Annotated in this window: 87 protein-coding genes and 1 pseudogene (2 of these 88 only partly in view); 29 read left to right on the top strand and 59 right to left on the bottom strand. The window is 45.9% G+C overall.

The window, feature by feature from the left end; all coding sequences use genetic code 11:
* The 4 genes from OX890_RS12205 to OX890_RS12190 all read right to left on the bottom strand — a co-directional run.
* Positions 1 to 588, bottom strand: partial view of a helix-turn-helix transcriptional regulator gene (locus tag OX890_RS12205; protein ID WP_268649289.1) — the 5' portion only. 381 nt of this gene lie to the left of the window's left edge; only the first 588 of its 969 coding nucleotides appear in the window; its start codon is at positions 586 to 588; its stop codon lies beyond the left edge, outside the window.
* A 552-nt stretch (positions 589 to 1140) separates the two neighbouring features.
* Positions 1141 to 2220 carry an AraC family transcriptional regulator gene (locus tag OX890_RS12200; protein ID WP_268649288.1) on the bottom strand — a complete coding sequence of 360 codons (1080 nt, stop codon included), beginning with the start codon at positions 2218 to 2220 and terminating at the stop codon, positions 1141 to 1143.
* Entirely contained in the window at positions 2221 to 3171 is a 951-nt protein-coding gene (locus OX890_RS12195) for a GGDEF domain-containing protein (protein WP_268649287.1), read from the bottom strand.
* Between the two features lie 459 nt (positions 3172 to 3630).
* Positions 3631 to 3765: a hypothetical protein gene (locus tag OX890_RS12190; RefSeq protein ID WP_268649286.1), complete on the bottom strand. Its 135-nt coding sequence runs from the start codon at positions 3763 to 3765 to the stop codon at positions 3631 to 3633.
* 31 nt (positions 3766 to 3796) lie between these two features.
* On the opposite strand from OX890_RS12190, the gene OX890_RS12185 reads away from it, so the two are divergent.
* Positions 3797 to 6550 carry a TonB-dependent receptor gene (locus OX890_RS12185; protein ID WP_268649285.1) on the top strand — a complete coding sequence of 918 codons (2754 nt, stop codon included), beginning with the start codon at positions 3797 to 3799 and terminating at the stop codon, positions 6548 to 6550.
* Between the two features lie 153 nt (positions 6551 to 6703).
* A complete protein-coding gene (locus OX890_RS12180) occupies positions 6704 to 8809 on the top strand; it encodes a phytase (RefSeq protein WP_268649284.1) in 2106 nt (701 codons plus the stop codon).
* 290 nt (positions 8810 to 9099) lie between these two features.
* Here OX890_RS12180 and OX890_RS12175 read toward each other — a convergent pair whose 3' ends face one another.
* Complete coding sequence (locus tag OX890_RS12175; protein WP_268649283.1) at positions 9100 to 9684, bottom strand: VF530 family DNA-binding protein; 585 nt, start codon at positions 9682 to 9684, stop codon at positions 9100 to 9102.
* 810 nt (positions 9685 to 10494) lie between these two features.
* On the opposite strand from OX890_RS12175, the gene OX890_RS12170 reads away from it, so the two are divergent.
* A complete protein-coding gene (locus tag OX890_RS12170) occupies positions 10495 to 12105 on the top strand; it encodes an ABC-F family ATPase (RefSeq protein ID WP_006081677.1) in 1611 nt (536 codons plus the stop codon).
* A 118-nt stretch (positions 12106 to 12223) separates the two neighbouring features.
* On the opposite strand, the gene OX890_RS12165 is transcribed toward OX890_RS12170, so the two are convergent.
* The 3 genes from OX890_RS12165 to OX890_RS12155 all read right to left on the bottom strand — a co-directional run bounded on the left by OX890_RS12165 (position 12224) and on the right by OX890_RS12155 (position 14919).
* Positions 12224 to 13120, bottom strand: a complete 897-nt coding sequence (locus tag OX890_RS12165; protein WP_011846814.1) for a nuclease-related domain-containing protein — start codon at positions 13118 to 13120, stop codon at positions 12224 to 12226.
* A gap of 67 nt (positions 13121 to 13187) precedes the next feature.
* Positions 13188 to 14249 (bottom strand): HNH endonuclease, encoded by a 1062-nt coding sequence (locus OX890_RS12160; protein ID WP_268649282.1) that lies wholly within the window; start codon positions 14247 to 14249, stop codon positions 13188 to 13190.
* Positions 14239 to 14919, bottom strand: coding sequence for a class I SAM-dependent methyltransferase (locus tag OX890_RS12155; protein WP_268649281.1), 681 nt, complete (start codon positions 14917 to 14919; stop codon positions 14239 to 14241). The genes OX890_RS12160 and OX890_RS12155 overlap by 11 nt, the downstream gene beginning before the upstream one ends.
* Before the next feature lie 381 nt (positions 14920 to 15300).
* Between OX890_RS12155 and OX890_RS12150 the strand changes: the two genes are divergently transcribed.
* A complete protein-coding gene (locus tag OX890_RS12150) occupies positions 15301 to 16941 on the top strand; it encodes a diguanylate cyclase (RefSeq protein ID WP_259541146.1) in 1641 nt (546 codons plus the stop codon).
* A 101-nt stretch (positions 16942 to 17042) separates the two neighbouring features.
* On the opposite strand, the gene OX890_RS12145 is transcribed toward OX890_RS12150, so the two are convergent.
* From OX890_RS12145 to OX890_RS12100, 10 genes are read right to left on the bottom strand one after another with little or no spacing between them, the layout of a single operon-like run.
* Positions 17043 to 18092: a protein-glutamate methylesterase/protein-glutamine glutaminase gene (locus tag OX890_RS12145; RefSeq protein ID WP_259211889.1), complete on the bottom strand. Its 1050-nt coding sequence runs from the start codon at positions 18090 to 18092 to the stop codon at positions 17043 to 17045.
* A gap of 3 nt (positions 18093 to 18095) precedes the next feature.
* Complete coding sequence (gene cheD / locus OX890_RS12140) at positions 18096 to 18716, bottom strand: chemoreceptor glutamine deamidase CheD (protein ID WP_006081683.1); 621 nt, start codon at positions 18714 to 18716, stop codon at positions 18096 to 18098.
* Positions 18703 to 19548: a CheR family methyltransferase gene (locus tag OX890_RS12135; RefSeq protein ID WP_259561469.1), complete on the bottom strand. Its 846-nt coding sequence runs from the start codon at positions 19546 to 19548 to the stop codon at positions 18703 to 18705. The genes cheD and OX890_RS12135 overlap by 14 nt, the downstream gene beginning before the upstream one ends.
* Positions 19549 to 21543, bottom strand: a complete 1995-nt coding sequence (locus OX890_RS12130; RefSeq protein ID WP_259561470.1) for a methyl-accepting chemotaxis protein — start codon at positions 21541 to 21543, stop codon at positions 19549 to 19551. It abuts the gene before it with no gap.
* 5 nt (positions 21544 to 21548) lie between these two features.
* Positions 21549 to 22061, bottom strand: coding sequence for a chemotaxis protein CheW (locus OX890_RS12125; RefSeq protein ID WP_006086733.1), 513 nt, complete (start codon positions 22059 to 22061; stop codon positions 21549 to 21551).
* A 10-nt stretch (positions 22062 to 22071) separates the two neighbouring features.
* A complete protein-coding gene (locus tag OX890_RS12120; protein WP_268649280.1) occupies positions 22072 to 24258 on the bottom strand; it encodes a chemotaxis protein CheA in 2187 nt (728 codons plus the stop codon).
* A gap of 17 nt (positions 24259 to 24275) precedes the next feature.
* On the bottom strand, positions 24276 to 24641 hold the full coding sequence (locus tag OX890_RS12115; protein WP_006086735.1) for a response regulator: 366 nt from the start codon (positions 24639 to 24641) through the stop codon (positions 24276 to 24278).
* A 3-nt stretch (positions 24642 to 24644) separates the two neighbouring features.
* On the bottom strand, positions 24645 to 26378 hold the full coding sequence (locus OX890_RS12110; protein ID WP_268649279.1) for a SpoIIE family protein phosphatase: 1734 nt from the start codon (positions 26376 to 26378) through the stop codon (positions 24645 to 24647).
* An 8-nt stretch (positions 26379 to 26386) separates the two neighbouring features.
* Positions 26387 to 26671 (bottom strand): STAS domain-containing protein, encoded by a 285-nt coding sequence (locus OX890_RS12105; protein ID WP_006086737.1) that lies wholly within the window; start codon positions 26669 to 26671, stop codon positions 26387 to 26389.
* 14 nt (positions 26672 to 26685) lie between these two features.
* On the bottom strand, positions 26686 to 27828 hold the full coding sequence (locus OX890_RS12100; RefSeq protein ID WP_268649278.1) for a methyl-accepting chemotaxis protein: 1143 nt from the start codon (positions 27826 to 27828) through the stop codon (positions 26686 to 26688).
* A gap of 277 nt (positions 27829 to 28105) precedes the next feature.
* Here OX890_RS12100 and OX890_RS12095 point away from each other — a divergent pair, with 277 nt between their 5' ends.
* Positions 28106 to 30811 (top strand): acetate--CoA ligase family protein, encoded by a 2706-nt coding sequence (locus OX890_RS12095; RefSeq protein WP_087486481.1) that lies wholly within the window; start codon positions 28106 to 28108, stop codon positions 30809 to 30811.
* 260 nt (positions 30812 to 31071) lie between these two features.
* On the opposite strand, the gene OX890_RS12090 is transcribed toward OX890_RS12095, so the two are convergent.
* The 5 genes from OX890_RS12090 to OX890_RS12070 form a co-directional block, all read right to left on the bottom strand.
* Positions 31072 to 32100 (bottom strand): GGDEF domain-containing protein, encoded by a 1029-nt coding sequence (locus tag OX890_RS12090; RefSeq protein WP_259528897.1) that lies wholly within the window; start codon positions 32098 to 32100, stop codon positions 31072 to 31074.
* 289 nt (positions 32101 to 32389) lie between these two features.
* Positions 32390 to 34015, bottom strand: coding sequence for a phosphoethanolamine transferase (locus OX890_RS12085; RefSeq protein WP_268649276.1), 1626 nt, complete (start codon positions 34013 to 34015; stop codon positions 32390 to 32392).
* A gap of 268 nt (positions 34016 to 34283) precedes the next feature.
* Positions 34284 to 36377 (bottom strand): prolyl oligopeptidase family serine peptidase, encoded by a 2094-nt coding sequence (locus tag OX890_RS12080; RefSeq protein ID WP_107947597.1) that lies wholly within the window; start codon positions 36375 to 36377, stop codon positions 34284 to 34286.
* 211 nt (positions 36378 to 36588) lie between these two features.
* Positions 36589 to 37095, bottom strand: a complete 507-nt coding sequence (locus OX890_RS12075; RefSeq protein ID WP_011846796.1) for a MarR family winged helix-turn-helix transcriptional regulator — start codon at positions 37093 to 37095, stop codon at positions 36589 to 36591.
* On the bottom strand, positions 37095 to 38396 hold the full coding sequence (locus OX890_RS12070; RefSeq protein ID WP_268649275.1) for a cation diffusion facilitator family transporter: 1302 nt from the start codon (positions 38394 to 38396) through the stop codon (positions 37095 to 37097). The genes OX890_RS12075 and OX890_RS12070 overlap by 1 nt, the downstream gene beginning before the upstream one ends.
* 455 nt (positions 38397 to 38851) lie before the next feature.
* Here OX890_RS12070 and eco point away from each other — a divergent pair, with 455 nt between their 5' ends.
* A complete protein-coding gene (gene eco / locus OX890_RS12065) occupies positions 38852 to 39403 on the top strand; it encodes a serine protease inhibitor ecotin (RefSeq protein WP_259541132.1) in 552 nt (183 codons plus the stop codon).
* 87 nt (positions 39404 to 39490) lie between these two features.
* Here eco and OX890_RS12060 read toward each other — a convergent pair whose 3' ends face one another.
* From OX890_RS12060 to OX890_RS12045, 4 genes are all read right to left on the bottom strand, one after another.
* Positions 39491 to 39766 carry a hypothetical protein gene (locus tag OX890_RS12060; protein WP_006081699.1) on the bottom strand — a complete coding sequence of 92 codons (276 nt, stop codon included), beginning with the start codon at positions 39764 to 39766 and terminating at the stop codon, positions 39491 to 39493.
* Positions 39759 to 41747 carry a RecQ family ATP-dependent DNA helicase gene (locus OX890_RS12055; protein WP_268649273.1) on the bottom strand — a complete coding sequence of 663 codons (1989 nt, stop codon included), beginning with the start codon at positions 41745 to 41747 and terminating at the stop codon, positions 39759 to 39761. The genes OX890_RS12060 and OX890_RS12055 overlap by 8 nt, the downstream gene beginning before the upstream one ends.
* 336 nt (positions 41748 to 42083) lie before the next feature.
* On the bottom strand, positions 42084 to 42422 hold the full coding sequence (locus OX890_RS12050; protein ID WP_006081701.1) for a hypothetical protein: 339 nt from the start codon (positions 42420 to 42422) through the stop codon (positions 42084 to 42086).
* A 208-nt stretch (positions 42423 to 42630) separates the two neighbouring features.
* A complete protein-coding gene (locus OX890_RS12045; RefSeq protein ID WP_268649272.1) occupies positions 42631 to 43170 on the bottom strand; it encodes a hypothetical protein in 540 nt (179 codons plus the stop codon).
* A gap of 591 nt (positions 43171 to 43761) precedes the next feature.
* Between OX890_RS12045 and OX890_RS12040 the strand changes: the two genes are divergently transcribed.
* A complete protein-coding gene (locus OX890_RS12040) occupies positions 43762 to 44877 on the top strand; it encodes a tyrosine-type recombinase/integrase (RefSeq protein WP_268649271.1) in 1116 nt (371 codons plus the stop codon).
* Between the two features lie 394 nt (positions 44878 to 45271).
* The gene (locus OX890_RS12035; protein WP_268649270.1) at positions 45272 to 47329 is read left to right on the top strand and encodes a PhoX family protein; all 2058 of its coding nucleotides are present in this window, start codon (positions 45272 to 45274) and stop codon (positions 47327 to 47329) included.
* A gap of 163 nt (positions 47330 to 47492) precedes the next feature.
* Here OX890_RS12035 and OX890_RS12030 read toward each other — a convergent pair whose 3' ends face one another.
* Positions 47493 to 48257, bottom strand: coding sequence for a tRNA-uridine aminocarboxypropyltransferase (locus tag OX890_RS12030; protein ID WP_006086750.1), 765 nt, complete (start codon positions 48255 to 48257; stop codon positions 47493 to 47495).
* A 398-nt stretch (positions 48258 to 48655) separates the two neighbouring features.
* On the opposite strand from OX890_RS12030, the gene ampC reads away from it, so the two are divergent.
* Positions 48656 to 49840, top strand: coding sequence for a class C beta-lactamase (gene ampC / locus OX890_RS12025; RefSeq protein ID WP_268649269.1), 1185 nt, complete (start codon positions 48656 to 48658; stop codon positions 49838 to 49840).
* Between the two features lie 409 nt (positions 49841 to 50249).
* Complete coding sequence (gene emrD, locus OX890_RS12020; protein WP_268649268.1) at positions 50250 to 51482, top strand: multidrug efflux MFS transporter EmrD; 1233 nt, start codon at positions 50250 to 50252, stop codon at positions 51480 to 51482.
* Positions 51483 to 51679: 197 nt separating this feature from the next.
* Here emrD and pssA read toward each other — a convergent pair whose 3' ends face one another.
* Positions 51680 to 52993, bottom strand: a complete 1314-nt coding sequence (gene pssA, locus OX890_RS12015; RefSeq protein WP_011846782.1) for a CDP-diacylglycerol--serine O-phosphatidyltransferase — start codon at positions 52991 to 52993, stop codon at positions 51680 to 51682.
* Positions 52994 to 53004: 11 nt separating this feature from the next.
* Positions 53005 to 53337: a DUF1904 domain-containing protein gene (locus OX890_RS12010; RefSeq protein ID WP_006081709.1), complete on the bottom strand. Its 333-nt coding sequence runs from the start codon at positions 53335 to 53337 to the stop codon at positions 53005 to 53007.
* 475 nt (positions 53338 to 53812) lie between these two features.
* Here OX890_RS12010 and OX890_RS12005 point away from each other — a divergent pair, with 475 nt between their 5' ends.
* Complete coding sequence (locus OX890_RS12005; protein WP_006081710.1) at positions 53813 to 53989, top strand: hypothetical protein; 177 nt, start codon at positions 53813 to 53815, stop codon at positions 53987 to 53989.
* Between the two features lie 67 nt (positions 53990 to 54056).
* Positions 54057 to 55565 (top strand): D-alanyl-D-alanine carboxypeptidase/D-alanyl-D-alanine endopeptidase, encoded by a 1509-nt coding sequence (dacB, locus tag OX890_RS12000; protein ID WP_126491880.1) that lies wholly within the window; start codon positions 54057 to 54059, stop codon positions 55563 to 55565.
* Positions 55566 to 55672: 107 nt separating this feature from the next.
* Here dacB and OX890_RS11995 read toward each other — a convergent pair whose 3' ends face one another.
* From OX890_RS11995 to aroA, 10 genes and pseudogenes are all read right to left on the bottom strand, one after another.
* Positions 55673 to 57430: an acyl-CoA dehydrogenase family protein gene (locus OX890_RS11995; RefSeq protein WP_268649267.1), complete on the bottom strand. Its 1758-nt coding sequence runs from the start codon at positions 57428 to 57430 to the stop codon at positions 55673 to 55675.
* A gap of 221 nt (positions 57431 to 57651) precedes the next feature.
* A complete protein-coding gene (locus tag OX890_RS11990; RefSeq protein WP_268649266.1) occupies positions 57652 to 58194 on the bottom strand; it encodes a DUF2058 domain-containing protein in 543 nt (180 codons plus the stop codon).
* A 70-nt stretch (positions 58195 to 58264) separates the two neighbouring features.
* Entirely contained in the window at positions 58265 to 59086 is an 822-nt protein-coding gene (locus tag OX890_RS11985; protein ID WP_268649265.1) for an SDR family oxidoreductase, read from the bottom strand.
* A 175-nt stretch (positions 59087 to 59261) separates the two neighbouring features.
* Positions 59262 to 59957, bottom strand: a complete 696-nt coding sequence (gene pyrF / locus OX890_RS11980) for an orotidine-5'-phosphate decarboxylase (RefSeq protein WP_268650610.1) — start codon at positions 59955 to 59957, stop codon at positions 59262 to 59264.
* A gap of 42 nt (positions 59958 to 59999) precedes the next feature.
* Positions 60000 to 61160, bottom strand: coding sequence for a lipopolysaccharide assembly protein LapB (gene lapB, locus OX890_RS11975; RefSeq protein WP_259529292.1), 1161 nt, complete (start codon positions 61158 to 61160; stop codon positions 60000 to 60002).
* 1 nt (position 61161) lies between these two features.
* Positions 61162 to 61437, bottom strand: coding sequence for a LapA family protein (locus OX890_RS11970; RefSeq protein ID WP_006081717.1), 276 nt, complete (start codon positions 61435 to 61437; stop codon positions 61162 to 61164).
* A gap of 122 nt (positions 61438 to 61559) precedes the next feature.
* Complete coding sequence (gene ihfB / locus OX890_RS11965; RefSeq protein ID WP_006081718.1) at positions 61560 to 61847, bottom strand: integration host factor subunit beta; 288 nt, start codon at positions 61845 to 61847, stop codon at positions 61560 to 61562.
* A gap of 73 nt (positions 61848 to 61920) precedes the next feature.
* Positions 61921 to 63591: pseudogene (gene rpsA, locus OX890_RS11960) on the bottom strand (30S ribosomal protein S1); the annotation flags it as partial.
* A 99-nt stretch (positions 63592 to 63690) separates the two neighbouring features.
* Complete coding sequence (gene cmk / locus OX890_RS11955) at positions 63691 to 64383, bottom strand: (d)CMP kinase (protein WP_006081720.1); 693 nt, start codon at positions 64381 to 64383, stop codon at positions 63691 to 63693.
* A gap of 186 nt (positions 64384 to 64569) precedes the next feature.
* Positions 64570 to 65850, bottom strand: coding sequence for a 3-phosphoshikimate 1-carboxyvinyltransferase (aroA, locus tag OX890_RS11950; protein WP_259561485.1), 1281 nt, complete (start codon positions 65848 to 65850; stop codon positions 64570 to 64572).
* A gap of 435 nt (positions 65851 to 66285) precedes the next feature.
* Between aroA and OX890_RS11945 the strand changes: the two genes are divergently transcribed.
* The 3 genes from OX890_RS11945 (at position 66286) to OX890_RS11935 (ending at position 70281) form a co-directional block, all read left to right on the top strand.
* Positions 66286 to 67476, top strand: a complete 1191-nt coding sequence (locus OX890_RS11945) for an amino acid aminotransferase (RefSeq protein ID WP_268649264.1) — start codon at positions 66286 to 66288, stop codon at positions 67474 to 67476.
* Positions 67477 to 67850: 374 nt separating this feature from the next.
* The gene (locus tag OX890_RS11940) at positions 67851 to 69413 is read left to right on the top strand and encodes a YjjI family glycine radical enzyme (RefSeq protein ID WP_268649263.1); all 1563 of its coding nucleotides are present in this window, start codon (positions 67851 to 67853) and stop codon (positions 69411 to 69413) included.
* A complete protein-coding gene (locus OX890_RS11935) occupies positions 69385 to 70281 on the top strand; it encodes a YjjW family glycine radical enzyme activase (RefSeq protein ID WP_268649262.1) in 897 nt (298 codons plus the stop codon). Before OX890_RS11940 ends, OX890_RS11935 begins: the two co-directional genes overlap by 29 nt.
* Here the strand turns inward: OX890_RS11935 and OX890_RS11930 are convergent.
* The 3 genes from OX890_RS11930 to gyrA all read right to left on the bottom strand — a co-directional run bounded on the left by OX890_RS11930 (position 70278) and on the right by gyrA (position 75539).
* Positions 70278 to 71198, bottom strand: coding sequence for a LysR family transcriptional regulator (locus OX890_RS11930; RefSeq protein WP_268649261.1), 921 nt, complete (start codon positions 71196 to 71198; stop codon positions 70278 to 70280). The genes OX890_RS11935 and OX890_RS11930 overlap by 4 nt on opposite strands.
* 362 nt (positions 71199 to 71560) lie before the next feature.
* On the bottom strand, positions 71561 to 72652 hold the full coding sequence (gene serC, locus OX890_RS11925; RefSeq protein ID WP_006086766.1) for a 3-phosphoserine/phosphohydroxythreonine transaminase: 1092 nt from the start codon (positions 72650 to 72652) through the stop codon (positions 71561 to 71563).
* A gap of 136 nt (positions 72653 to 72788) precedes the next feature.
* The gene (gene gyrA / locus OX890_RS11920; RefSeq protein WP_006086767.1) at positions 72789 to 75539 is read right to left on the bottom strand and encodes a DNA gyrase subunit A; all 2751 of its coding nucleotides are present in this window, start codon (positions 75537 to 75539) and stop codon (positions 72789 to 72791) included.
* Positions 75540 to 75924: 385 nt separating this feature from the next.
* On the opposite strand from gyrA, the gene ubiG reads away from it, so the two are divergent.
* The 5 genes from ubiG to yfaE all read left to right on the top strand — a co-directional run bounded on the left by ubiG (position 75925) and on the right by yfaE (position 81797).
* On the top strand, positions 75925 to 76635 hold the full coding sequence (gene ubiG / locus OX890_RS11915) for a bifunctional 2-polyprenyl-6-hydroxyphenol methylase/3-demethylubiquinol 3-O-methyltransferase UbiG (protein WP_006086768.1): 711 nt from the start codon (positions 75925 to 75927) through the stop codon (positions 76633 to 76635).
* 1 nt (position 76636) lies between these two features.
* Positions 76637 to 77308 (top strand): HAD family hydrolase, encoded by a 672-nt coding sequence (locus tag OX890_RS11910; RefSeq protein ID WP_268649260.1) that lies wholly within the window; start codon positions 76637 to 76639, stop codon positions 77306 to 77308.
* A gap of 526 nt (positions 77309 to 77834) precedes the next feature.
* Entirely contained in the window at positions 77835 to 80123 is a 2289-nt protein-coding gene (nrdA, locus tag OX890_RS11905; RefSeq protein ID WP_006081730.1) for a class 1a ribonucleoside-diphosphate reductase subunit alpha, read from the top strand.
* Between the two features lie 83 nt (positions 80124 to 80206).
* Positions 80207 to 81337, top strand: a complete 1131-nt coding sequence (gene nrdB / locus OX890_RS11900) for a class Ia ribonucleoside-diphosphate reductase subunit beta (protein WP_006081731.1) — start codon at positions 80207 to 80209, stop codon at positions 81335 to 81337.
* A 37-nt stretch (positions 81338 to 81374) separates the two neighbouring features.
* Positions 81375 to 81797 (top strand): class I ribonucleotide reductase maintenance protein YfaE, encoded by a 423-nt coding sequence (gene yfaE / locus OX890_RS11895; RefSeq protein WP_268649259.1) that lies wholly within the window; start codon positions 81375 to 81377, stop codon positions 81795 to 81797.
* Positions 81798 to 82105: 308 nt separating this feature from the next.
* Here yfaE and OX890_RS11890 read toward each other — a convergent pair whose 3' ends face one another.
* The gene (locus OX890_RS11890; RefSeq protein WP_071939460.1) at positions 82106 to 84124 is read right to left on the bottom strand and encodes an NADPH-dependent 2,4-dienoyl-CoA reductase; all 2019 of its coding nucleotides are present in this window, start codon (positions 84122 to 84124) and stop codon (positions 82106 to 82108) included.
* 165 nt (positions 84125 to 84289) lie between these two features.
* On the opposite strand from OX890_RS11890, the gene sppA reads away from it, so the two are divergent.
* Both sppA and ansA read left to right on the top strand, forming a co-directional pair.
* Complete coding sequence (sppA, locus tag OX890_RS11885) at positions 84290 to 86137, top strand: signal peptide peptidase SppA (RefSeq protein ID WP_268649258.1); 1848 nt, start codon at positions 84290 to 84292, stop codon at positions 86135 to 86137.
* Between the two features lie 137 nt (positions 86138 to 86274).
* Positions 86275 to 87288 (top strand): asparaginase, encoded by a 1014-nt coding sequence (gene ansA / locus OX890_RS11880; protein WP_006086774.1) that lies wholly within the window; start codon positions 86275 to 86277, stop codon positions 87286 to 87288.
* A 263-nt stretch (positions 87289 to 87551) separates the two neighbouring features.
* On the opposite strand, the gene OX890_RS11875 is transcribed toward ansA, so the two are convergent.
* From OX890_RS11875 to OX890_RS11825, 11 genes are all read right to left on the bottom strand, one after another.
* Entirely contained in the window at positions 87552 to 87833 is a 282-nt protein-coding gene (locus tag OX890_RS11875) for a YeaC family protein (RefSeq protein WP_006081736.1), read from the bottom strand.
* Positions 87830 to 88147 (bottom strand): hypothetical protein, encoded by a 318-nt coding sequence (locus OX890_RS11870; protein WP_006081737.1) that lies wholly within the window; start codon positions 88145 to 88147, stop codon positions 87830 to 87832. The genes OX890_RS11875 and OX890_RS11870 overlap by 4 nt, the downstream gene beginning before the upstream one ends.
* A gap of 12 nt (positions 88148 to 88159) precedes the next feature.
* Positions 88160 to 89287: a M14 family metallopeptidase gene (locus OX890_RS11865; RefSeq protein WP_268649257.1), complete on the bottom strand. Its 1128-nt coding sequence runs from the start codon at positions 89285 to 89287 to the stop codon at positions 88160 to 88162.
* Between the two features lie 225 nt (positions 89288 to 89512).
* Entirely contained in the window at positions 89513 to 90193 is a 681-nt protein-coding gene (locus tag OX890_RS11860) for a response regulator transcription factor (protein ID WP_012587583.1), read from the bottom strand.
* 261 nt (positions 90194 to 90454) lie between these two features.
* Positions 90455 to 93058, bottom strand: coding sequence for a TonB-dependent receptor plug domain-containing protein (locus tag OX890_RS11855; RefSeq protein WP_126491863.1), 2604 nt, complete (start codon positions 93056 to 93058; stop codon positions 90455 to 90457).
* A 1006-nt stretch (positions 93059 to 94064) separates the two neighbouring features.
* Complete coding sequence (gene ruvB, locus OX890_RS11850; protein ID WP_268649256.1) at positions 94065 to 95069, bottom strand: Holliday junction branch migration DNA helicase RuvB; 1005 nt, start codon at positions 95067 to 95069, stop codon at positions 94065 to 94067.
* Between the two features lie 47 nt (positions 95070 to 95116).
* Entirely contained in the window at positions 95117 to 95734 is a 618-nt protein-coding gene (gene ruvA / locus OX890_RS11845; protein ID WP_006081742.1) for a Holliday junction branch migration protein RuvA, read from the bottom strand.
* Positions 95731 to 96252 (bottom strand): crossover junction endodeoxyribonuclease RuvC, encoded by a 522-nt coding sequence (ruvC, locus tag OX890_RS11840; protein WP_006081743.1) that lies wholly within the window; start codon positions 96250 to 96252, stop codon positions 95731 to 95733. Before ruvC ends, ruvA begins: the two co-directional genes overlap by 4 nt.
* A gap of 120 nt (positions 96253 to 96372) precedes the next feature.
* Positions 96373 to 97119, bottom strand: a complete 747-nt coding sequence (locus OX890_RS11835; RefSeq protein ID WP_268649255.1) for a YebC/PmpR family DNA-binding transcriptional regulator — start codon at positions 97117 to 97119, stop codon at positions 96373 to 96375.
* A gap of 307 nt (positions 97120 to 97426) precedes the next feature.
* Positions 97427 to 99205: an aspartate--tRNA ligase gene (aspS, locus tag OX890_RS11830; protein ID WP_220590327.1), complete on the bottom strand. Its 1779-nt coding sequence runs from the start codon at positions 99203 to 99205 to the stop codon at positions 97427 to 97429.
* Positions 99206 to 99389: 184 nt separating this feature from the next.
* Positions 99390 to 102200, bottom strand: coding sequence for a transporter substrate-binding domain-containing protein (locus tag OX890_RS11825; RefSeq protein WP_268649254.1), 2811 nt, complete (start codon positions 102198 to 102200; stop codon positions 99390 to 99392).
* Positions 102201 to 102350: 150 nt separating this feature from the next.
* Between OX890_RS11825 and cmoA the strand changes: the two genes are divergently transcribed.
* The 7 genes from cmoA (at position 102351) to OX890_RS11790 (ending at position 110592) form a co-directional block, all read left to right on the top strand.
* Complete coding sequence (gene cmoA, locus OX890_RS11820; RefSeq protein WP_259571668.1) at positions 102351 to 103082, top strand: carboxy-S-adenosyl-L-methionine synthase CmoA; 732 nt, start codon at positions 102351 to 102353, stop codon at positions 103080 to 103082.
* The gene (gene cmoB / locus OX890_RS11815) at positions 103079 to 104074 is read left to right on the top strand and encodes a tRNA 5-methoxyuridine(34)/uridine 5-oxyacetic acid(34) synthase CmoB (RefSeq protein ID WP_006086784.1); all 996 of its coding nucleotides are present in this window, start codon (positions 103079 to 103081) and stop codon (positions 104072 to 104074) included. The genes cmoA and cmoB overlap by 4 nt, the downstream gene beginning before the upstream one ends.
* A 34-nt stretch (positions 104075 to 104108) precedes the next feature.
* Positions 104109 to 104852, top strand: coding sequence for an ATP-dependent zinc protease family protein (locus tag OX890_RS11810; protein ID WP_268649253.1), 744 nt, complete (start codon positions 104109 to 104111; stop codon positions 104850 to 104852).
* Positions 104853 to 105190: 338 nt separating this feature from the next.
* The gene (locus OX890_RS11805; protein WP_268649252.1) at positions 105191 to 106696 is read left to right on the top strand and encodes an inactive transglutaminase family protein; all 1506 of its coding nucleotides are present in this window, start codon (positions 105191 to 105193) and stop codon (positions 106694 to 106696) included.
* Between the two features lie 2 nt (positions 106697 to 106698).
* Positions 106699 to 107643: an alpha-L-glutamate ligase-like protein gene (locus OX890_RS11800; protein WP_268649251.1), complete on the top strand. Its 945-nt coding sequence runs from the start codon at positions 106699 to 106701 to the stop codon at positions 107641 to 107643.
* Positions 107618 to 109480: a M3 family metallopeptidase gene (locus tag OX890_RS11795; protein ID WP_268649250.1), complete on the top strand. Its 1863-nt coding sequence runs from the start codon at positions 107618 to 107620 to the stop codon at positions 109478 to 109480. Before OX890_RS11800 ends, OX890_RS11795 begins: the two co-directional genes overlap by 26 nt.
* A gap of 203 nt (positions 109481 to 109683) precedes the next feature.
* Entirely contained in the window at positions 109684 to 110592 is a 909-nt protein-coding gene (locus OX890_RS11790; RefSeq protein WP_268649249.1) for a LysR family transcriptional regulator, read from the top strand.
* Positions 110593 to 110772: 180 nt separating this feature from the next.
* On the opposite strand, the gene OX890_RS11785 is transcribed toward OX890_RS11790, so the two are convergent.
* The 4 genes from OX890_RS11785 to OX890_RS11770 form a co-directional block, all read right to left on the bottom strand.
* Entirely contained in the window at positions 110773 to 113217 is a 2445-nt protein-coding gene (locus OX890_RS11785; protein ID WP_268649248.1) for a putative metalloprotease CJM1_0395 family protein, read from the bottom strand.
* A 5-nt stretch (positions 113218 to 113222) separates the two neighbouring features.
* Positions 113223 to 113486: a hypothetical protein gene (locus OX890_RS11780; protein ID WP_011846746.1), complete on the bottom strand. Its 264-nt coding sequence runs from the start codon at positions 113484 to 113486 to the stop codon at positions 113223 to 113225.
* 102 nt (positions 113487 to 113588) lie between these two features.
* Positions 113589 to 114704 (bottom strand): 2-iminoacetate synthase ThiH, encoded by a 1116-nt coding sequence (gene thiH, locus OX890_RS11775; RefSeq protein WP_107404592.1) that lies wholly within the window; start codon positions 114702 to 114704, stop codon positions 113589 to 113591.
* A protein-coding gene (locus OX890_RS11770; RefSeq protein ID WP_106650602.1) for a thiazole synthase crosses the window boundary here: on the bottom strand, positions 114701 to 115343 show its 3' portion. The gene runs 122 nt beyond the window's last position; only the last 643 of its 765 coding nucleotides appear in the window; its start codon lies off the right edge, out of view; the stop codon is at positions 114701 to 114703. Before OX890_RS11770 ends, thiH begins: the two co-directional genes overlap by 4 nt.

Below are 115343 nucleotides of genomic sequence, written 5' to 3'. Positions count from 1 at the left end.
GTCCACCTCATCATTCATAAATTCGAGGGCAATTTTGCCCTGAGTGCGACAAAACAGACTATGTCCGACTATCTGATCGCCCGAGCTAAACGCAACAACTAATGACAGACCATGGAAAAACGGTTGAGATAAGTTACGGCTCACAAAGGATAAACGCGGATTACTTTCATAAATCAAACTGAGTTGCAGTAACGCCATGAAGTTATGATGGTGGCTCTCGATAAATTCGACACGATAAGGCGTATTGCGGTAGTACGGATGGTCACTGCGTTCTATGTTGGACTCAAAAAGGTTAATCAGGGCTAAGCCTTCGTTGATAAACTTTTTATCCTCCCGATAAATATCAAAGAGTTCAGAGCCAAATATTTCAACAATTTCAGACTGTTTAGCAAGGGATGGGATGTTAACCCCTCGCTCCCAACGGCTAATCGTGATGGAATCTAAGGTATCGAACAGACAGCTTTTTTGCCTGAGCAAACCACATAAATCTTCTTGGGAAAGGTTATTCTCTGTGCGGGTGTGTTTTAAGAAATTGGAGAATGTCTGTGCACTTGTTTTGTTTTGATAGGAGATAGGTGTACAAATCATATCGCGTTCCATCTGTATTTTTTACTTTATCTAGCAGCTCCATATATGTCGTATGGTCGATGTCATCTATTGGCTCTGGATGTCTATATGTATAAGTAATCCAAATGCGCTTAAGTCCCTCGATGAAATAAAGTCCAGTGATATTTTCGTCACTCACCACTTAGTTGCTCCATTTCAGCTTAATGTTCACCACGTTTTTACAATAGGAAAGTGAGTATAAATGGCATTGTTTATCTGAGACCATGGCACAGTCAAAATAGCGACAATAAAAAAGTGTCTAGTCATTCATCCGGTAAAATCATTACCATAATCACTCGCCACTCACTCAGCGGAATCACAGTTCAGCCAGCATAACGCTTATGAGCCTTGCGCAATAACCATTAATGGTAAAATTGATTGGTTATGCGTTAAGTATTCAATTATGAACATATAATGCCGACAAATTTCTCACCTAACTTCACTTTTAAGGCATAAAAATTCACGCTTTGAATAAATAAAAACAAAAAATACGCTTGAAAATACAGGCAGGACATCTTGTTACTCGCTTATGACTTAAGCCAGCCAGCTGCGAAAATAGGTGGGTAATTGGCCCGTCCAGCGTTTAAAAGAACGCCTGAAATTACTGGCGTCGCTGAAGGACAGTGAATTGGCAATACTGTGGGCGTCCTGCGAAGGTGTTGCCAAAAAATACAGCGCTTTGATTAGACGGGTTTCATCGGCGAGTTGGCCAAAGCTTAAATCCATTTCAGCCAAGCGGCGCTTTAAGGTCGCTGGGCTCATCGATAGTTTTTCTGCCATATCTGGCAAACTTAAGTTATCCCGCATCAGCGACAAACGAATACCCGCCGCCAACCCGAGCCTATATTCACTGGCAAACAGTGCATAGCGTGGCGATTGAAAGTGACCTTGGCGCTGAATGACAGAATGAAAAGTAGAATGAGTCACAACGTGAGGTGCGGGTTGTGATTCAAAGCTGCTGACGATCTGCTGTGCATATAACAGAGGCTGCTGCATATAGGCTTTTGTCATCGAGACTCGGCACAGCGGCGCATCGAAACTGATATTGGTACCGAAGTACTTATAATATTGGGCGACATTCTGTGGCGTCTCGAAGGGGAAGCTCATGCTGCCACGCCAACTCTGCCCCATCAATTGCTTACAACTGGTGACCAATGACGACAGGCTTAACTCAATAAAAAATTGGGTATGCCGCTGCGTACCTAAATCAAGACTCAGTAAAAAATGCCACTCTTTATCGCCCTGCCAACGCCAACACTGTAACCAAGGTTGAGTGAGCCAATGATATTTATACCAAAATAGCCCAAGTTCATTGAGATCCCGCGCGCAAAACATCCCCGCGGTTAACGGGCCGCTTTGGGATGGCAACCATAATTGCCCGAGTAAAAAACTTAAGTCGCCACTTGGCCATAGTGATAGGCCATTATCCACCAGCCTGAGTAATTGCTTCGGGCTAATGACATGGCCAGGTTTTCGGATGTCAGCATTAAAAATCCCCGTACCGCGCAGCAATTTGTCGCAATTCAGTCCCCTTTGCTTAAATAAGCCGACAAGGCTCGCCACCAGCAGTTGGCTGTCGATACACTTATCTTGCCAAGTGGCCAGGGCTTTCATTTATCGCGGCTCATTAAAGGCGTTGATTGTCGATGTTTGCGGGTTTGATGGCTGACGATTTAACTTTTGCTGTGACATTTTTTCATTGAGCGATTTGAGTAGTACTTGCGTTTCGTCCTTTAGCGGTCGTTTTGCCTGTTCACTGCTCAGTTTACCCACAACCGCTTTAGGAGATGGCAGCGTCCACACCACTGAAACCTCGCAACCAAGCACAGTAACCCCATGTTGCAGCTGTTCTGCCATGGTACTCACCAAAGGCGCGATTGCACCTTTGAGCAAAATGATAAAGCGATCTCCGGCGTAACGACAGACCAAATCTTGGCTTCTTAGCTGGGTACTCAGCCACTGGGCAACATCGGATAACAGCCTATCGCCCTCTTCAGCACCCTGAAGTTGGTTATATTGATGAAAATAATCGATATCAAGCATGATAAGACCAAAGGGTTGCTGCTGCGCTAGTTGCTTCACTAAATGGTATTCAAAGGCTTTCGCATCGTTCAATAAGGTTAAGCCATCGGTTAGATGATGCTGGCGATAAAATTGCTCGCGGGTTTGTAACTGGCGATTTACTACGGTTTGCTCGTCGCGCCACAACCAAAGCCCGCAGGTTAAGATGAGTAGACCAATCGGGGTCGGCATTTTTTCAAACCAGTTATACACGGGCAGCGTTTTAACGATAAAAACTTCATCGAGTAAATCTAAATAACACCCTAAACAATAACTCGCCAGACCGACCACCAGTAAGTTGGTTACGCGCCCCGATGGGCGAGCCGAGACAATCACCATCAACCAGCACATGCTCAGCACGAACAATGCGCCCTCGGTGGCAATATCGAGCCAATCGACTTGAGGAATGGCTTTCGCAGGCGTGTTCTGCCACAGCAATAGCGGCACGATAAAGATGATCAACAGACTCAAGCCATACACACCGGCCAGTCGTAGCGATTTCACGGGATAATGCAAGGTTTCACCTTTTAATTTTGTTGTGCAAAACGGAGTGGGAATTCACCCTATAGGCACCGCAAGCTAACCCAGTTTTATGACAAAAAGGTGACGTACGGTTTAGCGTGATTGAGGCAAATTAGCTCAGCCACTTTGGGATTTTATGGCTATTTGTAGGACATAAAGATGGCAATACTTGCTCACCTTTGCCTAGTTCCCCTCTATAAATATCCACAACCAATTGTTTTAAAATACTTTTAAATCCATAGAGCCTCATTTTAATACACAAGCCCTTCTCCTGTGTTCTTGCTGCTAAGCCACTGTGATAAGCGTCTTTTTAGCTCACGCCCTCGCAAAAAGTGGCCGTTAATCGGCGTTTGAGGGCAAGTTTGCCCCGTTAAAAAAATCCCGTCACAAATCTGACATTAACCTCCCCTAACGTTGCCGCTATTGAATGATCCAAACGAGTTAAACCGAAAGCTTTAAATCCGTGGTGCCATATCGCAACTCATGTTGCAACGGCCGCGAAGCAATCACCATGTAACGAGCGTCGGTAACTGCCATCTGTAACTGGGCGTCACGAATGGGCATCACAGATAACACTCGAGTACCAACAAACTAATAGGAACTTAATATGCAATTTAGCACGCCGTTATCGGCTATCACCCTTGCCATTGTGGCCGCCGGATTCAGCGCTAATGTCCTCGCCGTGGGCAAACTCGAAGGTCAGGTTCGTGACAAAAATAGCCAGCAACCCTTAGCTGGCGCGAGTGTCACTATCAAAGAGCTTAATCTGAGCCAACAGGCTGGCCGTGATGGTCGCTACTTCTTTGTCGGCATTAATGACGGCGATTACACTCTGGTCGTCAATTACCTCGGCGCTATGCCGATGGAGCACAAGGTTCAGATTGCCGATAAGCAAACGACCCCGCTGGATGTCAGCCTAAGCAGCAAGGATGTTGAGCACATTATGGTGGTCGGCCAGCAAGGCGCCTTGAGCAAATCCATGAACCGTCAACGCGGTGCGGATAACGTGCTCAATGTGGTGAGCGCGGATGTACTGGGTAATTTCCCCGACAGTAACATCAGCGAATCACTGCAACGAGTACCTGGGCTTTCTATTGAACGCGACCAAGGCGAAGGCCGTTTTGTGCGGGTGCGCGGAATGGCGCCGGATTATAACTCTGTGTCGATGAACGGCACCCGTCTGCCATCCCCTGAAAGTGATCGCCGCGCCGTGGCGCTCGACGTTGTACCATCGGATTTATTGCAATCGGTTGAAGTCAGCAAGACCCTAACCCCAGATATGGATGCCGATGCGTTGGGCGGCGCGATTGAAGTCAAAAGCCTATCAGCGTTCGATCGAGAAGATACTTACGTTAACCTGAGCGCGGAAGCCAGCCAAGATTCTCTGACCGACAATACTAATCCCAAACTTGCCGCCAGCTACAGCGATGTCATTGGCGAAAAGTTAGGTATCGCCATAGGGGCTAGTTGGTATAACCGCGACTTTGGCTCGGATAACGTCGAAACTGGCGGCAACTGGGATTTCACCGATGACACAGGTTACGGCAAAGCAGCGCTTGAGTCTGTCGATCAACGTGACTATGAAATCAATCGTGAGCGTTTAGGCATAGGCGTGAACTTTGATTATCGCCCGAGCGATGATACAGATTTATACCTGCGCACGCTTTACAGTGAGTTTGACGACACCGAAACCCGCAATAGCGCCAAGACTAAGTGGAAATCGCCGCTGCAAGCGGGCGAGCTGAGCCAAGGCAAAACGACTCGTTCACTGAAGTCCCGTACCGAAAACCAAAACATCACCTCCTATGTCCTTGGCGGTGAAACTCGCTTTGAGCGCTGGACCCTCGATTATCAAGCAAGTCACAGTACGGCTCGCGCCGACAAACCACGGGATATTGCTGGCGCGGATTTTGTCGCCAAAATCGATGACACCGGTTTTAGCGACAGTCAGCAGCCGCAGATCATAGCGCCCGAAAGCTATTATCAAACCGACAATTTTGAGCTGGACGAAATCGAGTTAGCCGAGTCGAAAGCCAAAGACACCATTAACAGCGCCCAATTTGACCTCAGCCGCCAACTGAGTCTGGGTGACTATCCTGCCGAAGTGAAAACGGGGGTAAAACTCAGCCGCCGCGATAAAACCAATCGTGAAGAAGTGTGGATTTACAGTGACTTTGCCGACCAAGGCATTAGCGATGATGCCCTGTTACTGAGCCAATACTCAGGTAATGAAGTGGATTACAGTCTCGGTCGCTTTGGCACGGGTATTAACGCTTCACCCGTGTGGGATTTAGTGGACAGCTTAGATGCCAACAGTAACCGAGATGAAATCGAATCGACCATCAACGACTTTGATATTACTGAAGATGTTAACGCCGCATATCTTATGGGTCACCTAGATATCGGTAAACTGCGGATACTCACAGGGCTAAGGTTCGAGCAAAACAAATGGGACTCCCAAGGCCACGGTTTTGATGGTGTCAGCGGCGAGTTTATCGATATTAATAACACCAGCGATGAAGACCACTGGCTGCCCGGCTTGCATCTCACCTACCGTTATTCTGACAATACCGTGCTGCGCGGCGCGTGGACCAACACTTTAGTGCGTCCGACGTTTGGTCAATTAGCGCCAGGTTATTTGCGCGAAGAAGATGACGGCGATATCGATTTAACTTTCGGTAATCCCCATCTTAAGTCGCTCGAATCTATGAATGTCGATCTGAGCCTCGAGCACTACTTTGGCAATATTGGGCTCGTGTCGGCGGGATTGTTCTACAAAGACATTGATAACTTTATCTATAAGGCAGACTTAGCCGGACGGGGCGATTATGTCGATGCCCATAGCGCAGTGACTTACATTAATGGCGACAGTGCCCACATTTCTGGGATTGAGCTCAGTTATGTGCAGGAATTTTACTTTCTGCCTGAGCCCTTTAACGGACTCGTGCTCAATTCTAACCTAACCTACACAGATTCCGCCGCCAGCATCAGTTGGTTGGATGACGGCGCAGAGCACAGCCGTGATATTCCGATGCCAAGTCAGTCGGATATCACCGCGAACCTGTCATTAGGTTATGAGAACACTTACGCCAGCGTGTGGTTATCGGCCGCCTATAAATCGGAATACTTGCAAGAAGTGTCTGAAATCGATGACTCGCGTCTCGATCTCTATGAAGACAGCCACTTGCAATGGGATTTTGTGGCAAAGGCGCATATTACCACCAGCCTGACCTTGTATTTCAAAGGCGTGAATCTCACCGATGAGCCCTATTACAGCTACGCCGGTAACAGTGCCTATAACGCCCAGTACGAAGCCTATGGCCGCACTTTCCAATTAGGCGTGCAATACACTAACTATTAACACGCTCATCGGCACTTAGGTTATTAACAAGCTTGAGAGTAGACTTTTTTGGCTAAAAATGGGCTGAGAAATGTACTGCGAAGTTTGCTAAGAAGTGTCGATGATAAATTTAATACAAAGTTTAAATAAAACAGAATACTAGCGAATAACATTATGAACAAAACTCTACTATCATCCGCCGTATTGCTCGGCCTTATCGCCAGTCATACGCCCTTGACTGCCATGGCAAACACCATCAGCGTCGCTGTTCAAACCATAGCGGGCCATAAGGGCAGCCAAGCACAGCCACTCATCTTTAATCAGGACAAACAACGCGATAACACTCTGTCTCACTGGCTTTTTGCCAGCGAACAGCAAGGGCTGATGTTACAAACCATCTCGATGACACAAACGCAGCTAGGCATGCAAACGACCGCACAAGCGCCCTTGCCTACTGCGCGTTTACTGGTGCAAGGTGACTTTGAATTACTCGCCTTTAGCGATCCCTATGCATTAACGCTCGATCGCAAAGCCGACCGCGTGCGACCTATTATGCTGAAAGAAATCAATGGCAAACCGACGACCAACATCTTGCCCTTGCTGCCCATGGGTCATTTCGAGATCAATTGGATCTGTATTCAGCCCCGCACTCAGGATGGCAATGTCTACGCGTGGTTTGGCGGTGAAAGTGGTAAGAGCGAGCAGTGGCTATTGGGTAATGCCGCGCATTTCTCACCTAAGCTAATGCGCAGCCAATCGATTCCGGTTAATAGCACGGATTGCGCTATCGACGGCGACACGCTTTATGTCAGTGAGCCCGAAGCCGGTGTATGGCAGTTTGATGCCAGCCCGTTTGCCGATACTAGCGCTAAGCTCATCGTCCCCGCGCTCGATAATCACATCACCGGCTTAAACCATCTGAACGGTCAATTGCTGCTCAGTGATAAAAGCGGCCAGGTGATGGACGGCAAAGGCACTCAAATACTGAGTTTTAGCGCGCCATCGACAAAAACCAACGATAAAAACGAGGTAAAAGCGATAACCAAGGCGCAGCGCTTAAGCCTTGCTGTAAACGCGAACACATCAGCCCAAGCAAAAACTGCGACGTTTGCTATCTATGATGATAAAAACGACCGCTATCTTTTTGCTGAGCAAACCTTGTCACCAGCTTTACCACAAGCATTGACACAAGTGTCACCCCAAAAGTTACTCGCCACATCGTTGCCGAGCGCAAACACAGCCGCCGATGCACAAGCGTGGCCAACAACAATTGCGGAAAATATTGTAGAAATCCCCGCTTGGGTTGAGAGCGCACCATCCGATAGACCGGGCGATACCATGGACGATCCCGCCATTTGGGTACATCCCACTGAACCCGAAAAAAGCCTTGTGCTTGGCACCAACAAACGTTGGGGGTTATTGAGTTTTAATATGCGTGGCGAGCAAGTTCAAGCCCTGCCATCAGGCAGGATCAATAACGTCGATTTGCGCCAACAGGTACAACTGGGCGGAAAAATGCGCGATATCGCGGTCGCAACCCAGCGTGAACACGACAGTCTCGCATTTTATGAAATCGATGCCACAGGCAAGATCACTGAATACCCTAATCAGGCGACCAACATGACGGATATTTACGGCATGTGTCTGTATCAAGATGAACAAACCTTATACGTGTTCGCTAATGAAAAGTCCGGCCGCATCGCCCAATATAGTGTCGACTGGCAGCAAAATGGCCCCAGTATCACACTAGTGCGAGATATTCATACCCCAAGCCAAGTTGAAGGCTGTGTGGTCGATGAAGCGCAACATGCGCTGTTTATCGGTGAAGAAGACAAAGGCATTTGGCGCTTTGATGCCAAACCGAACGCCAGCACTGAGGGCAAACTGATCATCAAAGCCGGGGGAGATTTAGTCGCCGATGTGGAAGGAATTTCACTCTACCAAGGTGCGAACATTCACGGTAAAAAACAAGATTTGCTGGTGGTCTCCAGTCAAGGCAATAACAGTTATCTGCTTTATCAAGCAAGCGCGCCTTACGCACAGGTGGGACGTTTCCGTATTGGCGTGAACTTGAACGGGATGGAAAACGGCCGCGAAACCAGCATCGACGGCAGCGCCGAAACCGATGGGCTAGCCGTCACGCATTTGCCCGTTGGTAGTGGAGTTTGGCAACAGGGAATGCTGGTGGTACAGGACGGTCACAACCACTTACCCGATGCCAACCAAGCGTTTAAATGGTTACCTTGGAGCAGCATAGCCAAACAACTCGACATGCAATAGGGCCAATTTGCTGCTTGAAATGCCACTGCGAATAATGCGTTATGCAAGTAGCTATTTGCACTTAGCGGAACGCGAACGAAAATTGAAGGGGGTAACTATTTATGCAGGGAATATGCAAATTCAAAATAATAACCCCCGATAATTTGCTAACCAGCATTCAATAAATTGAATTATTAATCAAAAAAAAGAGGTTAGCCGAGAACTACGGCTACCCTCTTTCGTTTTCACCCGCCTAAATCGTCTATCACACAGTTAAAACAATAACTTCATTCAGGGCGACTAACATCGAATTAACTGCGCTTAGTGCCCCACGGATCGTTATCATCCGTCGATGGGCCTGGTCCTGAACGCTCTGTCATTTTTGAATCGTTTCTTGAATCGTTTCTGGGTTCGCTTCGGCGCTGGGAGCTGCTATTCGATGAACCATAGCCTGAACCGGTTCCACGTCCACCCACAGGTTTTTTGCCTGCGCTTTTACCTGAGCCATATCCAGAGTTTGGACGGCGGTTGCCGGCTTCGTACTCGGCGCTGGCTTTGGACTGCATTTCAGCGATAGAGGCTAATGTCAGTTCCATCGGTTTACGCGGCGCGATACCTGAGGCAAAACCTCGTTCACGTGGCTTAAGATCAAACTGCTCACCGACGGCTTTAGGCATACGCTTAAATCGGTACAGGTAGAAGTTTTCCACTTTCTCCCGCGCCCACTCAGTCTTTTTGAGGAAAATGACACTGGCCTCAATCGTCGGGTTAGTGTTAAAGCAGCCTAGCTTTAATGCCGCGAATAAAATTTTCCAACCGTAAAAATCGACTAACTCAGTGATCATTGTCTCGAGTTTGAGGCCGTGTAATGGGTTGTTTTGTTGCTCTTGTATCATGGGAATTCCAAATTCAGCCCAATTGGCTGATTTTACTGTATTAGTTTACGGTATTGAGTTATCAAATTAGTTACTGAATTCGCGACTAAACGGGCTATGACAGCAATAACATTAGTTAATTAAGCCATTAAATCACTTAAGCAACTTAAGCCATCTAAGCGAATGATGGCACTCGCTCAGCTATTCGTTAAGTGACGGCACTAGCATGCAGCGTTATATGCTTGAATCGTTAATCTTATAGACCCAAAACTTGCATATAGAGCTGTTAACTATTTAGCCGCAAAATCTGCTTTTTCAGCAAAACTGCGGGAATAATAACGGTAAATAAGCTAAACGCCTCCTTTTATTTGCTCTGGCGGGGTTTGGCATCGGCTTTAGTGCGGGGAATACGCCGCAACTCAAGTCGCCATGAAGGCTTGAATCTACCATCGGCACCTATCATTAATAGAGAGCACTACATACTTAATAGATGTCACTTCATAGATAGGCATTTTATATAGAGACTTCATAGGTAGACGCTTAGATAAGAGATACTTAACAGACCTTCACTCAGTAGCAAGCTCAGACCTGTGCCAATTTTTGCCGATAAACCGCTAATGCCTTCGCTCATCCTCAAAATAAACGCAACTGAAACGGCTCGATTTATAGCTGCGCATCACATACTTGCTCGCATCTTTAGCCCTTAGTCTGTATACTCCGCGACCTTATTATCCCAACTTTAATGTTTTGGCTTAGAGTGGATGAAGCGCATGTTTCATTTTGAGGCTTGTTTGTCACAATCCCCGTTAGCAAATACCTAGGAAAGCTCCTTTGATCTCTACCGCGAACATCACGATGCAGTTTGGCCCTGAGCCATTGTTTGAAAACATTTCAGCGAAATTTGGCAATGGTCACCGCTATGGTTTGATCGGCGCGAATGGCTGTGGCAAATCGACCTTTATGAAGATCCTCAGCGGAGCTTTAGCGCCAACCTCTGGCAATGTGTCCATCACGCCCGGCTTAAAAGTCGGTACCCTAAGCCAAGATCAGTTCGCGTTTGAACAATACAGTGTGATCGATGCGGTGATCATGGGGGATGTTGCCCTGTGGAAAGTCAAACAGGAACGCGATGCAATTTACGCTAATCCGAATATGACTGAAGAAGATGGCATGCGCGTTGGCGATCTTGAAAGTGAATTTGCCGAAATGGATGGCTACAGCGCCGAAAGCCGCGCCGGTGAAATCCTGCTCGAAGCGGGTATTGAAGAATCTTTCCATTACGGCTTAATGCAACAAGTGGCACCGGGCTGGAAACTGCGAGTCCTGTTGGCACAAGCGCTATTTGCCAACCCAGATATTCTGCTGCTCGACGAACCAACCAACAACTTGGACATCCATACCATTAGCTGGTTAGAAGCCGAGTTGAACAAACGTAAATGCACCATGATCATTATTTCCCATGATAGGCATTTCTTGAATGCCGTCTGTACCCACATGGCCGATATCGATTACGGCGAACTGCGCATTTACCCAGGTAACTACGAATACTTCCTCGCCCAATCCTCTTTGATCCGCGAGCAATTATTGTCGGGCAACGCCAAGAAAAGTGCTGAAATCGAAGAACTGCAAGACTTCGTCAACCGCTTTGGTGCCAACGCTTCTAAAGCGAAACAAGCCAGCTCACGCGCTAAGAAGATGGATAAGATCAAACTCGATGATGTGAAATCATCTAGCCGTATCCACCCTTCTATTCGTTTCGATGCTGGCAAGAAAATGCATCGCCAAGCGCTGATCCTCGAAGATCTCGCCCACGGGTTTGATGGCGAACAGTTATTCCAAGGCGGCGACTTGATCCTCGAAGCCGGTGCAAAATTAGCGATTATCGGCGAGAACGGCGTGGGTAAAACCACCTTCCTACGCTGCTTAGTCAATGACTTAGAGCATAATAAAGGCGTGATCAAGTGGTCAGAAAACGCATCAATCGGCTACTGCCCGCAAGACAGCAGTGACGAATTTGATAATGACTACACGCTGATGGATTGGATGTCACAGTGGCGCCAACCCAAGCATAACGATCTGATGGTACGCGCCATGTTAGGCCGTCTGCTGTTCACCGAAGACGATGCTAACAAAAAAGCCCGAAATTGCTCAGGCGGAGAGAAAAACCGCTTGTTATTCGGCAAGTTAATGATGCAAGACATCAACGTGCTGATCATGGACGAACCGACTAACCACATGGACATGGAAGCCATCGAAGCGTTAAACAATGCGTTGAAAGATTTTGAAGGCACCTTGATATTTGTCAGTCATGACCGTGAGTTTGTATCGTCACTCGCTACACGTATCATTGATATTAAAGATAAAAAAATAATTAACTTCCAAGGTACCTTCGATGAGTACCTTTCAAGCCAAGCTGAAATGGAAGCGAGAAAAAGCGCATAGTATTATTCGGCTAACTTACGCCGATTAACCCAGCGTTATCGTATTAAAGAGTCGTCATTGGTTATCCTGTGACGACTTTTTTATTGGGCTAAATAATGATTTAAAAATCTGAAGAGAGTTATGGCTTGCCCTGCAAACAACGTTGCATAATTTGATAAGCAATCGCATTCACTTGCTCTTGAGTGAATATAGCGGCATTCATCTTAGGAAGTGTAATCGCGACTTGCTTATGATTAATGATAGGAAACGGTGGTTTAGTTTGTGACTTCACCATCCACCCGGGAAATACGAGTACAGGCATTACCGGAATAGATTGGCCTACAGCCTTTGTGAGCCATTCACTCACCCACTTAGCTTGACGTTGAGCTTGTTCAATCGGTGCCGTTTCTGTCCAAGATGGAAACACCAATTTCCCATCACGGTAAAACAACTCATGTGCCTTATGTTGCCCACCATTTGACTCATTCTTCTTATCACTGTACCACTTATGCCGCCCCTTAGTTTCAATGGCAAACACACCATTAATCCCCACGACTAAGTGATCAATGTTAAAACCATCGGCTTGAATATCATGGAAAACTTGATAACCCAATCCCTGCAAACGCATTAGTTCGGCTGCGGTAGCTAATTCGGCCGTATGCCCCAAACGTAACTTAGTCAATCGAGTCATACTGCGATAGGTTTTGACCACAAAATAAATTGGGCCGAGTACAATGAATCCAATAAATGCCAAAGGAAATGTACCTTTGTCGAGGTATCCCCTTAATCCTTCAAATGCAAACGGAATGGTGACAACGATGACCGACATGAGCATTGCGCTCAAAATATCAAATTGCAGCTCTTGGATCTGTTTTTGAATGCCAAAACCAGGCAATCTGTTCAACTTTTCCCTATCAATAGGCAGCTTTACCGTTCTGTCTCTATGTCGTATAACAAAAAACATAGGGACTAAAATCGCTCCCATACCCAACAAAATCAGTGAAACTGAAAAAATCCCTTTTAGTAACTCTGTCATACCTTTCCTTTAAAAATTAGATAATTAAGATTCTGAGGCTGAATAAACGCTACTTACTACTTTGTTTCTAAATTGCTGTACTCGATAAGTCATTATCTATCGCGTTAAAAGGCACTAAGGTTTTTTTATCGAGCCAGAGTGGAGAGCGATTTTGCCCTGCAAGCTGATAGGCCCAAGTGGTGATGGCTTCGGAACGATCACTTTCACAGACGAAATATCGGCTGAGTTCAGAATGTAACGCTTGGCCATGCTGGATAATGTTTTGCTCATACCAGTTATCTTTGTGACGCTGTGCGGCAAGATGATCGCGTTTATTGTTATTGCAACTGCTATGAGCGAGGACAAAATTATGCCCTAAATCATTAGGATATCGTGCCCAAGGAATAAAGTGATCCACTTCGCCAGTTTCTTTTAATGGCTTATGGCAATAAAAGCATTGGCCCTTTTGGATATCAAGCAGCACAGGTCTAGCGTGAGTGATCGTCTGTCGGTCACTGCCAAATAGAAACTCGCTTAAATTGCCTTTATTGCCAATAACGACCTGATTTGCGGGAAACTCGGCGACTTTCTGCACCCATTGTGTGCGAGCTAATGACACCACTAAATCATGAAATCGCCTGAAGCAGAATGCGACACCCGGATTCAACTCGATATAATTTTTAGTTTTATCATGGGGATAAAGAAAACAATCTGCGTTTCGGGACAAAATTTGTAAGCGCCATAACGGGCCCTCTTTAACGGTGCCGCGCGTTTTACTCAATAGAGCAGGATAACTAAGATGCGCTTTTAACTGGGATAAACTGTTAACGCCTTGATTGCGTAGCTCAATCAAGCTATTGATTAAGGCTGATTGCTTTCCATTATTTTGGAGTAGAACAAAATGCGCATTAACAGCACCAAACGGTAAAGAGTGTTGCCAATAGAGTTCAATAAACTTTTCAACCAGTTCATCAATACTGATCGCGGTTTTCTGTTCAGGATCGGCATTGAGTATTAATGGCCGTTCGATGCAAACATCTGCGATCGCATGCAGTAAGGCAAATTTATATGTTGCAACGAAATCCCCTTCAACCAACAGACGTTGTAAATAGCTAATAAATTCAACTTGTTTTCTCGCATCAATCAGCATGATGACGACCCTGAATAATAACGCTTGCTTCAGGTGCATTTACGTTTGGCATCAGTTTGGATGTAAAAACTAGCGTCTGCCAATGCACTTGTGTGCGACCGAGTTTGTCAGTCTCATCTTGGCTCGAATCTTTGAGTGCTAGCTGGCAATCTGCAGCCAGTGCGAGCAATTCATCTGCACTGACAGGGTGCATAACGCGGGCATCGGGGCTTGGACCATGGCGCAAACTGATGACTAAAAGTCCCGTTGAATTGAGTAAACCTGAGAGTGTTGCTAGTGCTAGTGGGCGCTCAAATGGAGATAAATGCATCCACACAGCGCTGAGTAAAATCAGATCGAACTGTTGTGCTAGGCCAACTACTTTTTGTAGCTGAGGTAAACCATCCTCAATCCAACGAACGGGTAGATCCCGCGTTAACACCTGCCCCATTTTCGCTAAAGCAATAGCAGGTTCGATTGCAAAAATTTGCGTCTCTTTGCTCTGTGCCTTTTTGGCTAAATAATGCACATCCCGCCCTGAGCCTGCTCCCACATCCAGTATCGATAGTTTGTCTCTCGCGAGGATCGGCAAAAGATGACGTAACCAACTTGAATGCACTTCTTCAAAGGTTTTAGACAAATACTGCGCCGAGAGTGTTACGGCATGGCCATTATAAAACGCTATGCTCACTGACAAAGATCCTTTTGCAACAAGTGATTGTTTTTAATGACGCTAACTTATCACAATCACTTTTGATACAAAATGCACATCATCATTATCCTGCTGTTTTGCATAAAATATTTTGCGTTTTGCTGTTTTATATCACAACCCGAGTATTAGCGATTGAAAAAGGAAGTCTATTTAGGCGGGTAGCATCTGTGCATTTCCCCGTCGTTTTTTTCGCAGTGGTTTACACTCTATTAGTCTGTGTGAAAATACGTGCAATTGGTTGAATCTGTTACATCCTTCTGTTGAAAACAGTGTCAATTTCAGTATAAACGGGTTTTATCGTCCCGAGGTAGCGACCACACGGAAAACCTAGGGCTCAATCATTTAGGATATCTATTGCCTATGAGTTTTGAAGATTCGTTAGAGCAACTTAAACGACAGTTTTTACATGCACTGCCGGATAAAAAGAAACAAATCATTACCCTGTGGATTTCATTGCGTAAGAATTGGAATGCACACATGTTGTCGGCTGTGTATCGTGAGGTGCATAACTTAAAAGGATCGAGCGAGACCTTTGGGTTGTCGGATACCAAACACATAGTCGATAAACTCGAGTTGCAGCTTAAAGGGTTGCTCAATGCGCCAGCTCCCGAACTTCCTACTATCAAAGGCTTAGATACCCTCTTCCACCAGTTGTTGCAAAACAATATGCGCGGTCAACCGTCGCCGCCTGTGGTGGAGGCGCAAATGCAGCAAAGTCCCTATAAACCGGCTAAGGCGCGGCATGATCACCATATTGCCATCATAGAAGACGATGGTAATGTCGGCGCAATGATCACAAAGCAACTGCGAGAGTTCGGTTTTAGTGTGCAGCATTTTTTGAATTTCACGAGCTTTCTGGTGGTGCAAAATGAAACGCCCTTCGATCTTATTCTATTGGATTTAATTCTCCCCGATTGGACTGAAGAGGCCTTGTTCGAAGCCGCCACTGAGTTTGAAAAGAACAATACCCGAGTGTTTGTTTTATCCTCGCGCGGGGATTTTGACATGCGGTTGCTGGCCATTCGTGCCAACGTTAGCGAATATTTTGTCAAACCTGCGGAAACCACTTTATTGGTGCGCAAAATCCATCAATCTCTCAAGATGTCAGAGAAACAGCCTTTGAAGGTATTACTGGTGGATGACCAACAATCTATGGTGGATTATTTTTCAAGCCTGTTACGCAGTCACGGTTTAATGGTGAAAGGCTTGTCGAGTGCCGAGCAAGTGTTACCCGCCCTTGAACAGTTTGAACCCGATCTGTTTATCTTCGATTTATACATGCCTGAGGTGAACGGGCTTGAGCTGGCAAAGATGATACGCCAACTGGATAAATACACCTCTAGCCCAATTCTCGTGTTGAGCTCTGACGATACCATGCAGAATAAAGTCAGCATCATACAAGCAGGATCGGATGACTTAATTTCGAAGCAAACCGCGCCGAGCTTATTTGTCGCGCAGGTGATATCCCGCGCTCAACGTGGCCATGATATTCGCAGTTCGGCAAGCCGCGACAGCTTAACGGGATTGTTAAACCATACCCAGATTCTGGTTGCCGCAAGGCGCTGCTATAATGTGGCAAGGCGAATTAACTCTCAGGTTTGTATCGCCATGTTCGATTTAGACCACTTCAAAAAAGTGAACGACACCTATGGCCATGCCGGCGGTGACAAGGTGTTGCTAGCCTTTGCCCATCTATTACAACAATCCTTACGGCAAACTGACTTTACCGGTCGCTACGGCGGCGAGGAATTTATGTTAGTGCTGCCAGATATGCAGAAACCACTGGCGATCGCTAAGTTAAATGCGATCCGCGAGAGCTTTAGCCATATTGTCTTTGTCGAAGATGGCGTCGAGTTTAAGGTGACGCTCAGCGGCGGTTTAGTGTTCTCGGACGAATGTGAGGAGTTTCAAGATTGTCTGTTACTGGCGGATAAGCACTTATACGAGGCTAAACGTTTAGGCCGAAATCAATTAGTGTTTTCACCAAGTGAGCAGGATTGAACGCCATTCACTCATCCTGCGCATGGGTCTGGCCGTAATGTCTTATGGTTTGGCTCACCACCATATTGATGATTACTTTTTAAGCACGTTAAAAGCAGCAATCACAGTGAGCTTAAATGGTTGATAAGCTTGCTCGGCATCTGCGACAACTCCACCACATAATCCACCGCGCGGCACTTTATCGCTTCCCTTGGCATACCAAATACCACACAACTTTGTTCATCTTGGGCAAAGGTGGTGACGCCTTTTTGATGCAGCGCCACCATACCTTCGGCGCCATCTTTGCCCATGCCGGTTAATATCATCGCGCTGATATTAGGCGCGGCACATTGGGCCAAGGCATTAAACATAACATCGACCGACGGCCTGTGGCCGCTGACCTTTTCATCTTGGGTTAGTTTTACTTTGAAACTGCCACCCACTTTAATGATCTCAAGGTGATGATCGCCAGGGGCAACATAGGCATAACTGGGTAAGAGTCGCTCACCGTGCTCCGCTTCTTTAACAGTGATCCGCGACAGTCGATTTAAGCGTTCGGCAAAAGTGCGGGTAAAACCCGCTGGCATGTGTTGGGTGATCACTATCGGTGGCATAGCCGCAGGTAAATGCTGTAATACATACAAAATGGCTTCAGTGCCGCCTGTAGAGGCGCCTATCGCAACTAGATGTTGTGTCAGGGTTGCATTGGCCAATACCGGCCGCTTACTCGACACTGGGCGTGTTGGCTCAACAAATTTTTGCGGTTTGATGATTTTGGCTTTCGCGGCGGATTTGATCTTATCTAAAATCAAATCCTGATAATCATGGATACCTTGGGGCGAGTCTAATTTCGGTTTAGGGATAAAATCTACCGCGCCTAAGGCTAAGGCGTTAAAGGTCGCATCCGCGCCCTGCTCGGTTAACGAAGAAATCATCACTACCGCTGTGGGTCTGGCTTTCATCAAGCGGTCCAGAAAGGTTAAGCCATCTACTTTGGGCATTTCGATATCTAAGGTAATCACATCGGGGCGAAATTGATTCACCAGATCCTTGGCCTCAAAGGCATCGGCAGCTTGCCCAACCAGAGACAACTCAGGATCAGCCTCAATCATTTTACCGAGCAAGCTGCGCATCAGCGCGGAATCATCAACAACTAGCACTTTGATCGTCATAACTTAATCACCAAATAGTTCAACGTCGCCGCCCGTGGGGAGATTACGAACCCGTAAGCGGTACTCGCTTTCTCGGTCAAGAATCGTGCTGTTATGCATGGTTTTAATTTTGCGAACTTTCACTTTGCCCGTATGGGGGAAAAAATACACTTTGCGCGGATACACATCGAGTAAATCGGCGGCCATTATGGGGATGTTTTCCAGATTGAGGTATTCAATCACAAACTCGGCATTACGCTCGCCAATATTGTGCACGGTAAAGCCACGTAACATATTGCCGCCCCCGAACACCTTAGCTTCGAGTGAATTGCGCTGCGCGCCAAGCTTGAGCAAGTCGTTGATTAATAACTCCATTGCATATACGCCGTAACGGGCTGAGTCAGCGAGTACCCCAGTGCAATTGCTGTTATCGCTTGGCAATAAAAAGTGATTCATCCCGCCAATTTTGAGCTTAGGATCATACAAGCACACGGACACGCAGGAGCCAAGCACAGTCACTATCATGGTGTCTTCACGGGTGGCAAAATACTCGCCGGGTAATATCTTTACCGCATCGCAACCAAAATGATGGTCATGATAGCGATTCGGCTCTGTAATGGCATATTCGATATTAGGTTTTAGCACTCATGAGCCCCTTCACTGGCCGATAGGTTGTTTGGCCAACGGCAGTGATAATTTGCGGGAACATGTTAAAATTTTCCGAATGTCCCGCTATATAAAGCCCATCCTCGCTGAGGGAGTTCATCATGTGTTTTAAAATGACTTCCTGCGTTTCTTTATCGAAATAAATCATTACATTACGGCAAAAAATCACATCGATCGGCGTTTTTAACGTCCAAAAAGAATCGAGTAAATTAATGCGGGTGAACTTGAGCATTTGTTTTAATTCGGGCACCACGCGCACATTGCCCAACTGTGAACCGCGTCCGCGGTGAAAAAAACGTTTCTTGCGGATATCGCTGACAGTATCAATCCGGTCTAAGGGATAAATACCCATTTCAGCCTTTTTTAGTACACCGCTGTCGATATCGGAGGCAATGATCTCGATAGGCGTTTTAAAACTATTAAAATGCTCAGCGACAGCAATGGCGATCGAGTATGGTTCTTCCCCTGTGCTACTGGCCGCACACCAGATCCTGCGGGTATCTGGATTATCGATTAAATATTGCTTTAACACCTCAAAGTGATGCGGTTCCCTGAAAAAAGCCGTTTGATTGGTGGTTAACGCATTAATAAATTCTTGGTGTTCGTTTTCATGGCTTAACAGATACTCAAAATAAGCCGAGAATCCGGCTAATTTCAATGTCCTGATCCGCCGCACTAAACGGCTATACACCATAGCATCCTTGCTATCGGCGAGTTTGATCCCTGCTAAGCGGTACAGCGTCGTCCGCGCAGTATTAAAGTGCACCGAGGTATAGGCAAACTCTCGCTCCAATGGTTTGTTTTCGCTCAATTAAAATTCTTCCCATTCATCTTGATCTTGCTTCATGGGCTTCATCGCATTGGTTTTAGGTTTCTCTGTCACCCTTGATTTTGCCATAGGTTGAAGCTGCTTCATGGGTTTCATCGCCTTAGCTTTGGGCGCCGCTAATCTCGCGTTGCTCTGCCTTGGGGCTTCATCCTCATCGTCTACACGAAAACTTGCAACACTGTCTGAGAGTTGCTGTGCTTGGGATTGCATGCTTTCAGCGGCGGCGGCCGCTTCTTCAACCAATGCCGCATTTTGCTGTGTCATTTCATCCATTTGCACTACAGCTTTGCTGATTTCATCAATACCGATTGCCTGCTCATTAGACGCTGAGGCGATTTCCGCCATGATGTCGTTCACCCGTTTAATGGCGATGACGATTTCCTTCATGGTATCGCCGGACTTACCGACAAGGCTGTTGCCACTCTCGATTTTAGACACGGAATCCGAGATCAATGCCTTGATATCTTTAGCGGCATTGGCCGAGCGTTGGGCTAAGCTGCGCACTTCTGATGCGACTACAGCAAAGCCACGGCCTTGCTCACCCGCCCGCGCAGCTTCAACAGCGGCATTAAGCGCTAAGATGTTGGTTTGGAATGCAATACCATCGATAACACCAATAATGTCGGCAATCTTACGCGCCGATTCATTAATCGATGCCATGGTCTGTACGACTTGCTGGATAAGCTCACCACCGTCCACTGCCACTTCCGAAGCTTTAGATGCTAAGGCATTGGCTTGGCTGGCGTTATCCGCATTGAGTTTCACTGTACCTGTGAGTTCCTCCATGCTGGCGGAAGTTTCTTCTAGGCTCGAAGCTTGCTCTTCGGTGCGGCTGGATAAATCGGCGTTGCCTTGGGCAATTTCTGCTGAGGCGGTATTAATGGTATCCGCCGCTCGCTGAATATCTTGGATCATAAAAGATAGCTTTTCAGCGGTTTGATTTGAGTAGTTTTTCAAATCATTAAACGTGCCTTCATAGTCGTTATAAATGCGGGTGGTGAGATCGCCATCCGCCAGCGCCATCAGTACGCGCGCCACATCTTGCAGTCCACGGTCTGAGGTTTCAATTAACGAATTTAAGTTGTTCGCCAGCATCAGGAAGAAACCTTGCTTGCCTTCGGTGTCCGCCCTTTGGGAGAAATCACCCGCTGCTGCTGCGGTCACAATGCGGGAAATCTCTTGCTCGGTTTGCACTTCAATGGTGCGGTCGAGCCATTCAACCACTGTCCCTAAGCGCTCGCCTTCTTTTGACACTATGGGGCTGGCGGTTAAACGGAAATGGCAGCTGGCCACCTTAATCAGCGATTCATATTTGCGGTCTAATTTATCGAGTAAACTCGCTTGGTGGGCAGGATTGCGATGGAAGATATCCATCGAGCTGCCGAGGATTTTATCCACGGAAAAATGCGGTAAAGCCTGCCTAATTTCATGCTCAGACTGACGTAACATGGCTTCGACCGAGCGATTCATATAAATGATGGTACGGTTAGCATCAGCGATCATGACGTTGGTACTGGTATTGTTGAGCGCTTCCATAATGCGCTGGGTTGCGCGCTCGGCTTCAATACTTTCGGTGCGGTCTATCCACTCGACACCTGTGCCTAAGTGTTTATTTTCAGAGGTGATAATCGGCGTCAGAATCAACCTAAAGGTACGCTTGCCAATGGTGATTTGTGCAGTATGGGACTGAGTTAAACGCTCTAAAAGATTGCGTTGATGCGCTGGATTTTTATGGAAAATATCGATATTACTGCCGATCAGTTTTGCGACCGAGAATTGGGGTAACTCTTTACGAATATCGTCCTCGGCCTCTTGCAGCAAGCGGACGACGGCTTTATTCGCATAGATGATATTGCGCTGACTGTCAGCAATCATGAAGCTATTGCCACTATTATCGAGTAGCTGAAAATAGCGCTGACGCTCTTCATCCCTTTGTTCACGCGCTTCATCATTGCCAAAAAAATTGAAGATACTCATTATTGTTACTCCTGATCAGTCAGACTATTTGCATCAATTAGACCCAGCTCATCACTGCTGATCAGAGCCTGAATATTTACTAAAATGATCATCTTATCCTCGACTGTGGCTAAGCCTTTGAGATAGCGACTATCGAACGCCACACCAAATTCTGGTGCGGGTAAGATCTCCTCCGCTGATAGCTTAATCACATCGGATACGGCATCGACCACTATGCCGACAATGCGCTCGAACACGTTGAGCATAATGACGATAGTGAACTCGTTATAAGTGACTGCTCCAACAGCAAATTTCATCCGTAAATCCACTATGGGCACTATGTCACCGCGTAGATTAATCACGCCTTTTATAAAGCTGGGGGCGTTGGCAATTTTGGTGACTGACTCATAACCGCGAATTTCTTTCACAGACATAATATCGAGGGCATAGTGCTCTTCGCCCAGCATAAAACTCAAAAACTCCACCTCATCATGGGAGTTGTATTCCACTTTGGCAGTCATAGTTGATCGACTCTCCATGGCTATTTCCTTAATTTTTTATGTGCAGAGCGAGCGATTCGACATCGAGGATCAAAGCTACGCTGCCATCGCCCATGATGGTGGCGCCGGAAACTCCGGGGATCCTGCGATAATGTTTTTCAAGACTCTTGATCACGACTTGCTGCTGGCCAACTAAGGCATCAACGCACAGGCCAAAGCGCTTGTGGTTGCTTTCGAGCAATACCACTATGCCCTCTTCAGTGCTCTTAGCATTGGGCTCAATTTCCATCAGCTGATAAAGGTTTAGCAGGGGTAAGTATTCTTCACGTACTTTTAAAAGTCTTTCTTTGGCTAGAAATTTGAGTTGTTCAGTTTGCGGCTGAATAGATTCAATGATGTGCACTAAAGGCAAAATGTAGATCTGATTTCCCACAGAAACCGTCATACCATCGACAATCGCCAGCGTAAGTGGCAATTGGATTTCAAAGGTTGAACCTTGACCCTCAGTCGACTCAATATCAATGCGTCCGCCTAAGGCTTCAATATTACGGCGCACCACATCCATACCGACACCGCGGCCAGACACATCTGTGACTTCCAGCGCGGTTGAAAATCCTGCGGCAAAAATCAATTGCCAAATTTGCTTGTCGCTAATGTTATCAGCCACTTGCAAACCATTTTCCCGCGCCTTTTGAATAATGCGCTCACGGTTTAAACCTGCGCCGTTATCGTGTACAGCGATAACAATATTGCCACCCCTTTGGCTGGCTTTTAGGGACAATACGCCCACTTCGGATTTACCCGCTGCGAGTCGTTTCTCAGGTTTTTCGATGCCGTGATCTAAGCTATTGCGCACTAAATGGGTCAGTGGATCGACAAGCTTTTCAATCATGCCCTTATCAATTTCTGTGTTGCCACCTTCAATCACGAGATTGACGTTTTTACCCAGTTGCTCAGAAAGATCCCTCACCAAACGATTGAAACGGTTAAACACAAAAGATACCGGCAGCATACGCACCGACATCACAGCTTCTTGCATCTCACGGGTATTTCGTTCCAATTCAGTAAGTGCAGTCTTAAGGCGTTCGCCTAAATCGCCCGTCATTTCATTGCCAATAAGCGTTAGCATGGACTGAGTGATCACCAGCTCGCCCGCTAGATTGACCAGAGTATCTATTTTAGAAGTTTCGACCCTTAAAGTAGCATCCTGGGCCGACGCGGCAGGTTTCTTAGTCGCAGCTTTCACCTCTTGAGGCGTATTTTGGGGAATAGCGGATGAACTGAATGCCGTATTTGGACTTGTTGCATTTGAAGAAGGTGCTGCAGGCGAGCTAGGGTTTACAGAAACACTCGCGGGAACACTTACAGCAGGCGACACTTTGGCGTCAGTAACGCTCTCTTTTTCTTTAAATATGCGGTGTTTTGCTTGGCTGCTATCTGCGTTGACTTCAGCTTGATTGGCAACTGTGGTGGGTTTAACTACCTTAGGCGCTACTGGCTTTGAGCTCAGTAACTCGATTTCATTGGCGAAGGATTCCGGCGTTAATGCCTCAAAAAAGCCAAAGCCTAATTCATCATCGGATGTGAAATCAATGGGCTCTGCCGCTTTCTCAGTATTGCTTACATCATTTATGACACTTTGTGCGCTGATTTCTTCGGCTTGATAAGCCTCTTCAAAAAAGCCAAAGTCTTCACCTTCAATAGCAATATCGCGAGCCATTTCATCTTCAAAGAATCCAAAACCCTGATCTTCCACCTTCTCCACTGACTCGGCTTGGATAATGGGAAAAATCGGAGCATTAGCAGCATCAGTGCCATTGCGTACTGCAACCGATGAGCTAAAAGACTCGCCATTTAACGCTGCGACCAGCTGACTTTTACTGTACTCCACCTCCTGCCAATCAATCTGTTCTTCTTCGCGGTACAGGCTCAATATATGAGATAGCGTATCAACGGTACTCAGCAGTAAATCGATAATCGATGAGGTGAGTTGGAAGTTGCCCTTACGGGTTTTATCTAGCAGGTTTTCCATCACATGGGTGACACTGGTCAGTGCGGTAAAACCAAAAATACCGCTGCCACCTTTAATCGAGTGGGCGGCACGGAAAATAGTGTTCAGTTCTTCAGGATCGGGAGAAGCAAGGTCCAATGCCAATAGCAATTGTTCCATATTTTCAAGATGTTCATGACTTTCTTCAAAAAAGACCTGATGGAACTCGGCCATATTGATGGACATAGTGCACCCCGTTGCAGTTAACCCAGCACTTTTGCCGTAATAGCCAACAGCTTTTGAGGATCAAAGGGTTTTACCATCCATCCCGTCGCACCTGCCGCTTTTCCTTGCGCCTTCATGTCATCGCCCGCTTCGGTCGTAAGCATAATGATCGGAGTTCGCATAAATGCCGACATAGCACGTAAGGATTTAATTAAGGTCAGCCCATCCATTCGCGGCATATTCTGATCAGTCAGAATAAAATCAAATTTCTGCCCGTTACAGATATCGAGGGCTTCTCGACCATCTTTGGCCAGCACCACTTGATAGTTAGCCGATTTAAGGGTCGCTTCGACCATTTGTCGAATCGCAGCGGAATCATCAACAATTAATATTTTTTTACTCATGCGCTATTCCATTATGACTTTAGTTATATTCCCTGGGGATACTAATTCGTAGGTCTTAGATAATGTTTTCACCAGTGAGAGACCGCGACCAGACAACTGAGGAATGTCAGCAATGAGGTTTTTATTACCCGCAAAACCTTTTCCACTGTCGCTCACACTAATATGTAACTCGTTTTTCGACGAGCGCCAGATAATGCTCACTTTCACCCAATCGTTTGATGTAAGTCTGTCAGCAAAACTGTCCCTAATACTATGGTACAGTTCGAAGCCTTCTGGATCGTTTTTTAGCCGTGAATCTAATTTTAGTACACCATGGTCAATGGCGTTGCTAAATAACTCTGCGACGACAGTAAAAACCCGTTGGCAGAAATGAGTGGCAAAGCCAAATATGCTTAAAAATTGATTTAATGAGCTTAAATAGTCAGCGCTGAGTAACATAGGTCCGGCGATGCTGACATCCCAACAAAACTCACCGTCCATAATAGATTGCACTCGGCTGACTTCTCGACTTTGATGCCAACGGCTTAGTTTCTCGAAATCTAAAGTGCAAATCGTAATATCATCTGCAATATTTTCAGCAGAGCAGTACTCATGCATATTTTCATTCAAATAATGGGTAAGACCACCGGATAAATTAATAAACAACGCTTTTAATTTATCAATACCAAATGGGCGTTCTTCATGGGTATATTGCTCAATTAAACCGTCACTAAAAAGACAGGCATGGCCATTAATCGGTAAATCAACGGTAAAAATATCAGCAATAAAAGTATGTGGCGGCAATATACCCAGTGCCATATTGGTCGATTTAAATTGTTCTATCGCTTTATGGCTATCTGAACTTAAAATATGTCGTTCTTCAATATCAGTATTCGGTAACTTGGCGTGTTCATCAGCCTGAATATACACAGGCGGCATACCGCCATTCCAAATGTGTAATTTATTGCGATTAAAATCGGCTTCCAAAATAATACAGGCTACGAATCTGTCTTCTGGATTCTCGCGATGAACCTTAGCATTCAGCTCGTAGATCAGCGTTATTAAAGAAAACCCCTTTGAAACCATGGCTCTAAATGTGCTCGCGACGCGCATAATCGGCATGGCTGCACTCAGGCCATGACCCGTTGAATCGGCGAGAATTAAGAAGAAATTGCCATTAGGTGCCATGCCATTAAGGATAATATCACCACTAAAATTGGCACTTGCTTGGCAGTAGGTCTGCACAAAATCAAAATCAGTATTATCAATATTAACTAAGTGCTCAAACAAATGCCGGGCCATGTGTTCTTCTCTGGCCTTCTCATAAAGCATTTTTTCGAGTTCAATTCTTTGTTGTTCGACTTTATGTTGTAGTTGCACACGGCTAAGTAAGCATTCAACTTTATACCAAAATATTTCAACGTTGATCGGTTTAACGACAAAATCTAATACCCCCATACTAAAACACGCTAACACGTTTTGGCTTTCTTTAGTCTCACTCATCACAATAACAGGCGTTTCTTGTTTTTCCTCGTTCAACTTATTCAGTAACGCTAGTGCAGTGCCATCTTTGAGCCAGTAGTTAATCAGGATTAAATCAACCGTATTTTGCGTTATTTCAAAAAATACCTCCTCGAGATCATTACAAACAATCACGTTGTAACCTTTACTATGAATAAAATCACTGATCCTCTGACTCGCAATAGCATCATCATCGACAACTAATATAAAATGTTCAGGCTGAGTAAGTGATACCATAACGAGTGTTACTCTATGATGTATATTTTCTGCATATTGGCGATATCTAGGATTTCATTCGCCTGTCCATGTGCCCCTTTGACAGATGTTGAAATATGTAATTCCTGCGCCTTTCGATGCAGCAGTACCATCATGCCTAAAGCAGAACTGTCCAAATAAAGCACTCGGCTAAAATCTAAAATAATATGATTAACCTCTGGGAGGGTTAACATCTCTTGATAATCACTGGTAAATTTCTTGTGGTAATAAAAGTCAAAGCGCTCTGGCAATGAAATAACTTTAATATTTGACATTATGCTATCCCTAATTAAAAGAGTTCAATTTCACCACAGGTTATTTGATCCCTCGATACGGGATTATGCGTCTCCTGGCGTCGGCGACTCATTTGTGTCGTGATGCCATCACCTTGTATGCCAAATTCCTGTTGCGACATGTTGGTGATGTGATTGAGCGATTCTTTTAAGTGATGTAGGGATTGATTGGTGTAAATCAGGCTTTGGGAGGTGATATCACTGAACTGCAAGCCACGGATCGTATCTGAGATAGCTTGTTCGAGTTCATGTGCCGATGAATCTATGCGTGCAATCACTTGAGAATCCTTCTCTGCTTTGACGATAATCTGCCTTAGTGCAGTATCAATATCCTTTTTTGCATCAATAATATAGGTCATATCTTGTGCGGCAACTTTACTCACGTGTACGGTTAATTGCTCAATCTGAACTTGAATCGATTTAAGCTGCTTTTGAATACCTTCACTAAAACCAGCACTGCGGGTAGATAAAGCCCGCACCTCATCGGCAACCACTGCAAATCCCCTGCCCGCATCACCCGCCCGCGCCGCTTCAATGGCCGCATTTAAGGCGAGTAAATTGGTCTGGGAAGAAATCTGGTCTATATCCTGTAAGGCTTTCATTGCTTGGGGCATAGATTCATAGATGAGATTTACTTTTTCCAACAACTCCATAGTAGATGCCGACATTTCAATGGTGGATTGGATAAAGCGCTCTAAGGTCAGAGAGGTATTATTGGCGAATTGCTTCATTTGGTCTGAATGGAATAGATCTGCATCATCAGTGCTTTGGACAAGCGCTGAAATGAAGCCTGTTTGCTCCGTCATTAATCGCCCTAAGCCATCGAACGACTCGCCCAACAAATTGACCGCATCGCCCTGCACCGCAAGTACGCTGTCAATGTTAGATTCACAACTATTGAGTGTGGTGATCGTTTCTTGATACAGACTGATGTGGGCTTGCCAGTCGGTGGCAAGTTGGGTGTCTGAGGACTTATCATCATGCAGTTGGACTGATTGCATTTGCTGGTGCTGATAAAATTGCCAAAGCAACATAATCAACACGGATATAATCGGCCCGATAGCCAATAAAGTGATTAAACCCAGTAAATATCCAACGCCTGCCGCAAGTAACGCAACGACCCCATCCTTGTATGTCATATGAATTTCACAATAATTGTACAGTGATTAAAAAGTAGTTTGGTACTAAGCAATTTTCAAACATGAAAGTGAAATTTTTCACATTGTTACGTGTCGCAATGCGGAAAATGCAGTTATCACAGGATAAATCCACAGAATTGGGCTCAGATTCTCAGTAAATGGCTGTAAATTCATGATTTGCTAATAAACTTACCTTAATCGAACCCGAAACTTAAACTGGGCAGTACTCATACCCTAGGTTACACTGGAAACGTCATTGATTGGGATGGAATCGCTTATGAGTCAACGTACATTACACTCCTTATTTAAACCGACTTCCGTAGCCATTATCGGCGCTTCGAATACCGAAAAGCGTGCGGGTAATGTGCTGATGAAAAACCTGCTCTCCAGTGGTTTTTCGGGTCCTATCATGCCGGTCACCCCTAAATATCGGGCTGTGATGGGCGTGCTCGCCTATCCCAATATTGAAGCGTTACCCATCAAACCCGATTTAGCCGTCATCTGTACCCGCGCTTGCCGTGTACCCGCCATCGTTGAAACCCTGGCGCAATTTGGCTGTAAAGTGGCGATAATTATGGCGTCGGGCATGGCGCAGGAATTTAACGAGGATGGCGTGAGTCTGCTCGACCTGACCATGCAAAATGCCAAGCGTTATGGGATGCGTATTCTGGGGCCAAATAGCTTAGGTATGTTGCTGCCGCCATTAGGATTAAACGCCAGTTTAGCCCATGCCAGCGCCCTACCGGGTAAAATTGCCTTCGTGTCTCAATCGGCCGCCATTTGTACAACGGTACTCGATTGGGCTAATAACAAAGGTATTGGCTTTTCGTCCTTTATCTCTCTGGGCGATGCCACCGATATTAACTTTGACGAATTGCTCGATTACCTTGGTCGCGACAGTCGCACCAGTGCCATCATGCTTTATATCGATTCTGTGAATGAGAAACGCCATTTTCTCTCCGCTGCCCGAGCCGCCTCACGCAATAAACCGATTTTGGTGATTAAATCTGGCCGCAGCGCCGAAGGGGCCCGCGCCGCAAAATTACATACGGGCGGCGTTGGCGGTAACGATGCCGTGTATGAAGCGGCATTTCGCCGTGCGGGTATGCTGCGGGTTAACGACTTAATTGAACTTTTTGCCGCGGTTGAAAGCCTTGCGCATTCCAATCCGCTGCAAGGTGAACGCTTAGGGATTATCAGTAATGGTGGTGGCCCCGCGGTGTTAGCTGTGGATGAACTCATTATGCGCGGCGGTAAATTGGCTGAATTGTCAGATGACACCATAGCGAAATTAGAGGCCGTGTTGCCTAATACTTGGTCAAGGCAAAATCCCATCGATATCATTGGTGATGCGAACGCGTCACGATATGCTAAAGCCTTGACTATCTTGATGGATTCCAATGAGCTGGATGCCATTTTGGTATTACACTCACCTTCGGCGCTCGGTGAAAGCGTTGAAATCGCCGATGCCTTGATTAGCGTGATCCACGCGCATCCGAAAAAGAATCGCCTTAATATTTTGACCAACTGGAGCGGAGAAGACTCTGCCTATCAGGCGCGAAAACGCTTCACTAAAGGCGGCATATCCACCTATCGTACGCCCGAAGGCGCCGTGGGTGCTTTTATGCACATGGTTGAATACCGCCGCAACCAAAAACTGCTGCAAGAAGTACCGCAATCGATCCCCGACAATATTCCTACCGATAGCCACACGGCGCGCACATTACTGCAAGCAGCTCAAGCGAAAGGTAAATCTGTACTCGAAACCCACGAGGCAAGTCCTATTTTGCGTGCCTATGGGCTTAACACGATAGACACTTGGTTTGTGAAAGATGCCGATGAAGCGGTCGCCATCGCTAATGAAGCGGGCTATCCCTTAGCGTTAAAAGTGCAGTCTCCGAATATCTTGCATAAGTCCGATGTGCACGGAGTGATGCTCAATCTAACCTCGGCCGAAGATATCCGCCACGCCGCGAGTGCCATTACTCAAAGGGTGCATCAAGCCAATCCAGAAGCCATTATCGAAGGCATGATAGTGCAAAAGATGGCGTTGACCGCTGGCGCACAGGAAATCCGTGTTGCCGTGATAAGCGATCCCGTCTTTGGTCCGGCAATTTGTCTTGGTGAAGGCGGTTCTGAATGGGATCCGACTAATGACGCCGCCGTTGCCCTGCCGCCACTGAATATGGCACTGGCGCGTTACATGGTGATCCAAGCGTTAAAGACCCATAAGTTGAAGGACAGGCATTTACCGCTCGGTTTAGACATGAATGCCCTGTGCGTGATGCTAACGCAAATATCCCACATCATTATCGATTGCCCCGAAATCGCTTCGTTGGATTTAAACCCAGTATTAGCCGCGGGTGAAAACATCACTCTGCTCGATGTGAATATCCGTTTGCACGATGCCAATGCCGACAGTTCATCGCGCATGGCCATCATGCCGTATCCGAAGGAATTAGAAGAAGTTGCCGAGCTCAAAAATGGCCTAAAGGTGATGCTAAGACCGATTCTGCCCGAAGATGAGCCCAAGCATCTGGCCTTCGATAATTCGTTATCCGATGAAGACAGATACAAACGCTATTTTGGGGTGCGCTCGAAAATGACCCATGAGGAAATGGCGGTATTGACCCAAATCGATTACGCCCGTGAGATGGCTTTTATCGCCACCGCCAAAGGCCCAGATGGGGATGACATCACTTTAGGTGCGGTGCGTGCGTCCATCGACCCCGACAATACTGAGGCCGAGTTTGCCATGGCAGTGCGCGGCGATCATCAAGGAATAGGTTTAGGTAAGTTGTTGCTCGAAAAACTGATTAAGTATTATCAAGCTAACGATACGCCTGTGCTCACCGGCTTTACCATGTTCGAGAATCGCAATATGGCCAGCCTTGCCAAGAGTCTCGGTTTTAAGGTGAGCTTCGACATGGAGGAGCATTTGATCAAAATGCATATGGATTTAAAACCGCCCAGTGATAAATAGCGGCTATCCAAACTGACAAAAACGCCGCAATGATTTGCGGCGTTTTTTTATCAAATCTGCTGAAATCTATAGTACAACTACATAGTTCAATTTTTATGTAACTTAGTCTTATCGATTAATCACTTCAAATGTCAGGATGCTTGAGAAGAGTATGGGTAATGAGCCAAGGCCGTGAACCGCTGGCTGAATAAACTCAGTAAAATCAACAGGTTAATTGTAACTGAACCAGCAAAAACTCAATCACGATTCAACCTATCTGATTAACCTCTCACGCAGTTACGGCCTTCAGCCTTCGCTTGATACAGCGCTTTGTCGGCGCGACTGAATAGGGTTTCTGCATCGTCGCCTTGCTGTAATGAAGCGAGACCAATCGAAACAGTAATTGCGCCAAGGGAAAGCTTTTTGTCTTTCCCTATGGTTAAGCGGCGCTCAGAAATACGTTCCCGTAAATTTTCAGCCACTTGTAATGCATCGTGAAAATGAGTGTTCGGTAACACCACCACAAATTCTTCGCCGCCATAGCGCGCCACAAAGTCATCCCCTCGCACACATTGTTTTAAGGCTAATGCGACATAGGCCAACACTTTATCGCCGGTTAAATGGCCATAGGTATCATTAAAAGCTTTAAAATTATCGATATCGATCAGCAAAAGACTGCAACGGGTTTGGTGATCTTGGGAGAGGTAGATTTGATCTTGAATACTTAACTCATAGGCACGGCGATTGTGCAGCGAGGTTAATTGGTCAGTCATCGCTGCCAGGCTCAGGTTTTCCATTTCCGATTTAAGATTTTGCACTTCTTGGCCCATGGTGCACAGGCTTTGCTCCATCTCACGGTTGTTGATGAGTAGCATCTGCATTTCATCGACTACACCGTCAACCAGCTCGTTTAAGGTATTAATGTCGGGATTCGTCTGTAGGCGTAAACCAAACTCGGCTAATGAACCTGAAAACGCCGCGGTGCCTTGACTCAACTGGCTGATTTTACTTAACAAACTATTGATCAGGATTTGCGTTTCAATCTGCACATTTTCAATCACTTCGGGTGACTGTTCTTGAATAAAGTTCTTATACAGGCTGGTGTTGACCTCCTTGGTAAAAGAGACCGAATTTGCCAGAAAGCCATCAATCGCACGGTTTAAATCGAGATTTGTCCCTGCAAAATATTCATACCAAACAGTGTAGTTTTCAGGTGTAACGGGGATATCGAGGGCAGACATTTGCGGTACGGCCAAACGCAAAATTTGCGCGGCAGAATCAAGCTCTTTATTTTCTGCAGTAGAAGACATAAATCGCGAACCATAGACTTGTTATGTTTTTGTATGCATTAAGTTAACTCAAGTGCTTCGATTTGGATATGGGAGAAATCAATTATTATGATAGGCGACAAAATAAAAGAGGATGCCACCATCCTCTTTTAAGTTAGAACTTGAATTGACGACACCAAACTAACGAGGTATCACTCAATAACTTGTGGTCAGTCGATCAGACTTAGTCATAAGATTACATTGAGTCACAAGATAGCATTGAGTCGCACGATAATGCTCGCGACTCAATATTGATGAGTTAATGGGTTGATTAACCTCGGCAACTGGCAAAGATATCTAACTTAGGCTGATATACCTCGGTCTTGACATTCATTAGGCCTAAAAGACTGTCGAATAAATTGTCATGGGAGAAACCGCCCTTCGCCGCGTGCTCAGCTAAACAGGCCATGTCTAATTGGTTATCTTTACTGAAGTCCTCAGATACCCAAGCAAGCATAGGAATACTCGTCTGTTCAATTGGCGCAATGCTGTAAGGTGCGCCATGTAAATACATGCCCTTCTCACCTAAAGACTCGCCGTGGTCGCTCAAATACAACATGGCGGGATCAAATTTATCTTGCTGATTTTGTAACTTTTTCACTACTTCGCTGATGATGTAGTCAGTATACAAAATGGTGTTGTCGTAGGTGTTCATCAGCTCATCTGGGCTACAGTTTTGGATATCGCTGCGCTGACAATCCGGTGTAAACTTACGGTGCTCCGGTGGATAACGTAAGAAATACGTCGGTCCATGGCTACCAATCACATGCAACACAATCACAGTATCTTTGCGTTCTGCAGTGGCCAAGGTTTCATCTAATTTGTTGAGTAACACTTGGTCGAAACAATATTGGCCAGTACACAACTCAGGATCGCTGTTCAAATCAATCGAAATGTTTTCAACTTGATCGCACACCCCTTTACAGCCAGAGTCGTTATCAAACCATTGCACTTTAATCCCGCCATGGTTCAACACATCTACCGCAGTATCTTGGGCATAGGCACGGCGAGAATCGTAATCTTCCCGTCCCATGCGCGAGAACATGCAAGGAAGAGAAACAGCCGTTGCCGTGCCACATGAACTGGTATCTTTAAAGACAATTAAGCCTTGATCTTGGGTATGGGCGTTGGTTGGCTTGTCGTAACCATAATACTGATAACTCATCGAACGCGCGGTTTCACCTACCACAAGCACTAATAAGTTAGGTTTACCATTAGGGTTGGCACTGACATTTTTAGCATCGAGACCCAGTGGCTGATATTCAATCGGCGTTTGTAAGTAGTGCACATTAATGTACTTAGACGCAGCGCCAATAAAATACGTCGGCACGATATAACGTTTTAGCTCGTCGTTGTTACGGCCAAAGGCGGCGTAATCTTGGAAATAAAAGAAAGCAATAATGCCGAGTCCCGCCAACATCGCCAGCATAAACAGCACTTTATGTAGTAACTCTTTGAAAAAAGGCTGGTACTGAATATCGGCCTTATAGATAAGGTACGCAGGTAAAATCCCTGTCAGTAACATATTCATTATCGAAGCAAAATTCACATACATCAGCGCTTCAGCATGATTGGTTTGAAAGGTGTTTTCTATCATGCCGTAATCAAACACGACATTGTATTGATAGGCGGCGAAGAACACACTCGATGACAACAAGGTAAGTATGATGAAAAACGGCTTAACGAGGTACTTCACCGTAAATAAGGAAAAAACAAAACTGAGGGCAAAGGCTAAAAACAACGGCATAGTGGCGATGAAAATAGGATCGACATCCGGTTGTTTTTCGATGCCTTTTTTAATGATGCCGAATAGTGGGATATTGAAAATACAAACGTAAAATAACGCTGTGATAAAAGTGAATCGATTCACCGATAGAGTCTTAAATCTTGCTAGCACTGATAGCTCTCACTCAAATTAGTTGTTTGTCGAGACTAACTTAATTTTCTTAAGGTAATCTTAGGCTGTAACAGTCAAATTTTTTGCCATAGTAGCAAGCTCTTGGTAATGGCTCAAATTATCTGTGGTTAATGCTCACATTTTAAAAACAAACTTAAAAAAACGGCCGAACCTCAATGAGTTCGACCGTTTTTTGCTCCCCAACCTATTAGGGCCTTGCTCGGTGTTATCACCAACGAGTTAACAATTCATGTTACCCCTGCGGTGATTATCGTAACTGCTGTAATAAGTAGGCAAACGCCATTGAATTAAGTTCCGCAGCTTGATTATTATCTGCAGCGCCGGCGTGGCCACCTTCGATATTTTCGTAGTACAACACATCAATCCCCATGTCTTTCATCTTAGCGACCATCTTACGGGCGTGACCAGGGTGAACCCTGTCGTCACGGGTAGAAGTGGTGAAAAAGACCTTTGGATAATGCACGTCTTTATGCAGGTTATGATAAGGCGAGTAGGTTTTAATGTACGCCCATTCTTCTGGAATATCAGGGTTACCGTATTCACCCATCCAGCTGGCACCCGCTAGCAACTTATTGAATCTAAACATATCAAGTAAAGGTACTTGGCACACGACTGCATTATAAAGATCTGGTCTGCGGGTAAATGCCGCGCCCATTAATAGGCCGCCATTACTGCCACCTTGGATGCCTAAATGTTTGCTTGAGGTGATTTTACGGGCAATCAAATCTTCAGCGATTGCCTCAAAATCCTCATAGGCTTTATGTCGATTTTGCTTTAACGCCGCTTGATGCCAAGCAGGGCCGTATTCACCACCGCCACGAATGTTGGATAACACATAGACGCCGCCCTGCTCTAACCAATTCTTACCAATGGTGGCCGAATAAGAAGGACGCAACGACACTTCAAACCCGCCGTAACCGTAAAGTAGCGTGGGATTAGTGCCATCTAACTTAAGATCCTTCGCCATCACCACAAAGTACGGTACTTTAGTGCCATCTTTAGACGTCGCAAAATATTGCTCAGTTTTAAACTTGTCCGCAGCAAACTGTTGCGGCATACCTTTAATTTTCTTTGGATTTAAGGTTTTGGCATTCACAGTGTAGAGACTTGAAGGCTCAAGAAAACTAGTGTAATTCACGAAGAAATCATCACTGTCTTGCTCAACGTCCATTACAGTCAAGGCGCCATTAGCTTCAAACGGTACGTGAGTGCTCTGCCAAGCGCCCTTTTCGTCTTGCTCATAACGCACTAATTTGCTTTTCACGTTATCGAGCCAATTAACGAAAATTGCACTCTTGCTAAAACTGAGCTGCGCAATCGATGCGGTTTGAGTCGGGCTCACAAATAAACTGAACTTGGCTTTTTGGGCGATGAGATCCGCCACATCGGCATACACGACCGCGCCTTGCTTAAAGTTACCGTCTTGATTGGTTAAATCACTCTTTAACTCAATGAATAACTTACCTTTGAAATAACCTTTAATCTCAGCATCTTGCGGTAAAGGCAATCCAATGAGTTTACCGTCTTGGTACACATATTGGCTGGCGGTATAAAAGGTATGCGCCTCTGTCACTAAACTCAGTGGGGTTTTATCATCGAATAACACCCAGCCAGAGACTGCAACTGAAGCCTTGTCGCCGGTGAAAACAGGCTTAGCTTGGTCAAGTGGCGTGCCGCGTTGCCACAGTTTAACGCCCCGGGGATAACCCGAGTCCGTCATGCTTTGACCATCACCAAAATCAGTACCGACAAAGGCGTGATCTTTATCTATCCAGCTCAGGCTCGATTTGGCTTCTTTTAAAAAGAATGGCTTATCTTTGGCAGCAACAAAGGATTTAGTGTTGAGATTAAATTCACGCACTTCCACCGCATCGGCACCGCCGCGAGACAATGAGACAAAACAGCGCTCATTTTCAGGATATTGACAGCTAATATCCTTAAATACCCAATTGACGGCTTCGGCTTTACCTAAGGCATCGATATCGAGCACGGTTTCCCATTTAGGATCGGCCTTGGCATATTCTTCCATTGTGGTGCGACGGTAAATGCCGCGCACATGGGTGTCATCCTTCCAAAAGTTATATAACTTGTCGCCAATATGGGTGGCGTAGGGAATGCGTTCTTTATCGTTCAGGATGGCGAGGCTGTTAGCCACTAAGGTATCAAAACCTTTGAACGCTTTAATTTCGGCGGCCGATGCGGCATTTTGGGTTTTCACCCATTCCATAGGCTTAGCGCCTTCAACATCTTCCAACCAAATATATTTATCTTCTTCTGCGTGAAGTTGACCGCTCATTCCGAGCACTCCTGCAATGCACCAAGGCAGTAATTTATTATTCATTCTATTCCTTTTATACAAAGTCCATCTTGAGATCTGCCCTTACATTACCTTAATTAATATCCAGTTCAACTATTAATCCAACAAGAATGTAACAAAAGGTAAGGTACTGTAATAGCAGATGATTAATCTAGAATGAATCGCGTTTTTAAAGATGTCGTGCTATAAAAAAGCGTCCACGAGGGACGCTTTTTAATCGATGATATTGGGTAAATTAAAACTCGTTATTCATGCGTGACAGCAAATTAAGCAGCACGATTCGTTCCTCACTGCTCATTTTTGCGGTGAGATCTGTGGTGAGTTGTAGATGCAAAGCATCATGTTCAAGGAACAAGGCTTGGCCCTTCTCAGTTAACTCCACCAGAATCGAACGGCGATCGGTTTCATGGGGGCGTCGCACGACCCACTGTGCCTCCACCATTTTATCGATTTGAACCGTTAATGTGCCAGTTGTGACACCAATCTTGTCCGCCAATTCCTTCATCCGCATAGCGCCATGCACGCCAAGTAACTCAATCGTGTGCACCTGCGACAGACTAAAACCTTTGTCACGTACAATGGCGTGCTCCCAAGACGACAGCTTTTCGTAAAATTCAATAATCACATGATTTAATGCATGATCTGTTGAATGCGCGGCCGTTGAATGTCCAGCTGTTGAGTGAGCAGTCGAATGTGGCTCACTTGAATGCAAGTTTGATGAATGATGATGTTCAACAGTCATTAGGCTTCCTTAGCCATACACTCGCGCTGACGGCAAGTATGGAGTTCAATGGTGATATGGGCCAATTCAGGAAATTGTGACAGTAACTGATTAAAATAACTGACATCTTTCGGTGAATGGGACACGATGGACACCATAATAGCATGGTGATCGGCGCTCACTCGCCAAAGATGTAAATCGGCCACTTGATGATCTGTTACAGCTTCAATGGTTTGCGTGACTTTACGTTGTAATGATGCTTTAACGCCGCCGTCCAGCAAAATAGGGCTCGTTTGCTGAATGAGTCCCCAAGACCAACGGCTGATAATCACAGCGCCGACAATCCCCATAATCGGGTCTAGCCAAGTTAGTCCCATGTATTTACCAAACAACAAGGCAGCGATGGCGAGCACTGACGTTAATGCATCGGCTAGTACGTGAAAATAGGCCGCACGTAGGTTGTGATCATGGCCACCGTGGGCCTTCTGGCTCTTGTGCTCATGCTCATGCTCATGCTCATGCTCATGCTCATGCTCATGCTCATGCTCAGCAGCATGTTGGTGATCCTGTTCATGTTGGCAATGGCTATGATCATGATGACTTTCATCGTGTGCATGTGAGTCATGGTGCGGGTGCGGATCCGCATCATGTGAATGCGCTGTATGGGCATGATCGTCATGGGTGTGTGCTTGGCTGTTATGATGCACATGAGCATGTTCGTCTTCATGATCATGTTCATGGTCGTGACTATGATCATGTCCATGCCCGTGACTATGATCATGTCCATGACCGTGGTGATGCCCGTGATCGTGGGTATGATGATCTTTAAGTAAAAACACACTCAGTATATTGACGCTTAAACCAATAACGGCCACAAAAATAGCTTCGTTGAAATGAATTTGCTCAGGACTAATCAGCCGCATTCCCGATTCAATCAACATCACCAATGCCACTAAACCTAAGGCTATTGCACTAGTGTAACCGCCAAGCACACTCACCTTACCTGTACCAAAGGCGAAGGCGGGATCGTTAGCGTGTTTACGGGCATAGGAATAGGCAAATAATGTGATCATAAAGGCCGCGGCATGGGTGCCCATGTGCCAACCGTCGGCGAGCAATGCCATAGAACCGTAAATGGTTCCGGCAGCAATTTCTGCCACCATAGTGATCACAGTTAAATACAGTACATAGCGTGTGTTTTTTTCGCCATCGCGGTTCTGATTCGAAAACTCATGTGAGTGTTGCCATTGGGTGAGTGAGTGCCCTTGGCGGTGGGCAGAAGCTTGATGCCCTGTCGCTTGCTCGGCTGTAGTTGATTTCATTGTGTAATTCCTACTCCATGTCCATCGCTATCAATGATAAAAAACGTGTTGCCTGAATTATAGTTTGAAAATCAAAATACATGAAGATCAAATTAACTATTTATCAAGATATACCGTTTTCAAACTTTTAAACATGCCTGTGGATCCCCATAATGCACCTGTACTCCTGTCACGAGTCGAGACGCTGATATGTGAATTAAGATAGGCAGCTAGACTAGGCAAAGGATATCAGGCAAGGTTTAATGGATTAGCATTTAATTTATGTGTGAAAACATCTGAGTCAGCAGAGTAAGATTGGCTTTATTGCAGCCTTATTATTCAGATGGATAAAAATCATTTGAGTAAACATCGATTTTTATTGAATAATTTAACCCTTTTTTATCTCTGCCGCGTTTATAGGGACAGAACAACGACAAACTTGTCGACATCCATTCAGTTCGATTAGGAGAAACAAGATGAAATTGAAGACCTTATTTAGCGTTAGCACTGTTCCCCTTGCATTTGCATTATTGTCATTCAATGCTGCGGCAGTTAGCCCGCCACACCCAACAGGATTAGATGCGCCTATGATCAGCATTCAACGTTTTGACCCAAAAGATTACAGCGCACAGGAAGCGACTAAGATGTTCCCTGCTCCGGCGGCCGGTATGGTGCAGCACATCCTGAGTTTGCCTAAGTTAGAAAACGAAGATGACTACATGATCGAAATCCAAATTGGCCAGACTCAAATGGTCGATTGCAATAAGCATGGATTAAACGGGGAATTGAAGGAACTGACAGTACAAGGTTGGGGTTATAGCTACTATCAAGTGGATGAAATCGCTGAAGGGCCGAGCACTATGATGGCCTGTTTCGAATTGGCGAAGAAAGAGGCTTTTGTACGTATTCCAGGTGAACTAAAAATGCGCTACGACAGTCGTTTACCTAAGGTATTTTATCTACCAGAAGGCGCTGAACTGCGTTTCAGAACGTGGAAAGTGGATTCAACCTATCAATATTCCAAGTAAGTAGCACGATTTTAACGCTCGAGTCATCAATCGAATGCGCTTCGAGTCTTTGCTGATTGATAAAAGCAAAGACTCGAAGAACATTAACTAGAATCGTTTAATTCTAACGACTTGCATGATTTCTATCTCAAACCCCGCCACAGTTTCTGTCTCTGGGTAATAGATGACATTGATCTTTTGCCCTTGCAGATTACGATATTTTTTCACCCGTCTGAATTTAAACGGTACATCACAATCTTCAATCATAACAGTATGTTGTACCCACTCTGCCTTTTCCCTTTGCATATGGGAAACCACAGTCACACCTTCAGAGTGAACTAAATGTTCATGGGTGGCTAACATCTTTTTTACGGCCTTATTCATGTTCAACTCTTTTATCATCTAGTTGCGACAACAGTGACTCAACTTTCTGTTTAATTTCAGCATATCTCAATTTTTCACAGCGGCCGAAGCCACTTAACTTACGCACTTGAAAACGACTCACCAAAGGCACCGACATGCCTGCGAGGCAACGACAATAGGTATCGAGTGACAAAGTCTCAATCCCTTTAGCCGTTAAATGATGTTTCAACTCACGTAAATCAGCCAATATCTGCTGATCTGTCGGCCAAGTCGGTTCAGTCGAATAGCGCAACTTAGCAATATTGCCGCGGCAAACACTGCAATGACCGCAGACCGCTGGCGTCTCATTATCATCAAAATAACGGGATAAATTGTGGCTTAAGCACGTCTCAAGTTCAAAAAAGCGGACTAACTGCGCGATTCGCGCAATTTCTTTCTGCTCTTTATCGATAAAATAATGGTACAGCTCATCGATGAGTTCGGGACGCGCTAATGCGGCAACATCCACCCGATACACATCGGTAATTCGTTTAGTTTCTAATTCAATCAACTGATGTTCAGCTAAATATTCCAGCGCGGCTAACACGCGGCTGCGCTCATGACCCGTTGCACTGTACAAGGCATCAAAATCTAACGCGCCCCATATTTTCTTCATCTGCGTATGATTAAAAATCTGCGTCAAAAACGCCTGCCGCTCGGGATTAAATCGGCTCAGAATGGCGTGTTTGTCGACCAAAAACTTGTAATTAACATCGGCGTAGTAAGCAAATAACGGCTTAACCACACCTAAAATTTCTAGCTGCACAAGTAACGTTTTTAACGGTAACTGGCGAATATTACTCGCCGTCGACACGCCATTGAGCTGACATTCCCACTGACCGGAATCTTGTTCAAGTCGAATAGCCTCAATGACTTGTGCTATACCTTCTCGCTCCGGCGTATCGCCATATACAAAATTCTCAACGGTATTGAGCCCGTCAAGATTGGCCAAAGTGACACAATGGGATAACGCACCATCACGCCCTGCTCTGCCGATTTCTTGGCTGTAGTTTTCAATGGATTTAGGCAAATCGTAGTGGATCACAAAACGAATATTGCTCTTATCGATTCCCATGCCAAAAGCGATGGTTGCCACTACCACTTGCAGCTTATCCTGCATAAAATCATTTTGAATTTGTTGACGTTTTTCATCTTCAAATCCAGCATGATAGGCACTGGCGACGATACCTTGTTGGCTCAAGAGTCGTGCGACCGTTTCGGCGGTTTGCTGCAAAGTTACATACACAATGCCGGCACCTGAGAATGAAGCTATCTGCTGAACCAGTAAGGCATTCTTCTCTTGCGTTGATACAGGCAGAACAGTCAAATCTAAATTGGGTCGATAAAATCCCGTTTGCACTATGTGTTCAGGCGCAATATCAAAGCGCTTAGCCATATCCAGTTTCACTTTACGTGTTGCTGTGGCCGTCAATAACAGTACCAATGGGATCTCAAGCTCACGCCGATAGTCGGGCAATTTAAGATAATCGGGCCGAAAATTATGGCCCCACTCTGAAATACAATGCGCCTCATCGACGACCAGCATGGACAGCGGAACCGATTGAATAAATTGCCGAAAACGTTCATTTTTGAAACGCTCCACCGACACCATCAAGATTTTCAGCTTGCCAGAGCGCGCATCTGCCATCACTTGCTGACTCTGCTCGGCGCTTAAGGTTGAATCTATGCTGGCCGCATGAATTCCCTTAGATTGTAAAAACTCCAGCTGATCTTTCATCAAGGCGAGTAAAGGCGAAATCACTAAACTCAAATGGGGTAACTGCAATGCTGTAAATTGATAACAAAGGGATTTACCAGAACCCGTCGGAAAAATCGCTAAACTCGACTTCCCCGCCAACAGTTGTGTTATCGTTTGCGCTTGGCCAGGGCGAAATTCAGAAAACCCGAAATCCTGCTGCAACAAACTAATGTATGGATTGGTTTCTGGAATGGGATTGAACATCAACCGTCCTTTACACTCATCCTTACCACCCAAAAAATTCGGGTATACCGCAAGAAAAAGATTCAGCATTAAGTGAGTCGACTAGTCTAGCAAATTTTGAGGTACTTTACGGAGTTAATTACCGACAACTGAGTTTTGGAGCTGAATTTATCGGTTGAAAACCATGATGCCGCAGATAAACTGTGACAGTTAATCTATTGATTTTATAAGAAGTAATTGGCTGTTTTTATAAAAACTTGAATGCGAAAATAAAAACGACTTTAAAAAATGAGCGATGGATAATATAAGCGCCGAGGCTAGAGCTTAGGTTAATCTCGGCAACATGCAGTCTCCAGTTTAAGGTTTTCTCGCAAGGTATAAATTAATCAGCGAGGTGAGTTTATCCTGAAATCTTTCTTCAAAACTATCAATATCACGTCCGATAGAGACAAGATATTTAGTCGCTTGTTCGCGGGAAAGTAATTTATTGGCAACACTGTATTGCATCTCTTCCAAGGTTTTATCGTATCTTGGGATCAGCAACCAAGTGCCAACATCGACGTCGAAATGTTGCATCGCTTTCTGGGCCAAAGCACAAAAAGCCTCAATATGATCCACACCATCTGGTCCGAGACAGCCAGGCTCAATTCGGCACAGGACAGCAATTTTCCTATCATTTTCAATGCTTACACTCATTTCTGATGCCCCATGTTACCAAGTCTTAAACTTAAAAATCCCTTTAAACTTAACAGCAATTTTACGTGTCTGCACAGATAAGTCACGGCTTACTTGCTCATTTAAGCGATTATTAACAAATCCATTTTAGGCGATATTGCGACGTCATAATAAAGATCAACAGAACTTAACTCTGCCCATTTTATTTCAGGACGAGACAAGCCAGAGATTATTCATCAAGCATATCGTCGACACTCATATTGTCATCTAGGTCATCTGGATGCTGCAAATGGCTTTGTGAGATTTCGGCATCATGCTCTGACAATAAGTTATCAATTGCCTGATCAAAACTGTCTAACTTTTGTGTCTCCATATAACGCTTTAATCTCTGAATAATATCCCTGCTTACCTCTATATGGGATTTTTTCTGACGCTTTTTTATTTGAGATAGCTCTTTACGAACCATGCGCCAACCCAAATCAGTAAAATACTGATTGAGCATTTTGTTTACATTCTTAAGCTCGTTGTCGAGTCGCTGTGTCTTTTTACGTAATCGGACCAATTCATTTAACTGTGTCACCAACTCAGTATAGGAAACCGTTTGTAACTCAGCGTCACAAAACCAATCTGGCTTAGATGCCACAGCTTCAGGATTGATAAGGCGATAAATTAAGGGTAAGGCAAAAATTAATTCTGCTTCCTCAAGCAATAATAATTTTCTTCCTGCTGTCGGTTTGTCTTGTTGATATATCCAAGCTTGCGGTTCCATAAATACGTTTCTTTAGTTAAGTATGCGTTTAATGCGGATGAAATAAATGGGACCTCACATGCTAGTACAAATCGACAAGTATTAATATATGGTTCAACCATTTTATTGACTGGGAATCGATTCCTTATGCTTCATTTTGCCTTAGGCAGAAATAGCTCAACTCATAACAGGCTAAGAACCTGATAAGCGGTTGTCGTTATTAGCTTAAATTTCGCCCAACACACAAGTCTAGTTTAGGGCATACCATTCATGCAAACCAATAAAATGGTTAAACCATTCTTTAAAATTGTGCATCTGTGGCTAACCAAGCTAGAAACTATCGCATATAGGAAGTACGAATTTCATACTATTATTGCCTTTATTTTTACATCCGCTTAATTAATCACCATTGTCAGAATAGGTTTATCTTGGCTGTTTTTTAAACTAAACAATCCAACTAAATGTTATTTCATGCACCCTCCTCTAATAAAAGAGGATTATTTAAACAAATAAGCACTCTACCAGTGATAATGACGATTATCACTGGTAGATATAGCTATGATTTGCGTATAATTACGCCTTCTTAATTCGATATCAGGTGACTTCTACGGCATGTCTAAAATGATCCGGACAAATAGTAATGCTCAAAATAACGCCAATATATCGAATGAAAGAGCGACTGGCTCAGATCATCACCATAATAACCGTGCTGAACAGCCACGTTTTTTTGAAGAGACTTTCCTACCACAATCTGTTCGCAATGATTATTTAAGCGCCGCCGAAGAAACTGAATACGAAATTTCAGTTAACACTCGCCGTGTTTATAATACGAGCTTCAGTGTATTTAGCCGTTATTGTGCCGAGCACCAACTTCAGGCCCTGCCCGCAGATCCACGAAGCGTCATTTCATTTATTGGTCATCAAAAAGAATTGTTCCAAGAAAGCACTGGCGTTCAACTTTCAAAGCAAACATTAACCACAAGGTTGGCAGCAATTCGCTACCATCATATTCAAGCGGGATTTCACTCGCCAACCGAACATCCTCTGGTGATCAGAGTAATGCGCGGTTTGAGCAGAAATCAATCTCGCCATGTAAGTGACTATGATCAGCAACCCATTATGTATGATGAAGTGGAAATGTTGATCCAAGCTATCGATGAGCAAGTGCAGCCATTAACCCGAGCGCGAGACAAAGCGATTATTCAATTAGGATTACAAGGTGGGTTTCGTCGTTCTGAACTGGCAGATATAAAAGTTCAGTATGTCAGTTTTCTGCGTAACAAATTAAAAGTGCGCCTGCCCTATTCGAAGAGTAATCAGCAAGGCCAACGGGAATGGAAAGACCTGCCAGACCATGAACCCTTTGCAGCACTCGACGCCGTGAAAAATTGGTTATCGTTAGCCAATATTGAAGACGGACATTTATTTAGATCGCTTTCCCGTGATGGAAAAAATTTACGTCCGTATCAAATGAAAGACCGACATTCCGGATCTAGTTCATTACTGAATAAAAATAGTGGTTTCCTTACCGGCGATGATATTTATCGCATCATTAAAAAATATTGTACTAAAGCAGGACTGCCCGCCAAATTTTATGGTGCCCACAGTTTGCGCAGTGGCTGCGTAACACAACTGCATGAAAATAATAAAGATCACTTGTACATCATGGCCAGAACCGGACATACCGATCCGCGCTCACTTCGTCATTATTTAAAACCAAAAGACTGAAACTTGACGATCACAGGTTAAGCATTAACTCCTTCGTTTTAACCTGAGAAATAGACTTCACTTTATTATTCTAAGCAGGAAAAGGATTTCATTAAAAGGACATTAATGTACAGAACTAATAAGTATTAATGGAAACACATTAGATAATTATATAAATTAACAATTTAAGTTATATTAAAAACATAAAATTAGAGCAATAAATCTAATTAATGTTATTTTAAGATTGATATATTTCTAACCTAAAATACTTATCACATCCAATTTAACATTCTTAAAACATATAAGCTTGGTTAGTATGTAAATTATTCCTGTAATATAAAATCAGCTTTATTGTCATATTGGTACTTTAGCCTTAGGCACGAAATTTAATTCATCGTACTAGCCGGAGTAAAATATGAGTAAGGCCACCTTTGATCCTACACTTTATAATAAAAGTAATAATGAACCCTTTAATCAAGTGTTGGATAAGCATTTATCTCGCCGTAATTTCGTAAAAAGTGGCTTAGGCCTCAGCGCTATGACTGCTTTTGCCAGTGTTGGCTTAACCGCTTGTGGTTCAGACAATGAAACTGTTCCTAAACCTGTCGATCCAGTCACGCCAGTGCCACCGACTAAAAGTAGCGCTAAGCTTAACTTTACATCGGTTGCGGGTTCTCGCTTAGATGCGGTTGTCGTGCCAGAAGGTTACACAGCGCAGGTGTTAGCACCTTGGGGCACGCCATTAAACGCAAAAGCGGCGCCATGGAAAAACGATGGTAGTAACACGGCCGATGACCAAGCCAACTCAGTGGGCATGCACCACGATGGCATGCATTTCTTCCCATTAAATGATGCGGGTGATGACGGTCTACTCTGCATTAACCACGAATACATTGACGAAGATGCCTTGCATCCTACGGGCCAGACATTTGACCCCACTTCTGGTCTTCGCACTGTTATCGATGAAGTGCGCAAAGAAATTAACGCCCATGGCGTGTCGGTTGTACGTATAAAACTGATGAATAATCAATGGGAAGTTGTCAGTAATGATGGTCATAACCGTCGATTTACTGGCGCGACTGTGATGGATATCAGCGGTCCTCTGGCCTACTCTTCGCTACTCGAAACCCGCTATTCTCCCGATGGCAGCCAAGCACGCGGCACCTTAAATAACTGTGGTAATGGCTACACGCCTTGGGGCACTTACCTGACCTGTGAAGAAAATTGGCCAGGCTATTTTGCCAATCGTGGCAGCTTAACCGCCGATCAGAGTCGCATCGGGATCAGTAAAACCAGTACACGTTATGGCTGGGACGATCTTGCGGGTCATGATGAAGAACGTCTCGATGAATTTGCCCGTTTCGATGTCACGCCATCGGGCGCAAGTGCTCAGGATGACTACCGTAACGAAGCAAACAGCCACGGTTATATTGTGGAAATCGACCCGTACAACGCCACCTCTCGCGCGGTAAAACGTACAGCACTTGGTCGTTTCCGCCATGAAGGTTGTACCTTTGGTAAATTGACCGAAGGCAAGCCCGTGGTGTTCTATTCTGGCCACGATTCTCAATTCGAATACCTCTATAAATTTGTCTCAGCTGCGGCCTGGGATGCAAAGGATGCTGACAGCAGCAACCGCCTGCAAACAGGCGATAAGTACATGAATGAAGGCACTTTATATGCGGCTAGATTCAATGAAAATGGTGGCGGTATTTGGTTGCCTTTAACGTTAGATAGCCAAACCACAGACGGCAAAACCTTAAGCGATAACTTCGCAACCTTGGCCGACATTATTTTAAACACAGCGGGCGCAGCGGACCTAGTCGGCGCGACACCTATGGACCGACCTGAATGGTGCGCGGTCGATCCGTTCACAGGTTCTGCTTATTTGACCCTGACCAACAACTCAAAACGTACCGAAGTGAATCCTGCCAACCCAAGATTGAAAAACTACTTCGGCCATATTATTCGTTGGGATGAAGGCGACAAAGCGACTGAATTTACATGGGATATTTTTGTTTTTGGATCACCCAGCGATGGTAATGCTGAGACCAACTTGTCAGGCTTAACCGATCTCAATCAATTCGCCAGCCCTGATGGGTTAGCCTTTGATAAACGCGGTATCTTGTGGGTTCAAACCGACAATGGCGCAAAGGAAGTTGCCGAAGAAACCAACGATCAAATGCTCGCGATAGTGCCTTCAACACTGGTGGATGGCCAAGAGAAACAAGTAGGCGTAACGGCCGATAATCAAATGGAGTTAAAGCGTTTCTTCGTCGGTCCCAACGACTGTGAAGTGACAGGTTTTGCCATTAGCCCAGATTACACTTCGGTATTTGCTAACATTCAGCACCCAGGTAACTGGCCTTATTCGTCTAATGCCGCTGAACAAACACCAGCCGGAATCACATTACGGCCTCGCGCCGCCACTGTGGTTATTCGAAAATCAGATGGTAAAGAAATTGCAGTTTAAGACGTTATTTAAGGAATATATTTGCTTTAGTTAAAGCGCAAATAAAGCTTTCTTGCCAGAGCAAACTTTAGCCTATATAAAACTCCCCTCAAGTGAAGGGAGTTTTTATTTAAGATAGTCACTAACTTAAATTTTTATATTACACATTCATTTCGAAGATTAATTAACGCTTGCCGCTATTGGCTTGTTCGAAGGCAAGTTCAAAGGCATTGGTAAAGTCTGTGATTGGCAGAAGATCTTCACGGCAACGTCGATTACGGCCCAGTAATGATGATTCAACAAATAAATCAAACCACGTACTTAAGGCTTTGCCATTAGCCGCTTCGCCTATCGCCCCTAATGCTAAGGATGCCACCTCGGCGGTGCCAAGTTGAAAGTCATGGCTGCCTTTACGTAATGCATAGGTTGCCAGCGTGTCGGGATCGAAGGAAAGCAGTGGCAAGGAATGCAAGTAAGGACTCTTGCGGAACATTTTAATCGCTTCACGCCAACTGCCATCGAGCATGATCAGCAGCGGCCGTTTACCTTCGGCTAACGTCGACATCGGCACTTGGTTCAGTATTGTTTGTCCTTGCTCCGCATATTGGGCTGGAAACACTAAATAAGGTTGATATTGCGGCGAATCGAGCAAAGCAAGCAATGCCGCTTCAGGTTCTGTGCGTGACCAAATATAGGCGTGCGTATCTGGGATAAGATCCGCAATCAAGCGCCCGCTGTTAGTTGGTTTTAACACTTCATCGTTGTACATGATCAGCAGGAAACTGGCTTGAGTTTGTAACTGACGGCGCAGCGCACAGGTACAGAACTGCTCACCTAATAGGCATAATGGACAGCGGATCAGTTTTTTACCACGGGCACCAAAGGGTTTAGTCGAAATAGACTTACGGTACTGATATAAATGGTGCACTGCATGTGGGGCTAAAGCCATAAAAAACAATTCTCTTTCAAACTTATTAGGGGTTGCGGCTAAGTTATTCAGCACTTTCCTCTCGCGGTGGCGCAGTTTATCCCTTGGCCGTAAATGGCGCAATCTGCGCAATGCATTATCGGGATAAAAGACATTAGCGTCGGTGCTTGAGGATATATGCTGCTGACTCAACTTTGCATTATGATTAAGGAAATCTCTTAGAATAGCGCAACAACTGCAATACTCAAGTCCATGTCACCACGCAGTATTTAACACTCGATTATCGAGGTTAACCTTTCAGTTACTTACAGAGTGAATATTGACGCTAAATATCAGTAAGGACTTAACTTAATGGGGAATTACCGTAATATCGTGTGCAATCTCTACTCTATAAATGCAATTTCGATAAAAGGTCAATTATGAAACGACATACCCTGCTCGCTACCATGCCGTTATTAAGCGGTGTGCTGCTCACTGCAACGCTTTTTTCTAATGTCACGACGGCCCAAACGCTTAATACCAAAGACATCCAGTCACTTGTTGATTCCGCAGTCAAACCACTGATGGCCGACTACGGTATTCCCGGTGCTGTGATTGGCATCACCATTGAGGGTAAACAGTATTTTTACCAATATGGGGTCAGTTCTAAAACCACAAAGCAAAGTGTGACAGAACATACCCTGTTCGAGATTGGCTCTATCAGTAAAACCTTTACCGCGACACTGGCGAACTATGCACAAATCGAAGGCAAGTTATCACTCACGGATATGACCAGTGATTATGTTCCTGCATTAAAAGGCAGCCATTTTGACAAGATTAGTCTCATCAATTTAGCGACTCACACAGCGGGAGATCTGCCGATGCAAGTGCCCGACAAGGTCACGAATAACGCAGAATTAATGGACTATCTTAAGCATTGGCAACCGTCATTTGCCCCAGGGACGCACAGGAATTACGCCAATCCAAGCATTGGGCTGCTCGGCATGATTGCCGCACAGAGTTTAGATCAAACGTTTCAACAAGCTCTTGAGCAAACGCTATTTCCACAATTGGGTATGGCTAGCAGCTACATTAACGTTCCGAGCAGTAAAATGGCCGATTATGCCCAAGGTTACGATAAGCAAGACATGCCAGTGCGGGTCAATCCCGGTGTATTAGCCGATGAAGCCTATGGCGTTAAAACCACAGCCACGGATCTGCTGCATTTTGTGGAGGCCAATATGCAAATGCACCCGCTAGCTAAGCCACTGCAAACGGCACTCGATGAGACCCACACGGGATACTTTGATGTGGGCATGATGACCCAAGATATGATTTGGGAGCATTACTCCTATCCTATTGATCTTGATAAAATACTTATGGGCCACACTCAGGAAGTGGTGTTTGGCAGTACGCCAGTAAAACCCATAGTGCCGCCCCTCGCGCCGCAGCAAAATGTGTGGATTAATAAAACCGGCTCAACCGGCGGTTTTGCCGCTTATGCAGCATTTATTCCCGCGCAAAAGCTTGGCATAGTATTGTTAAGCAATAAAAACTATCCCGTTCCGCCACGGGTGACTGTGGGGTATCAGATTTTAACGGGCATAGAAAAACTACAAAAATAGTATCTTTCTAGTCGCGACTATTAAAGGAGATATGCCGATTCGCTATCTCCTTTATTATTTGTTCCTTAACTATATTTTTAGCGTGACTTTTTTAGGGTGGCTTGTATTAGGCACCTTATCCACTTGTTTACCTCCAATCTCTTAATAGCCAATTTTTTTAAGCAAACTCCCATGTAATAAAATAGGCAGTGAAGGGTTAATCTGAGTATTAATTGATTTGCAAATATTCGACCTAGTTAACAGACGAATAACCCTACGTAAGTTTAGCTTTACAGCTAAAAATGAAGAGAAAAACTTATGCGTCGCATTAAAAATTATTTCATCAAATCAATATGATTGACACTTGAAGTTACGCTTTTAGGGAGTAAGATGCGCGCAAATACATTAAGTGACCTTTTTCGGAAATATCATGTCAGGCACGCCTCACTCTCCTATTCATCACGATATCGCTCCAACGGCGAGTCAGTCTAGTTTACTGTTAATGATTGTCTTTATGGTCGCCTGTGGCCAAATGGCGCAAACGATTTTTGTGCCTGCCCTTCCGCAAATTGCACTCGGGCTCCATGTGGACGCCAGTCAGCTACAAGCAGTGATGGCCTGTTACTTACTCTCCTATGGGATGTTTCAATTTGTGTATGGCCCAGTGTCAGATCGCGTTGGTCGTAAAATGCCACTCGTCGTGGGTATCGCAATTTTTATTATAGGTGCAGTGTTTGCGGCTCAGGCCACAAGCTTTAACCAACTGATTATGGCGAGCCTTATCCAAGGATTAGGCACAGCCAGCGCGGGCGCTTTATGCCGGAGCATTCCCCGCGATCATTACTTTGGCGACCGACTGGTTAAATTTAATAGTTATGTTTCTATGGCCGTAGTGTTTTTACCTTTACTGGCACCATTTATCGGTAGCGCCAGTGCGGCCTACTTCGGCTGGCAAGCCGTGTACTGGGTGTTAGCAGGATTCGGTGCCGTGGTCTGGCTGTTATTGATATTCGCCTTTAAAGAATCGTTACCTAAGGCGCAGCGGGAACATCAAGCCGTTATCGCATCCTATCGGCATGTCCTGCGCCATAGAGCATTTCGAGCTTACTTGTTTTCATTGATCGCAACCTTTGCGGGTATTGCGGCGTTTGAAGCCATTGCTGGCGTACTCTATGGCCAATATCTTGGACTGACGCCCTTCATGGTCAGTTGTTATTTTGTGGCGCCGATTCCAGGCTATTTATTGGGCGCGCTGATCGCAGGTCGACAAAATAAGCCGCAAAGAGTTATCTATCAAGGTGTTGCGCTGCTTGGCGCTGGCGCCTTATTCATGTTGATCCCGGGGCTTTTCAATTTAGTCGTCGGTTGGAGTTTACTGGTTGGATCGATTTTATTCTTCAGTGGTGCCGGCATGCTGTTCCCTACCCTGACCTCGGCGGCTTTAGAGCCATTTCCACGTCAAGCAGGAATTGCAGGGGCATTGCTGGGAGGATTACAAAATTTTGGTGCCGGACTTGCCGCATTGACTATGTCTTTAGTGCCTATGGGCGGCCAGTTGAGCATAGGTTTATTAAGCGCTGTCATGGTGGTGTTAGTGATTTTGTCTTTGTATTACGCCAGAGATCAAAATGACACTCACCACAATTTGATGCCACAGATTTAATGTCCTAGATTTAAAACCATAGATTTAAAACCATAGATTTAATGCCGAAAAATTGAAGCGATAACGTTCTTAGCTTAAGCAAAATCTATTGTCGCAATTTAACAAAAAAGCCCACATTGATGTGGGCTTTTTTAATCGGTAAAAAACTGTACTTAAACAGAAATATTGGCAAATACGTTGTGCTATAGAACCCAGCGTTACAGAATGCGGCGCAGTAAAAAATCGGCTTTAAGGCGACGAATTCGGGTCATGATCTTCTTCACAGGTGCAGGATAACTCTGCAAGGTATCCACTTGGCTGTAGTGATATAACCGCTGCGTATGCTCAAGAATATGCGTCTGCTCTGCTTCAAACTGGGCTTTCCAGCAGCCAATTTCATCTTGGATCAACAAACCATTCTCAAGATCCAGCGCCCAAGCTCTTGGATTCAGGTTAGAGCCTGTGATCAAATGCTTATTACCGTCGGCACTGATGCCCTTGAGGTGATAACTGTTGATGCCATGCTTCCACAGATGGATATTCAGCTGACCATTATCAATCGCCCACTGTTGGCGTTTAGCAAACTTACGCAATGATTGCTCATACATATAGGGCAATGCACCTATAGTGGAGAAGTCCTGCTCAGGCGGAATATAAAAATCGTTAGCCGTCTTGTCGCCCACAACGATGTCGATGCGTTTGCCATTGCGTAAATGCTTAGCTAAGGCGCGCACTAAAATATACGGTGGATTAAAATAGGGCGTGCAGATAAACAGCGAGTCTTTTGACTCTTCCACCAAGGCGACAACCACTTTATTGAGCAAGTTTTTCTTGCGGCCTAGCCCAAGTAACGGCGTGATGCGGTTGCCATCACGGGTTTCCTTAAACTGGTACTCAGCGTCAGACAATCTCAGCTTAAAGCTGCGCATGTCCGTCTTAGGCGGCAGTACTTCTTGTTCAGCGTCTTGGGTTAACGAACACACTGCAGGATCAGCAATGATATTTTTCTGGATCATTGCACGCATACTGCGGGCTAATTCGGCCGACTCAATCAAGTGATAACGGTCGAAACGATACTTATCATTTTGTTGTAAATAGATATTATTGAGACTGGCACCGCTATAGATCACCGCATCATCGATAATAAAGCCCTTAAGATGCAGTACGCCCATAAATTCACGGGACTTAACGGGGACACCTAAGATATCGATGGGATGTTCGGCTTCAGCCATCACTCTGCGGTACATCAAATAGTTACCGCTATCGCCTTTATGGCCAATCAAGCCGCGTCTTGCGCGGTGAAAGTCCACTAATACTTTGACATCAAGCGCTGGATTTGCCGCTTTGGCATCCATCAACGCTTGTAATACTTCACGGCCAGCTTCGTCATCTTCTAAATACAGCGCCGCAATATAAATACTGTGCTTGGCGCTCGCGATACGAGCGAGTAATTCTGCCTTGAAACGGCATGGCGTGAGCAACCACGTTAAAGCCTCGGGTTGAACGGCTATTCCACCAAGCTTATCTAGCAAGGCATCCTCCTTTAATCATGCTGACCACCCCGATAGGAAGCACTGGGGTTCAATGATAAAAACATCACAGCAATATGTGTTAACTCTGGATAGGCCTCTGTCACTGCCTGCCTGATCGTTTGTTCTACTTTAAGATGGATATCAGGGTCCTTAGGGAACCAGAGTAACTCAACTTGGACGAAGCGTTGATCAATTTTTCCATTTCGAAAACTGATGCTTGGGATCCAATCTAACGTGAAACTCTCTGCATTACCTTTACATATATCCGCCAATGACTGCAGTAATGTTTGGCTGAACGCTGCAACGACCGCTTGTGGTAAGCCGCGCATACTAATATGTGGCATGGTTTAGTTGTTACCTAAGAACCTAAAATCGTAAGGGGTAGAAATTACCGACTTCACCTCGTCTCGGCAAGACTTTTCTCCCAAAAGCCTCCTTAAACCTCGCGGTTTTGCTGGTAATTTGACCTCACTCGATGTAATCCTACCGTAGCGCCACTATTTAGCTAAAAATCACATCTTTTAGGCTAGGATTACAACCACATTTAAGGGCTGTTTTTTCGGCACACATATCATGTTAAGGGCAATGTAAAAGTGTGAATATTAACGGTTCGATATTAATCGGACAGTCCCTGGATTAAGTGATGTTTAACGTGACAAGCCCATACAAACCATCGCAGGTTTTACTGAAGATCAGCTAAAATGTCGGCCAAATCACAAAATAATCTTCAAACCTATTTCGTTTACCCCGAACCCAGTGATTTAGCGTAAACTAAAACGCCTATTTGCGATTAAACCAACACGATAAAAGACGAAGACCATGAACAAAAAAATTTTGCTGACGTTAGCGCTGACACTGCTGTTTGCTTGGGGTATTTTCCATTTTAAAACCCAGTTGGGATTACTGATCCTGCCACTGTTTATCGGACTGGTATTGTTTGTTACCCTACGTTTATATCGCTTGATGGAAAAGGATGACGGCAGCAGTGAGGATTAGCCCCACATTGCATCGAACTTAACCAGACGGCCCATGATGTTCTTAATAAAAATGGCCAATAGCTAACATGGAAAGGTTACTGAAAACCACTCTGTATGCCAGCCTACTTCTAGCGGCGAGCCACAATATCGCCCGCGCTGAGCAAATCGACGCAGGAGCGATAGAGACCCGAACCACTTCGCTTAGCCAAGCGGTCAGCAAAATCAGCCCTCGTCACTCGCAAATTGCACTGCTGGCAATGGACATGTCTAACAATCAAGTGATCTTTAGCCAACAGGCCGAGACGCTGTTTATTCCCGCCAGCACGCAAAAATTACTCACAGCTGTGAGTGCCATGACTCAGCTTGGGCCTGATTTTCGTTATGTCACTGAATTATGGACGGACGCACCAATACGCAAGGGCCATATCGCCGGCAGCGCTTATCTGCGTTTTAGTGGCGATCCGACGTTCACTCAAGCCGATCTCAAGGCCATTTTTGCCAGTCTCGTGAAACAAGGCATTAATCGCATTGATGGACATCTGTATTTGCTCGGCGATAAACAAGAGCAAATGCAGGCCCCTGGTTGGGTTTGGGATGACTTAGGCATTTGTTTTGCCGCGCCTGTGTCGAGTTACATTATCAATCAGAACTGCGTCTATGGTCAGTTCAACCCCAGCACGGCCAATAAGCCTTCACAGGTGAGCCTGCGCACGGGGAGTTATGGGGTAAAAGTCAGCAGCGATGCGGTATTTGATCCCAAGGCGAGTCGCGAATTTTGTCAGCTCGATTTGGTGCGACTAGGCCAAAACAACTATCATCTGCGTGGTTGTTATCCGGGCGGTGAAGCGATTGGACTGGCAATTGCGGTCAGCGATCCGTTCAAATTTGCCCAAGATAACCTCATCTCGCTGCTTAAAGGCGAGATGTCACTGGCGGGTAAAGTTAAGCTCGGCACTAGCTTGCCCAAAAAGGCGAAACTGATTGCCAGCCATAGCTCGGCGCCTCTGCCTGAATTGCTCGATACTATGCTGCTCAAGTCGGATAATTTGATTGCTGATAGCCTGTTTAAACAGCTTGGCAAAAGTTATTTCAATGCCCAAGGTAGCTTTACTAATGGCGCGGCAGCCATGCAGCGAATTTTAACAGAGTTAGGCGTCGATCTGAGTAACGCTAACATTGTCGATGGTTCAGGGCTGTCACGCTATAACTTGCTCAATGCCCAGCAGTTAGCGGCGGTATTGGCACTCATCCATAAGGACAGCCGCTTTAGCCCGTTAATGACCAGTCTGCCGCAAGCAGGAATAAGCGGTACCTTAAGGTATCGCATGGGTTACAACAAGCCGCCACTAAAACAGCAAATTTTTGCTAAAACAGGCTCGATGCAAGGCGTGTCTAACTTAGCGGGGTTTATCCGTTTGCCTGAGCACAGTGACACCCTGTTTGTGGTGCTTGAGAATGGCATGAGTCCCGAGCTTAAACATCAGCATAAACCATCGTTTAATGCCGAGTTTCTCAAGCAATTGATTTCAGTGCTGCAAGTGCCATCCCCCACCACAGCAGCGCTTAGTACCGCTGCTCACTCGGTCCAAGATTAAATACTGCCGAGTTGAAATAGCATGATATAAAACAAAAAAGCACTGAGTCATCAGTGCTTTTCTCGTTTTTATTTCGTTTCTATTTAAACGAATCTATCGAAGCATAATTAAAACAACTCTGCAGGCATAGCCATAGTGGTCGCATCACCGGATCTAACTTGAGCGATATGGTAATCCGCTTTAGGCAGTAACTTATCAAAATAGAACTTAGCTAAATAGGCTTTCTGCTCGGCGAACGCTTTATCTTCATGATCAGCGACTTTATCGACCATAGCCAACCAGTAGAAACCATAAAGGGTATAACCAAAGGCATCTAAAAAGTCGACCGCGCAAGCATTAATAAGCGCAGGCTGAGCGACTTTGTGCTCATTAATCGACTCAGCGACTATGACTAATGCATCTAAACGTGCGCATACTGCCGCTACTTTCACCACATCCACGTGAGTAAATGCGCGCATTTGTGCTTTCAAGTCAGCGACAAATTCATTTAATGCAGCAAGATTATCGCCCGTGACTTTACGGCCGAGGAAATCGATGGCTTGAATGCCATTGGTGCCTTCATAAATCTGTGCGATACGGGTATCACGAACTAATTGCTCAATACCCGTTTCACGAATATAACCATGTCCACCAAAGACTTGCTGCGCCATGATCGTCGCATCAAGACCGCGATCGGTTAAAAAGGCTTTAGCGACTGGCGTTAATAAACCCACATAACGCGCGGCTTTGGCTTTAACTTCATCTTGGGCATATTTGGCCAAATCTAGCTGTTGCCCAGTAAACACAGACAAAGCACGGCCTGCTTCTGTCATTGCTCGAATGGTCAACAACATACGGCGCACATCGCCGTGGACGATAATAGGATCAGATTCACTGCCCGTCGGCGAGCCGCCAGCGGCAACGCCTTGATTACGCTCTTTAGCATAATCGGCTGCCATCTGATACGCCGCCTGAGCACTGCCCAGACCTTGAATACCAATCGCTAAGCGCTCGTAGTTCATCATAGTGAACATGCACACGAGACCGCGATTGGGTTCACCAATCAAGAAACCTTGAGCATTATCAAAGTTCATCACACACGTTGCTGAACCTTTAAGGCCCATCTTGTGCTCGATAGAACCCACAGATACACCATTCGCATTAGCTAAGCTGCCATCGGTATTTACCGATATTTTAGGCACTAGGAAGAGTGAAATCCCTTTGCTATCCGGTAGCTTGGCAAGCACTAAGTGGATGACGTTTTGAGTTAAATCATGATCGCCACCCGTGATAAAAATCTTGCTGCCCGTGATGGCATAACTACCATCATCCTGCGGTAAAGCTCGAGTGCGAATATTACGCAGATCAGAACCCGCTTGCGGCTCTGTCATATCCATAGCACCCGCCCATTCGCCGGAATATAACTTAGGCAAATAAGCTTGTTTTAATTCTTCGCTGCCGTGGGCATTGATACATAAAGCCGCACCCGCAGTTAACGAGCCATAAAGCGTAAATGCATTACAAGCACTGTAAGCCATTTCGTCGACTAAGATCCCCAGCATCTTTGGCATGCCCATGCCACCAAATTCAGGATCGCCACACAAGCCAATCCAACCGCCCTGCGAATACTGTTCATAAACGGCTTTGTAGCCATCAGGAGTAATCACTTGATTATCTTGATGTAACACGCCCTGCTCATCGCCCGTCCGGTTCAGCGGATGGATCAACTGACTGCTGATCTTGGCTGCTTCTTCAAGAATGGCATTGGCCGTGTCAATATCGACCATTTCAGCAATCTCAGGCAATTGTGCCCAAGTGTTAGAGGCATCAAATACCTGTTCCAGTAGGAAACGCATATCCGTTAACGGGGCTTGATAAGGGTTCATTGGTAGACTCTTAAACGTAGGATTAAAACAGTTGTTTTAATTTATACCAGTTCACTGTAGAAAACAATCTCATTACAAATACAGCCGCGAATAATATGGAGGTACGTGAGCAAAGTATAAATTCAACCCATAAAAAAACCCTTAAGCTTGAACTTAAGGGTCTCTATTTTAGAAGCTTTACCACAGGATTGTCGCAGCGTTAGTTCACAAGCTTGTGCTTATTACCACATTAAATCATCTGGGATCGCATAATCAGCATAGGGATCATCTTCAACCACCACAGCTTTAGATTCATCCTGTTGCCACAGATAACCACACCACTGCGGCACCAGCAGTTTAACTCGCTCGGCTAACTTATGTGGTACTAAGTAACTCTTATCTTCGTAACGTACTATGCCTAACTGCCCTTTGAGCAATTCTGCCTGCAGTTTTTCATCTATGTATAAAGAATAGATTTTATTATCAAGAGTATAGTTAAACTTCAGTTCGGCATAAGTTGGGATCTTAATCGCAGACTTAGTGAACTCAGTGATTAAACCGCGCACCTGCCCACTCTCTGATGCCTCTGCAAAACGTTGCTCGTTCAGCGCTTTATCTTTTAGCGCCTGCAGACGTTTTTGCTCGGCCACTTCTTGCTTAAAAGCACTGGAGCCATCATCTATTCGTGATTTTTTGTCACGGCGTTTTTGGGTCTTAACGTCGCGAACCTTTTGTTTACTGGCAAGCCCTGCTTTGAGTAGCTGCTCTTGTAATGCATTAGCCATGGATCATTACCTACTTAATCTATATAAAATCAAAGTTCTCGATTTTGAATATCAAACATCTAAAACCAAACTACATTTTCGCGGCCAGTTCGCCAAGCTCTGTCATCGCAATACTGGCGCCGCCAAGTGACCAACCTCCATCAACCGGCAGCACAACTCCCGTAATATAGGACGCCAATTCAGAGCCTAAAAATAACGCAGCATTAGCAATATCCTGGCCTGCGCCGTTGCGTTTTAATGGAACGGATTGGGCAACCTTTTGCTGTAATGCGGCGCTGGGTGCAAGGCGATTAAAGCCTTCAGTGTTAGCTATAGGGCCTGGCATAATCGAATTAATTCTCAGCCCTTCACAGCCCCACTCTAACGCTAAGGTTCGCGTCAGCATATCCACGCCCGCTTTTGCCGCACACACATGAACTTGCATGGGCATAGCAATCGAAGCCTGCGGCGCCGAAATCTGGATAATATTGCCATGGGGGCGACGTAGCAAAGGATAAGCCTGCTTTAGCACTTGAAAACTGCCGAGCAAATCAATGTCCATCACCGACTTAAAACCATTGGCCGAAAGCTTTGCGGCGCTGGCAGGGAAATTACCCGCCGCGCCGCTAACTAGCACATCGATAAAACCAAACTCAGAAGCGACTTTATCAAAACCGACTTCAAGGGCGCTAAGATCGCGCACATCAAAACTCACACCTAAATGAATACCATCAGGATTGGCCTGTTGCAGCTGCAATACCGCGGCATCAACTTTATCTTGGCTGCGACTCGCGACTGCGACATTGGCGCCAGCCTGCGCGAACGCAATTGCAATGGCGAGATTTATCCCACTGGTGCCACCGACAACGACAACATTCTTACCTTGATAGTTAAACATCGTAGCATTAAACATGGGCGTTCTCCGTGAACTGTGAGATATGCACTCAGGGTGTGATTAATTATTTTATGTTGTCATTCAAGATACTATTTCAATTTTTATCCATCATATCAAGGTTACTAACGAGCGATTTCAAGCCTTTTTTATTCAAACGACGGTCAAACCGCGATTGAGACGGCTATTGAAACGTCTATGCCAATGATTGATGAATCGCTTGCAATGCCGCTAACGGATCGGCGGCTTTAGTGATTGGACGGCCTATCACTAGGTAATCTGAGCCCGCTGCTATCGCTTGAGGCGGCGTCATCACCCGGTGTTGATCGCCAGCATCACTCCCAACTGGGCGGATCCCCGGCGTAACGAGTTTGAAGTCCTTACCTAACAGTGATTTTAACGCTGTTGCTTCTTGGGCTGAACACACCACGCCGTCGAGTCCTGCTTGCTGCGTCAGCTTAGCTAATCGCTGAACATGTTCAAATGCAGGCACATTGATGCCGAGTAATTTAAGATCATCATCACTCATGGAGGTTAATACCGTCACAGCGATCAGCATAGGCGCTTTGTCGCCGTATGGCAGCAAGGCCTTTTTGGCCGCTTCCATCATGGCTAAACCACCGCTGGCATGCACGTTCGTCATCCATACACCCAGCTCTGCGGCAGCGGCCACAGCTTTGGCGACAGTATTGGGAATATCGTGAAATTTCAAATCGAGGAATAAATCAAAGCCACGATCATGGATATCTTTCACCAATTGCGGGCCAAACAGGGTAAACATTTCTTTGCCGACTTTAAGGCGGCACATGTTGGGATCGAGTTTTTCTATCAGTTGTAAAGCGTGTTTTTTGTTATCGTAATCAAGCGCTACGAGGATAGGTTTAGTCGTCATCATCTCTCCAACAGAGTTACACTAACATAGATATTATCTTATTTACTCGCCGTCTAAGCCTCTGATCCGCTTGATACTGCCCCAGTTTTTACAGGAAGGACAATGCCAGTAAAGGGCATGTGAAGGGAAACCACACTCTTTACAACGGTAGCTCGGACGGAATTTAATTTGTTGCTCAACGAGCTGCTCTAGCATAGTTAAACTTTGCTTGGCTTGCCCTTCCTCTGCTTGACGCAAATGCATTTGCATCAAGTGCTGAAAACCTTTCATGGTCGGATGCCGATATAGGGCATCGAGCACCATGGTCTCTGCCGCTTTAATCTCATCCAGACTTATCATGTGCTGCGCTAAGGCGACAACCACAGAAGCACCCGCGCCATCGGCCATGGCGCCCGCCAGTAACTCTTGGAAGCCTTCTTTGTCTTGTGTGTCGCGATAAACTTGTTTGGCCGTAGGGATTGCATCGGCAAAAAGCTCAATATCGGCTTTTTTCAGTTGCAGCAGCATTTGCTTGCACTGAGCATAATCTTGAATATCGAGGAATTTTTTCGCTAAGGTCAATAACGCACGACCGCATTGGGGATCTTGCTTTAGCGCCTGTTGCAGCAGTTTAATCTTCTGTGAATCGTCACTGGCTTCATCGGCTAACTGGCAATAGAAATGCGCCGTTAACGGCTTTAAGACTTGCTGACGTTTACGACTTAGACGCTTAGTGATATCAATGGCTTTTTGCCACTCTTTAATCACTTGATAGATAGCAATCAGTTGAGTTTCAGATTCTTCGCTGTGATCATCTTGGCTAACCAAGTTGATAAAGATTTCTTCGGCCCTGTCGTAAAAACCCGCGGCCAGATAATCTTTACCCAGCTCCATCATAGCGATGTCGCGTTGTTCATTGGCTAAGTTTGGACGGGCAATTAAATTCTGATGAATACGGATGGAGCGGTCGACCTCGCCTCGCTTACGAAACAGCGAACCGAGTGACAGATGAGTATCTATGGTTTCATCGTCAACATCTAGCATACTGATAAACAAATCAACGGCTTTATCCGATTCGTTCGACAGTAAGAAATTGAGGCCAGTAAAGTAGTCCCGGCTCAATTGTTTACGTTGATTGCTTTGATTCTGCCTTATGCTCCGTCGCCCCATATACCAACCGTAGGCGGCAGCAATGGGAAGCAACAGAAAGAGTATCTCAAGCATATTAGGCGTCTACATCCTGAGGGGCTTTAGCCATCACTTGGTTTAGTTTCTTTCTCGTTGTCGCTAAGCTCAATTTCAAGCGCACGATATAGTAGCTTGCAACTAACCAGCTCAAGATGAAACCAGCAAAAAAGACGATCGCTAGCACAACAGGTAAACGATATTCACCCTGTGCGACAAAATAGCTGATGGTCACCACTTGTTCGTTACGCGCGCCAAAGATCAACGCCAGAATAAATAACAGTGCCACAAGCACAGTTGCTACAAATGATTTCACGCTGCACTCCCTAAACGCGTTTCAATTTAATGATTATCCAAGAAATTCACTGAGCTGACCAGCATTGCCTTGCAATAGATACAAAAAAGCCTCCTAACGGAGGCTTTTTACTATGCGGTCAATCACACATTAACGGCGTCAACACGCTCGCGCAGTTCTTTGCCTGGCTTAAAGTGCGGGACGTATTTACCTTCCAAATCGACTGATGAACCAGTCTTTGGATTACGGCCAGTCCGCGGTGCACGATAGTGAAGCGAGAAACTACCAAAGCCACGGATCTCAATACGATCACCGCTTTCTAATGTTGTTGCCATTTGCTCCAACATTTCTTTGATTGCGCCTTCAACCTCTTTCGCCGACAGCTGCGACTGCCTGGTGGCGAGTTTTTCGATAAGTTCAGATTTCGTCATCCTAGCTATCCCCTATTATCAAGCCAAACACAGTCGCCTAATGGGGAGAGAAGTCTCCCCAAACAACAGGCGATTATTTACGAGCTGCTTTAAACGCTTCAGCCATTGCATTGCTAATAACAGCGTCATCTTGTTTGTTCAGAGTCGCCATTACTTCTTTCTCTTCAGCTTCGTCTTTCGCTTTGATTGACAGGCTGATAGAGCGGTTCTTACGGTCAACACCCATGAACTTAGCTTCGATTGCATCACCTACATTATAGACAGTAGATGCATCTTCGATACGCTCACGTGAAATGTCAGCTACACGGATGTAACCTTCAACAGTGTCAGCCAGTTCAACAGTCACACCTTTAGCATCAACAGCAGAAACAGTACCGTTTACGATAGTACCTTTCTTCTTGTCAGCCAAGTATGCGTTGAATGGATCATCTTCAGTTTGCTTAACACCTAAGCTGATGCGCTCACGCTCTGGATCTACAGACAGAACCACTGCATGGATTTCATCGCCTTTCTTGTATTCAGAAACTGCGTCTTCGCCAGTACCGTTCCAAGAAATGTCAGACAGGTGAACTAGACCATCGATACCGCCGTCAAGACCGATAAAGATACCGAAGTCAGTGATTGACTTGATCTTACCAGAAACCTTGTCGCCTTTGTTGTAACGAGTTGCGAAGTCATCCCATGGATTGGTCTTACATTGTTTCAGACCAAGAGAAATACGACGACGCTCTTCATCGATGTCCAGAACCAGAACTTCAACTTCATCACCTAAGTTAACAACTTTAGATGGGTGAATGTTCTTGTTAGTCCAATCCATTTCAGAAACGTGAACCAGACCTTCAACGCCTTCTTCGATTTCTACGAAGCAACCGTAGTCAGTTAGGTTAGTAACGCGACCAGTTAAACGTGTGTTTTCTGGGTAGCGTTTGCTGATTTCTAACCATGGATCTTCGCCAAGTTGTTTCAGACCTAGAGACACACGAGTGCGCTCACGATCGTACTTCAGTACTTTAACGTTGATTTCATCGCCAACATTGACGATTTCTGATGGATGTTTAACACGTTTCCACGCCATATCTGTGATATGTAGCAGACCGTCAACACCACCTAAATCTACGAATGCACCGTAGTCAGTCAGGTTCTTAACGATACCCTTAACTGCTTGACCTTCTTGCAGGTTTTCTAACAGTGCATCACGCTCAGCGCTGCTTTCTGATTCGATAACTGCACGACGAGAAACAACAACGTTGTTACGCTTCTGGTCTAGCTTGATAACTTTGAATTCTAATTCTTTGTACTCTAAGTGAGCGGTGTCGCGAACTGGGCGCACGTCAACTAGAGAACCTGGTAAGAAGGCACGGATACCGTTTAATTCAACAGTGAAACCGCCTTTAACTTTACCATTGATGATACCGATTACAGTTTCAGCATCTTCATAAGCTTTTTCCAGAACGATCCAAGCTTCATGACGTTTCGCTTTTTCGCGAGACAGTTGAGTCTCACCGAAGCCGTCTTCAACAGAGTCAAGAGCTACGTCAACTTCATCACCAACAGCGATTTCTAAAACACCTTGAGCGTTTTTGAATTGTTCAGCTGGGATTGGGCTTTCAGACTTCAGACCCGCGTCAACCAGTACCATACCGTTTTTGATTGATACAACAGTACCACGAACGATAGAACCTGGACGGAATTCCAGAGTTTGAAGGGATTGTTCAAATAGATCAGCAAAAGATTCAGTCATGTTTAGGTTACTTTCTTTATTAAACCACTGTCCGTCCTAGACGTGGAGTCAGTCAAATTATCCGTATCATCCTTAATACGAATACCTATCCGGTGGGCTAACTTAGTTAGTGTCGGATAATTTTTGGTTGATAAAATTAAGCGCAAGCGCTAACACTTCATCAATACCCTTTCCGCTTGTATCGATAATGAGCGCGTCCTCGGCGGGGACTAAAGGAGCCACCGGACGATTCATATCGCGGTCATCACGTTCGATAATTTCACTTAAAAGGCGCTCGATATTAACATCGAAGCCCTTGTCCTGCAACTGATTATAGCGTCTTTGGGCACGCTCTTCAGCTGAGGCGGTTAAATATAATTTTGCCGGCGCACTTGGGAAAACCACAGTTCCCATGTCGCGACCATCGGCAATTAATCCTGGCGCCGTTTTAAAGGCCCGTTGACGACGTAATAAGGCTTCTCTCACCCGTGGAAACGCGGCGACTTTTGAAGCGGCATTCGAGCACTCTTGAGTGCGAATGTCGGTGGTGACGTCTTCACCTTCCAATATCACTTGAACCGGATCGGTATCATTGCCTGTTAAAAACTTCACATCGAGGTGTGCCGCTAACAGCGTGATCGATTCTTCATTTTCCAGTTCAACGTTATGATGAATTGCAGCAAGCGCAAGAACTCGGTAAATAGCACCACTATCAAGTAGTTGCCAACCTAGATGCTGAGCCAATAATTGACTAATTGTACCTTTGCCAGCACCACTTGGGCCGTCGATTGTGACTACAGGAGCCCGTTCAGACATACATTCCTCCGCAAAAAATAACCATCATCCGTGAGTTCATCAAGTGAGCCCCCGAAAATGAGCGCGCAGCATTGTACAACAAAAGACAAACAAAATCCGTGGATTTTTTATGAAGATTAGCAGCCGCGCAAATACGGCTGACTATTCTTGACATCGCTTGTTATTACAATAACGAATCAAACGGACTTAGCCTTGCAGACTCGCAAACTGCTTAAAGTAGTCGGGGAATGTTTTAGAAGTGCAATCAGGATCATTGATAGTAATACCGCAATCGGCAAATGCCAGCATCGAAAAACACATGGCCATACGATGATCATTGTAGGTATCAATTTCTGCGGTGTTAATCACCGCAGGCGGGGTGATTTTAATGTAATCGTTGCCCTCTTCAACCTCGGCGCCTACTTTACGTAATTCCGTCGCCATGGCCGCTAAGCGGTCGGTCTCTTTAATGCGCCAGTTATAGATATTACGAATAACGGTCGTGCCTTTAGCAAATAACGCTGCGGTAGCAATGGTCATAGCCGCATCGGGAATGTGGTTCATGTCTAAATCAACGGCCGTTAACTGAGAGCCACGCGCAATAATATAGTCATCGCCCCACTCGATATCTGCGCCCATTTTTTCAAGCACATCGGCAAATTTCACATCGCCTTGAATACTTAAACGGCCCACGCCGGTGACTTTGACTTCACCGCCCTTAATCGCCCCTGCGGCGAGGAAATACGATGCCGATGACGCATCACCTTCGACCAGCACTTTACCCGGCGACACGTACTGCTGACCGGCAAGGATCTCAAAACGGGCATAGTCATGGTTGATGACTGTTACGCCAAATTGCGCCATCAGGGCCAGTGTAATATCAATATACGGCTTAGAAACTAACTCGCCCTTGACATGGATATTCACGCTGCCCTTTGCAAGCGGCGCCACCATCAATAGGGCGGTTAAAAATTGGCTTGACAAGTCACCCGCAATCTCAACATCGCCGCCATTAAGACCCGTCGCATTAATCGTCAGCGGGGGGAAACCGTCATTTTTAAGATAAACGACATTGGCACCAAGTTGCCTTAAGGCATCGACTAAGTCGCCAATCGGGCGCTCTTCCATGCGTGGTTCACCCGTGAGGGTAAATTCGCCTTGACCTAAGGTTAAGGCGGCGCACAAGGGGCGCATTGCCGTGCCTGCATTACCTAAAAATAATTCCTGCGCAGATTCAGAGGAAATCACACCGCCTAAGCCATCGAGTTCACACACAGTATTGTTTTGCGATAAACGGTAGTTCACCCCTAACTGCTTGAGGGAGGCCAGCATGTGGCGAATATCATCTGAGTCGAGCAGATTGGTAAGCGTGGTCGTGCCTTGGGCTAAGGTGGCCAATAATAAGGCTCGATTTGAAATACTTTTTGAGCCCGGAATATTGATCTCACCGCGGACTTGCACAACAGGTTCAAGACGTAATTGCTTCATGAATAAATCTTCTTTCTCTATAGGGCGTCATCATCACGATCACGCGGACTGAATACGCAAAATGGCAACTTCACGCTACACAGCGTCAAGTTAAGATTACAAATAAAAGGAGATTGGGGCCTTGTTGGTGCTTCGTCGTTATAAAATTACCGATTGTCGCTAAGGATTCAACCGTTTTTTCGAGAAAAATGGCTTTTTGGTCAGATTATTTACTGAGTTCAGTGTAAAAATAACAAAAACGCAAAATTTAAGCGGTTAATTTAGGATTTAACCGTATTTTTGGCAGGCTTTTTTGCCAAGATAACTGGCGTGTAATCACAGTTTTCACTTTAAATACTTTACCTTTCCGCGCTATTCTAAGCCCCAAACGATAAATAACGCATATCTGATACAAACAATCACGTTTGCACTATAACCAGAAAGGTAGATGGAGCTATGTTTAACTCACTCATCGCAATGCCAGCAGATCCCATCCTTGGCTTGTTGACTCAGTACCGCGAAGACACCCACCCACAAAAAGTTGATTTAGGTGTGGGCGTTTATAAAGACCCTACAGGCGTGACCCCGATCCTGAGCTGCGTGAAAAAAGCCGAGAAATTCCGTCTCGATACCGAAACCACCAAAGTGTATATCGGTCCAACCGGCTCGCCACAATTCAACACCTTAATGACAGAATTAGCCTTTGGTGCAAATCACAGTGCTATTCTCGCCAATCGTATCCGTACCGTTTCTACACCCGGTGGTACTGGTGCACTGCGCGTGGCAGGAGATTTTATCAAACGCTGCAACCCGAATGCGGTGTTATGGGTAAGCGACCCAACTTGGGCAAACCATATCGGTTTATTCGAAGCGGCTGGCATTACCGTTAAAACCTATCCGTATTATGACTACGATAGCAAATCATTGAAATTTGATGAGATGCTTGCTGCCCTATCGCAAGTGAGTCCTGATGATGTGGTGTTATTCCACGCCTGTTGCCATAACCCGAGCGGAATGGATTTAACCACAGAACAATGGGATAAAGTGGTTGCCCTGACAAAAGAGCAAGGCTTTACCCCACTGATTGACATGGCCTACCAAGGTTTTGGTGATGGCGTTGATATTGATGCCTACGGCGTGCGTCAAATGGCGGCAGCAGTCGATAATATGATCCTTTGCAGCTCATGCTCGAAAAACTTCGGTTTGTACCGTGAGCGTATCGGTTCGTGTTCTGTGATTGCTAAAGATGCCAATACCGCCAATGTCGCGCAATCAGTGCTGCTTTATGTGGTTCGCTGCCTCTACTCTATGCCACCTGCCCACGGTGCCGCGATTGTTGAGACGATTTTAGGATCGGCAGAATTGACCCAAGAATGGCTAGATGAGCTGAAAGTGATGCGTGATCGCATTAACGGCAACCGCGCCATTTTAGTGGATAAACTTAAAGCCAATGGCGTAGACCGTGACTTTAGCTTTATCGCCCGCCAAAAAGGCATGTTCTCCTTCCTCGGGGTGGATCCAGAGCAAGTGGCGCGCCTACAAAAAGAATTCAGCATTTATATGGTCGGTTCAAGCCGCATCAGTATTGCTGGGATCAGTGAAGATAACGTCGATTACTTAGCCCAATCAATTGCTAAAGTGCTCTAAGCGCCGCTGAGTTTATCTGCACCGCTCACTCTGCTGTACTCCCGCAATAAAGGAATACAGCAGAGTTCATTTACCGCCTCAAGTGTTAAATTATTCAATCGTTCTACCCGATCAGTTTTGACCTTTTATTCTCTTCGTTTTATCCCCAAATATGGCAAGCTGCGCCACGTCTCACTGTTTCAAGCATTTATTTTCAATCGTAAAACCACATTCTAATGATTTTGACATCGCGGCTTTATCGCAAGAAACCACAAATTGTGACCTCGGTCGGCGGATTTCCATTTCATCAATCAGGGCTGCGGCTATTTTCACTTTTTAAAGCCAGATCCGCCCAGTAGATTAGTAGTCATTATAGAACTTGTGGATATTCCGCCATGCTATTACAAGATAAATTAGTGCAAATCGTCACCAATCCGCAGCTTTCACCTAAGCAAAAATCCAACTATTTAGCGTTAGAGGCAGAGGCGAGTTTGCCCTACATGCCGATATCGACTGAAGCAAAAGCGGCGATGAATGACGGCATTATCTGCGATATGTTTGAAGGCCATGCGCCGTTTAAACCGCGCTATGTGTTGCCAGATTATGCCCGCTATCTAAAGCAAGGCTCTGAATATTTAGAGCTTTCACCAGCGCAGGATTTAGATGAAGCCCTCAATGCTTTAACCATCCTTTATCACCACGTGCCTTCTGTGACTAATATTCCAGTGTATCTAGGTCAGCTGGATGAAATATTAATGCCTTTCACCGAAGGAATGGATGCAGAGGTACTTTATCGTAAACTTAAACTGTTCTGGATCATGCTCGACAGAACGCTGCCAGACGCCTTTATGCACGTCAATATTGGTCCGACCGATAACCTAGTTTGCCGCACCCTACTGCGCATTGATGCCGAATTAAAACAAGTTGCCCCCAATTTGACCTTTATGTACGACCCAGCCATTACGCCAGATGATTTGTTGCTGCTCGCCACCACCAATATTTGTCAGTGCAGTAAGCCGCATATCGCAAATTATCCACTGCATGCCAGCGCGTTTGATGCACGTGGGTTTGGTATTGTCAGTTGCTACAATGCCTTGCCGTTAGCGGGCGGCGCCAATACCTTAGTTCGGCTCAATCTTAAAGAAGTTGCGTTAAAGGCCACTTCGATTAGTGATTTCTTTGATTCTGTCTTGCCAAATTACTGCTCGCTCACCTTCGAACTTATCGAGGCGCGCTCGGCATTTTTGCATCAAGAGTCACACTTCTTTGACAGCTTTTTAGTTAAAGAACAATTGATTGATGAGTCGCGTTTTGCGCCCATGTTTGGCATTTACGGTATGGCGGAAGCGGTAAATATTCTGCAATCATTAACAGCCAGTGGAGAAGTTAAGCAAACTAAACGAGCTAGCAATGGTCTTGAATATGGCCATGAAATGGATGCAAATCAGCTGGGCTATCGTATTTCTGCCACGCTCGATGCCATAGTGAAATCCACACCCGTCGCGCACGGTTACCATGGGCGAGCACTGCTGCATTCACAGGGCGGCATCAGTATCGACAAAGACGTGACCCCAGGTGTTCGCATTCCCTATGGTACTGAACCTAATCCCATCGCTCACATTCAAGCCTTAGCGCAACATCATCAGTTTTATACGGCGGGGATTAGCGATATTTTGACTATCGATGAAACCGTAAAATCCAATCCCCAAGCCATGTTCCAACTGTGTAAAGCGGCGCTTGAGTTAGGTTTTAGGGAATTTACCGCCAATGTGGCCTCTAACGATTTAATGCGCGTGACCGGCTATATGGTAAAACGCTCGGACATTGAAGCATTTAAGCAATGTGGCTCACGCCTCAATACCACAGGCTTAGCCGCAGAAGCGGCGGTTAATACAGGGATATTACAACGCCAAGCACGAGTCATAGCCCATGAACACTCCCCTTGTGTCTTTGAATAGGCAAGTAATGGTTAGTCAGCTATTGCCCTTTTCCTGCGTTGACGGGCCTGGCAGCAGGCTCGTGTTATTCTTGCAAGGCTGCAACTATCAATGCAAAAACTGCCATAACCCACATACCATAGGGTTGTGCGATGCTTGTGGCGATTGTGTCGCCACCTGCCCTGACAATGCGCTGACATTGATAAACCTCAATAATAAGCCTCGCATTAGCTGGGATAGTGAGCGTTGTAGCCAATGCGATACCTGTCTTGCCGTGTGCCCGAAACAAGCGAGCCCTAAGGTCACGCATTACACAGTTGAGGAAATACTAGGGATTCTGCACAGTAAGCGTCACTTTATTAATGGTATTACCGTGAGTGGCGGCGAAGCGAGTCTGCAACTGCCATTTATTATTGCGCTGTTTCAAGCTATTAAGGCCTCAAAGCCGTTATCACACTTAACGTGCATGCTCGACACCAATGGCAGTTTGAGTCTAACGGGTTGGCATAAACTACTGCCGTTTTTAGATGGCGCTATGGTGGATCTTAAAGCATGGCAGCAAGATACCCATAGGTATATTACCGGGCGAGATAACCATGCGGTATTCAAATCCATTCAGCTATTGGCTAAACAGCAAAAACTGTATGAGGTGAGATTGCTGCACATTCCGAGCATAACGGATTACGAGGAAGAAATAGACGCACTAGCGACCTATTTACTTCTGCTAGGCCCAGATACGCGAGTTAAGTTAAATGCCTTTCACCATCATGGTGTTGTCGATGACGCACTAAATTGGCCAAGCTGTAAACAAGCCGATATTGAACGCTTAGCCGCAACGCTTGCAAAGCGAGGCGTCACCAATCTTACCTTACCCTCTTGCTATATTTAGCGACTGCAAAGCAAAATTTGCTCGTACAGCCAGCGCAGTGCGGGATCTTTCATGCTTTGTTTATGCCAAACGAGGCTGTAAGCCACTTTGCCATATTCTATGGGTAAAGATTTAACGGTTAAGCCTTTAGCTTGGCTGGCAATAGATGCCCAGCGGCGCGAGCAGGTGAAAAGCAGTTCACTGTGGTGACACATTAACGCTGCGCTACCAAAATCAGGGACCGAAATGGGTACGGCGCGTTTTTTAGATTGCTGGGCGAGCAAAATATCAAAAAAAGGCGTACTCAAATCTGTGTCCGTAATGCCAATATGGCTAAAACTCAGGTAGTCATCGAAGCTGATCTGCGACTGCTTAGCTAATGGATGGGATGAATTCATCAGACAGACCATTTCATCGCTGAACAAGGTTTCCCACACCAGATCGTCTTGAAGATAATTAGGTTGGCTCAGATCGTGGGGTAACAGCACAAAATCTAACGAGCCTTTGATGAGTCCATCAAAACCAATATTGTCTTTGCTATAAATATCGAGATGAATATGGGGGGCCAAATTGAGAATATGGGCACTTAATTTGGCGGCCAGCAGTTCAAAGGTGCTTTCGCGCATCGCAAGTGAAAAACGCCCCTCAAAATGGGCAGGGTTAAACGCATCCTGACTCATGATCTGATTCATATCATTGATCATTTGCTGCACGCTTGGGCCTAATCGTCTTGCCAATGGGGTTGCGACCAGTGAGTTGCCGTTACGATAAAACAGTTCATCGTTCAAACTGTCCCTGAGCTGGCTTAAGGTTTTACTGACGGATGAGGGGCTAAGACATAAACGTTCGGCGCTGGCGGTTACGCTCAAGGTATCGAGCATCACATGCAAAGTGATCAAATGCTTCATACTAATACGCGAAAGCTTGGCCAAATCCATCGGTGACATCCTATTGATTTATCGTGTATACGCATCTAAAGATACGTTCTTTTAATCATGATAAACAATAACATACAACTAACCCAGCATCTTACTCAGTAATGCGCGTCAGCTCACAGGCTTTCTCACAGCGAGTGTTCTTGAAGGCATCTGGTCTCAACGTCATCTTGCTTGACGCCATTGTCGATAAATTAAAGCTAACAAAAAAGCGAATGCATTTGAGCATTCGCTTTTGGGATGTCTAACTTTGGATAGCTAACTTGGAATGGCTAGCTGATGATAAACATAACGTTTATATGCAGGCAGCAAAACCTAGGCACTGAGCGCCGCAAGCTAGTGAGTGACTATATAGATAGCTAAGCCTAGCTATGTTTCGCCGCAAACTCGTTCATGAACTTGACCAAGGCAACTATGCCATCGAGTGGCATCGCATTGTAAAGGCTAGCACGCATGCCGCCGACAATGCGATGACCCTTGAGGGCCACGAGTCCAGCAATTTGTGCTTGCTTTAAGAACTCACCATCGAGCGCTTCGTTGACTAACTGGAAGGTCACGTTCATTTGTGAGCGATTCGCTGCAACAACACCATTACGGTAGAAAGCATTACCATCAATGCATTGATACAACATCTGCGCTTTTTGTTGATTAATTTTCGCAATACTCGAAATACCGCCAGTCGATTTCAGCCAAGCAAAGACTTCAGCGGCAAGGTACCAAGCAAAGGTTGGTGGCGTGTTGAACATAGAATCATGCTCGACGGCTAGACGATAGTCCATGATGGACGACTGCGGTAAACTCGGCAGTTTTAACATGTCATCGCGTACTATCACTATCGATAGACCCGATGGACCTATGTTCTTTTGCGCACCGGCGTAAATCAAGCCGTAGCGGCTGACATCGATTTCACGGGACATAATTGTTGATGATAAATCGGCAACAATCGGCCAAGGTGAGTCTAATTCGTCAAAAATTTCGATACCATCTACTGTCTCATTTGGACAGTAGTGAACATAGCGATAATCGGCATCGATTTTATGTAAGTCAGGTAAGACGACCGCATTGAGTCCATTGTGTTTTTCAACAATATTCAGACTATCAATCTGTGCTTCACCCGCCAGTTTCTGCGCTTCTGCTAACGCGGCAGATGACCATTGACCACTGACTAAATACAGGGCTTTACCCTGCTCGCCGAGAAAATTATTCACGACAGCAGAGAACTGTCCGCGACCACCGCCGTGCATAAATAGCACATGGTAATTTGCAGGGATCTGCATCAGTTCACGTAAATCGGACTCGGCTTGCTCGGTCAGCGCGATGAACTCTTTACTTCGGTGGCTGATTTCCATCACGGAAACGCCTTGGCCATTCCAATCAAGTAATTCCTGTTGTGCTTTTTTCATTACCGCTGCGGGTAACATTGCAGGTCCAGCACAGAAATTATAAATCGCGCTCACTGACACTCTCCTTAATCCCAACCATGATGTATGTATTGATAAATACGAAACCATTCTAAAACGAATAATGCTACCAACAATCAATGCCATTAAAAAAACGAGCGTCCAATTGGACGCTCGTTAATATGACACTTAATTACTCTTCGTCTTGCTCATCATCAGCAAGCTCGTCTTCATCTTCGTCCAACTCTTCTTCGTCATCCAGCTCTTCATCAAGAGCCTCGTCGGCTAATTCGCCTTCGATAATGACAGGAACAATCGGTAAACCGTTTTCATCCAGCTCGACTTCATCTTCATCACTTTGGATTTCGTCGATACGTTGCAGGCCAACCACTTTCTCGTCGCCCGCGGTGCGAATAATCGTCACACCTTGCGTGTTACGGCCAATGATAGACACGCCGCCCGCAGGTGTACGCACTAAGGTGCCTTTATCACTGATGAGCATCAGTTCGTCGTTAAGACCCACTTGCACTGCGCCAACAACCGCGCCGTTACGTTCGCTCACCTTGATAGAAACCACACCTTTAGTCGCACGGCTCTTCGCTGGGTATTCAGACAGTTGAGTCCGTTTACCGTAACCGTTTTCAGTCACAGTCAGAATCGCGCCATCGCCTTTGGGTACGATAAGCGACACAACTTTTTGACCTTCTTCTAAACGGATACCACGAACGCCTGTTGCAGTACGGCCCATAGGACGTAAGGACAAGACTTCTTCACCAGTTTCAGGATCGGTTTTCACTTCGCCTGTTTCAGAATCACGGACTTTCTCACCAAAGCGAACCACTTTACCTTCGTTCGAGAACAACATGATTTCGTCATCACCGTTAGTGATATCGACACCGATCAGTTGGTCACCGTCTTTGAGGTTAACGGCGATAATGCCGTTTGCACGTGGGTTGCTATAAGCTGTTAGTGCGGTTTTCTTCACAGTACCGTGTGAGGTCGCCATGATGATGTACTTGTCAGCCGCGTATTCACGTACTGGTAGAATCGCAGTAATGCGCTCGCCATCGGATAACGGCAGCAAGTTAACAATTGGACGACCGCGTGCCGTACGGCTCGCTAATGGCAATTGATACACTTTGAGCCAGTACATCTTACCAAAGTCAGAGAAGCACAAAATGGTGTCATGGGTATTGGCAACTAACAGTTTTTCAACGAAATCTTCGTCTTTTACTTTAGTTGCCGCTTTACCTTTACCACCACGGCGCTGGGCTTGGTAATCGGTCAAGGGTTGATACTTGGCATAACCTAAGTGCGACAGTGTCACCACAACGTCTTCTTCGTTGATCAAGTCTTCAAGACTCATATCGACTTCGTTAGCATTGATGACTGTACGGCGAGCATCACCGTATTCATCAAGGATTTGAACTAATTCTTCCTTGATGACTTCCATCAAACGCTCAGGACTGCGCAGAATAAACAGCAGACCCGCAATAAATTCGAGCAGCTCTTCGTATTCGGCAATGATCTTATCGTGTTCAAGACCGGTCAAACGGTGTAAACGCAGTTCTAGAATCGCCTGAGCTTGTTGCTCAGTCAGGAAATATTGACCGTCGCGGATACCGTATTGTGGCTCTAACCACTCAGGACGCGCGGCGTCATCGCCCGCTTTTTCCAGCATGCCTTGAACGTGGCCTAATTCCCAACCTTGCTCAACCAATTTCACTTTGGCATCCGCAGGCGTTGGTGAGGCTTTGATCAGTGCAATAATCGGGTCAATGTTAGCCAGTGCAACCGCCAGCGCTTCCAAAATATGGGCACGCTCACGGGCTTTACGCAGTTCAAATACGGTACGACGCGTCACCACTTCACGGCGATGCAGAATAAAGCATTCGAGCATTTCTTTAAGGTTAAACAGTTTAGGCTGACCATTGGTCAGGGCCACCATGTTAATCCCGAAAGAACACTGCATTTGCGTTTGAGCATACAGGTTGTTTAATACCACCTCGCCCACTTCACCGCGCTTAATTTCGATAACGATACGCATACCGTCTTTATCAGACTCGTCGCGTAGACCGCTGATCCCTTCAAGCTTTTTATCTTTAACCAGCTCGGCAATCTTTTCGATTAAACGGGCTTTGTTCACTTGATACGGGATTTCAGTCACGATAATGCGCTCACGGCCATTATCTTCGGTTTCCACATCCGCCAGTGCACGCATGATCGCGCGGCCACGGCCGGTTTTATAGGCATCAATAATGCCTTTACGGCCATTGATAATTGCCGCAGTTGGGAAATCCGGACCTGGAATGTATTCCATCAACTGTTCAATAGACAGTGAGGGTTCTTCAATCAGTGCCAAACAGCCTTTCACGACTTCCGTTAGGTTGTGTGGTGGGATGTTGGTCGCCATACCTACCGCAATACCCGATGAACCGTTAATTAACAGGTTAGGTACGCGTGTGGGGAGTACAGCTGGAATGAGTTCTGTGCCGTCGTAGTTAGGGACGAAATCCACTGTCTCTTTTTCAAGATCGGCCAGTAATTGGTGCGCTAACTTATCCATACGGATTTCGGTATAACGCATTGCCGCCGCTGAGTCACCGTCGACCGAACCGAAGTTACCTTGGCCGTCGACTAAGGTGTAACGCAGTGAGAATGGCTGGGCCATACGGACGATAGTGTCATAAACAGCAGAGTCACCATGAGGGTGATATTTACCGATGACGTCACCGACCACACGGGCAGATTTTTTGTAAGGCTTGTTCCAATCGTTCTTCAATTCACTCATGGCAAACAGAACGCGGCGATGAACCGGCTTTAAGCCGTCGCGCACGTCTGGTAATGCACGTCCCACGATAACGCTCATGGCGTAATCAAGGTACGAATTCTTTAGTTCGTCTTCGATATTAATTGGCGAAATAGATGATGCCAGATCAGTCATAAACTGCTCGTTCCCCTGAAAAATAGCCGACAACGTATAATCCGTATCATTGCCTAGCCCAAAAACGTGATTTGGCATTCTAACACAGTTATTTAATGTCGCCAGACCTATCCTTATCGAATTGAGAGTCTGGTGGCTTAATAGATGAAAACACTGTCAATTTGGTCGTTTGAGCGATAAACCAGCGTTGAAATTCGCGGCTTAGGATGAGAAAAAATCGTCAAAGGGATGAAGTAAAAGGTCGATACAGAGCACAACAATTAACATAAAAGCAGAAAACTGCCGAAAATTCACTCAACCACAAGGGCTTAGCTCAGTCGAACACTTTGTTTATCAAACATAGTCGTTATAATAGCCGCACAATACAGCTACTTCAGGTAATAGCATGCATCAGAATACCAATGTGGACCCACAGGAAATCGCAAAGTTTGAACGTATGGCCGAAACGTGGTGGGATCTCAACGGTGAATTTAAGCCGCTGCATCTATTAAACCCGCTGCGCTTAAATTATATCGATCAAACTGCTGGCGGCATTTTCGGTAAGAAAGTGCTCGACGTTGGTTGCGGTGGCGGAATTTTATCTGAAAGCATGGCCCGTATCGGTGCCGAGGTTGATGGTCTTGACATGGGTGATGAGCCCTTAGAAGTCGCCCGCCTACATGCCCTCGAAACCGGCGTAAGCATTAATTATGTAAAAAATACCGCCGAGACCCACAGCCAAGATCATCAAGCCTATTACGATGTGGTGACCTGTATGGAAATGCTGGAGCATGTGCCCGATCCACAATCGGTGATCAAGGCTTGCTGCGACATGGTTAAACCCGGTGGCTTTGTGTTTTTCTCCACCATCAACCGCAACATTAAATCCTACGTTCACACGATTCTCGGCGCAGAATATTTGCTGAAGATGTTGCCAGTTGGCACCCATGAGCATAAAAAATTCATTAAGCCTTCGGAATTGATTGAGCTTGTGGACAATACCGATCTGATCTGTACCGATGCATTGGGCATCAGCTACAACCCGCTGACGGGCATTTTTAAATACACGCCTAAAGTTGATGTGAATTACATGATAGCGACGCGTAAGGTTGATTAATATGAGTCTGGTACAGATCCAAGGCGTACTGTTCGATCTCGACGGCACCTTAGCCGATACCGCGCCGGATCTGGTGCAAGCCCTCAATTTAAGTCTTCAGGACGTCGGCATCGCCGCGCAGCCGTTAGCGGCCATGCGCTACGCCGCATCCCACGGCAGTTTTGCCTTAGTCGATGCGGCAATACCCAATGCGGCGGATGATCTTCGTACTCAAGTTCAGCAAGGGCTGCTCGCCCACTATCAGCGCATTAATGGCGATCACTGTGCGCTATTCGCAGGTATTGCAGCATTACTCGACTGGCTCGAGTTAATGCAGCTGCCGTTTGGGGTGATCACCAACAAACCAGCGCGCTTTACCCGTCCCTTATTGCGAAAACTGAATTTACACTTACGTATGCCCGTTATCATCAGTGGCGATTCAACCAAACACCCAAAACCCCACACGGCACCTATGTTGTTAGGCGCACAGCAACTGAACTGCGCACCTGAGCACATTTTGTATCTTGGGGATGCCGAGCGGGATTTGTTAGCAGCTAGGGCGGCGGGCATGTTAGGCGGCGTTGCCCTATGGGGTTATCTGGGTGTCAACGACAAGCCATCGCAGTGGCCAGCTCACGCGCACTTTGCCAGCCCAACTGAGTTACATCAGGCATTAATCGAAGCATTGGCCTAGAAAAACTCGCTAATAAAACGGCGAACAGACGTCACCATGACACTCAAAGATAAACCTTTTGCTAAAGCCAATATGCAGACACACATAAGTGTGTTTGCCTGATTTTTACCTGAGAATAAAATCAGGCAGCGAAAGGTCGGCGGATAAAAGATCGGCACTTGTGCGCGATCGCGATCTAAAGAAAAGATCGCCTAAAAATCCCCCATGAGTGCGACACACTAACCTGAAATTGAGCTTCAAGGTTAGTCGTTACTAACGCGAAAGCTTATCCTCAACTTATCCACAAGATGTCCCCTGAATTCAGACTTGCAAATAGGGTCAAACCTCACTATCTTGTATCCCAGATAATTTAAAACACCATATCTTGTGTATAGGTAGCAATCAGACACACTAGAAGCTCGCCGCTTAATTGACTCGTTTTCAACCAGTCAGCAGTATTTAAGGGACGGTTATTGATTGTTTTACAAGGATACGTACGGTGAACTTGCTCACCTAAATAGATATAAGAACCAAGGCCTATCTCCAAATGAATAGCACTATGACAGTCACAAAACGCTGTGGCGATCGTGAAAATATCGATCTCGAAAAAATACACCGCGTAATTACTTGGGCAGCCAAGGGATTAAAAAACGTTTCTGTTTCTGAAGTTGAACTGCGCTCGCACCTACAGTTTTTCGATGGCATCCCAACCGAAGCTATCCATGAAACCATTATCAAAGCGGCTGCGGATTTAATTTCTCCAGAATCACCGGACTATCAGTTCCTCGCCGCCCGTTTAGCGGTGTTTCATTTGCGCAAGAAGGCCTTCGGTCAGTTCGAGCCGCCAGCACTGTATACCCACGTGACTAAGTTAGTTGAGCTTGGCAAGTATGATATGCACATTCTGCAGGATTACAGCCGCGAAGAACTCGACGTGATGGATACCTATATCGACCATTGGCGCGATATGGACTTCTCTTACGCTGCGGTAAAACAGCTTGAAGGCAAATATTTAGTTCAAAACCGTGTGACGCACGAAATCTATGAGAGCGCGCAGTTCCTTTACATTTTGGTCGCGGCCTGTTTGTTTGCCCGTTATCCAAAAGAAACGCGCCTGAAATATGTTAAAGATTTCTATGACGCGGTATCGACCTTTAAGATTTCGCTACCGACGCCAATCATGGCCGGTGTGCGCACGCCAACGCGTCAGTTCAGCTCTTGCGTACTGATCGAATGTGGTGACAGCTTAGATTCAATCAACGCGACTGCTTCTTCTATCGTGAAATACGTTAGCCAACGTGCGGGTATCGGTATTAACGCCGGTCGTATTCGTGCTTTAGGTAGCCCAATCCGTGGTGGTGAAGCCTTCCACACAGGTTGTTTACCTTTCTATAAGTATTTCCAAACCGCAGTGAAGTCTTGTTCTCAAGGCGGCGTGCGTGGCGGTGCTGCGACCCTGTTCTACCCTATTTGGCACTTAGAAGTCGAATCTCTGCTGGTATTGAAAAATAACCGCGGCGTCGAAGACAACCGTATCCGTCATTTAGACTACGGTGTGCAGCTGAACAAAGTCATGTATCAACGTCTGATCAAAGGCGAAAACATCAGCCTGTTTAGCCCATCAGACGTACCTGGCTTGTACGATGCTTTCTTTGAAGATCAAAACGAATTCGAACGTTTATATGTGCAATATGAGCAAGACAGCAGCATTCGTAAGAAAACCATAAAGGCAGTTGAGCTGTTTTCACTGATGATGCAAGAGCGCGCCTCAACTGGCCGTATCTACATTCAAAACGTGGATCACTGCAACACTCACAGCCCGTTCGATTCAAAAGTCGCACCGATCAGACAGTCTAACCTGTGTCTTGAAATCGCCCTGCCGACTAAACCATTGAACAACATCGATGATCCAGAAGGTGAAATCGCACTTTGTACGCTGTCAGCACTTAACTTAGGTTCTATCAAAGAATTATCTGATATTGAACCATTAGCCGACCTCGCCGTACGCGCACTAGATAACCTGTTGGATTATCAAGATTACCCCATCAAGGCCGCGCAAATTGCCTCGATGAATCGCCGTACCTTAGGCATAGGCGTGATTAACTTTGCTAACTACTTAGCAAAAAATGGCATGAAGTATTCCGATGGCAGCGCGAACGAGCTGACCCACAGAACCTTCGAAGCGATTCAGTACTATTTACTGAAAGCCTCAATGAACTTGGCCAAAGAGCAAGGTGCGTGTCCGTTATTCCACGAGACCACATACTCTCAAGGTATTTTGCCAATCGATACCTACAAACGCGACCTAGATAAAATTTGTGCAGAACCATTGCACTTAGACTGGGAATCACTGCGTAGCGATATCAAGCAATATGGCCTACGTAACTCAACGCTGTCGGCATTAATGCCATCAGAAACCTCGTCGCAAATCTCCAATGCGACCAATGGTATCGAGCCACCACGTGGTCTTATCAGCGTGAAATCGAGCAAAGACGGTCAGTTGAAGCAAGTTGTACCAGATTTCGATACGCTGAAAGATAGCTATGAATTGCTATGGAAAATGCCAAGCAATGACGGTTACTTACAGCTAGTGGGTATCATGCAGAAGTTCGTTGACCAAGCGATTTCGGCCAACACTAACTACGATCCTTCACGTTTTGAAGGCCGTAAAGTACCGATGCAAACCTTGCTGAAAGATTTGCTCAATGCTTACAAGTTAGGTGTGAAAACGCTTTACTACCATAACACTCGCGATGGTGCGTCGGATTCACACGATGACATCACCAATTTAGAGAAAGAAGATGATGGTTGCGCCGGCGGCGCGTGTAAAATCTAGTCTTTAACGTTAACGCGGCTCTTACAAATAAAAAGTATAGGGATCCCGATTGAGTGGATCCCTATCCATTGGAAAATAGCACCATGGCCTACTCTACCTTCTGTCAAACACCCAACGATGCCACCCGTGAACCTATGTTTTTAGGTCAATCGGTCAACGTGGCTCGTTACGATCAACAAAAATATGAAGTGTTCGAAAAACTGATAGAAAAGCAGTTATCTTTCTTTTGGCGCCCGGAAGAAGTAGACGTCAGTCGCGATAAAATCGACTACGGTGCATTGCCCGATCATGAAAAACACATCTTTATTTCTAACCTGAAATACCAAACCTTACTCGACTCGATTCAAGGTCGCTCACCCAATGTGGCCTTTTTACCACTGGTGTCGCTGCCTGAACTAGAGACTTGGATTGAGACTTGGTCTTTCTCTGAGACGATTCACTCGCGCTCATACACCCACATCATTCGCAATATCGTTAACGATCCTTCAGTGATCTTCGACGATATCGTCGTGAACAAAGAAATATTAAGCCGTGCGACAGATATCGCCGCTTACTACGATCACTTGATCCAACTGACTCAAGTGTTCCATTTACTCGGCGCGGGTACCCATGTTATCGATGGCAAAGAAGTCATAGTCAACACTCGCACCCTGAAAAAAGCCTTGTACCTGTGCATGATGTCAGTCAACGCCCTAGAAGCGATTCGTTTCTATGTTAGCTTTGCCTGCTCATTTGCCTTTGCTGAACGTAAGCTAATGGAAGGTAACGCGAAAATTATTCGCCTTATTGCCCGTGATGAAGCACTGCACTTAAACAGCACTCAGCATATTTTAAGCATCATGCAAGGCGGTAAAGACGATCCAGAAATGGGTGAAATTGCCGCAGAATGCCAACAGGAAGCTTTCGATTTATTCTTCAAGGCCGCAGAGCAAGAAAAAGAATGGGCAAAATACCTGTTCAAAGACGGCTCTATGATAGGTTTGAATGAACAGATACTGTGCCAATACGTTGAGTTTATTACTAACCAACGGATGAAGTCGGTAAATCTGCCGCAACCTTATCCTGAAATAACCAATCCATTACCTTGGATGAAAAACTGGTTAGAAAGCGATGCAGTGCAAGTCGCGCCTCAGGAAGTGGAAGTGTCTTCATACCTTGTCGGTCAAATCGACTCAGCGGTTGATGGCGATGAATTCCTCGACTTCGATCTATAAGACGCTCAAAAGTGACGTTAAAAATGGCATTACAACAGTGACATCGAAAAAACGGCCACAAAACCTGTTTGCGAAGGCGCCAATCGTACGCCTTCAAGGTCAACCTGTGTTGCTCTTTACTGAGCAACAAGGCACCTTGTTGCAAGCGCTCGAAGCAAAAAAAGTTAACATCTTCTCAGAATGTCGCAACGGATTCTGCGGTGCCTGCAAAACACGGGTCATCAGCGGAAAAGTCAGCTACTTAAACGAACCCTTAGCCGAACTTAAACATGATGAATGTTTGCCCTGCTGCTGTGTGCCTACCGAAGATTTAGAGCTCGACTTGTCACCTGAAGGTGCGGCCGTAGTCACCTATGCGTGTCAACCTCGTCAGGGTAAAACCAATCTGACTAAGTCAAAGCAAACACAGCATGAAGCAAGCACCACGCGCACGTTAAAACAAGAAGTGTTTGAAGACTAACAGCGCCAGGAATTAGACTTCTCTATAAGCTGCTTTAAATAATCCACTCTAAATAAACAACTTTCACTTTTTCTGTAAGCGGCGTTAAAACAAGCATTAGCTGTTAAACACAAAGTCCCTTTCAATACTGCCTTAATCAATTCGCGCCAATTAGATACCAAACGTATTAAACCCCACACTTCTTCCTTCTCTCTATTTTCAATGCATTCCCGCGGAAAACCAAAAAGCCTGAACTCAGGTTCAGGCTTTCAGGATCTAAAACTTAACGCATAACGCCTAAAGCTTATTGCAGAAGACTTATCGAGTTTCTATAAGCGCATAGCCAGCTCAGCGCCTTGGCGGATTGCACGCTTAGCATCAAGCTCTGCCGCGACATCCACGCCGCCAATCAGATGCACAGGCAAGCCCGTCGCTTTCATCTCATCCACTAAGGTGCGATTCGATTCTTGTCCAGCGCAAAGCACAACATTATCAACGGCCAGCACTTCAGCGGTTTCGCCCACGCGAATATGCAGTCCCGCATCATCAAACTTATCGTAACTCACGCCCGTTTTCATCTTCACATCATGTTGCTTAAGCACAAGACGGTGGATCCAGCCGGTGGTTTTACCTAAGCCTTTACCCATCTTCGACGTTTTACGTTGCAGTAAAAATACCTTACGATGATCGGTATTGTCGGAATGTGGTTCTGTTAGGCCGCCCGCATGTTGGTAAGTTTTATCTATGCCCCACTGTTGCAGCCATTTATCAGCGTTCAGCGTGCTAGATTGGCGCTCACATAAGTAATGCGCCATATCGAACCCTATGCCGCCAGCACCAATCAAGGCGACTGTATTACCGACAGTCACTTCACCCGAGAGCACTTTTTGATAATCGACCACCCGTGGGTCATCAAAGCCGGGTAAGACTAAATCACGCGGCACAACGCCTGACGCTATCACCACTTCATCAAACTTTTCGGTTGCCAACACACTGGCATCCAGGCGAGTGTTTAATCTCAGCTCCACCTTATGCAACTTAATTTGGTTGATGAAATAACGGATAGTTTCGTTAAACTCTTCTTTCCCAGGGATTTTACGGGCGAGATTAAACTGACCACCCACCTCGGATTTCGCTTCAAACAAGACAACGTGATGGCCACGCATGGCGGCATAGACAGAGAACGCCATGCCCGCAGGACCTGCGCCCATCACCGCAATACGCTTTTTATTGGCAGTGGGTAAAAAGTTGATTTCAGTCTCATAACAGGCACGAGGATTCACTAAGCAGGTAGCGCGCTTGAGGGAGAATGTATGATCAAGACACGCTTGGTTACAGCCAATGCAGGTGTTGATCAGCTCTGGCGTGTTCGCTGCGGCTTTATTCACAAACTCAGGATCAGCAAGGAAAGGCCTTGCCATCGACACCATGTCAGCTTGACCAGAAGCAATAATCTGCTCGCCAATCTCAGGGGTGTTAATGCGGTTAGTGGCAATTAAGGGCACAGAAACTGATTGTTTGAGCTTTTCAGTCACCCACGCAAAGGCGCCGCGGGGCACACTCGTCGCAATGGTCGGTACGCGCGCTTCATGCCAACCAATACCGGTATTTAAAATGGACACGCCAGCTTGCTCTAACCACTGGGCGAGCTGCACCACTTCATCCCAAGTCGAGCCGTTATCCACTAGATCGAGCATAGATAAACGGAAGATAATAATGAAGTCTTTACCGACTTTTGCCCGTATCGCGTTAACAATCTCAATAGGGAATTGCGCCCGCTTTTCAAACGCACCGCCCCATTCATCGGTGCGGGTGTTAGTACGCGCACTGACAAACTGATTGATCAAATAGCCTTCAGATCCCATGACCTCGACGCCATCGTAACCAGCTTTCTTGGCAAGGGCGGCTGAGCTGGCGTAATCCTTAATGGTCGAGCGCACTTGGCGACTAGACATAGCAGACGGTGTAAAAGGTGTAATGGGTGATTTAATTTTGCTCGGTGCTTGGGAAAAAGGATGATAACCGTAGCGGCCTGCATGCAAAATTTGCATACAGATCTTACCGCCGGCCTCATGCACAGCCTGCGTGACCACGCGATGCTTACCGACTTGCCAAGGAAAACTCAGCTGACAGGCATGGGGCGTAAGGCGGCCACGAAGATTAGGGGAAATACCACCCGTCACAATCAAACCCACACCGCCCAGAGCGCGTTCTTTGTAGAACGCTGCCAGTTTCTCAAATCCGCCCTTTTCTTCTTCCAAACCTGTGTGCATTGAGCCCATAAGCACGCGGTTTTTGAGCTGGGTAAATCCCAGATCTAAGGGTTCTAATAAATGGGGAAACGACATTCAAACATCCTTTTAAAACAAGTGATTTAAATCAGCATACCTTGAGTCAAATCTAAGCTCAACCGTTGGATCGAGGCCATCATTCAAAATCCTTTACAATTGTGTTTAGCCTGTAGCGCCATTTTCAGTTAGCATGGGCAGATTGGACTTATAAAGGAGTGACAGATGTCCGCTAACCCATCGTTTTTCAAGAGAATATGTTTGTTTATTTGGCACGCCCTCAACGGGACGCGTAAACTGATCCTCAATCTGATCTTTTTTGGCATCTTAGCCGCCATTATCATCTCCATTGGCAGCAGCGAAGATATCCAAGTAGAAGACAACTCGGCGCTGGTGCTTAATCTGGCCGGCTCGATTGTCGATCAGAAACAACAGGTTGATCCCTTAGAAGCCGCATTCAAGCAAGGCCAAAATGCCAACGCCGATGGGGAAATCCTGCTAGCCGATGTGCTGTATGTGATTGACAATGCCGCGCAAGATCAAAGGATTAGTACCCTAGTACTTGATCTAGCCGATTTGAAACGTGCCGGGATCAGCAAGCTGCAATCTATCGGAGATGCACTTAACCGCTTTAAAGAAAGCGGTAAAAAAGTGGTCGCCATCGGTAATTACTACGAGCAAAATCAATATTTCCTCGCCAGTTTTGCCGACACTATTTACCTCAATCCCCAAGGCGGCGTGTCGCTTGATGGCCTGAGTATGTACAGCCAGTACTTCAAATCGGCCTTAGATAAACTCAAAATTAAAGCGCATATTTTCCGCGTAGGGACCTTTAAATCCGCGGTTGAACCCTACATGCGTGACGATATGTCCGACGCCGCTCGCGAAGCCAGCAGCGCGCTTTTAGCGGATGTATGGCAAAGCTACACCCAGACTGTCGCAGGCAATCGCAATATTGAGCCTAACTCGCTGGTGCCCGATGCAACCACTTATTTGGCCGAGCTCGATAAAGCCAATGGTGACTCTGCGGCAATGGCTATCAACATGAAATGGGTTGATAGCTTAGCTACCACGGAAGATTTTCGTCAAACCATGCTAGAAACCGTGGGCAAAGCCAGCAGCGGTGACAGTTTCAAGCAAGTGAGTTTTTATGATTATTTAACCTTAGTGACGCCATTGCCAAGCTTTGTTGAGCAAGACAGTGTCTGCATTATTGTCGCAAGCGGTACGATTCTGAACGGCACTCAACCTGCGGGTCAAATTGGCGGCGAAAGCACTGCCGAGCTGCTACGTAAGGCACGTTTCGATAAACACGTTAAAGCCTTAGTGCTGCGCGTCGATAGCCCTGGCGGTAGCGCCTTTGCCTCGGAGCAAATTCGTCAAGAATTACTGGCACTTAAAGCGGCTGGCAAACCTGTTGTCGTCAGTATGGGCAGTTTAGCCGCATCGGGTGGTTATTGGATTTCGGCCAGTGCCGACTACATCTTCGCAACGCCAACCACGCTCACGGGCTCAATTGGGATCTTCGGCATGATCACCACCTTCGAAGATTCTCTGGCCAGTATAGGCGTGCATACCGATGGCGTATCAACATCGGAATGGGCGGGATTGTCTGTGACGCGCACGCTGTCACCGCAAGTTGAAGCGATTATCCAACGTCATATTGAACGCGGCTATTTAGACTTTATCTCGCTGGTCGCTAAAGAACGCAAGATGACCATAGAACAAGTCGATAAGATTGCCCAAGGCCGTGTTTGGAGTGGTAAAAAAGCCCTTGAGCTTGGCTTAGTCGATGAACTGGGTGATTTAGATGAGGCGATAGCTAAAGCCGCTAAACTCGCGGATATGACACTATTTGACACCCGCGTTATCGAACAAGAGCTGACACCCGAGCAACGCTTTATGCAACAGATGTTTGCCTCAGTATCGAGCTACCTGCCCGCCTCACTGAGCCAATCATCGATGTTAGAACAAATGCTGCAGCAATGGACCAGCAGCTTGAAAACGTTAACCTCTTTTGATGATCCAAATAACGTCTACATCTACTGCGATACTTGCAACATGATGAACTAAATCTGCCAGCGTCTAGGTTGCTGCTCGCAACTTCAAGATGATGATAAAGACAAAGCCTGGATCTCCGGGCTTTTTTATTGGGTTTATGTCAGTTAAATCGTATAATTCGGCCACTTGAAGCTAAGAAAACGACAAGAATGACTAAACGCTCCATTTATGTTGCCTATACAGGCGGCACCATCGGTATGCAAAAGACCGATAACGGCTTCGTCCCTGTGGCGGGATTCCTAACTCAGTGCGTGCAATCTATGCCTGAGTTTTACCATGAAGAAATGCCGACATTCGTGATCCACGAATACTGCCCGCTTATCGACTCTTCCAATATGGCACCAACCGATTGGCAGATGATCGCCGACGATATACAAGCTAATTACGATAAATACGATGGCTTTGTGATCCTCCACGGTACAGATACCATGGCGTACACGGCTTCGGCGCTGTCGTTTATGCTGCAAGGCTTGTCAAAACCTGTGATAGTGACAGGTTCGCAAATCCCCCTCGCCCAGCTGCGCTCAGACGGTCAAACCAATTTATTAAACTCACTCTATATTGCGGCGAATTATCCGGTCGCAGAAGTGTGTTTATTCTTCAACAACAAACTCTTTCGAGGTAATCGCTCGACTAAGGCCCATGCCGACGGTTTCGATGCTTTTGCTTCACCTAACTTCCCGCTACTGCTTGAGGCTGGGATCAAAATCAATCTGCGAGCAGGCAAGATCACCGTTGCCAACGATACCCCATTGGAAGTGGCGCATATCAGTCCGCAGCCTGTAGGTGTGGTGACCTTGTATCCAGGGATCTCAACACAGATTTTTGAGAACATTCTGCAGCAGCCGGTTAAAGCCCTCATACTACTGACATTTGGTGTGGGTAACGCGCCGCAGGATGCGGCCTTGCTCAAAACCTTAAGGCAAGCGGATGAACGTGGCATAGTGCTGGTGAATCTTACCCAATGTTTCCAAGGTAAGGTGAATATGGGCGGCTACGCCACGGGCAATGCACTCGCTAAAGCGGGCGTGATCAGTGGCGCCGATATGACCATAGAAGCGGCCTTGGCAAAACTACATTATTTATTATCGAAAAATTTGCAGCCAGCGGAAATAAAAGCGGCCATGTTACAAAACTTGGTCGGTGAATTGAGCATAGATTAAAGATAGTGTCTTTTAATCTGTTTGTAGTTCTCAATCACTAGCAACAAAAAAGCCCATATTTAATGGGCTTTTTTATGTTAACTCAGATTAAACGACGTCAAATGAGTGCTTGTCTCGGTGCTTTTACAGAGAGCTATTTATAGAGGCTATTTGCATTGAAGTTATTTGATACCAAATCAATATTAACGTCACATAAACAGCTAGCCCTAGATCCACGGCTAACATCTTAGCAAACACAAACCACCTTGAAGCCAATGAGTAATTTATAAATCCTGCACTTTAAACTCAGCAATCGGCTCACCGCGGAATTGCTTTTTCAGCTCGGCTTTAGACAATTCATTGATTTTACCGTCAGGCGCAATAGTGAAATGCTCAGTTTGCTCAAGCTTGCGAGCTTGATACAACATCACGACCTGCAGGGTCGATTCACGCTGCGCTTCACTTAACACAGTGCCATCTTCCCACTTACCCAGCTCTGCTGCACTACGAAGCCTTTCATAGACTTCAATGGGCATTTGATCGATCACTTGATTAATATCTGTCATACACTTTTCCGCTTATGTAACACGATTCTGACTCGTGTGATGAGATAACCCACAAAACCAAACACAAAGCATATTCCAGCGATATTCGCCCGCATACCTTCGGCAGGTTCACCCCCCCAAAACCAAATCACCACACCAGCAATAAACAAGGTCATAGCAACAAAACTCTGATTCATTAAGCTGCTGGACTTTTGAATATGACTAATGCGCGATAAAGACTCATTGTCACCATTGGTGCTCGCTTGACAATGGGGACATGAAGGCGCCTTACTCGACATCCGCTTGCGACACACTGGACATTCAATTAATGCCATATCAGCCTCGCCCTAACGTAATTTATCAACAACGGCGAGCATGGCGATAAGCGATGCTTCACCTAAATAAATACTGCGCTCTGGCGACCAACCCACAAAAGGATCGGCCAGATTGTTATTGTCTTTAAAAGGCATTTCGAGGGTATTGGATAAACACTCGAAGGTTTGAGCGACCCAATTAGACGCTACAGTCAAATTCGCTTGGCCAGGCTCGTCTTTGTCATAGCCAAACTGAGTTTGGAAATCAGCACTGGCTAAGGTTAATGCTTGACTGAAGTCCGCTTGCAGCTGCGCCAGCTTATCATTGTAGGCAGACACGCCCTCACAACCTGCGAGAAACACATAAGGTAAACCTTCATCGCCGTGGACATCATAAAACAAGTCGACACCGGTTTGCTGCATCTTGTTGACGACGTGGTACACCTCTGGACTCTTTTCTAAACTCGGCGTTTGCCACTCGCGGTTAAGATTAATCCCAATCGCATTGGTGCGCAGATGGCCTCTCACACTGCCATCGGGATTCATGTTCGGCACTATATAAAAGTTGGCTTTATCAAGTAGCGCTTTCGCTGTTGGACAATCATTATCGAGTAAACGATTCACTAGACCTTCGACTAACCATTCAGCCATGGTTTCGCCCGGATGTTGTCTGGCGGTGATCCAAATATTGCGTTTAGAAGGATCGCCATTACCGACTTTCATCAGGGTAATATCGCGGCCATCTAAGGTCAGGCCTAAATGCTCTAAATTGACATCTGGGTGTAACTGCGCGCCGCTGAGTAAATCTAAGTGACGCTCATAGCTGTATGGCGCAAAGTAAGCGATTTGAATCGCATCGCAATCCAGCTCTAAGCTAATGCTCAGTTTGCCGTCTTTATACTGTGTAGGAATACGGAACCAATGCTGACGGTCGTAACTGGCTACTGCTTGATAGTCTTCCCATCCCTTGGTATAGGAAGCTGTCCCCGCGTTGATGATATTTAAGGTGTAATGGTTACCCACCTCACCTTCGAATCGAAAATTGAACCATTGATAAAACTCGCCGCCCGCATCGGGACGAATAGCAAGTTGAATATCGTCTTTATTATCAAGATTGACGACTTGGATATTTCCGCCATCAAAGTTGGCACTGATCCGCATAATGATTCCTAATAGGTTGTTAAAGCTAAGGGCTGTTAATGGCACGCGACTGATAGCACGCGGCACATTTTATTATATGGCCGATAGGATAAACCAAAACATCCCAAGGGGAAAACGAAAGCCAGTAAAATCAGTCAAGGCCGTTGAAGTCGACCTTTTATTGACCAAGTTTCACGCCAAACATCCGTTCAAACTTAGCCGTTAACGAGGTAGTAAACGATGGTGTTAAGCCATAAAACTATAACCTTGGCCTCGTACTGTATTGATTAAGTTACGCGGCAAGCTGATGTTGGCTAATTTACGGCGCGTGTTACTAATGTGCATATCGAGATTGCGGTCAAATCGGCCCAGATCTTTTTGTAATACTGAGCGTTGCAACTCTTGTTTCGTGATGACTTGACCTTTCCTTTCAAACAGATATTTAAATAATTTAAATTCGGTTTGAGTCAAATCGACATAACGCGTGCCAATGGTGATCCTATAACTCATATCATCAAAGTTAATCACTTTCGCTGCTACAGTCGCTATTTGCGGCGATTGAGATTGACGAGAACAAAGACGCCGCTCTAAAGCACGTAAGCGAACAAATAGCTCTTTGATGCTAAATGGTTTACTCAAAAAATCATCGGCCCCCAATTCATAACCTGTGATGCGATCGTCTTCATTATCCCGTGCTGATATCATCAATACCGGCGTTGAGCATTCCCGCGCTTTTAACAGCTCAAAACCATTCATTTGTGGCATGACTAAATCAAGCACTATGATGTCAGGTGCAAAGCTTTCAATGCATGCCAGACCATCGACACCATTCATCGCACATGCAACTTCATGCCCTTGTGTGCCCAAGGCATCGGCCAACCACACACTAAACAAGGGATCATCATCGACTAAGAGTATTTTACTCATCCTTAAAACCCAAACGAGAATCTATATCATTTATATTACCATGCGAATCGAGATGACTCTAGACCTATTACATTCGTTAAGAAGTGTGATGTTGAAAACTGTGATCAAAATACGAGATGAAGGGAAAATTAAACGAAAATTAGCTATTTAAAAGTGATGAGTTAAATGATGGTTAGCCACTCAAAAATCTGTGTCTAGTTCCATTTCACAATAAAAAAGCGCCCTAAGGCGCTTTTTAAACACTAAGAGTATTAACTTAGTTTAGAACTTAACCGTTACACCACCGTATATAGTACGGCCAATGGTGTCGTACACTTCAGGAACTGTACCACCATCGCTACCGTTAGATACAGTAACTGGTTTTTCATCAGTGAAGTTCTTAACACCTAAACTGACAGTCGTCATATCATTGATATGATAAGTACCTGAAATGTTGTGGTAAATGATTGAGTCAACATTAGCTACAGCCGTAAAAGCATCAAGATTTGCATCATAGTCAGTGTAGTAATCCTTCATTGAGCCAATATAACGGTTGAAGTACATTACGCTCCAATCACCTTGGCCGGCAGAGATGCTGAAGTTGTTACGAACACGAGCATAAGCACCAAAGTTACCATCGATAGTCCCAGTATATTTTTCACCATCTTGCTCAAATTGAACTAGGTAAGTCATATCATTGTTGATTTTCCAATCTAAACCTAGCAACTCGAAGTTGTAAGCTAAGTTGAAATCAACACCGCTAGTGTCTTGTGAGCCAACATTAGTTAACGCACTTGAAAGATCCGTTAAATCACCATTTGGACCAATGTTAAATGTTTCGCAAGCCGAAGTATCGCCAGCAAAGCAAGCGTCAAGGCCTGTTTGCACATCCATACGTGCAATAGCATCGGTCAACTTGAAGCGCCAGTAGTCTAATGTTACTGACATACCATCAATATAATTTGGTGAGTATACTAATCCTAATGTGTAAGACTCTGATTCTTCAGGTTTTAAATTTTTATCTGAGGTCCGATTCACTAAAATCTGAGGGTCTAACTCATTACCCCATGGATCTGTCAAGTAATCGAATGAACCAGAGTTACCACCGTACAGTTCTGCAACGCTTGGTGCACGGAAACCTGTAGCTGCCACACCACGGATCATTAAATCGTCAGTTGCTGTGTATGTTAAACCTATTTTCCAGGTAGTCGCTTTACCGAAGGTTGAATAATCGTCTAAACGTAGGGCAAACTCACCTGTTAATTTTTCAGTAAAAGGTATGCTAATCTCCTGAAAAATAGAGATAACATTGTAGTTCCCATTTGTTGGGTCCTGTTGTGCAGAAGTACTTTCACCAGCAATTACTACTTCGTCTGGCGTGTAGAAACCGCTTTCGCGACGGTATTCTGCACCGATAGCGAAACCTACAGCACCCGCTTTCAGATCGAATAACTCACCATTTAAACCGGCTGATAATGTTTGCTGCTCGTTACCACCTTTAGTATCTTCAACAAAACTAATATCTTTTATGATATCTGCAGTTAATGGGGCTCCAGTTAACCAAGCATCTGAGTTAGCATAAATAGAAGCCTCTGTAGCAGCGGCATTAATCGAGTTTACAACTGTAGTCTTAGCTTGGTTTTTGCCATAGGTATAGGTTACATCCCAGTTCATACCAGTATGCACATCTAAACTACCCGCTAATCCGCCAGATAAGCGCCAAGTGTCAGTATCTTGAGAATAAATACGAGGGCCAATATCTGTTGTACGACGACGGTAATTCACTTTACCTCTATCATCGGCCTCAATTCCTCCAGCAAGCATTGCTGAATCTAGCACTAAACATGGTTCAGAAACATCAACTTCACCACAGACATTTAGCATAATATCTGCAGGTTGTGCAGCAAGTTGCTGGCTTGAACGACGATTAGTGTAAATGGCATCTGCAGTTAAAACGACATCGTTACCTAATTCTTGGGTCATATTTGCAAATAAACTACGACGCTCACTTGGAGTTTGATAGAAACTGTCTTTTGTAAAGTCATAACCTTGTGACAGAGGTTTCCACTCACCATTTTGGAAAGTCTTAACTTGCTGTTTAACATTACCTTTCACGTCATAAATAGGATTTCCGTCAGCATCTAATCGGTTACCTACAATACCACCACTCGATACGAACGAACTTGCTCCTGGCTCTGTCCAGTTACGGTCAGATTGGACAACACCGCGACGATCTGCGTAAGCAGCACCAAAGGTATAGTTACCACCCTCTGTGTTAAAACCGTACAATGCACTTACATCACCATTTTGGCCGTCACCTTTGTCAGTGCCGCTACCGTTAATATCAAACTGGAAACCTTCGAAGTCTTTCTTAGTGATAATGTTCACTACACCAGCAATCGCATCTGAACCGTAAACCGCTGATGCGCCATCTTTCAGAATTTCAACACGGGCAATCATAGCCACAGGAATCGAGTTTAAATCGACTGAACTATTGGCACCAGAACCTGAGTTCACCATTCGGCGACCGTTCAGTAACACCAGCGTGCGCTGTGAACCCATGCCACGTAAATCAACCTGTGCAACACCGTCTGCACCGTTGTTTGTAGTTGAACCCACGGCTGCGCCCGCCATAGATGTTTGTACTTGTAGCATTTGGTCAACAGAAGTAAAACCTTCCGCTTTAATCGCAGCAGCATCAATAACGGTCACAGGTGAAGCTGTTTCCATATCTTGGCGCTGAATGCGTGAACCCGTGACTTCAATACGTTCAACTTTTGCTTTTTCTTCCGCAGCAAATGCGCTTGACGTTACAAATGCACCAGAAGTGATAGATGCAACGATAGCTAAGTTAATAGCCGACGCTACTTTGGTTCTTTTGATCATGTATGAATGCTCCCTAGATCTTACTATTATTTTTATGCTTACAGCTTGTACAACTATTGATGTACTAGTGTTGCACTCGATACTGAGGATTCACTTTAACTCCGTCAACACTCAAAATATTAACCAATTAAAAATTGATGTTAATAAATATGAGTTAACTTGTTTTATTTGATGATTTTCATTTTCGATAAAACTTAAGCGATATAATTTATCAGAAGTTAAGTCTTAATGATGATAATTAATAAGTGATTAACACTGTTAATGAGTTACTTTTATGAAACATTCCCAGTGTGTAAAAGTGTGATATAGGTCACACTTGGCATGTGCAACGAGAGCTTTTGGTTGGAATGAAGCACTGATTAACCACCACTTAAACTGCATAAAAAAGGTTGTAAGCAACTAATGAAAAGCCAGAATAATTAAGATAACCTCACTAAATCAGCATATAACAACAGATACAATCAGCATCAATTGTGTTATTTATGCATAGGTAGCAAGGTCGCCAATAGAATTAAAACAATAATATTACAAATTATTCAGCATGCTAAACCTAGCGAAGAGTAACTGTAGCGACTATTATTTTGAGGATTTAATGGCCTAAATCAAATTTGTTAAATTAAGTTAATCTCAGAGAAAAAAATCAATCTAAATAGTGGAAAACTCAGGCTTACGCTCAATAAATACACTATAGAGATACATTTGTTAATAAATGCAGGCGAACACTAATTGGCTATAAATATATAGATTTCTATATAAAAGCTATTATAAATGTCTAAATAGTGAGCTACAAAAGCCGTAAAACTTTTGAGTGTTGATACAACTTAATAATGATGTGTTAGTAGTTATCAACTCATAAAAGCTCCTACATTTAACGCCAGATTAAACATCATTCGATTTGCTAAAGTGCGCTTTTACTTCACCCAAATTGTACACAAAGGTAAATTTTAACCATAAAAAAGGCGACCTCTTAGGTCGCCTTTCATTATCGGTATTATCAAGCAGATGGCTATTCGGGTTTGATCAACTCAAAATGCTGGTATGCCCGTGCGGTTGCAATTCGGCCGCGGGGCGTACGTTGGATAAACCCTTGTTGGATTAAGAAAGGTTCTAACACATCTTCGATGGTTTCACGTTCTTCGCCTATGGCCGCGGCTAAGTTATCTAGCCCAACGGGCCCGCCCATAAACTTATCGATAATGGCCAGTAATAGCTTGCGGTCCATATAATCGAAGCCTTCGCTATCCACATCTAACAAGTCTAAAGCGTGTTCGGCCACAAACTTAGTGACTGCACCGTCATGCTTCACCTGCGCGTAATCCCGCACGCGACGCAGCAATCGGTTGGCTATTCGCGGTGTTCCGCGTGAACGGCGCGCGATTTCAAATGCGCCTTCGGCATCAATATCCAGCTCCATTACCTGCGCCGAACGCGTGACTATGGTGCTTAAATCTTTGATGTTATAGAACTCAAGCCGCAGCGGGATCCCAAAACGCGCCCGAAGTGGTGAGGTTAACGCCCCTGCCCGTGTTGTTGCGCCCACTAGAGTGAACGGCGGTAAATCAAGCTTGATGGAACGCGCTGCAGGCCCTTCACCTATCATGATATCCAGCTGATAATCTTCCATCGCCGGATACAAAATCTCTTCTACCACAGGGCTTAATCGGTGGATTTCATCGATGAATAACACATCACCGGATTCAAGGTTGGTCAGGAGAGCGGCGAGATCTCCGGCTTTTTCAAGCACGGGACCCGAGGTAGATTTAATGTTTACCCCCATCTCGTTCGCAACAATCATGGCTAAGGTGGTTTTACCCAATCCCGGCGGACCATAGATCAATATATGATCTAAGGCTTCGTTGCGATTCTTCGCTGCTTGAATAAACACCTTAAGCTGCGCCCGAGTGTCATCTTGGCCCGTGTATTCATCGAGCATTTTAGGGCGCATTGCCCTGTCGATGGATTCATCTTGAGCTTGGATCTGCGGCTGGATGAGTCTGTCTGCCTCAATCATTATTATTCCTTCTCGCAGCTTTCATCTTAATTATCATCATTATCCAATTAAAGCATCGACTTAAGGGCAGCTTTGATCAGAGTCTCTGAATCCATACCTTCTTTGTAGGCTGCAGAAACTGATTTACTCGCCTGCGGCGGTTTATAACCCAACGAAATTAAAGCTGAAATGGCGTCTTCTTCAGCACTATTGACTGTCGGCGCAGGAGAGTAATTAGATTGCAGCACAAACTCACGCTCTGAACCTGCTGAGGCTTCCATCAAGCTCTTGAGCTTATCGCGCATTTCTACCAGTAACCGCTCGGCGGTCTTCTTACCCACACCCGGTAATTTCACTAAGGTCACTATGTCATCACGCTCAACACAACCCACAAATTCTCCGGCTGTCATGCCTGATAAAATGGTCAGTGCGAGCTTGGGACCCACGCCATTGGTCTTGATCAGTAAGCGAAATAACGCCCTTTCCTGTTTAGTGATAAAACCATAGAGTAACTGTGCATCTTCACGCACCACAAAGTGGGTGTACACCATAGTTTCATGGTTAACTTCAGGCAACTCATAAAAGCTGGTGAGCGGCATCTGCAACTCGTAACCCACACCATTCACATCAATCAAAATTTCTGGCGCTTGTTTCTCAACTAGCACACCCCGTAAACGACCTATCATCTGTACCGTCCGTATGTTCTTGCCGTTGCCCGGCCACTCAATGCGATTAAACTCTGGCTGGTGTGATAATGACACACAGCAACACCGAGTGCATCTGCGGCGTCAGCTTGTGGGGCTGCGGGTAGTTTTAGTAGTTGTTGGATCATGTGTTGTACTTGAGCTTTCTGTGCTCGCCCTGTGCCAACGACTGCACTTTTAATTTGAGTCGCACTGTATTCCGCCACAGGTAAATTGGCGACAGTTGCGGCGACAATGGCCGCGCCGCGTGCTTGGCCAAGCTTGAGCGCAGAATCGGCATTTTTTGCCATAAATACTCGCTCAATCGCAAATTCGTCCGGTTGATACTGACGAATAATTTCAGTGATCCCATCAAAAATTTGCTTGAGCCTACCAGGAAGCTCTTCAGACGAAGTGCGAATACAACCACTGCCGAGGTAAATCTGATGCCGCCCCTGACATTGGATCACGCCGTAGCCGGTGATCCGTGAACCTGGGTCAACACCTAAAATAATTGCCATTTAATGCCTTATATGGGATCTGAATGTTCGTCTCAGTTCCTGGATTAGCGAGTGTCCTACGTTAGCGTGTGCGAGCTGAAATTGGTCTAGATTGACGCCCAAATCCAGCTCACAGTCAATCTAACCTAGGCTTGCCATCACATCATCGGAGATTTCCGCATTATGATACACTTCTTGCACATCGTCATGATCTTCAAGGGTATCGATAAGGCGCATAAATTTTTCGGCTGTGTCTAGATCAAGCTCAGCTTTCGTCGAGGCTATCATCGCGATTTCGGCATTATCCGCCACAAAATGGGCTTTATCGAGTGCATCTTTCACCGTATAGAAATCAACGGGATCGGTGAATACATCCATCGCGCCATCATCATAGCTGACAATATCTTCCGCGCCTGCTTCAAGCGCCGCTTCCATCAATGCATCTTCATCGGTTCCCGGCGCATAGGATAACACCCCACGCTTAGTGAATAGATAAGAAACCGACCCATCCGTGCCTAAGTTACCGCCCGATTTACTAAACGCATTGCGCACACCGCTCACAGTCCGATTACGATTGTCCGTCATGGTTTCGACCATCACAGCGGTGCCGCCTGGGCCATAACCTTCATAGAGAATGGTTTCGAGTTGCTGACCTTCCAACTCACCGGCGCCGCGTTTAATCGCGCGCTCAACCGTATCGCGGGTCATATTGCCGCCAAGTGCTTTATCAATGGCGACACGTAATCGTGGATTTGAATCGGGATCTGAACCGCCTTCACGGGCTGCGACGGTTAATTCGCGAATGAATTTAGTAAAGAGTTTACCGCGTTTAGCATCTTGAGCCGCTTTACGGTGCTTAATGTTGGCCCATTTACTGTGACCTGCCATGGGAAGTCTCCTTAACTGAGGTGTCATCGCATAGCTTATCAAGAGCCGAGGTGTAATGGATTGAATAACGGCTATTTAGAATTGAACTAACAGATATTGATAAGCAAAGAAATGACGGTTCACTAAAACAGACCGAGGCTTGCGCCTCGGTCTTCGGTACGACTAAAATAACTGATAAGGACTAATGCTAATAGACTAACGCCAATCGACTAATGCCAATCGCCTTTCACAAAACGAGTTACACAACGTCGACTTGAATAAGATCAATTTGCATAAGATCAATTTACAAAAGTCCTCTTACGAAAGATCAGTCTTCAGTTTTAACGGCTTTCTCAACCACGGCAATGCCAAGTTCAGCTAACTGCTGTGGATTAGCAAATCCTGGTGCGTTAGTCAGCGGACAAGCGGCTGTAGTCGTTTTCGGGAACGCCATTACATCACGGATTGAGCTAGCGCCCGTCATCAGCATGATGATGCGGTCTAAACCAAACGCTAAACCTGCATGTGGCGGAGTACCGTAACGCAGCGCTTCTAACAGGAAGCCGAACTTCTCTTTAGCTTCTTCGTCGGTAATGCCCAGAATACGGAATACCGCAGACTGCATTTCTTGGTTGTGGATACGCACTGAACCACCGCCTAATTCGCAGCCGTTTAATACCATATCGTAAGCATCAGAAACACGATTTGCTGGGTTAGCTTCAAGTTCTGCTGCGGTTACGCCGCGCGGTGCGGTGAACGGATGGTGAACGGCATGGAAGCTACCGTTGATTTTCTCAAACATCGGGAAGTCAACCACCCACAGTGGACGCCATTGACCTTCAAGTAAATCAAAGTCTTCGCCCGCTTTAAGACGCAGTGCGCCCATGGATTCGGCAACCACAGTCGCTTGATCTGCACCAAACAGGATAATGTCGCCAGTTTGCGCTGCCGTGCGGCTCACGATTTCATTGACTATGCTTTCGTTTAAGAATTTCAGCACAGGTGATTGAATGCCTTCTAAGCCAAGGCTTAGGTCATTAATCTTCATCCACGCTAAGCCTTTAGCACCATAAATGCCAACAAACTTAGTGTAATCATCTATTTGCTTACGAGACAGTGCAGCGCCGCCTGGAATACGCAGTGCGGCAACACGACCTTCTTCATCGTTAGCAGGGCCTGAGAATACCGCAAATTCCACTTCTTTGAGTAAATCGGCAATGTCCACCAGCTCTAATGGGTTACGTAAATCTGGCTTATCTGAACCGAAACGACGCATCGCTTCGTTGTAGGTCATGCGTGGGAATTCGCCCAGATCGACGTTCAGCATTTCAAGGAACAGACCGCGCATCATCTCTTCGGTTTTCGCCATCACTTGCTCAGAGCTCATGAAAGACGTTTCGATATCGATTTGGGTGAATTCTGGCTGACGGTCGGCACGTAAATCTTCATCACGGAAGCATTTTACGATTTGATAGTAACGATCAAAGCCTGACATCATCAGCAACTGTTTAAACAGCTGTGGCGATTGTGGCAAGGCAAAGAACTGACCTTTATAAGTACGGCTTGGTACTAAATAATCGCGGGCACCTTCTGGGGTTGCCTTGGTCAGGATCGGTGTTTCTATGTCTAAGAAACCGTTTGAGTCGAGGAAACGACGCACAGAACTGGTCACTTTAGCGCGGAAAATTAATCGCTGCGCCATTTCTGGGCGACGTAAATCTAAGTAACGATACTTAAGACGTTGCTCTTCGCTGTTGTTCTGGTAGTTATCCATGCTCAATGGCAGTGGATCGGCAGCGTTGATGATAGTCAGGGCTTGGCCTAAGACTTCAATTTCACCGGTCTTCATTTGACCATTGACTTGGCTGTCAGGACGGGCGCGAACTAGGCCTTTAACCTGAACGCAAAATTCGGCGCGCAGCGTGCTGGCGACATTGAACACCTCAGGTAAGTCTGGATCATAGACCACTTGGATCAGACCTTCTCTGTCTCTTAAATCTAAAAAGACAACGCCACCCAAATCACGGCTACGATTAACCCAACCTACCAAGGTAACTTCTTGTCCAACGTGAGACTTATTGACGTCTCCACAATAATGACTGCGCATCTAACTCTATCCTTTATCCGGAAACCGGTGCTTTGGAAATAATCAAAACGAGATAAAAGCGGCATTATAGTAAAATAATGCCGATTACCAAAGTACTTCACACTTAGGCGGTGAAGTATCAAACAGTTTTACGCCCTTGACTAGAGGCGAACGCACTATCTGAGCATGAGCGTTCAAAAAAACATCAAGCTGAGCGATAACAACGCCCGCCGCAACTTTTTGCTTGGTACATCAGTTGATCGGCTTTTTTCAATAAGCCTATCGCGGTATCACCATCGCGGGGATAAATCACCACGCCCATACTGACCGCTATGCTGACACTGACGCCTTGAATAAGCAAAGGGCTCGACAGTGCCTGTAGAATATTATCAGCAACTTGGGTTGCAGCATCGAGATCTTGCACACGATTTAGCAGGATAACAAACTCATCGCCGCCAAAACGCGCCACGGTATCTGAACCACGGATAACCTTGGTTAACTTTTGGGCGACCAGTACCAGTAATTCATCGCCAATCGGATGACCATGTTGATCATTGATTTGTTTAAAGCCATCCAGATCAATAAATAACAAGGCAAAATGCGCTTGCTCGCGCTGATGGGACAGCAAAGCTTGGGCTAATCTGTCATCGAGCAAGGCGCGGTTAGGTAACTGAGTCAAAGCATCGTGGTTCGCCACATGCAGCAAACGTTTTTCAGCGACTAATCGCTGGGTGATCTCACGATTTAAGCGGCGATTCACTAATAGCACAGCGACCATAACTGAGCACAAAATGATCACGCCAAATACGATATAACGCAGCCATTGCAGATATTTAGCACTCTCTGTCGCGACAGAAAATGACACCCAACGCGCATAAATTTGCTGTTGATGCTGAGCGTCAATCAAGGCTAAGGCTTTGTTAATCAGTGGCACCAGCGGCGCAAACTGAGGATAAACACCAATATGGCTATGCTGATCGGCAAGATCACTCAGCAGCGACATTTTCAGCGTCGGGTAGTGGCTGGTTTTAAGTTCAGACGCCAACGTCACCACTTTATCGATAAACACATCCGCATTGCCATTCGTCACCGCCGCCAATCCCGCCTGCGTATTTGGCACTATCACTAACTTGAGTGAAGGTTCAAGACTCATCAATTGCGCCACCAAATGATAGCCTTCGACCACAGCTACCCTTTGTCCTGCGAGCTGCGCAATATTGAATACCGAGACTTGCTCCAATTGCGACACTAATGCCCACGGCGATGGCCAATATGCCTCACTAAACGCTAAACGCTGCTGGCGCTCCGCCGTTTGGGCGACACTGCCGGCTAAACTTACCTCGCCCTTTTGCAGTGCGTCGATTAACGAATGCCAATCATCAAAGGCAACGGGCGTCAGCTTAAGTTTGAGCTGTTCCTTGAGTAATTTGACGATATCGCTATTGATCCCCGCAAACTCGCCCTGCTCATCCATAAACTCCATCGGCGGCCACTGCTTTAAATAGCCCACTTTAAGCTCGCCTACACTTTCCACATAGGCCTGTTCTGCAGGGCTTAGGCTGACATGGCGCTCAGCTTGGGTAAAAACATGATCTTTGGGATTGAGCATCCATTTATTTTCAATATCGGCAAACTCTTGATTGCTAATATTGTTAAAGCCATTGGCGATCCGCTGCGTCAGGCCAGGATCATCACTGCGAGTCAGCACATAAATGTTGGTGCTAAATTCGAGATTGGGATACTGGCTAAAGTCAGACCAGCCTTTATTGAGCAGTAAATAATGGGATGTCCATGCACCCGAAGCCACAAAGCCAACAATCTCGCCCGATCTTGCGCCCGCGACCATGGCATCCATATTGTCGTAATAGCGCAGTGCCATTTGGGGTAAGGCTTTACGTAACTCCACCAGATAAGGCGCCGTCGGCACCACCCCAATACGTTTACCTTTTAAGCTGTCTAAATCGGTCAACTGCTGCTGAAAGAGAAACAAGCGGCTCTTAACTGTATATAAGTGCCAAGCCCGATTAAGCCCCGTTTTGACATCATCACTCTCTGGATAACCAATGTGCGCATCGGCAAGACCTCGGCGAACGTCATCCACACTGGAGTTCATATCGCCAGAAATAAAATCAACGGCGATACCGGTCTTCTCGGACCACAGTTGCCACATGTCCACATACAAGCCATGGGGTAAACCATCGACCCCTAAGTCCACAAAAGGCTCGACGCCCAGTTGCATGGAAATAACAATCCCAGCTTGTTGACGTTGATAGCCAAGCCATCGTCGCTCCGTTTGCTGGATAAAGTGCGGCTCGAGCGCGGTGAAACCTTTATTGATCCTACCAACTAAATCGAGATTGCCCTTTTTGACCGCAGGAACAAATTGCATCGCCTTAATTTGGATACGCGCCGTATTGGGATAATTCGCAGCAACCTCTTGGGATGAAGCGGGATCTTTCAAATAACCTTCTAAGCCCGCAAACACCATAATCTCGCCGGCGGCAACCCCAGCGAGTAATTTCTCACGACTTTCGTAACGTTTAAACACGAGCTGAGGTTCGATACGGTGCAATTCTGCTTCGTGGGATGAAGCCGCCACCACACCAATTTGAAAGGGAATGAGTTCTTTAATGGATTTTTTGCCCTGCAGGGATTTATGCAGATACAAAAAGGTACCAACATCGGCGATGGGCACAGTAAAGTCGAACTCTTGCTCACGCTCTGGAGTTTTCCCCATGCCGATATGCACTTGCGCCTTACCTTGCCGCAGTTGATCAAGGGACTCGTGCCAGTGGCGCGCCACAAAAACCACTTGGGTATGGCTTTGTTTCGCCCACTCTTTCCATAAATCGACCAGTAGTCCAGTCGGCTCGCCATCGTTGTCGACATATTGATAGGGAAAGCTATCTTCACCCATCACCACGATTAATGGCTCGTCGGGCAATGGACTTGCCTGCCCTGTTATGCTCAAAAAACAGCTGCACAAGATCACGATTAAGTGGATCACAAACTTCAAGTTGAGCCCTTAGTACTTGATGTACATGTAACGATTTTGTTATCTATGGCGTATTAGACAAAAATTTATCGCAAATTACCAGTATGAGACTTGCTGCTAATCGATCGGATTCGTTAAAATGCCGGGTTGAATTCCCATGAAAAATCTCAGATGAACGTTTCTCAAGACACTATCTACGCTCAAGCGAGCGAGCATATTAGCGATTTCCAGTTTGATAACCGTGTAGCAGGCGTGTTCAGTGACATGATCCGCCGCTCCGTGCCTGGATATACGCAAATTATCAATACCATAGGCGATTTTGCAGATCGTTTCGTCATGCCAAATACTCAAATTTACGATTTGGGTTGCTCACTCGGCGCCGCAACTTTAAGTATTCGTCGCCAAATCCAAGGCCGTCAATGTCGTATTATCGCCGTGGATAACAGCGAATCTATGGTTGCACGCTGCCAAGAGAACCTGAATGCCTATGTCAGTGATACAGACGTCGATCTGGTTTGCGGTGATATTCGCGATATCGATATTCAAAATGCCTCACTGGTGGTACTCAATTTTACCTTGCAGTTTTTACCGCCGAAAGACAGAGAAACCCTGATAGCCAAAATTTATCAGGGCCTAAACCCCGGTGGGATTTTAGTGCTGTCTGAAAAAATTCGCTTTGAAGATGCCCCGATCCAAACCCTATTGGAAGAGCAACATTTAGACTTTAAACGCGCCAATGGCTACAGCGAACTCGAGATCAGCCAAAAACGCAGTGCGCTGGAAAATGTCATGAAGCCTGACACCTTAACCACGCATCAACAACGCCTAACCAGCCAAGGCTTCAGTCACTTTAGTCTCTGGTTCCAATGCTTTAACTTTGCTTCTATGGTGGCCATCAAGTGATCAGCTTTAGCTCGTTTTACCAACAAATCGCCGATTCAAATCTACAACACTGGCTCGAAACCCTGCCGAGCATTTTAGGCAAGTGGCAACGGGATCATAAACACGGCAACTTGCCAAAGTGGGAAAAAGTGCTCAACAAGCTGCACTATCCAGCACCCGACCAAGTGGATTTTGTCGATAGCGTGACCGTCGGTAGCGGCGAGCAACTTAGCCCTGGCGAAAAAGAGAAGCTAGAGAACCTACTGCGCCTGTTTATGCCATGGCGTAAAGGCCCCTTCCACATTCATGGCATCCATATCGATACCGAATGGCGCAGTGACTGGAAATGGGATCGCGTGAAGCAGCATATTTCACCGCTGAAAAACCGCACTGTGCTCGATGTTGGTTGCGGCAGTGGTTATCACATGTGGCGCATGTTGGGCTCAGGTGCCAAACGTGTCGTCGGTATCGACCCTTCGCCGTTGTTTTTATGTCAATTTGAGGCGGTAAAACGGTTAGCGGGCACACATCACCCTGTGCACCTTTTGCCTCTTGGCATTGAAGAGTTGCCACCGCTCGATGCATTCGACACCGTTTTCTCCATGGGCGTTTTGTATCACAGACGTTCGCCTATCGATCACTTGTTACAACTGCGTGATCAGTTGCGAACCGGTGGTGAGCTAGTGTTAGAAACATTAGTGATAGATGGCGACGAAAACGCCGTACTCGTGCCTCAAGATAGATATGGCAAAATGAATAATGTATGGTTCATTCCGTCCGTTGCCGCGCTGATGCTCTGGTTAAAGAAGTGTGATTTCACCGACATACGTTGTGTCGATACCGATGTCACAGCCCTTGCAGAGCAACGCCGTACCGATTGGATGCCCAACGAGTCACTGGTTGAGTACTTGGATCCTAACGACATCACCAAAACGGTTGAAGGTTATCCTGCGCCCAAACGCGCCACGATTATCGCGGTGAAGAACCAGCCTAATCAGGATTTAATCAGTTGATCTAATATCAGATTTACCGCTAACAGGAAGCACTATGCTTAAGCAGCTGCTCGCTATTGTCATTGCCACCACTCTTGGGGGATGTGCAATGACAGAACCGACCACCCATGCCACAGTTCCCGTAGATGCTGCCACATTAAATACCCGTTTAGCCCAGCAACAAGACTCGCTGATTGAGGTCATCAATCAGCGATGCCAACCTCAAGATACGGCGCCTCTCGTGCAACTGCACGAGCAAGTGCAGCTACTACAACAGCAAGTCGCGAGTCTAGAAACACCCAAAGCTAAAACCGTTGCCGTGCCCAAACAATGCGCCCGCTCGCCCTTAGGTGACAAGTTTACCTTAGGTGAAGTCGAAAGCGTGTTTATGGAGGAACTCAACACTTATTTTGCCACCCGAATCGATACGGGCGCCGAGTCTTCCTCTCTCGATGCGCGCAATATCACCCTGTTTGAGCGCGATGGTAATCAATGGGTACGGTTTGAGGTATTCGCTCAGGGGGCAAACACTCCGCCACAACAGTTTGAGGCCAAAGTCGTGCGCTTTGTCCGCATTAAACAAGATGCGAGCGAGAAAGAAGATCGCCGCCCTGTGATCCACGCGCATCTTAAAATTGGTCAATATGCTGCAGAAACCGATCTCAACCTCACCGACCGCAGCCACCTCGATTATCCGTTACTACTTGGACGCAAGTTTATGAAAGACATTGCCGTAGTCGATGTCAGTCAACGTTACGTCCACGGCAAAGTAACACACCAAGTGACTTCGGCGCAGTGAGCACGTTTGAACTAAATAGCCGCACTCAAGAGGCGTGAACCAAGAGCGATGAATGTCAAAGCTAAGCGTCAGGCGTTGACTTTGTATCAGCTTTGGTATCAGTCACGCCGCTCACAACGACAACTTAAAATTATCAATTTTCAATAACTTATTTCGACAACTTAACACGCAAAAAAATAGCTCAGCCAACGCAGGCGTAGTGACTATCACACTCGTAACAATCACATCTGTTTTTTAATAGACAATCCCGCGTTGGCATAACACTGAGTAGACGTAGCACTAAGTGACCAAACACTAAGTTGACCAAACACTAAGTTGACTAACAAGAAGGATCCATAATGCACTCACGCAACCCTTTCTATATCTTGGTGGCATTGCTCTTTATTGTCGGTATCGGCGCCAGCATCTACCGTGGCGTCGAGCATAACGTGCCCTTTTTGCCCGGTAAGCAAGTTCAAAGCTGGGCCGTGGAAGCCAAAGTCAGTTTTCAAGGTACGGGTGAGCCTGCAGAAGTGTCTTTCTCTTTACCGCAAGATCCTGCGTACCAAGTGCTGGTCGAAAATGCCAGTTCACCGGGTTACGGTTTAACCATCAATCATAATGACAACGATCGCCGCGCGGTTTGGTCGATACGCCAAGCCCTAGGCACACAGGATTTATATTACAAAGTGACACTGGTGCCGACAGGGCATACCGAAATGTCAGCGACTCAAACACCCGCAGCGCCCGAAGCCTATTTATGGCCCGCGACTGAACAAGCCGCCGCAGAGCAAGTGATTGCAGATGCTTGGGCTCGCAGCGCGAGCAACCTCTCCTTCGCCCAACAATTGATGGCATCGATAACCGAGCCTAAACGCAGCCAGAATGTAGAGCTATTGCTCGCAAGCCAAACGCCAACCCAACTGTTTTTACACATGCTACACACTAAGGGCATTCCTGCGCACAAGGTCAGCGGTTTGTATTTAGAAGATCAACGCCGTCGACAGCCCTTATCGCCCTTTGTTGAAGTCTTTCACGACGGTCAATGGATACTGTTCGATTTAGTCAAAGGCAAACAAGGTCGCCCCCAAAACCTGCTACTGTGGGAGCGTGCAGACCACTCAGTGCTTGATGTCATGGGCGGCGTTAACTCGCAGGTGAACTTCGCTATGCTGCAGGACACCCGTTCCGCCCTTGCGACGTCCATCGACATGATGATGAACAACAATGCGCTCGATTTCTCCCTCTACCAATTACCCCTTGAGGAGCAAAGCCTTTTTAAAGGGATCTTGCTGATCCCCATTGGCGTACTGATGGTGGTTTTTTTGCGGGTGATGATTGGCATTAAAACCTCAGGGACTTTTATGCCAGTATTAATCGCACTGGCCTTTATTCAAACCAGCTTACTCACCGGATTGATTGGTTTTTTGCTTATCGTTTCCTGCGGACTCGTCATCCGTTCCTACCTGTCCCATTTAAATCTACTGCTAATCTCACGGATATCGGCGGTGATCATCGTGGTAATTGGGATCATCGGCGTATTCACACTTCTTTCCTACAAGTTTGGTTTGAGTGAAGGCTTAACCATTACTTTCTTCCCGATGATTATTCTGGCGTGGACCATAGAACGCATGTCGATTCTGTGGGAAGAAGAAGGTCCGAGGGAGGTTATGCTCCAAGGTGGCGGCAGTTTGATGGTTGCCACCTTGACCTACCTCGCCATGAGCGCAAGCTGGGTACAGCATTGGGTGTTTAACTTTCTCGGGATTCACTTAGTGATCTTGGCCTTAGTGTTACTTATGGGGCAATACACAGGTTATCGTCTGCTCGAGCTCAAACGCTTTAAATCATTGGCGGGTGCATAAACATGGGGTTCGCTTGGCCGTGGGAGCTACGCAAAAATGGCGTGCTTAATATGAACCAACGTAATATCGATTACATTGCCCGTTACAATCCGCGTAAATTTTATAAACGCGTCGATGATAAGTTGATCACTAAACAGCTGGCCTTGGCGAATGATATTGCGGTTCCTGATCTGATTGCGGTCGTACGCGAACAACACGAGATAACGCATATCCCTGAACGCATCTCAACCCGAAGTGGATTTGTCATCAAACCCGCCAAAGGCTCGGGCGGCAAAGGCATTATAGTGATCACTAAGGTCGATAATGGGCGCTACTTTAAACCCAGTGGCCACGAGATCAGCCTCTCTGAACTTAACCGCCATGTCTCCAATATTCTCAGTGGGTTATTTTCACTCGGCGGTAAACCCGATGTTGCCATTATCGAAGGCCTAATCGAATTCGATCCTGTGTTTGAAGGCTACAGCCATGAAGGGGTACCCGATATACGCTTGATTGTTTTTAAGGGATTTCCCGTGATGGGCATGCTGCGTTTATCGACTGCGGCCTCCGACGGTAAAGCCAACTTACACCAAGGCGCTGTGGGTGTAGGCGTTGACATTGCCTCGGGAAAAGGGTTACATGCTGTGCAATTTGATAGACAAATTGAGTTTCATCCCGATACAGGTAAAAAACTCACCGATATCATAGTGCCCCATTGGGAAAGCTTGCTCCATAAAGCTTCCAGCGCCTATGAAATGTGTGAAATGGGTTATCTCGGCACTGACATGGTGTTAGACCAAAGCAAAGGCCCTTTACTACTTGAACTCAATGCGCGCCCGGGACTGGCGATTCAGATTGCAAATGGAAAAGGTATTTTGCCTCGTCTTAAGCATGTTGAAGCCATGTCATCTCATTCCATGACAGTTGCAGAACGTGTTGCCTATGTTAAAACCCACTTTTCTGGTTAGCCTGCTTGGCTTAAGCCTTTATGCTACGAATGCCGTCTATGCGGCGCCAAGTCCTGTTCCCCTCTTGGTTGAGCAATGTCTGCGTTTGCCAAACATTGAGCTCGCGTCGGCCTTCGCCAACGCGCGCTTAACGACAGCGCAATTAACCTTGGCCCAGCGCGCGCTTATTTTTGAGCAACAGACGATTGGGCTTAATAATATCAACGACAGGCTCAACTATTACCGTGGGTTTAACTTACCGAGTGAAGAACGCGAAGGTCTACTGCAATGCCAGTTACACCTCGCTGATACCCTGTCGCAACTTCTCAACCAAGCAGAATTTAGCCAACTGGCTTACGCCTTAGCCCAAGGTAATGCTGAACAAATACTGTTGAGCCAACAGCTTAAACACTTGCTACAACAGCATTGGAGCGCCGAGGAAAAAGCGAAACTGCATACGGCGCAGGCCAGCATAGGCCAAGGGTTAGGCAGCCAACAATTTAGTCTTGCCTTCAATGACAGCCAATGCCAACCCGAAGCGACTCAGCAGCAACATCTTCTGCATAAAGAAGATGATAAAAGTGACGAGCCGAAGCGCAGCAGTGCAAAGCAAAGCGATTTTTCGGGCACTATCGTCAGCTACTTAATGACACAGGAAAACGCCGTATGTCGCCAAAATGTATGGCAGGCATACCAAGCCAGAGCGAGTGAAACCAATCAAACGGCATTACAGCGAATTGCAGAGCAGCGCCAACAAGCCGCCACTGCGGCAGGCTTTACCGATTACAGCGCATTAGCGCTTAGTTCGCAGCAGTTATCATCCCCTGAGTTGGTCAAAGCATTTCTTGATAGCCAAACACAAGATTTGCAAGTGGCTCCCTGGGATATTGGACGTACCCTGTCACAACAAGCATCAGCCAAGGGCCCCACATGGCAGACCTCAGACGTCTTGAGTCGCAGCTTTACTTATCTGCAAGTGTTTGGTTTGCAGTTTGAGATCATAGCAACCGCCAACGCCGATAAAACACCAACCGATCCTAATCGGCCGCATATCGTCAGGGTTTACCACCAGCAAAGATTATTGGGTGAAATCTATGTGGCCTACAACCAAAATCCACAGCAAAGTAGTCAACAGCAGACATTGCGCCAAAGTATACTCGGCCAGCAATTTGGACAACAGGCGTTGGATCTTAAGCCGCAGCAGAGTAACTACAAAGACATTGAACAGTTAACCGAATCCATCGCAGAAGCAGTGACTTCCCTTGCTAAAGCGAGCCATTTCTACCTCAATAATGCCATGGGGCAGAGTCAGGATAGCCATTTTGTGGCGAGTCTCTGGTTAGCTGAAGTGCTGCGCCATCAACTCTTTCCGCAATTTGAGCATACCTATTTACAAGAGCGTGAAACACTGGCTAAAGCTTATTCGAAACAGCTCAAAGTCTTTCGCGCTAAGGTTGCAGTCAACTTTTATCAAGACAAAAATTCACAAATCTATCCTGATCTCGGTGCAGAGTTTAGTGCTAGCTTTGGTCAAGACTGGCTGCAAACCAAGGATTATCCCTATGGTTTCAATGCTATCGCCAACGAAGGACCGCTCTACTACCAATCACTCTGGCAAGCATCGCTAGCCCAGCTAATAACTCAATCCACATTCAACTGCCAAGACAAACTAAAATTATTCAATGTATTAGTCATCAATGAAGACGCTTTGAGCTTCAGTGACCAATTAAAAGTGGTCATTGGCTCTCCCGTTGATAGTGCTGCACTGATCCAAAGAATTTCAAATAGCACCGCTTCAGAACATGCTGACAGCTCCAACAATCAAGCTTTCGACGCAATAGGTTCTTGTGCGTTTTAAGTGTTAATGCTTAGGATGTGTTTGTGACTCGCTCGGGCGCAAACACAGCTAATTGTCATTATTCGCCTATCTATCCCCTCAATAATTTAGCGCGACATAGTTAGCTGTATGTCGTGAAAATGACTGACTCTATGATATTTAATTGAAAAAGTCGTAAGAAGTGGCCACTATAAGCCTCAATCTATCGTTTTTTTGAGATTATAATGACTCGAGCTAAATCTACCTTAGAACAATGGCGTATTTTGCAAGCGGTGGTCGATTTTGGCGGCTATGCCCAAGCAGCCGAAAAACTCAACAAGAGTCAATCGTCACTTAACCATGCCGTTGCCAAATTACAGCATCAGTTAGGTATCGAGCTACTAGAAGTCAAAGGCCGTAAAGCCTATCTTACCCCGCAGGGCGAAGTGCTGCTGCGCCGCTCACGGCATGTTACCCAAGCCGTCAACGAGTTAGAACAACTTGCGAGTAATCTCGAACAAGGGTGGGAGCCGACACTCACGATTGCCCGTGAAATTATCTATCCGATGGAAAGCTTAGTGTGTGCCCTCAATGCGTTTCTGCCCCACAGTCGTGGCACTCGAATCATCATGCTGGACTCAGTGATCACCGGCACTCAAGAGCTCATTCTGCAGAGTAAAGTCGATATTGCTATCTGTGCAGGGGTGCCGCCTAAAGGGTATTTATCCGAACCCTTATGTGAACAAGAACTCTACCTCGTCTGTCATCCAAATCACACACTCACTGACTTAGGCACAATTGAAGACGATAAACTACTGGCACAATATTTACAGTTAGTGATTAAAGATACTGGAGTGCAATCCAACATTGATATCGGCTGGCTCAAAGCTGAACAGCGCTGGACAGTCTCTAACTTCCATGAAGCTAAAGTCATTTTAAATCAAGGTATTGGTTTCTGTTGGATCCCCTCTTTCTTAGTCCAAGAAGAATTGGCTTCGGGTAATCTAGTACGTTTACATCTTGAGGGCAGCCAAAAACGTCGTATCATGTTGAGCTTAGTGATCCCTAAAAGAGATCAACAAGGGCCTGCATCAAAACTGCTTGCTTCCTTGATTTTAAAACAGCACGGAATTGAAACGACGAATAGTCATTAACAGCAAGATACTAAACGAGTTATCAATTCGAGTGAGCAAGACGCTAAGAGCCTAGTGCTTAGTGCTTAGTGCTTAGTGCTTAGTGCTTAGTGCTTAGTGCTTAGTGCGAAAGAATAAATGCAGAAAGGTAGCATCAAAAAAGAGAATGAACAGCAGAATGGGCATAGTTAAAGCCTAATCTTACACACTAAAGTCAACATAGCGTGCTGGTTGCTGACCCAAGTATTGCGACTGAATAAATCCTGCTCCTTGCGATTCATTATCTTCAACACTCGACTCACGCTGCAGTGACGCACTGCGATTCTCACTCGCACTGATGCTTGAAGGCGACTCGTTTATCTCGTTGGTATCTTTTGCTGCCAGAGTTGGCAGAACAGTAGCGGATTGCGCATTATTAGGCAGCTCGTTTACAGGGGCTAGATTAGAAGGCTGAATATTGACTTGCTGCGTTACGTCAGCACGGACTGAAGGTCCAATACTGGCTTGTGCAACAGCGGCATAATAACGACTTGCGGTACTATCGGGTCTTGGAATAAAACGGGTCGCTAAATCAGCAGCAGTTGATGCTTCTCCAAATGCTAAGGTTGCAGTCGGTGGCTCAATGGTTTCCACTGTCGTTGGGGTATTGACTGAGCCGCTGGTACTCGATGTATTAGACGGAGTTTCCGAACTAATACCAGAACTTGTGTCAGTCGTCGCAGCTGTTTTGGCCGTCTGCGCTTCAACCCTTTGAATGAGCTTATCGACTGCATCTGATACTGGTGTTGAGACGGCATTTTGGGGCTGAGAGATATTCCCTGACTCGTCAACTTTCCCCGTTACTACGGGTGTGTGTTCTTGCAACGGCGGTAGCGCTTTAATCTGCGCATCGGCGCCCACTAAGGTTTGGGTTGTTTGCAAGTCTACAATCTGTTGTTGTCGCTCTTCAGCAAGCTTCACCTTTGCTTCATTCATTTTTTGCAAAGCTTCAGCGGCAACGCGGATATCCGCAGATGAAGGATCAACCGGAGCCATTGCCGCCGCGTACACTTGCTTCATTTTATTTATCGTTGCGAGTGGATCGCCTCCGACAGCAGAAACATCGATCTGCACTTCGCCATCGGTAGCATAACGTTGGCCATCGGCGCCCTTCTCATACTTAAAACTCGGACTCTGAGCATATTGCCCGCCGACGGTAGCATGGGCATGTTCATGGGCTTTAACCTCAGAATCTCTAGCCTTAAGTGAATCAACTTGTTGTTGCTGTTGCGCCTGCGCTTTTTCTTGGGCTTGCTTCACTTGCTCCTGAGCCTGCTGTGCCTGTGATTGCGCTTGTGATTGTTGCTGCTTTGCTTGTTCCACTGCTGCAGCTTGCTGTTTCTGCGATGCTTCTTCCTGTGCTTGCTTTTCAAGCTGATTATCGTTTTTAGCAAAGACATCGGTTAAGGCTTGCTGACGATCATCGGGGTTAGACGCTATAGCAGGATCTTCTACCTGACTAACTTGAGCCTTAGCGTCACCGAAAACCTGGGTAAATTGTTCCAACACTGTCGGTTGAGCAACTTCATTGCGAGCGGATTGATCTGCTGCTTGTGCAGAGTTTGACTGCTCAACAGTCCCTGCACTCGCAGCTGAACTATTACTACTACTTATACTTCCAGAATTTCCAGAACTGTTATTTACAGAGCTGTTATCTAAAGACGTAGAGGAGTCAACTACCGCTGCGTCAGTAAAAACAGTTTGTGGTCCAAACACTGCGGCTAAATCAGGCGTTATGGGAGAAACACTGCCCGTACTCGATGGATTAAAAGCGGGAAGATCTGTGCTACTCGTGCCAATTGATGAACTCGGAGGCGTAAAAATATCAGCGGGAATACTGCTCGTGACACTAAGACTCGGGCTCGTTGTAGATAAGGCGTTTGCTCCAAGGCTAGTTCCTATAGTACTCGTGATTGATGAAAATACCGGAGTCGACACAGGTGCGGCAATTTGTCCCCCACGCACACCAGATATGGATCTAGGTCCCGTTAATAAGCTAAAACTGGCATCGGCATGTAAGCTTGCCCGACCATTTAACGGATTGACTTGAGGAGCATTGGTTTTAGGAAGAGTAACCTGGGGCCTTGATTCAGCAAAGGGATTGGCCTTTAGTGCTTGGCTTGCGCCATTAACCGCTGGTAGCACAGGCGTAGCATCAGCAATTGCAAGCGACGCTTTTACAGCATCAATGCCAGCGACATTTGAACTTATGGGTGTAGCGGTATTTGTCCCGTTGAATAAAGGCGTTGATGATATAGCTGCAGACGTTGCAGAAAATGTTTGAGCACTCGATTGCAATGAACTAGCGGCCAAAGAACTCGCATTAAAAGACACATTTGGTGATGAGTGCAGAGATTGGGAAACGTGAGTTGCTAATGCTAATGAAGTGATAGGCGCAGCTTGAACCGGAGCGGTTGAGGTTCCAGTAAAATGTGGTTCATAGGCACCACTCGCTTCAAATTTTGCGGAGCCTGCAGTGTGAACGCTGGCTCCTTGATAAGTGCTATTAGCTTGAGTCTGGCTTAGATTCGAGTTTAGCGTCTTATCATGTGTCGAAAATGAAGAGGATGGCGCTCCAACCTTAGGTGATAGCGCCACAACCGACATGATATTTACACCTTAATATTAATGATCGAACCTATCGTTTCTGAGTCAGTTTCAATCACTTCTGTTGAGGCTTCACCTTGTCTTAATGACTCATTTGCTGCCAGTAATGCCGAGGTTTTATCGGGCTGGACAACATCTCTGGCAGGCTCAGCCGGAGTTGCACTTTGCGTCTGTGTAGGTTTAGCCACATCTATCGTTGCTTGAGTGAGCCCAGATTGAGCACTTTGCAAGCCTTGCAGACCGGATGAATAAGCAGATTGGATTTGCATAACGGTATTCCTGCACGCTGTGATTAATGGGTCAATTATTGACCAGCAACGTGCAAAAGTACAGATTTTATCCGCATTCTCAGCATTTATTTACGGCCAGATTTATCCTGTGATCCAATTAGCTTCCCAATCCTTAAATACGGGGTTAAAACCCTGCCGTTGCATCTGTTCGATAACTTGCTCGACACTGCGATCATCGCTTATCTCAAATTGATCGAGTTGACTGTCAGGCGCTTGATAGCCGCCCGGTTGTGTCGAACTGCCCGCACTGATTTGAGTAATTCCAAGTGGCAAAAGATTATCCCTCAGCTCAGGGCTTTCCCTTGTCGACATGCTGATATCAAGCTGTTGATTAAAAAGTCTAAATGCACAAATCATTTGCACTAAACCTAGATCCGATAGCATGACTTTTGGGGTGATCCCGCCAGTACAAGGTCGTAACCTTGGTAGCGAAATACTAAAGCGGGTGCGCCAATAGCGTCGCTCTAAATAGTCGAGATGATATCCCATCATTAACGCATCTAAACGCCAATCATCCAGCCCCAGTAATACCCCAAGACCAATTTTATCAACGCCCGCCGCCGCAACTCTGTCAGGTGTTGCTAAACGATAGGCAAAATCCATTTTTTTACCTCGAGAATGGTGACGAGCATAAGTCTCGGGCTGATAGGTCTCTTGATAAATCATCACAGCATCTAAACCTAGCGCGACTAACTGGCGATAATGGTCCTCACTCATGGGCTGAACCTCCATCGCCACATGGCTAAATTGCTGCTTTACCAGCGGCAACATTTGCTTGAAATAATCGATACCAACCTTAGTTTCATGCTCACCCGACACCAGTAAAATCGAATCGAACCCCCTATCTTTGACAATGGCCATTTCGGCCATCAACTCCTGCTCATTCAAGGTCTTGCGTTTGAGTTTGTTACTCATGCTAAAGCCACAGTAATCACACTCATTAGCGCACAGATTCGAGACGTATAGCGGTAAATACATACCCAGATTCGCGCCAAATCGCTGCCGTGTAAGCGCCGCAGAGTGCTGCGCCATGGTTTCGATATAAGGTTCCGCCGCAGGTGATAGCAAGGCCAGTAAGCTACGTAAATCCCCAGCTGGACTCACTAACGCCCGCTCAACATCTTGGGCAGTGCAAGAATACAAATCGAGTAACAGTTTATCCCGTGGGATCTTGGCAAATTCCGCGACAAAACTCATTGATTTAAAAATCCCGTTAGAGGACTGGTATGTACCGCGCCCGTTTGCACTCGGCCAAGCCCAGCTGCAAAGGCACGTCTGCCGCATTGCACCGCCTCTTTAAAGCACTCGGCCATCACTATCGGCGACGCGCTGCTGGCGATGGCGGTGTTGACGAGCACCGCATCGGCGCCCAGCTCCATTGCCCGCGCAGCCTGTGAAGGCGCGCCAATACCGGCATCGATCACCACTGGCACCCGCGCCTGCTCTATGATGATTTTTAAAAAGCTTTCAGTGACTAAACCTTGATTACTGCCAATCGGACTCGCCAGTGGCATAACCGCGGCGCAGCCCACTTCTTCTAAACGACGGCACAGCACAGGATCGGCATGCACGTAGGGCAATACGATAAAGCCTTTCTCACAGAGAATTCTGGCCGCCTCTAAGGTTTCTATCGCATCGGGCATTAGGTACTTAGGATCCGGGTGGATTTCGAGCTTAATCCAATGAGTTCCCAGCATTTCACGGGCAAGCTCAGCCGCAAACACCGCTTCCTTGGCGTTTCTCGCCCCCGAAGTGTTAGGCAATAGCCGTACACCCGCTTGGCGTAACGGCGTGAGTAAATCATCAAGCCCCATTTTAAAATCAATTCTTTTCATC

This window comes from Shewanella sp. DAU305, assembly GCF_026802235.1.
Classification (GTDB): Bacteria; Pseudomonadota; Gammaproteobacteria; order Enterobacterales; family Shewanellaceae; genus Shewanella; species Shewanella baltica.
The sequence above is the reverse complement of the archived record's forward strand: the minus strand, read 5'-3'. Positions and strand labels throughout refer to the sequence as shown.

What these genes read in the sequence shown, in the direction of transcription:
- OX890_RS11800 (WP_268649251.1), top strand. Translation starts at nt 106,699, where the DNA reads ATGGGGTTCGCTTGGCCGTGGGAGCTACGCAAAAATGGCGTGCTTAAT.
- OX890_RS11875 (WP_006081736.1), bottom strand. Translation starts at nt 87,833, where the DNA reads ATGACAGATATTAATCAAGTGATCGATCAAATGCCCATTGAAGTCTAT.
- OX890_RS12120 (WP_268649280.1), bottom strand. Translation starts at nt 24,258, where the DNA reads ATGTCCATCAATATGGCCGAGTTCCATCAGGTCTTTTTTGAAGAAAGT.
- OX890_RS11805 (WP_268649252.1), top strand. Translation starts at nt 105,191, where the DNA reads ATGCACTCACGCAACCCTTTCTATATCTTGGTGGCATTGCTCTTTATT.
- lapB (WP_259529292.1), bottom strand. Translation starts at nt 61,160, where the DNA reads ATGCTTGAGATACTCTTTCTGTTGCTTCCCATTGCTGCCGCCTACGGT.
- OX890_RS11935 (WP_268649262.1), top strand. Translation starts at nt 69,385, where the DNA reads ATGAACACTCCCCTTGTGTCTTTGAATAGGCAAGTAATGGTTAGTCAG.
- OX890_RS11780 (WP_011846746.1), bottom strand. Translation starts at nt 113,486, where the DNA reads ATGCAAATCCAATCTGCTTATTCATCCGGTCTGCAAGGCTTGCAAAGT.
- ubiG (WP_006086768.1), top strand. Translation starts at nt 75,925, where the DNA reads ATGCATCAGAATACCAATGTGGACCCACAGGAAATCGCAAAGTTTGAA.
- OX890_RS11890 (WP_071939460.1), bottom strand. Translation starts at nt 84,124, where the DNA reads ATGTCGTTTCCCCATTTATTAGAACCCTTAGATCTGGGATTTACCCAG.
- OX890_RS11790 (WP_268649249.1), top strand. Translation starts at nt 109,684, where the DNA reads ATGACTCGAGCTAAATCTACCTTAGAACAATGGCGTATTTTGCAAGCG.
- ihfB (WP_006081718.1), bottom strand. Translation starts at nt 61,847, where the DNA reads ATGACGAAATCTGAACTTATCGAAAAACTCGCCACCAGGCAGTCGCAG.
- cmk (WP_006081720.1), bottom strand. Translation starts at nt 64,383, where the DNA reads ATGTCTGAACGGGCTCCTGTAGTCACAATCGACGGCCCAAGTGGTGCT.
- OX890_RS11985 (WP_268649265.1), bottom strand. Translation starts at nt 59,086, where the DNA reads ATGTTTAATGCTACGATGTTTAACTATCAAGGTAAGAATGTTGTCGTT.
- OX890_RS11990 (WP_268649266.1), bottom strand. Translation starts at nt 58,194, where the DNA reads ATGGCTAATGCATTACAAGAGCAGCTACTCAAAGCAGGGCTTGCCAGT.
- OX890_RS11910 (WP_268649260.1), top strand. Translation starts at nt 76,637, where the DNA reads ATGAGTCTGGTACAGATCCAAGGCGTACTGTTCGATCTCGACGGCACC.
- OX890_RS11835 (WP_268649255.1), bottom strand. Translation starts at nt 97,119, where the DNA reads ATGGCAGGTCACAGTAAATGGGCCAACATTAAGCACCGTAAAGCGGCT.
- OX890_RS12125 (WP_006086733.1), bottom strand. Translation starts at nt 22,061, where the DNA reads ATGGAGAGTCGATCAACTATGACTGCCAAAGTGGAATACAACTCCCAT.
- OX890_RS12150 (WP_259541146.1), top strand. Translation starts at nt 15,301, where the DNA reads ATGAGTTTTGAAGATTCGTTAGAGCAACTTAAACGACAGTTTTTACAT.
- OX890_RS12110 (WP_268649279.1), bottom strand. Translation starts at nt 26,378, where the DNA reads ATGGTATCACTTACTCAGCCTGAACATTTTATATTAGTTGTCGATGAT.
- ansA (WP_006086774.1), top strand. Translation starts at nt 86,275, where the DNA reads ATGACTAAACGCTCCATTTATGTTGCCTATACAGGCGGCACCATCGGT.
- OX890_RS12045 (WP_268649272.1), bottom strand. Translation starts at nt 43,170, where the DNA reads ATGGAACCGCAAGCTTGGATATATCAACAAGACAAACCGACAGCAGGA.
- thiH (WP_107404592.1), bottom strand. Translation starts at nt 114,704, where the DNA reads ATGAGTTTTGTCGCGGAATTTGCCAAGATCCCACGGGATAAACTGTTA.
- OX890_RS12145 (WP_259211889.1), bottom strand. Translation starts at nt 18,092, where the DNA reads ATGACGATCAAAGTGCTAGTTGTTGATGATTCCGCGCTGATGCGCAGC.
- OX890_RS12185 (WP_268649285.1), top strand. Translation starts at nt 3,797, where the DNA reads ATGCAATTTAGCACGCCGTTATCGGCTATCACCCTTGCCATTGTGGCC.
- OX890_RS12130 (WP_259561470.1), bottom strand. Translation starts at nt 21,543, where the DNA reads ATGAGTATCTTCAATTTTTTTGGCAATGATGAAGCGCGTGAACAAAGG.
- OX890_RS12080 (WP_107947597.1), bottom strand. Translation starts at nt 36,377, where the DNA reads ATGAATAATAAATTACTGCCTTGGTGCATTGCAGGAGTGCTCGGAATG.
- OX890_RS12175 (WP_268649283.1), bottom strand. Translation starts at nt 9,684, where the DNA reads ATGATACAAGAGCAACAAAACAACCCATTACACGGCCTCAAACTCGAG.
- emrD (WP_268649268.1), top strand. Translation starts at nt 50,250, where the DNA reads ATGTCAGGCACGCCTCACTCTCCTATTCATCACGATATCGCTCCAACG.
- OX890_RS11795 (WP_268649250.1), top strand. Translation starts at nt 107,618, where the DNA reads ATGTTAAAACCCACTTTTCTGGTTAGCCTGCTTGGCTTAAGCCTTTAT.
- OX890_RS11865 (WP_268649257.1), bottom strand. Translation starts at nt 89,287, where the DNA reads ATGCGGATCAGTGCCAACTTTGATGGCGGAAATATCCAAGTCGTCAAT.
- OX890_RS12165 (WP_011846814.1), bottom strand. Translation starts at nt 13,120, where the DNA reads ATGACAGAGTTACTAAAAGGGATTTTTTCAGTTTCACTGATTTTGTTG.
- OX890_RS12100 (WP_268649278.1), bottom strand. Translation starts at nt 27,828, where the DNA reads ATGACATACAAGGATGGGGTCGTTGCGTTACTTGCGGCAGGCGTTGGA.
- dacB (WP_126491880.1), top strand. Translation starts at nt 54,057, where the DNA reads ATGGAAAGGTTACTGAAAACCACTCTGTATGCCAGCCTACTTCTAGCG.
- ruvA (WP_006081742.1), bottom strand. Translation starts at nt 95,734, where the DNA reads ATGATAGGTCGTTTACGGGGTGTGCTAGTTGAGAAACAAGCGCCAGAA.
- nrdA (WP_006081730.1), top strand. Translation starts at nt 77,835, where the DNA reads ATGAATAGCACTATGACAGTCACAAAACGCTGTGGCGATCGTGAAAAT.
- OX890_RS11995 (WP_268649267.1), bottom strand. Translation starts at nt 57,430, where the DNA reads ATGAACCCTTATCAAGCCCCGTTAACGGATATGCGTTTCCTACTGGAA.
- OX890_RS11945 (WP_268649264.1), top strand. Translation starts at nt 66,286, where the DNA reads ATGTTTAACTCACTCATCGCAATGCCAGCAGATCCCATCCTTGGCTTG.
- OX890_RS12030 (WP_006086750.1), bottom strand. Translation starts at nt 48,257, where the DNA reads ATGGCTTTAGCCCCACATGCAGTGCACCATTTATATCAGTACCGTAAG.
- OX890_RS11810 (WP_268649253.1), top strand. Translation starts at nt 104,109, where the DNA reads ATGCTTAAGCAGCTGCTCGCTATTGTCATTGCCACCACTCTTGGGGGA.
- OX890_RS12055 (WP_268649273.1), bottom strand. Translation starts at nt 41,747, where the DNA reads ATGTTCAATCCCATTCCAGAAACCAATCCATACATTAGTTTGTTGCAG.
- OX890_RS12095 (WP_087486481.1), top strand. Translation starts at nt 28,106, where the DNA reads ATGAGTCAACGTACATTACACTCCTTATTTAAACCGACTTCCGTAGCC.
- eco (WP_259541132.1), top strand. Translation starts at nt 38,852, where the DNA reads ATGAAATTGAAGACCTTATTTAGCGTTAGCACTGTTCCCCTTGCATTT.
- OX890_RS12035 (WP_268649270.1), top strand. Translation starts at nt 45,272, where the DNA reads ATGAGTAAGGCCACCTTTGATCCTACACTTTATAATAAAAGTAATAAT.
- OX890_RS12200 (WP_268649288.1), bottom strand. Translation starts at nt 2,220, where the DNA reads ATGAAAGCCCTGGCCACTTGGCAAGATAAGTGTATCGACAGCCAACTG.
- OX890_RS12180 (WP_268649284.1), top strand. Translation starts at nt 6,704, where the DNA reads ATGAACAAAACTCTACTATCATCCGCCGTATTGCTCGGCCTTATCGCC.
- ruvC (WP_006081743.1), bottom strand. Translation starts at nt 96,252, where the DNA reads ATGGCAATTATTTTAGGTGTTGACCCAGGTTCACGGATCACCGGCTAC.
- OX890_RS12075 (WP_011846796.1), bottom strand. Translation starts at nt 37,095, where the DNA reads ATGACTGTTGAACATCATCATTCATCAAACTTGCATTCAAGTGAGCCA.
- OX890_RS11855 (WP_126491863.1), bottom strand. Translation starts at nt 93,058, where the DNA reads ATGATCAAAAGAACCAAAGTAGCGTCGGCTATTAACTTAGCTATCGTT.
- OX890_RS12050 (WP_006081701.1), bottom strand. Translation starts at nt 42,422, where the DNA reads ATGAGTGTAAGCATTGAAAATGATAGGAAAATTGCTGTCCTGTGCCGA.
- OX890_RS11870 (WP_006081737.1), bottom strand. Translation starts at nt 88,147, where the DNA reads ATGGCATTAATTGAATGTCCAGTGTGTCGCAAGCGGATGTCGAGTAAG.
- OX890_RS12060 (WP_006081699.1), bottom strand. Translation starts at nt 39,766, where the DNA reads ATGAATAAGGCCGTAAAAAAGATGTTAGCCACCCATGAACATTTAGTT.
- OX890_RS11930 (WP_268649261.1), bottom strand. Translation starts at nt 71,198, where the DNA reads ATGGATTTGGCCAAGCTTTCGCGTATTAGTATGAAGCATTTGATCACT.
- OX890_RS12105 (WP_006086737.1), bottom strand. Translation starts at nt 26,671, where the DNA reads ATGTCAAATATTAAAGTTATTTCATTGCCAGAGCGCTTTGACTTTTAT.
- nrdB (WP_006081731.1), top strand. Translation starts at nt 80,207, where the DNA reads ATGGCCTACTCTACCTTCTGTCAAACACCCAACGATGCCACCCGTGAA.
- OX890_RS12010 (WP_006081709.1), bottom strand. Translation starts at nt 53,337, where the DNA reads ATGCCACATATTAGTATGCGCGGCTTACCACAAGCGGTCGTTGCAGCG.
- OX890_RS12005 (WP_006081710.1), top strand. Translation starts at nt 53,813, where the DNA reads ATGAACAAAAAAATTTTGCTGACGTTAGCGCTGACACTGCTGTTTGCT.
- OX890_RS12115 (WP_006086735.1), bottom strand. Translation starts at nt 24,641, where the DNA reads ATGAGTAAAAAAATATTAATTGTTGATGATTCCGCTGCGATTCGACAA.
- ruvB (WP_268649256.1), bottom strand. Translation starts at nt 95,069, where the DNA reads ATGATTGAGGCAGACAGACTCATCCAGCCGCAGATCCAAGCTCAAGAT.
- aspS (WP_220590327.1), bottom strand. Translation starts at nt 99,205, where the DNA reads ATGCGCAGTCATTATTGTGGAGACGTCAATAAGTCTCACGTTGGACAA.
- OX890_RS11940 (WP_268649263.1), top strand. Translation starts at nt 67,851, where the DNA reads ATGCTATTACAAGATAAATTAGTGCAAATCGTCACCAATCCGCAGCTT.
- pyrF (WP_268650610.1), bottom strand. Translation starts at nt 59,957, where the DNA reads ATGACGACTAAACCTATCCTCGTAGCGCTTGATTACGATAACAAAAAA.
- OX890_RS11785 (WP_268649248.1), bottom strand. Translation starts at nt 113,217, where the DNA reads ATGTCGGTTGTGGCGCTATCACCTAAGGTTGGAGCGCCATCCTCTTCA.
- gyrA (WP_006086767.1), bottom strand. Translation starts at nt 75,539, where the DNA reads ATGACTGATCTGGCATCATCTATTTCGCCAATTAATATCGAAGACGAA.
- OX890_RS12040 (WP_268649271.1), top strand. Translation starts at nt 43,762, where the DNA reads ATGTCTAAAATGATCCGGACAAATAGTAATGCTCAAAATAACGCCAAT.
- ampC (WP_268649269.1), top strand. Translation starts at nt 48,656, where the DNA reads ATGAAACGACATACCCTGCTCGCTACCATGCCGTTATTAAGCGGTGTG.
- cmoA (WP_259571668.1), top strand. Translation starts at nt 102,351, where the DNA reads ATGAACGTTTCTCAAGACACTATCTACGCTCAAGCGAGCGAGCATATT.
- OX890_RS12090 (WP_259528897.1), bottom strand. Translation starts at nt 32,100, where the DNA reads ATGTCTTCTACTGCAGAAAATAAAGAGCTTGATTCTGCCGCGCAAATT.
- aroA (WP_259561485.1), bottom strand. Translation starts at nt 65,850, where the DNA reads ATGAAGCAATTACGTCTTGAACCTGTTGTGCAAGTCCGCGGTGAGATC.
- OX890_RS12160 (WP_268649282.1), bottom strand. Translation starts at nt 14,249, where the DNA reads ATGCTGATTGATGCGAGAAAACAAGTTGAATTTATTAGCTATTTACAA.
- OX890_RS11860 (WP_012587583.1), bottom strand. Translation starts at nt 90,193, where the DNA reads ATGAGTAAAATACTCTTAGTCGATGATGATCCCTTGTTTAGTGTGTGG.
- sppA (WP_268649258.1), top strand. Translation starts at nt 84,290, where the DNA reads ATGTCCGCTAACCCATCGTTTTTCAAGAGAATATGTTTGTTTATTTGG.
- OX890_RS12070 (WP_268649275.1), bottom strand. Translation starts at nt 38,396, where the DNA reads ATGAAATCAACTACAGCCGAGCAAGCGACAGGGCATCAAGCTTCTGCC.